103 protein-coding genes, 1 pseudogene and 1 riboswitch (1 of these 105 running past the window's edge) are annotated in these 115,343 nt (G+C 51.2%); of the genes and pseudogenes, 19 read left to right on the top strand and 85 right to left on the bottom strand.

Annotated features, from left to right (window positions below; all coding sequences use genetic code 11):
• Window positions 1-348: 348 nt before the first annotated feature.
• The 11 genes from GGC63_RS19820 to cobJ all read right to left on the bottom strand — a co-directional run bounded on the left by GGC63_RS19820 (window position 349) and on the right by cobJ (window position 11,777).
• Entirely contained in the window at window positions 349-906 is a 558-nt protein-coding gene (locus tag GGC63_RS19820) for a nitroreductase (protein WP_192703780.1), read from the bottom strand.
• Window positions 907-930: 24 nt separating this feature from the next.
• Window positions 931-2,337: a cobyrinate a,c-diamide synthase gene (locus tag GGC63_RS19825; RefSeq protein WP_192703781.1), complete on the bottom strand. Its 1,407-nt coding sequence runs from the start codon at window positions 2,335-2,337 to the stop codon at window positions 931-933.
• Complete coding sequence (locus GGC63_RS19830; protein ID WP_192703782.1) at window positions 2,327-3,481, bottom strand: cobalt-precorrin 5A hydrolase; 1,155 nt, start codon at window positions 3,479-3,481, stop codon at window positions 2,327-2,329. Before GGC63_RS19830 ends, GGC63_RS19825 begins: the two co-directional genes overlap by 11 nt.
• Entirely contained in the window at window positions 3,478-4,254 is a 777-nt protein-coding gene (cobM, locus tag GGC63_RS19835; protein WP_192703783.1) for a precorrin-4 C(11)-methyltransferase, read from the bottom strand. The genes GGC63_RS19830 and cobM overlap by 4 nt, the downstream gene beginning before the upstream one ends.
• Window positions 4,254-4,964, bottom strand: a complete 711-nt coding sequence (gene cobI / locus GGC63_RS19840) for a precorrin-2 C(20)-methyltransferase (protein WP_192703784.1) — start codon at window positions 4,962-4,964, stop codon at window positions 4,254-4,256. The genes cobM and cobI overlap by 1 nt, the downstream gene beginning before the upstream one ends.
• Complete coding sequence (gene cbiE / locus GGC63_RS19845; RefSeq protein ID WP_192703986.1) at window positions 4,957-6,237, bottom strand: precorrin-6y C5,15-methyltransferase (decarboxylating) subunit CbiE; 1,281 nt, start codon at window positions 6,235-6,237, stop codon at window positions 4,957-4,959. The genes cobI and cbiE overlap by 8 nt, the downstream gene beginning before the upstream one ends.
• Window positions 6,238-6,313: 76 nt before the next feature.
• On the bottom strand, window positions 6,314-7,423 hold the full coding sequence (locus tag GGC63_RS19850) for a cobalt-precorrin-5B (C(1))-methyltransferase (protein WP_192703987.1): 1,110 nt from the start codon (window positions 7,421-7,423) through the stop codon (window positions 6,314-6,316).
• 19 nt (window positions 7,424-7,442) lie between these two features.
• Window positions 7,443-8,093 carry a precorrin-8X methylmutase gene (locus GGC63_RS19855; RefSeq protein ID WP_192703785.1) on the bottom strand — a complete coding sequence of 217 codons (651 nt, stop codon included), beginning with the start codon at window positions 8,091-8,093 and terminating at the stop codon, window positions 7,443-7,445.
• Window positions 8,094-8,098: 5 nt separating this feature from the next.
• A complete protein-coding gene (cobK, locus tag GGC63_RS19860) occupies window positions 8,099-8,872 on the bottom strand; it encodes a precorrin-6A reductase (RefSeq protein ID WP_079912175.1) in 774 nt (257 codons plus the stop codon).
• 74 nt (window positions 8,873-8,946) lie between these two features.
• The gene (locus GGC63_RS19865; RefSeq protein ID WP_192703786.1) at window positions 8,947-9,951 is read right to left on the bottom strand and encodes a sirohydrochlorin chelatase; all 1,005 of its coding nucleotides are present in this window, start codon (window positions 9,949-9,951) and stop codon (window positions 8,947-8,949) included.
• A 29-nt stretch (window positions 9,952-9,980) separates the two neighbouring features.
• The gene (gene cobJ, locus GGC63_RS19870; protein WP_192703787.1) at window positions 9,981-11,777 is read right to left on the bottom strand and encodes a precorrin-3B C(17)-methyltransferase; all 1,797 of its coding nucleotides are present in this window, start codon (window positions 11,775-11,777) and stop codon (window positions 9,981-9,983) included.
• Between the two features lie 222 nt (window positions 11,778-11,999).
• Window positions 12,000-12,226: riboswitch (cobalamin riboswitch) on the bottom strand.
• Window positions 12,227-12,459: 233 nt separating this feature from the next.
• Between cobJ and GGC63_RS19875 the strand changes: the two genes are divergently transcribed.
• Window positions 12,460-12,843, top strand: coding sequence for a helix-turn-helix domain-containing protein (locus tag GGC63_RS19875; protein WP_079912172.1), 384 nt, complete (start codon window positions 12,460-12,462; stop codon window positions 12,841-12,843).
• A 10-nt stretch (window positions 12,844-12,853) separates the two neighbouring features.
• Here the strand turns inward: GGC63_RS19875 and GGC63_RS19880 are convergent, their stop codons facing one another.
• The 3 genes from GGC63_RS19880 to GGC63_RS19890 form a co-directional block, all read right to left on the bottom strand.
• Window positions 12,854-13,048 carry a hypothetical protein gene (locus GGC63_RS19880; RefSeq protein WP_079912171.1) on the bottom strand — a complete coding sequence of 65 codons (195 nt, stop codon included), beginning with the start codon at window positions 13,046-13,048 and terminating at the stop codon, window positions 12,854-12,856.
• A gap of 165 nt (window positions 13,049-13,213) precedes the next feature.
• On the bottom strand, window positions 13,214-14,242 hold the full coding sequence (locus GGC63_RS19885) for an NAD-dependent epimerase/dehydratase family protein (protein WP_192703788.1): 1,029 nt from the start codon (window positions 14,240-14,242) through the stop codon (window positions 13,214-13,216).
• 408 nt (window positions 14,243-14,650) lie between these two features.
• On the bottom strand, window positions 14,651-14,797 hold the full coding sequence (locus GGC63_RS19890; RefSeq protein ID WP_179136106.1) for a hypothetical protein: 147 nt from the start codon (window positions 14,795-14,797) through the stop codon (window positions 14,651-14,653).
• A gap of 272 nt (window positions 14,798-15,069) precedes the next feature.
• Here GGC63_RS19890 and GGC63_RS19895 point away from each other — a divergent pair, with 272 nt between their 5' ends.
• Entirely contained in the window at window positions 15,070-15,834 is a 765-nt protein-coding gene (locus GGC63_RS19895) for a metallophosphoesterase (RefSeq protein WP_192703789.1), read from the top strand.
• Window positions 15,835-15,977: 143 nt separating this feature from the next.
• On the opposite strand, the gene GGC63_RS19900 is transcribed toward GGC63_RS19895, so the two are convergent.
• Window positions 15,978-16,427 (bottom strand): hypothetical protein, encoded by a 450-nt coding sequence (locus GGC63_RS19900; protein ID WP_192703790.1) that lies wholly within the window; start codon window positions 16,425-16,427, stop codon window positions 15,978-15,980.
• Window positions 16,428-16,705: 278 nt separating this feature from the next.
• On the opposite strand from GGC63_RS19900, the gene GGC63_RS19905 reads away from it, so the two are divergent.
• Window positions 16,706-17,080, top strand: a complete 375-nt coding sequence (locus GGC63_RS19905; protein ID WP_079912167.1) for a helix-turn-helix domain-containing protein — start codon at window positions 16,706-16,708, stop codon at window positions 17,078-17,080.
• 168 nt (window positions 17,081-17,248) lie between these two features.
• Here the strand turns inward: GGC63_RS19905 and GGC63_RS19910 are convergent, their stop codons facing one another.
• A complete protein-coding gene (locus tag GGC63_RS19910; protein ID WP_192703988.1) occupies window positions 17,249-18,409 on the bottom strand; it encodes an asparaginase in 1,161 nt (386 codons plus the stop codon).
• A 299-nt stretch (window positions 18,410-18,708) separates the two neighbouring features.
• On the opposite strand from GGC63_RS19910, the gene GGC63_RS19915 reads away from it, so the two are divergent.
• On the top strand, window positions 18,709-20,052 hold the full coding sequence (locus GGC63_RS19915; RefSeq protein WP_192703791.1) for an alginate lyase family protein: 1,344 nt from the start codon (window positions 18,709-18,711) through the stop codon (window positions 20,050-20,052).
• Between the two features lie 77 nt (window positions 20,053-20,129).
• Here the strand turns inward: GGC63_RS19915 and GGC63_RS19920 are convergent, their stop codons facing one another.
• On the bottom strand, window positions 20,130-20,441 hold the full coding sequence (locus GGC63_RS19920) for a DUF2325 domain-containing protein (RefSeq protein WP_079912165.1): 312 nt from the start codon (window positions 20,439-20,441) through the stop codon (window positions 20,130-20,132).
• A gap of 70 nt (window positions 20,442-20,511) precedes the next feature.
• Window positions 20,512-20,634 (bottom strand): hypothetical protein, encoded by a 123-nt coding sequence (locus tag GGC63_RS34920; protein ID WP_256865430.1) that lies wholly within the window; start codon window positions 20,632-20,634, stop codon window positions 20,512-20,514.
• Window positions 20,635-21,028: 394 nt separating this feature from the next.
• Here GGC63_RS34920 and nfsA point away from each other — a divergent pair, with 394 nt between their 5' ends.
• On the top strand, window positions 21,029-21,763 hold the full coding sequence (gene nfsA / locus GGC63_RS19925; protein ID WP_192703792.1) for an oxygen-insensitive NADPH nitroreductase: 735 nt from the start codon (window positions 21,029-21,031) through the stop codon (window positions 21,761-21,763).
• 67 nt (window positions 21,764-21,830) lie between these two features.
• Here the strand turns inward: nfsA and GGC63_RS19930 are convergent, their stop codons facing one another.
• The 12 genes from GGC63_RS19930 to GGC63_RS19985 form a co-directional block, all read right to left on the bottom strand.
• Window positions 21,831-23,210, bottom strand: coding sequence for an AAA family ATPase (locus GGC63_RS19930; RefSeq protein WP_192703793.1), 1,380 nt, complete (start codon window positions 23,208-23,210; stop codon window positions 21,831-21,833).
• A gap of 2 nt (window positions 23,211-23,212) precedes the next feature.
• The gene (locus GGC63_RS19935) at window positions 23,213-24,646 is read right to left on the bottom strand and encodes an RtcB family protein (RefSeq protein WP_192703794.1); all 1,434 of its coding nucleotides are present in this window, start codon (window positions 24,644-24,646) and stop codon (window positions 23,213-23,215) included.
• Window positions 24,647-25,023: 377 nt separating this feature from the next.
• Window positions 25,024-26,988 carry a hypothetical protein gene (locus GGC63_RS19940; protein WP_192703795.1) on the bottom strand — a complete coding sequence of 655 codons (1,965 nt, stop codon included), beginning with the start codon at window positions 26,986-26,988 and terminating at the stop codon, window positions 25,024-25,026.
• A 152-nt stretch (window positions 26,989-27,140) separates the two neighbouring features.
• Window positions 27,141-27,950 carry a hypothetical protein gene (locus GGC63_RS19945; RefSeq protein ID WP_192703796.1) on the bottom strand — a complete coding sequence of 270 codons (810 nt, stop codon included), beginning with the start codon at window positions 27,948-27,950 and terminating at the stop codon, window positions 27,141-27,143.
• A 229-nt stretch (window positions 27,951-28,179) separates the two neighbouring features.
• Window positions 28,180-29,124, bottom strand: coding sequence for a TRM11 family SAM-dependent methyltransferase (locus GGC63_RS19950; protein ID WP_192703797.1), 945 nt, complete (start codon window positions 29,122-29,124; stop codon window positions 28,180-28,182).
• Between the two features lie 182 nt (window positions 29,125-29,306).
• Window positions 29,307-30,317 carry a galactose/methyl galactoside ABC transporter permease MglC gene (mglC, locus tag GGC63_RS19955; protein ID WP_192703798.1) on the bottom strand — a complete coding sequence of 337 codons (1,011 nt, stop codon included), beginning with the start codon at window positions 30,315-30,317 and terminating at the stop codon, window positions 29,307-29,309.
• A 162-nt stretch (window positions 30,318-30,479) separates the two neighbouring features.
• Window positions 30,480-31,997: a sugar ABC transporter ATP-binding protein gene (locus GGC63_RS19960; protein WP_079912157.1), complete on the bottom strand. Its 1,518-nt coding sequence runs from the start codon at window positions 31,995-31,997 to the stop codon at window positions 30,480-30,482.
• Window positions 31,998-32,213: 216 nt separating this feature from the next.
• Complete coding sequence (locus tag GGC63_RS19965; protein ID WP_192703799.1) at window positions 32,214-33,275, bottom strand: galactose ABC transporter substrate-binding protein; 1,062 nt, start codon at window positions 33,273-33,275, stop codon at window positions 32,214-32,216.
• Window positions 33,276-33,485: 210 nt separating this feature from the next.
• Window positions 33,486-36,590, bottom strand: a complete 3,105-nt coding sequence (locus tag GGC63_RS19970; RefSeq protein WP_192703800.1) for an efflux RND transporter permease subunit — start codon at window positions 36,588-36,590, stop codon at window positions 33,486-33,488.
• A 218-nt stretch (window positions 36,591-36,808) separates the two neighbouring features.
• Complete coding sequence (locus GGC63_RS19975) at window positions 36,809-37,783, bottom strand: substrate-binding domain-containing protein (protein WP_192703801.1); 975 nt, start codon at window positions 37,781-37,783, stop codon at window positions 36,809-36,811.
• On the bottom strand, window positions 37,780-39,564 hold the full coding sequence (locus GGC63_RS19980; RefSeq protein ID WP_225948354.1) for a sensor histidine kinase: 1,785 nt from the start codon (window positions 39,562-39,564) through the stop codon (window positions 37,780-37,782). The genes GGC63_RS19975 and GGC63_RS19980 overlap by 4 nt, the downstream gene beginning before the upstream one ends.
• A gap of 18 nt (window positions 39,565-39,582) precedes the next feature.
• Complete coding sequence (locus tag GGC63_RS19985) at window positions 39,583-41,229, bottom strand: response regulator (RefSeq protein WP_192703802.1); 1,647 nt, start codon at window positions 41,227-41,229, stop codon at window positions 39,583-39,585.
• 176 nt (window positions 41,230-41,405) lie between these two features.
• Between GGC63_RS19985 and GGC63_RS19990 the strand changes: the two genes are divergently transcribed.
• Window positions 41,406-41,777, top strand: coding sequence for a hypothetical protein (locus tag GGC63_RS19990; RefSeq protein WP_192703803.1), 372 nt, complete (start codon window positions 41,406-41,408; stop codon window positions 41,775-41,777).
• Between the two features lie 103 nt (window positions 41,778-41,880).
• Here the strand turns inward: GGC63_RS19990 and GGC63_RS19995 are convergent, their stop codons facing one another.
• The 4 genes from GGC63_RS19995 to GGC63_RS20010 form a co-directional block, all read right to left on the bottom strand.
• The gene (locus GGC63_RS19995; protein ID WP_192703804.1) at window positions 41,881-42,273 is read right to left on the bottom strand and encodes a cbb3-type cytochrome c oxidase subunit I; all 393 of its coding nucleotides are present in this window, start codon (window positions 42,271-42,273) and stop codon (window positions 41,881-41,883) included.
• Between the two features lie 73 nt (window positions 42,274-42,346).
• Window positions 42,347-42,484, bottom strand: coding sequence for a hypothetical protein (locus tag GGC63_RS20000; RefSeq protein ID WP_179136104.1), 138 nt, complete (start codon window positions 42,482-42,484; stop codon window positions 42,347-42,349).
• An 80-nt stretch (window positions 42,485-42,564) separates the two neighbouring features.
• Complete coding sequence (locus tag GGC63_RS20005; protein WP_192703805.1) at window positions 42,565-43,038, bottom strand: MEKHLA domain-containing protein; 474 nt, start codon at window positions 43,036-43,038, stop codon at window positions 42,565-42,567.
• 56 nt (window positions 43,039-43,094) lie between these two features.
• Entirely contained in the window at window positions 43,095-43,805 is a 711-nt protein-coding gene (locus GGC63_RS20010; RefSeq protein ID WP_192703990.1) for a Crp/Fnr family transcriptional regulator, read from the bottom strand.
• A gap of 147 nt (window positions 43,806-43,952) precedes the next feature.
• On the opposite strand from GGC63_RS20010, the gene GGC63_RS20015 reads away from it, so the two are divergent.
• Entirely contained in the window at window positions 43,953-44,297 is a 345-nt protein-coding gene (locus GGC63_RS20015; protein WP_318781092.1) for a DoxX family protein, read from the top strand.
• A gap of 147 nt (window positions 44,298-44,444) precedes the next feature.
• Window positions 44,445-45,602: a hypothetical protein gene (locus GGC63_RS20020; RefSeq protein WP_079912148.1), complete on the top strand. Its 1,158-nt coding sequence runs from the start codon at window positions 44,445-44,447 to the stop codon at window positions 45,600-45,602.
• Between the two features lie 282 nt (window positions 45,603-45,884).
• Here the strand turns inward: GGC63_RS20020 and GGC63_RS20025 are convergent, their stop codons facing one another.
• From GGC63_RS20025 to GGC63_RS35165, 6 genes are all read right to left on the bottom strand, one after another.
• Complete coding sequence (locus tag GGC63_RS20025; RefSeq protein ID WP_192703806.1) at window positions 45,885-48,107, bottom strand: RCC1 domain-containing protein; 2,223 nt, start codon at window positions 48,105-48,107, stop codon at window positions 45,885-45,887.
• Between the two features lie 198 nt (window positions 48,108-48,305).
• A complete protein-coding gene (locus tag GGC63_RS20030; protein ID WP_192703807.1) occupies window positions 48,306-48,647 on the bottom strand; it encodes a DUF1904 family protein in 342 nt (113 codons plus the stop codon).
• A gap of 138 nt (window positions 48,648-48,785) precedes the next feature.
• Window positions 48,786-49,529, bottom strand: coding sequence for a glycerophosphodiester phosphodiesterase (locus GGC63_RS20035; RefSeq protein ID WP_192703808.1), 744 nt, complete (start codon window positions 49,527-49,529; stop codon window positions 48,786-48,788).
• Between the two features lie 168 nt (window positions 49,530-49,697).
• Window positions 49,698-50,663 carry a polyprenyl synthetase family protein gene (locus GGC63_RS20040; protein ID WP_192703809.1) on the bottom strand — a complete coding sequence of 322 codons (966 nt, stop codon included), beginning with the start codon at window positions 50,661-50,663 and terminating at the stop codon, window positions 49,698-49,700.
• A gap of 1 nt (window position 50,664) precedes the next feature.
• The gene (locus GGC63_RS20045) at window positions 50,665-51,315 is read right to left on the bottom strand and encodes a response regulator transcription factor (protein ID WP_192703810.1); all 651 of its coding nucleotides are present in this window, start codon (window positions 51,313-51,315) and stop codon (window positions 50,665-50,667) included.
• A complete protein-coding gene (locus GGC63_RS35165; RefSeq protein WP_192703811.1) occupies window positions 51,312-53,630 on the bottom strand; it encodes a sensor histidine kinase in 2,319 nt (772 codons plus the stop codon). Before GGC63_RS35165 ends, GGC63_RS20045 begins: the two co-directional genes overlap by 4 nt.
• Window positions 53,631-53,714: 84 nt before the next feature.
• Between GGC63_RS35165 and GGC63_RS20055 the strand changes: the two genes are divergently transcribed.
• From GGC63_RS20055 to sda, 3 genes are all read left to right on the top strand, one after another.
• Entirely contained in the window at window positions 53,715-53,927 is a 213-nt protein-coding gene (locus GGC63_RS20055) for a hypothetical protein (RefSeq protein WP_179136102.1), read from the top strand.
• A 206-nt stretch (window positions 53,928-54,133) separates the two neighbouring features.
• Entirely contained in the window at window positions 54,134-54,427 is a 294-nt protein-coding gene (locus tag GGC63_RS20060) for a hypothetical protein (RefSeq protein WP_079912142.1), read from the top strand.
• Window positions 54,397-54,585: a sporulation histidine kinase inhibitor Sda gene (gene sda, locus GGC63_RS20065; protein WP_079912141.1), complete on the top strand. Its 189-nt coding sequence runs from the start codon at window positions 54,397-54,399 to the stop codon at window positions 54,583-54,585. Before GGC63_RS20060 ends, sda begins: the two co-directional genes overlap by 31 nt.
• A 46-nt stretch (window positions 54,586-54,631) precedes the next feature.
• On the opposite strand, the gene GGC63_RS20070 is transcribed toward sda, so the two are convergent.
• The 7 genes from GGC63_RS20070 to GGC63_RS20100 form a co-directional block, all read right to left on the bottom strand.
• Window positions 54,632-55,183, bottom strand: a complete 552-nt coding sequence (locus GGC63_RS20070) for a pyridoxamine 5'-phosphate oxidase family protein (RefSeq protein WP_225948374.1) — start codon at window positions 55,181-55,183, stop codon at window positions 54,632-54,634.
• A gap of 180 nt (window positions 55,184-55,363) precedes the next feature.
• Window positions 55,364-55,837, bottom strand: coding sequence for a Cys-tRNA(Pro) deacylase (gene ybaK, locus GGC63_RS20075; RefSeq protein WP_192703813.1), 474 nt, complete (start codon window positions 55,835-55,837; stop codon window positions 55,364-55,366).
• A 323-nt stretch (window positions 55,838-56,160) separates the two neighbouring features.
• A complete protein-coding gene (locus tag GGC63_RS20080) occupies window positions 56,161-57,393 on the bottom strand; it encodes an aminopeptidase (RefSeq protein WP_192703814.1) in 1,233 nt (410 codons plus the stop codon).
• A gap of 113 nt (window positions 57,394-57,506) precedes the next feature.
• Complete coding sequence (locus tag GGC63_RS20085) at window positions 57,507-58,298, bottom strand: TatD family hydrolase (RefSeq protein WP_192703815.1); 792 nt, start codon at window positions 58,296-58,298, stop codon at window positions 57,507-57,509.
• A 2-nt stretch (window positions 58,299-58,300) separates the two neighbouring features.
• The gene (locus tag GGC63_RS20090) at window positions 58,301-58,870 is read right to left on the bottom strand and encodes an RNA 2'-phosphotransferase (RefSeq protein WP_192703816.1); all 570 of its coding nucleotides are present in this window, start codon (window positions 58,868-58,870) and stop codon (window positions 58,301-58,303) included.
• A gap of 216 nt (window positions 58,871-59,086) precedes the next feature.
• Window positions 59,087-61,363, bottom strand: a complete 2,277-nt coding sequence (locus tag GGC63_RS20095) for a polysaccharide lyase 6 family protein (protein WP_192703817.1) — start codon at window positions 61,361-61,363, stop codon at window positions 59,087-59,089.
• A 221-nt stretch (window positions 61,364-61,584) separates the two neighbouring features.
• Window positions 61,585-62,397, bottom strand: a complete 813-nt coding sequence (locus tag GGC63_RS20100) for a nucleotidyltransferase domain-containing protein (RefSeq protein WP_192703818.1) — start codon at window positions 62,395-62,397, stop codon at window positions 61,585-61,587.
• 217 nt (window positions 62,398-62,614) lie between these two features.
• Between GGC63_RS20100 and GGC63_RS20105 the strand changes: the two genes are divergently transcribed.
• Together GGC63_RS20105 and GGC63_RS20110 are read left to right on the top strand one after the other, a co-directional pair.
• Window positions 62,615-63,928, top strand: a complete 1,314-nt coding sequence (locus GGC63_RS20105; RefSeq protein ID WP_192703819.1) for a helix-turn-helix transcriptional regulator — start codon at window positions 62,615-62,617, stop codon at window positions 63,926-63,928.
• Window positions 63,915-64,742, top strand: a complete 828-nt coding sequence (locus GGC63_RS20110; protein WP_192703820.1) for a WYL domain-containing protein — start codon at window positions 63,915-63,917, stop codon at window positions 64,740-64,742. The genes GGC63_RS20105 and GGC63_RS20110 overlap by 14 nt, the downstream gene beginning before the upstream one ends.
• Before the next feature lie 114 nt (window positions 64,743-64,856).
• On the opposite strand, the gene GGC63_RS35170 is transcribed toward GGC63_RS20110, so the two are convergent.
• The gene (locus GGC63_RS35170) at window positions 64,857-65,741 is read right to left on the bottom strand and encodes an HD domain-containing protein (protein WP_318781095.1); all 885 of its coding nucleotides are present in this window, start codon (window positions 65,739-65,741) and stop codon (window positions 64,857-64,859) included.
• 191 nt (window positions 65,742-65,932) lie between these two features.
• A complete protein-coding gene (locus GGC63_RS20120) occupies window positions 65,933-66,667 on the bottom strand; it encodes an NAD-dependent protein deacylase (RefSeq protein WP_192703822.1) in 735 nt (244 codons plus the stop codon).
• 203 nt (window positions 66,668-66,870) lie between these two features.
• Here GGC63_RS20120 and GGC63_RS20125 point away from each other — a divergent pair, with 203 nt between their 5' ends.
• The 3 genes from GGC63_RS20125 (at window position 66,871) to GGC63_RS20135 (ending at window position 68,853) form a co-directional block, all read left to right on the top strand.
• Complete coding sequence (locus GGC63_RS20125) at window positions 66,871-67,584, top strand: futalosine hydrolase (protein ID WP_192703823.1); 714 nt, start codon at window positions 66,871-66,873, stop codon at window positions 67,582-67,584.
• Window positions 67,584-68,426 (top strand): 1,4-dihydroxy-6-naphthoate synthase, encoded by an 843-nt coding sequence (locus GGC63_RS20130; protein WP_079912128.1) that lies wholly within the window; start codon window positions 67,584-67,586, stop codon window positions 68,424-68,426. Before GGC63_RS20125 ends, GGC63_RS20130 begins: the two co-directional genes overlap by 1 nt.
• Window positions 68,427-68,646: 220 nt before the next feature.
• Window positions 68,647-68,853, top strand: a complete 207-nt coding sequence (locus GGC63_RS20135) for an anti-repressor SinI family protein (protein WP_079912127.1) — start codon at window positions 68,647-68,649, stop codon at window positions 68,851-68,853.
• Window positions 68,854-69,332: 479 nt separating this feature from the next.
• Here the strand turns inward: GGC63_RS20135 and GGC63_RS20140 are convergent, their stop codons facing one another.
• From GGC63_RS20140 to GGC63_RS20300, 33 genes and pseudogenes are all read right to left on the bottom strand, one after another.
• Complete coding sequence (locus GGC63_RS20140; protein WP_192703825.1) at window positions 69,333-69,683, bottom strand: helix-turn-helix domain-containing protein; 351 nt, start codon at window positions 69,681-69,683, stop codon at window positions 69,333-69,335.
• Window positions 69,684-70,284: 601 nt separating this feature from the next.
• Window positions 70,285-71,475 (bottom strand): aminotransferase class I/II-fold pyridoxal phosphate-dependent enzyme, encoded by a 1,191-nt coding sequence (locus tag GGC63_RS20145; protein WP_192703826.1) that lies wholly within the window; start codon window positions 71,473-71,475, stop codon window positions 70,285-70,287.
• A complete protein-coding gene (locus GGC63_RS20150) occupies window positions 71,468-72,145 on the bottom strand; it encodes an acetyltransferase (RefSeq protein WP_192703827.1) in 678 nt (225 codons plus the stop codon). The genes GGC63_RS20145 and GGC63_RS20150 overlap by 8 nt, the downstream gene beginning before the upstream one ends.
• Before the next feature lie 17 nt (window positions 72,146-72,162).
• On the bottom strand, window positions 72,163-72,759 hold the full coding sequence (locus GGC63_RS20155; protein ID WP_192703828.1) for a sugar transferase: 597 nt from the start codon (window positions 72,757-72,759) through the stop codon (window positions 72,163-72,165).
• A 146-nt stretch (window positions 72,760-72,905) separates the two neighbouring features.
• The gene (locus tag GGC63_RS20160) at window positions 72,906-73,052 is read right to left on the bottom strand and encodes a hypothetical protein (protein ID WP_179136099.1); all 147 of its coding nucleotides are present in this window, start codon (window positions 73,050-73,052) and stop codon (window positions 72,906-72,908) included.
• Window positions 73,053-73,152: 100 nt separating this feature from the next.
• A pseudogene (gene galE / locus GGC63_RS20165) lies at window positions 73,153-74,169 on the bottom strand (UDP-glucose 4-epimerase GalE); the annotation flags it as partial.
• Window positions 74,170-74,182: 13 nt separating this feature from the next.
• A complete protein-coding gene (locus GGC63_RS20170) occupies window positions 74,183-75,250 on the bottom strand; it encodes an EpsG family protein (RefSeq protein ID WP_192703830.1) in 1,068 nt (355 codons plus the stop codon).
• Window positions 75,251-75,272: 22 nt separating this feature from the next.
• Window positions 75,273-76,157 carry a glycosyltransferase family 2 protein gene (locus tag GGC63_RS20175; protein WP_079912277.1) on the bottom strand — a complete coding sequence of 295 codons (885 nt, stop codon included), beginning with the start codon at window positions 76,155-76,157 and terminating at the stop codon, window positions 75,273-75,275.
• A gap of 5 nt (window positions 76,158-76,162) precedes the next feature.
• A complete protein-coding gene (locus GGC63_RS20180; protein WP_318781096.1) occupies window positions 76,163-77,275 on the bottom strand; it encodes a glycosyltransferase family 1 protein in 1,113 nt (370 codons plus the stop codon).
• Window positions 77,260-78,414, bottom strand: coding sequence for a glycosyltransferase family 4 protein (locus tag GGC63_RS20185; RefSeq protein ID WP_192703831.1), 1,155 nt, complete (start codon window positions 78,412-78,414; stop codon window positions 77,260-77,262). Before GGC63_RS20185 ends, GGC63_RS20180 begins: the two co-directional genes overlap by 16 nt.
• A gap of 9 nt (window positions 78,415-78,423) precedes the next feature.
• Complete coding sequence (galU, locus tag GGC63_RS20190) at window positions 78,424-79,299, bottom strand: UTP--glucose-1-phosphate uridylyltransferase GalU (protein ID WP_192703832.1); 876 nt, start codon at window positions 79,297-79,299, stop codon at window positions 78,424-78,426.
• Window positions 79,300-79,317: 18 nt separating this feature from the next.
• Window positions 79,318-81,150, bottom strand: coding sequence for a polysaccharide biosynthesis protein (locus tag GGC63_RS20195; protein ID WP_192703833.1), 1,833 nt, complete (start codon window positions 81,148-81,150; stop codon window positions 79,318-79,320).
• Window positions 81,151-81,610: 460 nt separating this feature from the next.
• Complete coding sequence (locus GGC63_RS20200; protein ID WP_192703834.1) at window positions 81,611-83,170, bottom strand: lipopolysaccharide biosynthesis protein; 1,560 nt, start codon at window positions 83,168-83,170, stop codon at window positions 81,611-81,613.
• A 27-nt stretch (window positions 83,171-83,197) separates the two neighbouring features.
• Window positions 83,198-83,719: an acyltransferase gene (locus GGC63_RS20205; RefSeq protein WP_225948355.1), complete on the bottom strand. Its 522-nt coding sequence runs from the start codon at window positions 83,717-83,719 to the stop codon at window positions 83,198-83,200.
• 49 nt (window positions 83,720-83,768) lie between these two features.
• Entirely contained in the window at window positions 83,769-84,329 is a 561-nt protein-coding gene (locus GGC63_RS20210) for an acyltransferase (RefSeq protein ID WP_079912114.1), read from the bottom strand.
• Between the two features lie 4 nt (window positions 84,330-84,333).
• Window positions 84,334-85,521, bottom strand: coding sequence for a glycoside hydrolase family 88 protein (locus GGC63_RS20215; RefSeq protein WP_192703835.1), 1,188 nt, complete (start codon window positions 85,519-85,521; stop codon window positions 84,334-84,336).
• A gap of 18 nt (window positions 85,522-85,539) precedes the next feature.
• The gene (locus tag GGC63_RS20220; RefSeq protein ID WP_192703836.1) at window positions 85,540-86,721 is read right to left on the bottom strand and encodes a glycosyltransferase; all 1,182 of its coding nucleotides are present in this window, start codon (window positions 86,719-86,721) and stop codon (window positions 85,540-85,542) included.
• A gap of 17 nt (window positions 86,722-86,738) precedes the next feature.
• Window positions 86,739-87,929, bottom strand: coding sequence for a glycosyltransferase (locus GGC63_RS20225; RefSeq protein ID WP_192703837.1), 1,191 nt, complete (start codon window positions 87,927-87,929; stop codon window positions 86,739-86,741).
• Between the two features lie 16 nt (window positions 87,930-87,945).
• On the bottom strand, window positions 87,946-89,106 hold the full coding sequence (locus tag GGC63_RS20230; RefSeq protein ID WP_192703838.1) for a polysaccharide pyruvyl transferase family protein: 1,161 nt from the start codon (window positions 89,104-89,106) through the stop codon (window positions 87,946-87,948).
• A 37-nt stretch (window positions 89,107-89,143) separates the two neighbouring features.
• Complete coding sequence (locus GGC63_RS20235; protein WP_192703839.1) at window positions 89,144-90,178, bottom strand: glycosyltransferase; 1,035 nt, start codon at window positions 90,176-90,178, stop codon at window positions 89,144-89,146.
• A 47-nt stretch (window positions 90,179-90,225) separates the two neighbouring features.
• Window positions 90,226-91,419, bottom strand: a complete 1,194-nt coding sequence (locus GGC63_RS20240; RefSeq protein ID WP_192703840.1) for a glycosyltransferase — start codon at window positions 91,417-91,419, stop codon at window positions 90,226-90,228.
• A gap of 9 nt (window positions 91,420-91,428) precedes the next feature.
• On the bottom strand, window positions 91,429-92,178 hold the full coding sequence (locus tag GGC63_RS20245) for a glycosyltransferase family 32 protein (RefSeq protein WP_412973878.1): 750 nt from the start codon (window positions 92,176-92,178) through the stop codon (window positions 91,429-91,431).
• A gap of 154 nt (window positions 92,179-92,332) precedes the next feature.
• A complete protein-coding gene (locus tag GGC63_RS20250; RefSeq protein ID WP_192703841.1) occupies window positions 92,333-94,147 on the bottom strand; it encodes an ABC transporter ATP-binding protein in 1,815 nt (604 codons plus the stop codon).
• An 11-nt stretch (window positions 94,148-94,158) separates the two neighbouring features.
• Complete coding sequence (locus tag GGC63_RS20255) at window positions 94,159-95,349, bottom strand: nucleotidyltransferase family protein (protein ID WP_192703842.1); 1,191 nt, start codon at window positions 95,347-95,349, stop codon at window positions 94,159-94,161.
• 12 nt (window positions 95,350-95,361) lie between these two features.
• Window positions 95,362-95,826: a lasso peptide biosynthesis B2 protein gene (locus GGC63_RS20260; RefSeq protein WP_412973879.1), complete on the bottom strand. Its 465-nt coding sequence runs from the start codon at window positions 95,824-95,826 to the stop codon at window positions 95,362-95,364.
• Window positions 95,817-96,113, bottom strand: a complete 297-nt coding sequence (locus GGC63_RS20265; RefSeq protein WP_192703843.1) for a lasso peptide biosynthesis PqqD family chaperone — start codon at window positions 96,111-96,113, stop codon at window positions 95,817-95,819. The genes GGC63_RS20260 and GGC63_RS20265 overlap by 10 nt, the downstream gene beginning before the upstream one ends.
• A 5-nt stretch (window positions 96,114-96,118) precedes the next feature.
• A complete protein-coding gene (locus GGC63_RS20270; protein ID WP_192703844.1) occupies window positions 96,119-97,051 on the bottom strand; it encodes an aldolase in 933 nt (310 codons plus the stop codon).
• Window positions 97,052-97,164: 113 nt separating this feature from the next.
• Window positions 97,165-97,320 (bottom strand): paeninodin family lasso peptide, encoded by a 156-nt coding sequence (locus GGC63_RS20275; RefSeq protein WP_144027929.1) that lies wholly within the window; start codon window positions 97,318-97,320, stop codon window positions 97,165-97,167.
• A gap of 15 nt (window positions 97,321-97,335) precedes the next feature.
• On the bottom strand, window positions 97,336-99,276 hold the full coding sequence (locus GGC63_RS20280; RefSeq protein ID WP_192703845.1) for a lasso peptide isopeptide bond-forming cyclase: 1,941 nt from the start codon (window positions 99,274-99,276) through the stop codon (window positions 97,336-97,338).
• A gap of 195 nt (window positions 99,277-99,471) precedes the next feature.
• Window positions 99,472-101,181 carry a hypothetical protein gene (locus GGC63_RS20285; RefSeq protein WP_192703846.1) on the bottom strand — a complete coding sequence of 570 codons (1,710 nt, stop codon included), beginning with the start codon at window positions 101,179-101,181 and terminating at the stop codon, window positions 99,472-99,474.
• A gap of 26 nt (window positions 101,182-101,207) precedes the next feature.
• Entirely contained in the window at window positions 101,208-102,488 is a 1,281-nt protein-coding gene (locus GGC63_RS20290) for an efflux RND transporter periplasmic adaptor subunit (protein WP_192703847.1), read from the bottom strand.
• A gap of 66 nt (window positions 102,489-102,554) precedes the next feature.
• Complete coding sequence (locus tag GGC63_RS20295) at window positions 102,555-103,229, bottom strand: CpsD/CapB family tyrosine-protein kinase (RefSeq protein ID WP_192703848.1); 675 nt, start codon at window positions 103,227-103,229, stop codon at window positions 102,555-102,557.
• Complete coding sequence (locus tag GGC63_RS20300; protein ID WP_179136097.1) at window positions 103,210-103,971, bottom strand: YveK family protein; 762 nt, start codon at window positions 103,969-103,971, stop codon at window positions 103,210-103,212. Before GGC63_RS20300 ends, GGC63_RS20295 begins: the two co-directional genes overlap by 20 nt.
• A 319-nt stretch (window positions 103,972-104,290) precedes the next feature.
• On the opposite strand from GGC63_RS20300, the gene GGC63_RS20305 reads away from it, so the two are divergent.
• Window positions 104,291-105,145, top strand: coding sequence for a fibronectin type III domain-containing protein (locus GGC63_RS20305; RefSeq protein WP_192703849.1), 855 nt, complete (start codon window positions 104,291-104,293; stop codon window positions 105,143-105,145).
• A gap of 55 nt (window positions 105,146-105,200) precedes the next feature.
• Window positions 105,201-107,954, top strand: coding sequence for a right-handed parallel beta-helix repeat-containing protein (locus GGC63_RS20310; protein WP_192703850.1), 2,754 nt, complete (start codon window positions 105,201-105,203; stop codon window positions 107,952-107,954).
• Window positions 107,955-108,023: 69 nt separating this feature from the next.
• Here GGC63_RS20310 and GGC63_RS20315 read toward each other — a convergent pair whose 3' ends face one another.
• Window positions 108,024-108,386 carry a VOC family protein gene (locus GGC63_RS20315; protein WP_192703851.1) on the bottom strand — a complete coding sequence of 121 codons (363 nt, stop codon included), beginning with the start codon at window positions 108,384-108,386 and terminating at the stop codon, window positions 108,024-108,026.
• 226 nt (window positions 108,387-108,612) lie between these two features.
• On the opposite strand from GGC63_RS20315, the gene GGC63_RS20320 reads away from it, so the two are divergent.
• Complete coding sequence (locus GGC63_RS20320; RefSeq protein ID WP_192703852.1) at window positions 108,613-108,915, top strand: hypothetical protein; 303 nt, start codon at window positions 108,613-108,615, stop codon at window positions 108,913-108,915.
• 159 nt (window positions 108,916-109,074) lie between these two features.
• Here GGC63_RS20320 and GGC63_RS20325 read toward each other — a convergent pair whose 3' ends face one another.
• Both GGC63_RS20325 and GGC63_RS20330 read right to left on the bottom strand, forming a co-directional pair.
• Complete coding sequence (locus GGC63_RS20325) at window positions 109,075-114,738, bottom strand: bacterial Ig-like domain-containing protein (protein WP_192703853.1); 5,664 nt, start codon at window positions 114,736-114,738, stop codon at window positions 109,075-109,077.
• Window positions 114,739-115,075: 337 nt separating this feature from the next.
• On the bottom strand, window positions 115,076-115,343 hold the 3' end of the coding sequence (locus GGC63_RS20330) for a DUF2357 domain-containing protein (protein WP_192703854.1). The gene runs 1,238 nt beyond the window's last position; only the last 268 of its 1,506 coding nucleotides appear in the window; its start codon lies off the right edge, out of view — the gene reads right to left on this strand; the stop codon is at window positions 115,076-115,078.

Here is a 115,343-nt window from a genome sequence, read left to right on the forward strand (position 1 = left end):
ATAGTATGAGCACCTCCGATAAGGATGAGTAGGGTTTCTCAGGCCCCCGTACTTCATCTTACGGAAGTGCTCTGTGTTTTTCAAAAGCGAAATTACCGCATTACAGGAATTCTTTGTTCTCGGAAAATACCCGCTGTAAAGCGATATAATCAAAATTTTTCCGGGAACAACAGCGGCCGGAGGGGGATACCCCACCGGGGTACCGTTGCTATTTTTCAAGTTTTGTGGGTTTTTCAACAGTCTCGCCCCACTTTGTGGGGTTATTTTAAAAAATAAAACCCTTTATCCAAAAACGGAATAAAGGGTTATACATGCTGCTTTCTTATGGAAAATGTAAGAATCGCTGTTTTACAGCCAAGTGGTTTTATCGCTGTGCGGGGTTCTGGAAGTCGCCGGAGGCGTGTCGGCCGGATAGCCGATGAATATCGTTCCGATCACCTTCTTGTTTTCCGGCGAGCCGATAAACCGGTGCATCCGGTCGTCATGAACCAGGCCGATTCCGCGCGTGCGCCATACGAAGCCGAGCCCCATCTCCGTGGCTGCCAGCCACATCGAGTGAATGGCACAGGCAGCGGCATACTCGTTATCCTTGGAGGAGGCGGGATCGTCGGGAATGACATCCGCCGTAACGGCAATGACAAGCGGCGTAGCCGTCAAAACCTTTAATGATTCCTTCACCAGATTCGGCTTGGTCGGAAACCGCTCCTCCAAGTATTGAAGCGCTTCTGCTTCGTAACGCTGCTTCGCCTCTCCGCGAATCACGTAGAAATGCCAAGGCTCACGAAGCCTGTCATTCGGCGCCAAAGTAGCCGCAGCAAGCAAGGCATGAATTTTCTCATCCTCTACTTCTACAGGCTGTACATTGCGCACCGCTCTTCTCTGCTGCAGCAATTCCATAATAGACATGCAGGTTCTCCTTCCTATCCCTATTTATTTCAGCTGAAAGCCGGCACATCGCTCTACCCAGCGTTCTGCCAATTCAGGCGCCGATGCGAAATGGATATGGGTATATCCCGCAACCAGCGTTCCGCTCTCATTGATGTAGCCTTCCTGCTTCATGCCCCGCAGCCCTTTCGTTTCATAGGCGCTGGAGATGTCAGCCCCTTCATTCGGCTGAAAGGTCGAATAATGAAACTCGTGGCCTTTGGCACGGTCGGACGGCCCGAGCAGGAAGTTGCCTTCTCTCCCGGTAATGTCCCGGTAGCCTAATGCCGCAAGCTTCTTCTGCATCTTGACGCTGCCGGGGATAAGGCCGAGCATCGAATGCTTCCGGCCGTGCGTATGCTCGATGGACTCCGTTAAATACATGAAGCCGCCGCATTCGGCCAGCGTCGGAAGTCCTTGCTCTATCGCCTGGCGGATCGATTGCTTCACCGCCTCATTAGCCGACAGCACCTCGGCGAATTCTTCAGGGAAGCCTCCACCGAGATACAGGCCCTGGACGCCTTCGGGCAGCGTTTCCCCTGCCAATGGCGAGAAGAAGACGCACTCCGCTCCGTAAGCCTCCAGCAGCTCGAAATTTTCCTGATAATAAAAATTAAAGGCTGCATCCTTCGCTACCGCGATACGGATTGGGGGGCCGGACCGGACGGTCCGGCGGCGAAAAGCGGAAGCAGACTCGGCTTCCGCAGACAATGAAACCGCGGGAGACTGGGCCAGCTCCCATATGCGCTCTACATCAACCGTGGCCGAAACCAGCTCGGCAAGCTTATCGAAGAACGGCTGCAGCTCGCCCCGTTCAATGGAAGGCACCAAGCCGAGATGCCGCTCCGGCATTTCGATATGATCTTCCCGCTTCATGTAGCCGACGACGGGAATCCCGCATTCCTGCTCGATCGCTTCGCGCACGAGCTTGTAGTGGCCCTCGCTGCCGACCTTGTTCGCAATGACGCCGACTATGTTAACGCGGGGCTCCAGCAGCTGGAAGCCTCGCACAATGGCGGCAGCGCTGCGGGCCATGCTCTGGCAGTTCACCACGAGCAGCACGTGGGCCTCCAGCAGAAGGCTGATTTCAGCCGTACTGCCCTCGTTCGTCTTCGGGTTCTTGCCGTCGTAGAAGCCCATGACGCCCTCGATGACTGAGATGTCCGCCTCACGGCTCGCTCGCGCATATATTTCTTTGACTGTATCATGCGTCAGCATATAGCTGTCCAGATTGCGGGATGTGCGTCCCGTGACCGCCGTATGATACGTCGGATCAATATAGTCGGGGCCGCATTTGAAGCCCTGCACCTTGCGTCCGAGACGCTGCAAAGCGGCCATCAGGCCGATCGTCAGCGTTGTTTTCCCGACGCCGCTGCCGGTTCCGGCAATGACAATCTTACGGCTACCTTCCATCGGCTGCCTCGCTCCCTTCCTGCGGGAACGGAATGACGGCTACTGAAATCGTGACGTTGCCCGATTTCTTCTTCACCAGCGCCAGCTCCTTGGCGCCGGAGTACAGCTTCGCCGCCGGCTCGCTCACGCCGTAGGCGCCGGTGAACTGGAACACGGTGTCCGACGGGGCCTCCAGGGCCACCGTGTTCAGCTGCTCGGGCGCGTAGGTGACGAACGCCCAGCCGTGCTTCTGCACGACGGCGAGGAGCCCCTCCTCGTCCTTCTTCAGATCGATCGTGCAGACGGCCTTCACGCTCTTCATCGAGAACTGCAGCTCGGCCAGCGTCTCCGAAATTACCGATTCGATCTCTTCGGCGGATGTGCCGCGGTTGCAGCCGATGCCGAGCGCGATGACCTTCGGCCTGTACAGCACGCCGTTCTCGAGAATTGCCTCCTCGTCCATGCTTAATACGCGGTGCGTCACCACGAGTGCCGCCTGCGGCTTCACCGCCAACGCATCGGCAACGCTGCCATACGTGCGAATATTCGCCGGCAGCGGCGTATCATACAGCCACCAGCCGGGCTCGCCGGATTCTTGAACGACGGCAACCTGCTCCTCGTTCACGACGGAGGCGCTGACAGGCGTCAGCTTATCCGCCGACTCCCATTCCCAGCCGAAGCGGCGGCCGAACAAGTCCACCGCTATCGTCCCCTGCACGTCCGAGGCCGTCGTAATGATCGGCCTCGCTCCCATGGCCGCAGCTACCTCACGGGTCAGCTCGTTCGCGCCGCCCAAGTGACCCGACAGCACGCTGATCACATTCTCCCCTTTGTCGTCGATGACGACGATGCCGGGGTCTGTCTTTTTATCTACCAGCAGCGGTGCGATCATCCGGATTACAGCACCTAACGAAATAATAATAATGAGTCCTTTATACGCCGGGAATAAAGCCGGAAACAGCAGTCTGACACTGCCTTCGAACAGCTGAATGCCCCGCGCTGCTTCATCGCCCCGCTCGAATTTGGACATGTAGTACAAATCCGAATGGCGGAACGTTTCGTGCAGCTTGCGCGCCATCTCGACGCCATGCTTCGTGATGGCTACTATCGCATAATCGCCGTGCTGCTCAATCGAAGGAATCTCGCCCTCGCGCAATGCGATCATGATTTCACCCCTCTGCGGAACCGGTGCGTAAATTCTTTATCGTACAGCTTGGAGCGGTACTCGTCCTTGTTATGAATCTCCGGATCAAGCGCCCAGCCTGCAAGAATCATCGCGTGAGAACGAATTCCGTTGCTGCGCATATCCTGCTCGAGATTGGCAAGCGTCGTCCGGACAATAAGCTGATCCGGCCATGTCGCTCTTTGCACGACGGCTATCGGCGTGTCCTCACTCCAGCCCGCGCTTCGGAACTCTTCGACCACTTTTTTCGTCAAAGTGGCGCTTAAGAATAACGCAATCGTACTGTGGTGCGCTGCAAGATCCTTCAGCTTCTCCAGCTCCGGCACCGGAGTTCTGCCTTCGGCACGGGTCAGAATGAGCGTCTGGGTCAGCTCCGGAATCGTCAGCTCCGCACCAAGGGCGGCGGCAGACGCGAAGACTGAGCTTACGCCAGGGATGACCTCGTAGCCGATGCCTTCTTTTTTCAACAGAGCCACCTGCTCCATAATCGCGCCGAAGACCGCAGGATCCCCTGTATGAACCCGAGCCACCATCTTGCCCTGCTTGACGCGGTCGGCCATGATAGCGACCATTTCATCGAGATCCATGCCGGCGCTCTTCAGAATCTCCGCTTCCGGCTTTGCCTTGGCGATGAGCTCTTCGTTAACCAGGGAATCGGTGTAGAGCACGACGTCGGCCTCCTGCAGAATACGAAGTCCTTTGACTGTAATCAGATCGGGATCGCCCGGGCCTGCTCCGATAATATAAATTTTCATTATTTTCTCACCACCATTAGCGTTAAGTATTCCAAGCCTTTGCCTTGCAGCTCTCGAATGTTGCGCCAGATCATTTCCTCCGAGGAGGTAACCTTGGTCAGTACGGCCGCCTTGTCCGTCAATCCGAGATCGCCCAGCACATGGATCATCAGATCGATCACTTTGGCTACCTTGATGAATACGACGCAGTCGTGATTTTCAATAGCAGTACGCATCTTCTCATAATCGTCCGTTGCAGGAACGATGGCAATCTGCTCATCGCCGTCCGCAAGCGGAATACCCAGGCGTGACGCCGAAGCGTTGATTGAAGAAATCCCGGGAATGGAACGAACCTCCACCTCGGGATGGCGCTCCTTCATCAGCCGCATCAAGTGAATGAACGTGCTGTAAATCATCGGGTCGCCCTCGGTTACGAACGCCACGTCCTTCCCCTGCTCCAGATGCTCCCACACCGTGCTGACCGTCTTGCTCCACTGCATTTCCAGCGCTTCGCGATCCCTGGTCATCGGGAAGGTCAGCCCTATCATCGTCTTCTCTTCCGTATTAACATACAGCTCCGTAATCGTCAGAGCGTAGCTCTTAGCCCCCATCTTCTTGCGGGGATAAGCGATGACCGGCGATTCCTTCAATATGCGGAACGCTTTGACCGTGATCAGCTCCGGGTCCCCGGGTCCAACCCCCAATCCGTATAACACGCCTAACTTACTCACTTGCTGTCCCCTCCGTTTCCTCTGCTCCACCGGACTCCTTATGTTTAGCCGTTATGATATATATCGGGTTAAGACCTTCGAACCGGGTCAAATTCAAAATCGGCTTGCTCCGCGAAATCTGTGCAAGAGTAATGCTCGTTGCGAAGCCTTCATTCGCGAACGCCTTGTTCGCTTCATATAAGTTCTCGATTGTAGCGGCATTCAATACTATGCGTCCGCCCGGACGCAGACGGCTGCAGCACACGTGCAGCAGCTCCTCCATCTCGCCTCCGCTGCCTCCGATAAACACGGCATCCGGATCCGGGAACTGCTCCAGGCCTTGCGGCGCACGTCCTTGAATCGCTGTAATGTCCGTCCGGAAGCGGTGCATATTATCCAAACAGTTTTGCAAATCCGCTTCATTCTTCTCAATCGCGTATACTTCGCCATATCGAGCTATTCGAGCCGCTTCAATGGCGACAGACCCGGTGCACGTGCCGATATCCCAAACGATGCTGTCCGGTTGAAGAGCCAGCTGCGCCAAGCTCATGACGCGAATTTCCTTCTTGGTTATCAGCCCTTTATCCGGCTTACGCTGGATGAACATTTCATCGTCAATGCCCATCGGCCAACGTTTCCCGGCCAATGCGTCCCTCGAAGCAATCAGAATCATCACGTTCAGTGGAGAAAACTCGCGTTCTTCAAGCTCCTGCAGCTCGTACCAGCCCGTCCGTTCGTCCGAGCCACCCAAATTCTCCGCTATAAACGCCCGATATTCCGTCATGCCAAATGACAACAAATACTTCGCGATGGCATTAGGGCTATTCGTCTCGTCGGTCAGCAGCGCGATCTTCGCTTTCCCATCGATCCGCTGCGCCAGTCCTTTCATGCTTCGCCCATGGACACTGGTCACGTAAGCATCCTGCCAGCTCTGTCCCATCCGGGCGAAAGCCAGCTGCAGCGAGCTGACGTTCGGGTAGATTTCCACGTTCAGCTTGGAGGAGAGGTAGCCGCCGATCCCGTAAAACAGGGGGTCTCCCGATGCAAGCACGACGATCCTGCGCCCCTCCTCAGCCTTCGTTTGCAAGCGGGTTACAAGCTCGGACAAGCCGCCCTTGATCGCTATGGTCTCTCCGCTGTAGTCCGGGAAAAATTGCAGCTGCCGCTCACCCCCGACCAGCACTTCGCTCTCTGAGATCCATTGTATATATTGAGGCAGCAGGCTTCCTTGACCGTCATCCCCGATGCCGATCACCTTGAGCGCTGCCGTTTGATTCGTTGTTTGCTGTTGTATCAACCTGCATTCCCCCGATACCGATTGCTGTATGTAAAAAGCTTCGGCTGACTGCCGCAGCCGTGACCTTGCGACGCTACTCCTCCGACTTGGAGGCTTGGCCCAACAGGCTCCCCTTCATCGAAATGATGACGGTTTCTATCTCCATGCCGCCCTGTACTTCCTTGAGCCCGGCCGCACAGCAATAGGCGCATAGCCTCTCGAAAAAGGCGGAATGGCCCCATTCCAGCATCAAGTCGCCGACCAGCGCAGCCGTATTTGCGTCCAGAATGGTAGCAGCCTGCATCTGAGTCGCCCCTGCCTCCTCCGCTACTTGCGCCAGGAAGCCAAAATCGACCGGCGCACTCTTGGAGTGCACCATCATGACACCCTGGGCCACTTTGGAGAATTTGCCCATCATGCCGACGAGCGTTACTTTCTCGATTCCCTGCTTCTTGCACTGCGTCAGCGCAAAGCCGATAAAATCGCCCATCTCAACAAAGGCTTCCTCCGGTAAGTCCGGGTACATATCGATGCCGTACTTCTCCGTGCGTCCGCCAGTTGAAAGGACAATATGCTTACATCCGCATTTGACGGCGACCCGGATCGCCTGCGCTACGCTTGCTTTGTATGCAGCTGTGGAAAAAGGCACCACAATGCCCCGGGTGCCGAGAATCGAGATGCCGCCAACGATGCCAAGACGTCCGTTCAACGTCTTCTTGGCAATTTCTTCACCGTCAGGCACCGAGATAACCACTCTAACCCCGTGATGGATATCATATTCGTTCAGGACAGCTTCTACCGATTCGCGAATCATCTTACGCGGGACCGGGTTGATCGCCGCCTCCCCTACAGGGACAGGAAGGCCGGGCTTCGTAACCCGACCTACGCCGATGCCTCCATCCAGCTCGATTCCTTCCTCATCCCGCCACTGAACCTCGGCGATAATCCTTGCTCCATGCGTAGCGTCCGGGTCGTCGCCTCCGTCCTTGATGGTCTCGGCCTCCGCCCGCTCCGCCGTGAACTCGCAGCGAACGATGCTGAACGTCACATCCTGCCCGATAGGCAGCCGTATGGTCGATTCCGTTTGAAGCTGCTGTTCAATCAAGGCCGTCACCGCTGCCTTGGCTGTTGCCGCAGCGCAGGAGCCCGTCGTATATCCATGTCTAAGCGGCTTGGAATCCTTCGTATCTCCGCCTTTATCCATAGCCATCGCTCCAGTCTCCTTATCCGAGACGCTCCGCCATCAAGGAAATGGCGTTCACGGCTGCTACCGCTACCGGACTTCCGCCCTTCCGCCCGATATTCGTAATAAACGGAATATCCAGCTTCGCGAGCTCTTCCTTCGATTCCGCCGCCGACACGAAGCCTACCGGCACGCCGATGACCAGACCCGGCTTCGCCTCGCCTTCCTTCACAAGGCGGATCAGCTCCAGAAGCGCCGTCGGTGCGTTGCCGATGGCAAAGATGCCTCTGTCGGCCTCACGAATTGCCTTGCGGATCGAAATGATCGCCCGGGTCGTATTAAGACGCTTCGCCTCTTCCATGACGTCCGGATCGGATATATATACCTTTACGTCGCCGCCGAATTTGGCGATACGAGGTTTGCTGATACCAACCTGCACCATTTGTACGTCAGCCACAATCGTTTTGCCTGCACGTATAGCTTGAATTCCCGCCTGCACGGCATCTCTGTGAAACAGCATGCTGCGACCCAGCTCGAAATCCGCCGAAGCATGGATCACCCGCTGCACAACGGAATATTGTTCAGCCGTGAAAGGGTGGTCCCCCAGCTCTTCGGTAATCATCTGGAAGCTTCGCTCTTCAATTTCTTGCGGTTGTACCGTTAACGGTTTAAACTCCGTTTTAAAATCCATTTCGCTTACGCCTCCTGCAGCAATTCATTTAGTTTATGAATGACCCCGTCAAACTCGCTAAAATAAGTACCATAGTCAACCGAAGGTCGGCCGATTACAATCGTCTCGATTCCAAGCTCGAGCGCAGATTCCAGCTTCTCGTCCACCGCTCCGACCTTGCCGCTCTCCTTCGTGATCATCAAGGTAACGTTGTAGTGCGTATATAAAGCCTTGTTCAGCTCCTTGGAAAAGGGCCCCTGCATAGCAACAATATTCTTTTGCTCCAGCCCAAGCTCCTCGCATTTCTCCATGTTGTCTCTGCGAGGCAGCATCCGTGCCACCAAGGTGGTATTCGGAAGGCCAAGCAGCCGCTTCGCGAAAATATGCAGCGTCTTGCTGCCGGTCGTCAGCATAATGACGCCCTGGCGCTGTGCCGCCAGCTCCGCCGCCTGCTCGTAATCATCCGCGAACGTGATCAGCGGATTCTGATCGATGGCGATCCGTCCCCGCTCATAGCGGATATAGGGGACGCCGGCTTCCTGAGAAGCGGCAATCGCATTCTTCGACGCCTCCTCCGCGAACGGATGCGTGGCGTCGACAATCGTGCGGAACCCGCGTTCCCGTACCAAGGCTGCCAGCGCTTCTGCGGTTAGTCTTCCCGTCAGTACGGGGAGGCCGGCCTCCTCCATCGACTTGGCGGCGCTGTCCGTAACGACCGTAGTCAAGAGCGGGTACCCTGCCTCCCGAATCTGCAATGCAAGCTCACGCGCATCGCTTGTTCCTGCCATAACCAATATCATGATTTGTGCCTCCATCTGTTAAGATCATGCATTCCGTTTGAGCTGCCCGGAGAGCCCGGAGTAAGTTCTGCTCCTTAAGATTTGCTTTTCTCCAACGCAGGCGCTTTCGTATCGTCATGATCATGATGGTGGTGGTCGTGATCATGATCATGGTCATGATGATGGTCGTGCTTATGATCATGGTGGTCATGGTCGTGCCCGTGATGATGATCATGCCCATGGTGATGATGTCCATGGTCGTGATCGTGATCATGATGATGGTGATGATCGATATGCTCCATCGCCGCCAAGCGGTATTGGCACATATCGCAGTTCATTCTGGCCTCGCCCTCTACGGCCTCTAGCGCCCGCTCCCGCAAAATCAGCTGCAAATTCGGATGGAACCCGAAATAATCCGCCAATATAAATTCCTGCTCGGGGTATTTCTCCGAGAATTGAAGCAGCATTTGCTCCATCCGCTTCATCAATACGCCCGTGAACAAGAAATACGGCAGGATAACGACCTTGCGTGCGCCGAGCTTGATACAGCGCTCAATCCCTTCATCCACTAAAGGCGCCGTCACTCCGATAAACGCCGTCTCCACCCATTTGACCTTCAGCTTTTCCCAGAACAGCCGGGATATTTTGAACAAATCGCTGTTGGCGTCCGCATCGCTGCTGCCCCGTCCTACGACAAGCACCGCCGTCTGCTCCCGGTCGGCTTCCGTTGCAGCGCCTGCACCGGCCGCTTCCAACCGCGACGCAAGAATATCCAGCACCTGCTCATGAACCCCGATAGGCCGTCCATAGTTGAACCGAACGGACGGGTAACGCAGCCTCGCTTCGTCAATAGCAGCCGGAATATGTATTTTGGCATGCCCCGCCGAGAATAAAGTGATCGGCACTACCGCAATCTGCGTAGCTCCCTGTTGAACACACTGCTCGATACCCTGTGCGATGGTGGGCCGTTCAAATTCCAAAAAGCACGTCTCCACGATCGGCTGGTCCATCTTCGATGCAATAGAGCGGACGAACTCCCGTACCTCCTCATTGCCTTCCGCATCCTTACTGCCGTGGCCTACAAACAAAACCGCATTCATCCTGTTCCCTCCCTGTCTTTATTTCCGTATTAATCGCCGCATACCGCGTTTTCAATTTGGAAAACCGGCACCTCTTGGTGACGATAGCCTTCTACTTCCTTTACTCTTTTAAAATATTTATGGAATCGCTCATTCGGATGACCATCCGAAATATACCGCTGTACAATCCGTTCGATCATGTCTACCAGTTGATCCGGCTCAATCCCCTCGGCGACCGGCTGTCCCGGATGCGCATTGCGCCCGACTGTCTTGCCGCCCAGGAACAAATCGAATTTCTCCTTCCGGTATACGATGCCGATATCCTCGTGCACCGCCCCATAACAAGCCATTCCGCACCCGTTCAAGCCGATGCGCAGCTCCTTCGGCACGCTCAAGCCGCCGATCCGCTTCTGCAGCTCCTCGGCGTACGGAATCGCATCCGCCTTCTCCGCATTGCAAAAGTCGCAAGCTTTAAGCTGCGCTACATCGCCGATCGGCGCCAGCAGGAAGCCTTCCTGCCGCAGCTTCGTCGTAATGTCATCGGGATTCGATGTCGGAACCCGGATAATCATTTGGTGATGGGGCGTGTACTCCATCGTCCCCGTCTCGCCAACGACCTCAGCCAGCGCAAGCATCTGTCTGGCGGTAAAACGCTTCTCGGCGACGCCCGGACTTACCGCAAGCTCGAAGATCGCTTGCTGGCGGAACAATCCCGCCGAGGCAGGCGTGCTGCCCGGCTCCGTGACCACGCCTCGGCTGAGATCGGACAGGCGCAGCGCCTCCATCGCCAGCATTAGCGGCGAGTCGGTACCGGGGCCGCTGCTCCGCTCCTCGCGCTCAGCCACGCTGACCGCGCTGGCAGCCAGCACCGCTCCGCCCGTGCTTCCGCCGCCGGCGGAGCTTGCAGGAGCCGTCTCCCTTACGGTGCGGGCCACGGCTTCCAGGCCGCTTTCCACTTGGCCTTCGCCTTCCCAAGCCCAATCCTCGTCATCCGCATCGACCGCCACTGCCTCGTCCCACTGCCGCAGCGCCCAAGGCTCCGCCGCTTCCTGCAGCCGCTGGTGCGGCTTAAGCGGCTGTACATCGGCGCCGAGCGTATACTTGCGCTGATAACCGCGCGGGGTGATCATCAGACCGTCGTAGACCGTCGTCGACGCATTGCCGATAATGACCGTCGTCAGCATCCCGATCTCATGATCGAGCATATCGCGCAAAGTTGTCAGCACCACATGCTGACGGTCCCGGTAGGCACTCTTCACGATGCCGACCGGCGTCTCCGGCGAGCGGTATTTCAGCAATATGCGCTGCGTCTCCACAATTTGCCGGGTTCGTCTGCCGCTGCGGGGGTTGTACAGCGCAATGACGAAGTCCGCCTGGGCCGCCGCCTCGACGCGCCGGGCAATCAGCTCCCACGGCGTCAGATGATCGCTTAAGCTTATCGTGCAGGCATCGTGCATGACCGGGGCCCCAAGCAGCGAGGCGGAAGAGTTAATCGCCGATATGCCGGGGATTATCTCGACTTCCACGCCGCCGTCCCGCCTCCAGCCTTTTTCCATCAGCACCTCGTACACCAGTCCGGCCATCCCGTATACACCGGCATCGCCGCTCGAGATAACCGCTACCTTTTTCCCGGCCTCCGCTTGCCGAACGGCCTCCTGAGCCCGGCTCACTTCCTCCGTCATCCCCGTCCGTACAATCTCCTGATCGGTGAGAAGTCCACGGATAAGATCCACGTACGTGTTATAGCCGATGATAACTTCACTTTCTTCAATGGCCTCCCGCGCCCGTTTCGTAATATGCTCGAAGCTTCCCGGTCCGAAGCCGATGATAAGCAGTTTTCCCGCCATTCGCCGCACATCCTTTCCTTCCTATATAAATACATCATGATGGTTGCCTCTCGAACATGTCTTCCTTACTTTTATGCAGCACAAAAAAGAGCATTCCTACAGAAAGTGTTAGAAATGCTCTTGCAGCCCGCGTTCTCAAGAATTCCAATGACACTGTATCCGATATGCCATTACCATTCCATAAGTAAGCCGATCTCTAACACCTCCCTATCCTCGTAGGTCAACAGTGTTTTGAAATTAGGCAGGTCTCCTGACTTCGAGCTTCGTCATCCGATTCCCTTCCCAGACGCGCTCTATGGCGCTCCAGTGGCAACAACATCGGCATAACAAGCCTTTCTTATGGAAAGGCACTCTTCACAGTGGCGGGACCGTGCCGGCTTTGCACCGGGCTTCCCTTTTAAGCCAAATGAGGCATGATTTCATTCGGCACCTAATTCATCCGTATTTGATTGTCCAGAGTCATCATATCACCCGAAGCGAAGCTTTGTCTATAACTGCGCGCCCTCCCTCCGCTAACGACAAGCCGTTCGATGCCCCGGGAGGTATGGGCCGAAGTTCTTATTTTTTACAGCATACCCATTGAAACAAAACGATAGCTTACGAACAATATAGCCGACTATACAGAAGAGCTGGAATGAGGAAGGTCAGCCGATTTACAACAGCAAAGGTGGAAGGATGCTCTATGAAATACGGGCAGCGAATAGCCAAACTGCGGAGCAAAGGGTACATGACCCAGGAAGAGCTTGCCTATAAAGTAGGAATTACCCGTTCCGCCCTTTCTCATTATGAAAATAATAGAAGAGAGCCGGATTACGAAACCATTCAAAAAATTGCCGATATATTCGGCGTATCGATAGACTATTTGATGGGCCGCACGGATCATCCCGGAAGCTTTGCGGACGGCACGGAGGAATTTATCAGCTATCTTGAGCTTTCGGACGAAGCTATTCTGGACAAATTCATTCTGACTATTGACGGAAGAGAACTCACACTGGAGGAGTCCAAAAGCTTCATCGCTTTCATTCGGTCCGAGCGTTCTCTCCCTGCCGACAAAAATAAGCCATGATGAGGTACGGCTACTTGCTGTACTCCATCATGCCTAGTTCCTTGTACATATATGAAAATAACGGTTTATCGAGGCCTTTGTATTGAGGCTTGATCGGTTCTTTCACGGCTTCTTGAAGAGCCAGCCATTGATCGTACTTGTCTCTGGGGATACCGAGTTGATTCAGGACGGTGTCGATATCCACCGTTTTCTTGTTCTCTTCCATTTGCAACCCACACTCCATCTCGTCTCATAGACTTTCAATGTCTAGTATTATATCGGAGATGTTCAAAAAAAGGTGTCGCATACTGGGAGGGTTTTCGTTAAAAACACCGATCATTTTGTCGAATAAGCTATTCTAAATAAATCTTTATCAACGCGGTTTAACGGCTTATAAAGAGGAAGTTTTCAGCCTGCGGGCCGATTTCTTCACGGCCATACGGCGAATCAGCATACTGGCTGCCACAGGCTCGGGGGCCGTTTCCTGAACTCCATTGATTTTATCCATAAGCCTTTGGTACATAAAATCCCCCATAAGCTGGGTCAAGCCCTCCCGCAGCTGGATCCTGGGACTCCATCCCCAGCCCTTGGCCGCTTTGTCCCAGGAAACGCAGACATGCAGATGGTCCTCCGGACGCGCCGTTACGAATACGGGCTTTACTTTTTGATTCGTCATCTCATTCATCAGCTCGAACAATTCCAGAATGGACGTAGCCGTTCCCGTGCCTATGTTGTAGGTATCGCTGTTGGACAAGGACAGGGCTTGAACGTTGGCGGAAGCCACATCGGATACATAGACGAAATCCCGGGTCTGAAGGCCTTTCCCTTGAATGATGGCTTTCTCGCCGTTGACGAAGGTTTCCAGAAAGGCCGAGATTACGCCCCCGCTTCCATACCTTTTTTGCCGGCAGCCATACACGTTCGCATACCTTAAAATCGTGTAGTTAAGTCCATACAACGCGCCGTACAGCTTAATGTATTCCTCGGGAGCCAGCTTGGACATTCCTGTGCAGGAGACCGGAGCGCATGGAGCGGCTTCGTCAATCGGCTTAGGCTCGTAAGAACCGTAGACCTCAGCAGAGGATCCGTAGACCAGCTTCTTGATCGAAAATTCCTTGCACAGATCCAGCAAATAGATCAATCCGCGCAAATTGGGACTCAGCCCCCGAACGACCATCGCTTCGTTCAAATCGGTTTTCTCCGCCAGATGGATACAGTAATCCGGCTGCTCCAGCTCAAAAATATTTCTTAATTCCGTGCTGGCAACATCCATTCGATACAGCTTGCATGCCGGATGCAGATTCGCTTCCTTCCCTGTGCTCATATTGTCGACTACTACTACATCCAGCCCTGCCTGAATGGCACAGTCCACCGTATGGGACCCTATAAAGCCGGCTCCGCCTGTAATTAGTACTTTCATCCTTATCCCTCCACCGATTCGATATTGTGTTTAAGCGTTCGTTCGGGTGCTTTCCCAAAGTCCTATATCTTTAAGCGCATGATGCGCTTGACCCGTCGAATATTGATACATTTTGTATCAATATAAACAAAAAAAGGCCTCCAGTCAAGAGGTCCCAGAAAAGTTAAGCGAAATTAGGTGCCGCCGGCAATTTTAGTAGGAAAGACGGATTGTGCCATAATCCTCCGCTCCCGAGCAAAGAACAGGAGCTCACATCCCGGTTCTCCAAGGGACATCATGACTAGGTCCGATCAGAACACAAGCTCTTCTTGGGCGGCTTTTTATTCACTTGGAAGCTGATCTGTGCGGGAGGATAACGGGAGTTTTATGTAAACCAAAGAGGTAATTTTAGTCATCTACAGGGGCTTACTAGCAGGAAGAACCAGGAGTCGGGGGCAGCGTATCGGGTCCATGAGGACCGAACAATGCAAGCTTGCTCGCATCAATGTTCAACTGCGCCAAGATTCTCAACACATCTACATTCTTCTTCTCCTGCTGCTTGTTGCTGCTGCTCATTCTATTGCACTCCTTCTCTTATTCCGTATATTTACATGAATTTCTCTATCACAGTATGTGGTCTCTTTATTCACTGTATGATACGTAATGTATCTTGTCAAAGGAGATTGTGTCGAATTCCATAAAAAAATGTTTACTTTATTAAATTTTTGGATGACTTTTGTTCACCATCAGTGAAAGTGCACTAGCATGTACGACTTTTATTGGACATACACTTTTAATAAGATTTAGTGTACCATGAATCATATCGGCTCCAGAGGGGGAAAATCATTGTGCTGTATGCCGCTGCCTTCATCATCCTGCTCGCACTTGTGTATGCCTTATTCGTTTTGCCGACCCAGTGGCTAAAGGTAGAGCAAATCCGTAACCCTATCGGCCTTAATCTGTCCATACTTCAAATCAGCGACCTCCATGTGGAGCGGCTGCGCATTTCCCCATCGGTCTTATCGAAGCACATCACTCGGCTTAAGCCCGACTACATAGTCATTACAGGCGATTTCACCGAATTGGAATCTCACCTGCTTAAACTGGACAGCTATCTGCAGATGCTAGAGAAGCATCCTATTCCCACCTTCGCCGTCCTCGGTAATCACGATTACCAGCAGCGCAAGGTCATCCGTCTTATCCGTCTCCTCCGCTACCGGGGCATCCACTTGCTGCGCAATGAGTCGGTCCGTTTGCCCGGATTTCAGCTGATCGGCATCGATGATTATCACACCGGAAAAAGCAACATCCTCCAAGCGTTCCGCATGACCGATACTCAGGTACCGCGGGTCATCATCACACACGATCCCAATGTGGTTCTGAGCATCCGCGAAAGCTACGATTACTTAATGGCGGGACATCTTCACGGCAAACAATTCGCCATCCCCTGCTTCTATAAGCTGCGGCCAATGGGCGAGCTGCCTGCGCAGGGCATTTACAAGGGACTGCACAGGAATTCTTACGGGACTTACTATATTTCCAAAGGCATTGGCCAGACCGGCATCAACCTTCGCTTCCTGGTGCGAAGCGAGGTCACGATGCACTATTTATAGCTGTTCCTTGATGTCTATGATACATTGATACTAATTGTATCAAAACAGTCACACAAGAAGCATGTTTCTCACCCTATAGTACCAAAAAGATGTACAGACCTTAGGATAAACGGACAGGAGAATCGTTGCCGGACAAGCAGGACCTAGGTTTGAAAGTAATAGTTCGGGGTACAATGGTCGTAGGAGTAAAAGGAAGAGTAGCTCGCCAGGACTCTATTCGTGATAGAATGAGATTCCCCCAGGATGAGGTTAACGGACGAAATAAACAACGACCGCTCGGTCTCATCCAATTCATGCTTCACTTCATAATGATAATCCGGACCTATGTACTTCCGTTTTATTCCGCTTCCGCTAAAATGAATGACTCCATCGGATGAAACCAGCTGGAATGACAAAGTCATTTGCCTTGTGACAGGCAGCAGCAGCGAAGAGGTAAAGTGAATCTCGCGTGCGTCCAGGTTCGTTACCTGTACAAGCCCATAGTTCGTTTGGACCGGTTTGTTATCCAATTTGCTGATCCACATCCGGCATTCCATGGAACCTAGCACGTTCCTTAATCTATTTTGCTTGCTTCCAATTTGTTTTTCGTTCACATGGCATCTTCCCAACCTTCGTTTTTTTGGGTAAAATAAACGTATTGCGATACAATTTGTACTTTAAAGCGCACAAAGGGGCTGAACCACGGCCTTTTAGTGCAGCCTGGTCATATTAAGTCTGGTAAATGGAATATATTATCATTAACATACGATACATTTTGTATCAATGTCAATAGGACTGAAAGCTGTATAGCGGTCCGGTGACAACGCGCGTGAGACTGCATCAAAAATACCGAATCCATCAACTATGGTCGTATTAACTGGAGGTATATGATATGAAATACGGGGAGCGGATCGCATCACTTCGAGAAAAACATTCCCTGACGCAAGAGGGGCTTTCCAACAAGCTTGGCATTACGAGGGCTTCTCTATCGCATTATGAGAACAACCGGAGAGAGCCGGATTACGACACGATCGTAAGCATCGCCAATTTGTTTAATGTATCGATTGATTATTTAATAGGCAGAACGGACGACCCTCACCGGGTGCTGGATGAGGATGTTCGTGAATTTGTCGATGCTCTGGAGCTATCCAACGAGAAAATTATGGAGAAGTTCGCCCTGACCATAGACGGAAAGAAGCTGACACCCGAGGAGGCACGCCGGTTCATTGCGTTTGTAAGGGCTGAAAGATCCATTAACAACGGCTAGTTTTCCTCTATCTGCTGGTGCGGCGGCAGGCCGCAGATCAAATCCCCCCCCGTAAAGTGATGCCTTGGCTTCGAAGCGGAATCAGGCGCTTTGCGGGAGGCCCCCGAAATTTCTGTAAAGTCAAAAAAATCACCCTGTCTTATGCGGCAGAGTGATTTTTTTGTTACGTTATTTGTTTGTCAGGTCGACTTGTGGAGCGCCGTACTTGTCGAACCAGCCTTTGATCGTATCAAAATCCTTGGAGAAGGCCAGACTCACGAGCAGCATAATGCGTGCGTGCTGCGGGTTCAGGTTATCTCCGGCAATCACTCCCTTGCCTCCGGAATAAATGCTTCCGGAACCGGTACGTGTAGTCGTAACGAAGATGACGCCCTTCTCGTCAATCGCCTTTTGCCTCGCCTCGCTCATCGCCTTGGATATGCCGCCCGCTCCTGTTCCAGCTGTGACGATTCCTTCGGCTCCTCCTTCGACAAAGCCTTTGATCGCCTCTCCTCCTGCTCCCTGATACGATACGGCGATTTCTACCTTCGGCAAATCCTCCTTCTTGATTCTCTTTAGATCAAATGGCGTCGCCCATTCCTCCGTCGGTTTAAAGCTCCTTGCCGGTGCGCGGTAAATACGGATGTTGTTCTCGTCAATAAATCCGAACATGCCGAGCTGAGGTGACTCGAACGTATCGGTCCGGTAATCGTTGGTTTTCGTTACCTCCCTGGCTGCATGAATCGTGTCATTCAGCATAATCACCGTGCCGAAATATTTGGTTTTCCCGCTGCCTGCCAGCTTAATCGCATTGTACAGGTTAGCCTGCGCATCGCTTCCAATGACCGTCCACGGTCTCATGGAGCCGGTAACGATGACCGGTTTGGGGCTTTGTACCGTCAAGTCGAGGAAATAGGCGATTTCCTCCATCGTATCCGTCCCCGTCGTCACTACAACTCCATCCTGCTCCTTCAGCGCTTCGTCGACCTGCAAGGACAAGTCGAACAGGTCCTGCATGGAGTACGCGGAAGATCCGGAATTACCGAACTGAGAGGTCGTGACCTCCGCTATTTTCTCTTTATTCGGGAGCGCGTCGACCATATCCTGGATCAGCAAGCTCCCTGCTTTATAATTCTGAAAGCTCGTTTCATCCTGCGATTTGCCCGATATAGTCCCTCCCGTTCCGATGACCCTTACCTTCGGAAGCTTGACGGCTTGGGTTTGGGCATCACTCTCGGCAGCGAGCACCTTCGGGGACAACGGGACTACCGCAACGGCAGAGAGTAGAGACGACAACAACAATCCAGAAGATAAACAGACCTTGACCATCATAGAACCGGATTTGAGCATCATAAGCAAATTCCTCCCACAGCTGTTTTATGTAATAAAACATTACATATATGTAACGTTTATGAGAGTTATCTTAATTTAATGTTAGATAATATTACAAACACTGAACATATCCAATAAATCGCATACATTTTATGTTTACGGGCTTTGCAGCGCATTTTCACTGCTATGCTCATGTTTGCATTTTCATTAATGGAAGCTGAACATACCGCAAATAAAAGTGTATCTACGCCATGTCGTTTCCAAAGCCTTCCCTTATAATGGAATTGTAGGTCATGCAAGGAAGGGAGCGTGCCCCATTGGGACGCAAAATCAAGCTCGCAATCATATCCGGTTTCACTCTGGCCGCGGCAGTTCTACCAGGATGCACGATGCCTCCAGAGACTCCCCTTCGAGCAAAGCAGGCAAGCGAAGCTCCAAGCGGCAGCCCTGCCGCTTCCCTGCCCACAGCGAACCAAGGGGAAAATATGACTATAGCGAAGGAGGCCGCTGTGCCGGACACTCTTATTCTGAATGCTTCCGTGCTGCAAGATATTCGAAGCAAGGTGAAATCAAACCAAGCGGCGGACTTTCAGGCCGCACTCAACCAATTGCGCAAGGAAGCGGATCTCGCCCTGAAGACCGGGCCGTTCTCCGTTGTCCATAAGCAGAGCACGCCGCCGAGCGGGGACAAGCACGATTATATGAGTATGGCTCCTTACTGGTGGCCTGACCCCGGCAAGCCGGATGGCAGACCCTATATCCAGAAGGACGGCCAAACGAATCCCGAGCGGGCAACCAACCGATATGATGCAACCCGCCTTGGGAATATGGCTTCCGCCGTGGAAACGTTGGCGCTTGCTTATTATTTGACCGGCCATGAGCCTTACGGCGAAAAGGCAGCTATGCTGCTGCGAGTCTGGTTCCTGGACGAGGAGACGCGCATGAACCCGAATATGAACTTCGGGCAAAGCGTGCCTGGACGAACGGATGGACGCAAGGAGGGCGTGCTCGATTCACGGCATTTTCTGACGACCTCCGATGCCGCCGCCCTGCTGGCGGGCTCGCCGAATTGGCCTGACAAGGATATGGCCGCTTACAAAAGCTGGGTCAAGGAATATACAGGATGGCTTAAGGTGAACAAGCTGGCACTCGAGGAAAAAGCGGCCAAAAACAATCACGGGACGTGGTATGACGCGATTTATACGGGGCTTACGCTCTTTATCGGGGAAAAGGATGCTGCAGCTGCGTATTTACGTGAAACGGTGCCCAAACGAGTCGCCGCGCAAATACAGCCGGACGGCAGTATGCCTCTGGAAATGAGCAGAACCCGTTCCTTTCACTACCCTGTATTTAATCTGGAAGCCTTCTCTATGCTTGCCTTGTACGGGAGTAAAGTCGGGTTCGATGCATGGAATTACCAAACTGCGGATGGAAAAAGCATTCATCAGGCTTATCAATTCCTGGTACCTTATTTTAACGGAAAACCATGGGAGCGTGAACAAATCAAAGCGGAGAATGAATCCGAATTCGCTTCCTATTTGCGCGAAGCGGCGGTTGTATACAAGGATCCATCGTATGCGGACGCAGCGGATAAGACACTCGGAGCCTCCAGGAGCAGTTCACGGACGAACCTCATTGCCCCGAAGCCGGTGTTTAAGTAAGCCGGCGCATAACAGCGTGTCCAGACAGCGTCCTGCCCAAGCCCCTGCGCGGGCTTTTTTTTGTAATTCCTTGCAGGCTACTGCTTGGCTTTCATCATCTCGCAGACATGCTCGCAGGAGCACAGCGCCTTCTGAACGGAGCACCAGGACCTTTTGGCATAATAGATCGGAAGCTCCTGATCCTTCGCTTGCTGCTTAATGACCTTGGTCAGGTTATGGTTGATATAGTCGGTGAGCACCAGCACGGCATCGACTTTTTCGGGAATCCCTTTGCGAACCATCTGGCACTTGCGGCCGGACATATGCATTACATCATCAAAACCGATATTGGCAAGCTGCTCCGGCATATTGCCCAAATGATCGGCACCTACTACTAATATGGACGCCATTGGCTTGCCTCCTTTCCTTTGTATAGTACGTATATTGAGGAACTTATGTGATTCATGAATGGTATGAGCTCTAACGCTTCTCCGAACGGAAGCCGGTATACGAATACTCCCCGCGCATGCCCCAACAGTACATCCCGATAAGTATCAAAGACACAAGCAGCGCCGGCAGCAGCAGGCAAATAAATATCAGCACGAATGCATCTCCTCCTTACTCTTTTCTACAAGGAAAGATTACGTTGTGGCCGAACGAGGGCCGTTTAGAATATGTATGGCTTCTTAGGCTATTTTTTAACCAATGCCGGTGAGGCATTATGGCAGATGGTAGGATTGTATCAGTTGATAACTGTTCTCACTGCCTATATCACAATGATAATGGTTCTCATTATCATTGTCAACATCTACAGGGGGAAATTTCTCGACGATACAAAATCAGGGATTCCTGTAAGTCTGCTTTCCGGGCCTCTAGCCCCAATTATGAAATTCAATCTCTCCTGTGGTAAAATAAGAAGCAGCAACCGATCCATCGGAGCCCCCTTGCAGCGAGCAAGGGGACTTTTTATATCATTCACAGAAAGGGTTGTTCCGGCATGAATCCAACTATCGACCTTCTTCGCAACCATCGCTCCATCCGCAAATATAAAGAAGCAGCCCTGCCCGAGGCGCATACGGAAGCTATCATCTCCTCCGCCCAGATGGCCTCCACTTCCAGCAACGTGCAGGCTTACAGCATTATCGGGGTCACGGATTCCGCCCTGAAGAAGGAGCTTGCGCAGCTCGCCGGCAATCAGGCGTACGTCGAGCAGTGCGGACTTTTCCTCGTCTTTTGTGCCGACTTGCACAAGCTCAAGGGAGCGACTGAGCAGCACGGCCAAACGTTTCATCACAACACTGAGAGTTTTATCGTCGCAACCGTCGATGCCGCTCTGGCTGCACAGAACGCTGCCGTTGCCGCGGAATCGCTCGGCTACGGAATCTGCTACATCGGAGGCATCCGCAACAAGCCGCAGGAGGTGTGCGAGGCCCTTTCCCTGCCGGAGCTGGTCTATCCCGTGTTCGGCATGTGCGTAGGCGTTCCGGATCAGGAGCCTTCCTACCGTCCGCGTCTTCCGATGCAGGCCGTATATCACCAAAATGCTTATAACGCCGAACAAGTGGCGCAAGGCATTCAGCAGTACGACGATACCATGTACAAATACTACCAAGAGCGTACGAACGGCCAAACGCTGACGACCTGGTCCAAAGGGATTGCAGACAAATATGCGAAGCCAGGACGGGCGCATATTATGCCGTTCCTTAAAGCAAGGGGCTACCGCTTCGAATAAGAGCCTTATTGCAGCAAAAAGCAAGAGTCCGGAGGATTACTCCGCCTCTTGCTTTTTTAGTGCGGCATTAGCCGGCAACGAAGCCCATTCTCGACTCCGACTGCGTCGTATGCCAATGCTGGGTCTTCTCCTTGTTGAGCTCGGCCCTCATCCCCCGGATCAGCTCCTCGATCTTCACTTCCGGCTCATAATGCTTCTCCAGCGCGGCCGAAACGTACAGCTCGTTCAGCTGGGCGAAGGTAAAGCCGTCCGTCAGCCGCACGGCCTTTTCCGCCTCGTCTTCGCCAATCAGTGCCGATAGCTGCTTTTGCGCCAAATAACGCCTTCTCAGCGGCTCATCCGGCAGCTTGATTTCGTAAGCCCGGTCAAAGCGTCCCGCCCGGTTCATCAGGGCCGGATCGATGCGCTCGGGGTAATTGGTCGTTCCGATAAGAAAGATGCCTTCCTTGGAGGTAGCCCCATCCAATGTATTCAGGAAAAAGGACCTCGCATGCTCCGGCATGGAATCGATATCCTCAATGACGAGCACCATCGGCGCCATCTTCACGGCGGATTCGAACGCTTCCTGAATCGTATAGCTGCATGTATGCTCCGTAATCTGCCAGTAGGTTACGGGAGCATTGACGCTCCCCGCTATGGATTTGACCAGAGTCGTCTTGCCGTTGCCGGGCCTGCCGTACAATAAAATTCCCCGTTTATAAGGAATCCGGTACGTTTGGAAAAACTGCCGGTCCTGCGCAAAAAACTGATCGATCGACCTGTAAATATCCTGCTTCAGCGATTCGCTCATGATCACCTCGTCCCGGCTCACGCTCCTGGTAATAGGCTCCCGATGCTGGTCCAGGCCGTTGCGGCTGTCTGTAAATACCGTCACATGCTTGCGGTCATTCTCCCTCTGCCTTTCGCGCATATAGCCAAGAAACCGGCCTAAGCAGTCATCGTTTACGGCGAATACATACTCCTCGCTAAAGCTCCCGTTTGGGCGGAATACGGGGATGCGGACCAAAGCAACCCCATAGGACGGATAGACGAATAGATTGTTGCGCGAGGCCGGGAATATCCGGTAACCCGCGTTATCCCCAAGCTCTCCCTGGTAAGAGAACGCTTTGGATTCGACCCGGTCGTAAATGACAGCCGCATGCTCGACCTGCCCGCTTCCTTGACGAACGTCCTCGTCGAGCATATCCCATATCTCATTGCCGTAATCATCCTGAACATACATCTGAAAAGCAGCCCCATACCGGGACTCCAGCTCCTGCTGGATGCGCTCGATTACGACCGCCGTATCAAAATATTGCGGGATTTCCTGCGGCTCGCTCGCCCTGATAGGGATGATGTAACGTCCATGACTTTCGTTGACATGGGTACGGCGTCCAGCCTCCCGCAGCCGTTCCGAATAAAGGGCGGCCCCTTCAGGCCTGCTGCTTTTATTGCCTGGATTTATCATGGCTACACCCCTTTCACGGCGGCGAGCGGCTTGCATTTGGCGACAACTGAGGCCAATTCCGCCCCCACAACGCTGTCGATGATTTGGTCGACGTCCTTATAAGCTTGAGGCGACTCATCAATAATCGATTCCAGCATCCGCTGATTCACGACGATTTCATCATCGTGACCGACACGCAGCGAGGATTCGAACTGATCCAGTGTCACCAGCCGCTTCGTCGCGCTGCGGGAACGGATGCGGCCAGCGCCGTGGCAGATGGAGTAATAATTGCGCTTGCCTTCCGGCCTGCCGACCATAATATAAGAGGCCGTCCCCATGGACCCCGGGATGAGCGCAGGATGTCCCGTCTCCCGGTACGGAGCCGGATTGTCGGGATGCTCGGGCGGAAGCGCCCGGGTTGCGCCTTTGCGATGGACGAAAAGCGAACGGCCATCGTGCTTCTCCTCCCAGGCATAGTTATGCATTAAATCATACAGCGTACTCATTTCAAATTTCGGGCCGAACACTTCCTTGCCCGCCTCTCGTATTCCGTACGCAATCAAATGCCGGTTGACTACCGCATAATTCAAGGCGGAGTACATCAGGTGGACATAGGCCTGTGCACTTTCGCTCTCCAGCGGAGCAAACATCAGCTTCGGATCGGAAGTCCCGAGTCCGCTGCGGCGCATCGCTTTCAGCATTTCGCTGCTGCAGTATTGGTTGACGGCTCCGCCCCAAGCCCTGGACCCTGAATGGATCATGATGACCACCTGGCCGTCGGATAATCCCCACTGCTCCGCCACCTCGCGATGCTCCTCAGCGATCTCAATCGCCTGCACCTCGGCAAAATGGTTTCCGTTGCCCAGCGTTCCCAGCTGCCGGTGCGAGCGGTGCCATACCATCTCCGGCAGCCGCTCCAGATACGACTCGTCGAAGCCGAACTTGCCGCACTCGATCCGCTCAAGCGAGGTCGCCTTGCGCGGCGTGTAAGCGTCCGGCACGTATTTCTTCGGCAGGCCGAACAATCCCTTGCGGATGACGTGCTCAAGCCGAATATCGGAGAAATGCCCGCGCGACTGCTCTTCGACCGGCAGATGCCGTTCGATCGCTTTGACCAGCTTGCGGCGCAGCTTCACATCGCGAAGCTCGTCACGATGCAGGTTGGTCAAATGCAGGCGCATCCCGCAGCCGATATCGCTGCCGACAATCGACGGGGATATATACCCGTTCCTCGTATCCCAGATCGCCGTGGTTCCGATGCAGGTGCCAACGCCAACATGTACATCCGGCGTATAGCTCATATACATCGTGTTCGGAATTTGCAAATTGTTATTCGCCATATCGAATACCTTGTAATCCAGCTCGGCGAACAGCTGCTCCCCGGCATACACATGCAAATGGCCCGCAGGGAGCTGTACCTGCCTGTAAAATGAATCTGTTTGTTGATTGGTTCCCATGATTTATTTATCCTTTCTCTCTTTGCGTTCTTGAAAATGAAAATGATACAATCCTTTTTTTGATACAACAAAAAAACCGCAGGCTCCACCAATGCCCACGGTTCATTATTCATTCGCGCATATGCGGTTGTACCTTTGCCGAAGCCATCCGGTCACACTTCATGTGCCGGATTAGGCCGGAAATATCCGCTTGCAGCAGGCCCGTAGAGGCCAATGGAATCCATTGAATTATTCGGTTGTATGTGCAATCTCAGTCTGTTCAGTCGGATCATGATCATTGGCCTCCTTTCACATTCAAGATACGGTTATGATAAACGCCACAGGTAAACTTTGTCAACCTTTGAATAAAAAATATTTATTAGTTATATTAAAACTTTCTATTGATTTCTCGAATCGGTCCTTCGATGCATTAAATACGGATAGAGCAGAATAAGCCCCGCTATATACAAGGCAGCGGCGAAATAAGCAGGCAGCAGATGGATAAAATCGGTATATCCGATAGCCCAATGAACGCTGAAGCCAGCCAAAAATCCGGGAAACCCTCCTATCAAGAACGTCCACCACAGCCAACGGCGTCCTTGGCTCACTCCCCACAGCGCGGCAGCCAACAGCGCAATCGCGTCGGAGAACAAAGCTCCCCCGAAGCCTGCCCGGTCATGGGCGATCAAGGGGATCAAACGGTCGTTAATTTCATTCAGCATCGCCGGGGTCGCGCATAAATATTGCAAATCCTCGGGGACGAACACCCGGGTGATCCCTATCCAAGCTATTACTCCCCCTCCGATGGCCAACGAGAAGCCGAGCATGACCATCATGAGCTGTCCCCATTGCGCTCTCTTCCATAAGCGGTCGTTGTAAAGATTGGGCGGTTCAACGGAAGGGTTATCCGCTCTGCCTCTCATGGACAGAATGAACATGGGCAGCAGCACCGCCCCGGCCAGAGCATGCAGAGGATCGAAATAACCGTAACCCAAATAAAGGAAAAAGCTGCTGAACCCGACGATACAGGACGTCATGAGTGCCGTCTTGACCCAATGGAGCCCTTGACGCAGGCCGTAATAAGCAAACTGAAAATACAAGATGCCGATGGAGATCATCGTGCCTGCCAAGGTCACCCTGTCATGAGACATAAAGCGAAGCAGCAGCGGATTCATTTGCCGGATCGTCAGCGTGTCCATGCCCAAGAACTGGACGTCATAGGGCAGCATGACCGTGCTGGCCGCTATGAGCCAGGCCAAGATTCCCCCAACGATCATTCCGGCACCTAACAGGCACATCCAGCCCCAGTTATACCAGAAGGACGGTTCGGTGCTTTCCGTTAGATCCCCATGCTCCTTATCACAGAACCGTTCATAGATGACGGCCTCATTAATGCGTTTGGGGAGCCCTGGCCCGGCATATACAAGACCGCTATGAAGCTGTACATACTGGGCGCCGGCCTGCATCAAATCCAGAGCGTCCTGCGGCTCATGAACGCCGCCGCTCGCCACGATGGGGATCTCGTCGCCGCAAAGCTTCCGTATCAGAAGGATTTTATGGAGACCCGGCTCTTTTCCCGCCCGGCCTAAGACGGCGCCCTCTTCCGTCATTTGCCTTTCACCGATCACAAGGCCGGCCCAATGCTCCATTCGTACTCGCTTCAGCAGCTCAGCCAGCCGCTCCTGCGGATAATCGAGCGGAATATACAGCAGCATCGGTCTGGACCCGCTGCCGCCTCGCCCGCCACCTCCCGCTTCGGCTTGAGCCATCGCTTCAAGATGATGTACCGTTTCTTCTATCGTCCACCGCTCATCCAGAGAATCCACATAAAATGCGGCCGCATAGGGCCGCAGAGCGTCCATGAGCTGCCTCTGCTCCTGGAGCGCTTCCTTCCATTCCCGTCCCCTCCTGCTGCTCGTTCTGATCATAAGCGGCAGCGAATGCCCCTGCTTATGCTTCAGCCGCCGAACGGTTTCCTCCAGCCCGGCATTGACGGGATCAGGCGGGTAAATAATCGCTTCCTTCTCGATATCCCGCTCAATGGGCCGATCGCTCTCTACAGGCTCCAGTGTTACCGGACCTATCTCAATAAAGCCGATACCGAATTGAGCGATCGCTCTATGGGCGACACCACGAGGGTCCAAGCTGCCGGACAATCCGACAGGATACGTTATACGCACGCCTGCCAGCTTGCTTTCGAGCATAGGTGCTGGCTCCATATGACCCAGGGTGCGAATGACGAGACTGCCGCCGGGAAGACGGCTCAATGCTCCCATGGCATTCAGGGTAAAATCACGCGCGATCCGGGAAGGCAGACGGAACAGTGCGGGGCGGAATAATGTTTGATAGGACCAATCCGGCATCTAAAACACTCCAAACGATCATCATGACCTGTTATTATTCAGTACATATTCCACCATTTGCCGGAAGATTCCTCTTCAGACGTTCCGACTTTTCCCCGACCCTTGGTTTTTCTTATTGAGCTCATGCCGATATCTATCAGCTCACCCCGTTCCTATCCGCTGATAAAATGACCAGCCCTGCCCTCTTCGACCTCGTCCCTTCCCCTGCGCTTCAGCCAGCCGTTGGCAAAGATCAGCAGCACAGCATAGGCGAACAACAGCCCGGCAGCCCCCCAGGCCATATAGCCCAAGGTCCCGTTCCCCTGGTTGGCCGCGCCGATTGCGACTAACGCCCACACCGTAGCCAGCATATAAAATGGATCCTTGCGGAGAAATCCGATCAACAAACTGAGCAGTGAAACGATGAGAATCATCAGCACCGTCCAGAAGGTCTCCGGCCATCCGAAGCCGTCCCAGCCGTTTGCATAGAATACAACGGCCGTGTTCGCTATAGCGGCTGCAGTAACCCATCCGAAATAGAGACTGAAGGGAACTTGAACCCACCAGCGGACAGCCTGATCCTCCGACCAGCCGTGAGGGCGGGTATTAGCATAAATGACGGCCAGGGATAGGAGAAGCCCCAGCATAGCAAACAAGGAGGAAGTGATGTAAAGACTTTGCCACAGCAGAAGCCAGACAATGTTGAAAACACAGGTTACGCCGAACCACGGTCCGATGGAACGAAGCTCATGATGCCCCCGCTTTGACGGTAAAAATTGCACGATTACGAAGCCAAGCAGCAGCGCATAAATAAGCCCCCAAATAGCAAAAGCATACGGGGCTGGCGTGATTTGGACGGGAAACATAGCGGATATTTCCCCCGTCGTCATTCCTTTGACCGGCTCTGTTTCAGCAAACCGGTTCACTGCCAGCACCGCGAACAAAGCCGCCACATTGTACCAGCGAAGCAAGGTCTCGAACATCGAACATTTCCTCCTTATATGTTTCGGATTTTAACATTAGAAAGCGCTGTCAAATCTTGCTCTATAGGACTAGCTGCCTATTACCATGTGTATGAGGCTTTGTTGGAGAACATGCCAAAGGCCAAAAAACAACAAAGCCCCTGGCGACGAAGAAAAAATCTTCATGCCAGGGGCTTGCTCATTATGGCTTTCGCTTTATTAAGCGGGGCTTTCATTAGCTTAGCTGGACTCAGATAGCAACAAGGACATGCCGAACAAAGGCTCCTTTTTTCACCTCACAGCGGTCGATAATACGGAAGCCCGCTCGCTCCACAGGCTCGTCAATAACCTCCGTAGCAATAATCACCGCTCTGTCGGCCAGCCTGCGCGCGCTCTGTAGCATCTCCAACTGCTCCTCTGCCGGGAGAACCGAGCATAGGTTGTAAGGCAAATCGAGGACAAGCGCATCGTAGTGTCCCGGTACCGTTCGAATATTATCAATCGCCACCACATCCGGAAAACCGAAATGCGCCAAATTCAATCGGGCTCCTTTTACAGCAAGCGGGTTCAAATCCCGGCCGATCATATCTATCCCCATGGATAAAGCTTCAATTAGCACCGTACCAATTCCGCAGCAGGGGTCGATAGCCCGTATTCCTTCCGGATAAGGAATGGCAATATTAGCAATCGCGCGCGCTACACGCGTGCTTAAAGCGGTTGAATAGTTCTGCGGCTTTTGGTTGTGCCGGAGCCATAGTGCCTCATTCTTGGCGCTGGGGCCGAACACCCATCGGTCTCCGGTATAACCTATGCCGAAGATCCGTTCAGGCTTACGCATCTCGGCCCGGCCGTGAATATGAGAGCCGATCCGCCTTTCTACAGCCCGCCGGGCGTCATAATCCAGCGCATCTGCCGCTTCGACGAAGACCACCTTGAACGTCTCCCCGTTCAGTTGAATGGCTTCGACTCCTCGCGCAATTTCATCCAGGCTGCCGCCTTGGATACATATCTCCACGCGTTGCTTGATAAACGGGCTCCGGCTTGCATCAATGCCGCGGTCGCTTACTATAAATCTGTCGTGCTCCGGGTTGCTCCCGAATAATGCCCGAAGCTCCAGCAAGCACAGAGGCACCTCGTCCTCATGACAAACGTACGTATATAAGAACGATTTCAACTTCTGTTCCGTATTCTCCATAGCACTTAAGTCCCGCCCTTATTGATGAAAGTACCTAGATTGTCTCATGATCAACCGCCTCTGTCCAATGTAAAAAGAGGTGCCAACCAAAAGAAATAGCCGCATAGCCCAAGCTGGCTATACGGCAGAGGATTGAAAACGCTGTAGTATTGGGGAAATGAGGTAAATTGGAGTTGCCTTGCTTATTTTTTCGCCAAATATTTGCGGATATCGAAAGCGACGGCCGCAACAATGATCAACCCTTTAATAATCAGCTGCCAATACGGGCTGACGCCGATAAAAGTAAGGCCATAGTTGATAACCCCGAAGATCAATACGCCGACCAATACCCCGGGCACCGTACCGATCCCGCCCGCTGTCGATACTCCGCCGACCACGCAAGCCGCGATGGCATCGAGCTCATACATGTTACCGTAGTTATTCGTCGCGCCGCCGGTTCTTGCCGCTTCCAATACTCCGCCCAGACCGTAGAGAGCGCCGGCAAAAGCATAAATGTAGAGCAGGTTCCTCTTCACATTGATCCCTGATACTGTGGCAGCCTGAATGTTGCCGCCGATAGCGTACATATTTTTGCCGAGCCGCGTCTTGTTAAACACGACCCAGACGATTAAGGCCACGATAATGGCGATAATGACGATATAAGGAATGGAATAAGAGCCGCCTGAACCGAAAAAACCCGTCCCGATATTCGTAAAATCTTTGCGCAGACCGGCAATCGGCTGCGATTCGTTGGGCTTCAAATCAAAGTAGATCGAGTTAGCCCCGTACACGATGACCATCGTTCCCAGAGTGGCGATAAACGGTGGAACGCTAAGCCTGGAGACGATCCATCCGTTAAGCAGGCCGACTATAAGGCCGGCGAGAATCCCTATAACGATAGGAGCCCATAACGGCAAGTCCGGCATATCCGGAAAAAACCGGCGCGGATAATCCGACATTTGCAGCATGGAGGCGGACAGCACAGCCGTTAAGCCTACGACACGGCCAGCCGAAAGGTCGGTGCCTCCGGTAATCAGAATAAACGCCATGCCGAGAGCAATAATGGCTCTGGTTGAATTTTGCAGCAAAATATCGCGCAATATATCTATGGACAGGAACCTGGGGTCGGATATCGCAATCCCGATAACGAGAACGATCAGGACCATGTAGATCGCGTTCTGCGTTACAAAGTTGCTTATTTTGTTTGTGTTCATTGTTGATCCTCCTAAGAGTTTCGCGTTAGCGAAACTTTCTTCGTAAGCGTTGCTTAGTTTTCGTAAGAAAACTTACTTCGTAAGCGTTGCCGAGTTTTGCGCAAGCAAAACTTACTTCGTAAGCGTTGCTGAGTTTTCGTAAGAAAACTTATTTCGCAATCCTTACACCATATATTTAGTAGCCAGCCGCATAATCTCTTCTTCCGTAGCATCCTTGCCCTCGACAATTCCGGAGAGCCGGCCCTCGCACATGACCATAATGCGGTCGGACATACCGAGCAGCTCCGGCATTTCGGAAGAGATCATAATAATGCTTTTGCCCTGTTTGGCCAGGTCGGCGATTATCGAATAAATCTCGAATTTCGCCCCGACGTCGATGCCGCGGGTCGGTTCGTCGAGCAGCAAAATATCAGGCTCAGTCAACAGCCAGCGTGCCAGTAGAACCTTCTGCTGATTGCCTCCGGACAAGTTTTTGATCAAGGTTTTGATCGAAGGCGTTTTCACGCGCAGCTGCTCTACGCTTTTGCCGACCTCGTCCTTGATCCTCCGCTCGTTCAGCAGATGGAAGGGATTCAGGTACCGGTCCAAATTGGCTATCGCGGTATTTTCCTGAATAGAGAGCACCGGGAAAATGCCAGTAACCCGCCGTTCTTCCGTTAACAGCGCGATCTTATGCTTCTTGGCATCGAGCGGCGACTTGAATTTGACCGGCTTGCCGCGCAGCGTGATAGTTCCAGAGGACACGGCCCTTAGTCCGAACAAAGCCTCGATAAGCTCGGTTCGCTGCGCGCCGACCAGGCCGCCCAGGCCCAGCACCTCCCCCTTGCGAAGCTCGAAGGACACGTTGCTGAACGACTTGGCAACCGGAGAGGTGAGTCCCTCTACCTTGAGCAGCACATCGCCTGGAACATTCGTCCGTTCAGGGAATCGCTGGCTCAGATCCCGGCCAACCATCCTCGTAATGATCAGATCCGTTGTCAGCTCGCCCGCAGGCCAAGTGCCGATAAGCTTGCCGTCCCGCATAATCGTCACCTCATCCGAGATACGGAGAATCTCTTCCATTTTGTGCGAAATATAAATGATCGCGACACCGCGGCTTTTCAGCTGATCAATGATTTTAAACAGCGCCTCGACTTCATTCCCCGTCAAGGAGGATGTCGGCTCATCCATGATGATGACCTTCGACTGATACGAAACCGCTTTAGCAATTTCAAGCGATTGGAGCTTCGATACGGACATGGAGCCCGCAAGTGCAGCCGGATTGATATCCATTTCCAAATCCTTGAACAGCTGCTGCGTATCCTTGTACATCTTTTTATGATCCACCAATTGGAAAGGCCCCAGACCTTTTACGGGAAAACGCCCGAGCCATATATTCTCCATCACATTGCGCTGCGGAATAGGGTGAAGCTCCTGATGAATCATGGACACGCCATGGTCCAACGCATCCTTGGAGCTGTTCAATTCCACCTTATTGCCGTTCAAATAAATCTCGCCCCCATCGGGCTTATAGATGCCGAATAAGCATTTCATCAGCGTCGATTTTCCGGCGCCGTTTTCTCCCATTAATGCATGAACCGTGCCCGGACGTACTTTGAGCGTTACATTGTCCAGCGCCTTGACGCCGGGAAATTCCTTGGAAATACCGTTCATTTCAAGCAAAAATTCATGTTCCGTCATGGTAATGCCCCCTTCGAAAAAAGAGAAGGCAAGGGTACAACGAAAGCAGCCATTGCCCCTTGCCCAATACTACGTACCGGCTTCCTGCCGAGCCTTTCGTGTGCAAAACGCGGCATTCCGATAAGGTTTCCCCTCCGGCTGCTGTTACCGGTAATTCCTTGCCACCGCCTATCGGCACGAATCTGTCATCGCTCGATTTGCAAGCCTCTAAATCATTTATTTGGCGTCATTCATGTTTTCTTTCGTAATTTTTTTGTATGGAACCCATACGTATTTACCATCCGTAATTTCATAGCCTGTGTTCTCTTTATTAGGCGTTTGGCCCTGTGCGAGGACGTTGGCCAGATTGAAGGTCGCTTTGCCCTGGTTCTTGGCATCGTTCAGCACCGTTCCGAGAAGGGTACCTTCTTCAAGCGCTTTCAATGCAGGAGCCGTTGCATCCACGCCTACTACCGGCATGTATTTGTTGTCTTTGAAATAGCCTTTGGCCTTCAAGGCCTCGATGGCTCCCAGCGCCATGTCATCGTTGTTAGCGAACACGGCTTCGATCTTATCGCCATGGGAAGCCAGGAATGCGGCCATTTTCTCCTGCCCTTTCACGCGGTCCCACATCGCCGTATCCTCCGAGAGCTTCTCCACCTTGATTCCTGCGTCTTCAACAGCTTTGATAGAGAATTTGGTACGAAGCTCGGCGTCCTGATGGCCCGGCTCGCCTTTGAGCATGACGTATTGAAGCACGCCGTCTTTATTCTTGTCCGCCTCCGGATGGGCTTTGAAATAATCGACGACCAGCTGGCCTTCCATCGTACCGGATTGCTCCGCCTTGGCTCCGACGTAATACACCTTATCCCATTTCTTCATGTCGTCCGCCAAAGGCTCGCGGTTGAAGAATACGACCGGCGTATTGGCCGCCTTCGCTTTATCGATAATAACGCCCGCTCCCGTGCGGTCGACCGGATTGATGGCCAACGCGTTAACCTTCTTTGTAATAAATAAGTCCACTTTATCGTTTTGCGTAGGCTGGGAGTTTTGACTGTCCACAATATCGGTCTGAGCTTTACCTTCCGCGTTCGCGGAAATCGCATTGCGCACGCCGGTCATGAACGTATCATCGAATTTGTAAATCGCAACGCCGATGACCGGTTTCTTGGCGGCGCCGCCTGTCTCTGTCTTTGCGCCTCCGCCCGGTGCCGCCGTATTCCCCCCGCCTCCGCTCGCACAGCCGGCTGCTGTCGTCACTAATGCCGCTGCAAGCAGCGCTGACATAACCTTTTTCATATCCATGACCTCCGTTTGGTTAAAGATTTCATCTCACTTGCTTTCTCATTATCGTTTATGTTGAGTCAAATGCACATGCAAAATTCTCATCTGTTCTATTAAAATTCTCATGTGTTTTTTCGGTAGTTCGTTGTTCTGAACATGGAATAAGCCAAGTCAACCCGCTGCCGCGGTTAGCTGACTTGGCTTACTGCTTCTGATTTCTGCTGGTTAGAATGATTCTGGTGAAGGAGGTGTACTAGCTTTTCCCGATTTGAATACTTTGCCCATTCTTAGCTTGGTATTCTCAATCATTTCGTATACGACCGGCACAACGAGCAGGGTGAGCAGCGTTGAAGTGGTCAAGCCGCCGATCACGACTACAGCGAGGCCCTTGGAAATAATCGTTCCCTTGGACAGTCCCAGAGCCAGGGGCATTAATGCAATGATCGTGGCTCCTGCGGTCATAATAATCGGGCGAAGCCGAGTCTGCCCCGCTTCAAGCAGCGCATCGCGGACCGTATAGCCGGACTCACGGAGCTGCTGCACCCGGTCGATGAGAACAATCGCATTGGTAACTACAACCCCGATCAGCATCAGAAAGCCGATTAAGGAAGTAAGATTCAAGGATTCACCCGTGACCAGCAGGCCCAGCAAGCCTCCGATAGCCGCCAGCGGAAGCGAAAAGAGGATCGCGAACGGAGCGCTCGCATTGCCAAAAGCAAGAACCATGACCAGATAAACAATGAAGACAGACGCTCCCATCGCAACGAACATATTACTGAACTCTTTATCAATATCTTGAGCCGCTCCTGTCACTTCGGTATGAACCCCGTCCGGCAGCTTAAGAGTTTGCAGCTCCTGGGAAGCTCTGGCGCTGACACCGCCCTTGTCCTTGGAATCGATCTTGGCGGTCACTCTCACAAATTGCTCCTGCATATCGCGCGGAATGGAGGCAGGGCCATCGATTTGACGGATCTTTGCTACCTCGTTCAGCTTAATCGTTTGACCAGCCGGTGATTGGATCAAGAGGCTCCCGATTTTATCCACCGAATTTTTAAAGCTCGGGTCAACCATGATTTTGGTCGAGAATAGCGTATTATCGAACTTCAAGTCGCCGATTTTCTGCTCCGCTACCCATGGCTGCAGGGACTCAATAATTTGGGAGGAGGACAGGCCGTATAGACGGGCTTTATTCTGATCTACAGCAATCTCTACTTCCTTCTTCGTCTCGCTCAGGCTGTCTTCCACATCCCGGAATTCAGGAATTTCGTTCATCTTGGCCTTCACAAGCTCAGCGGCCTTAATGAGTGAATCCACATCATCCCCTCTAAGCACATAGGAGAAATCAATCCCGCTGCCGCCGCCGCCCCCTCCAATACTGACAACGCTGCCTCTCACCTCAGAACCCTTGGGAAGCATCTCCGTAATGTTCCTTTTCATATCGTCAACCAGCTTCTTGGCGTCCGTTCCCTTGGTTGCCGCTGCACTGAATTTACTTCTATAGGCCACGCGCTCGCTTCCGCCTCCTAATCCGACATACGATTGCACGTAGTCAAAGGCCGGATCGCCCGCAGCATTCTTGGTATCGCGCATCATAGCTTCGATTTCCTTCACTATTAAATCGTTAGAGTCCATGGAGGTATCCCGGGGCATCTCGATAGATATCGAGATCTGCTTATCCGAGTTGCTGCTCGGCATGAATTCAAAGGCCAGGAAGGGAACCGTTCCTGCTATCGCCACAGCAAACACAAGAAAGGCGAGCAGCATGCTCTTCTTGCGGTTGTTAAGCGACCATTTCAACACCTTCAAATAGCTTGCGGACACTTTGCCGGTTTGATGCTCATCATGATGCTTTATCCGTTTGGAACGCAGCACCATCAATTTCGCCAGCATAGGAATGACTGTAACAGCCACTAACAGGGAGGATAGCAGTGCTGCGGAAAGCGTAATAGCGAACGGACGGAACAAGTCTCCAAGCTCCCCGCCGACAAAGGCAATCGGAGCAAATACCCCCACCGTTGTAAGAGTGGATGACGTGATAGCGGAAGCCACCTGTGCCGTAGCTGTCTTGATGACCGATTCTCCCCGCTCCTGGCTTTTTACCAGCTCGCTGTAAATATTCTCTATGACAACGATGCTGTCATCCACCACGCGCCCGACGGCAATCGCCATTCCGCCTAGCGTCATAATATTGAGCGTAATGTTCAGAGGGGCCATAATAAGCAGAGTGATCAGGATCGATAACGGGATGGAAACCAGAACGATCAACGTCATACGAACGTTTTTGAGGAAAATAAGAATCATAATGGAGGCCAGAATTGCACCGAGCGCCCCTTCTTTAACCATTCCATGGATCGATTCCTTCACAATATCCGCATTTTTTTCGATCGATTTGAAGGCAACGCTAGGATAATCCTTCTCCCACTTAGCTATCAAAGCATCGGCATGATCGGAAAATTCCACGGAGTTGATCCCTCTGGTCTTGTAAAGGATCACTCCAATAGCCGGTTGATTGTTCAGCCGTGAGATGAACTTGGACTCCGTTATCGCCTCGACCTTGGCTATTTGCTTGAGGAGCAGCGTTCCTCCCGCCGGGGTGTTGATCTTTATATTTTCCAGGCTGTAAATGGTATTAATATCGCTTTTTACACGAACCATCTGGTTATCGCCGCCCATATCAATTTCCCCTATAGGGCTCGTACGTAGGGCCGATTGGATGCTTTGAGCCACTTCGGCAGGCATAAGCCCATAGCTCAGGATCGCGTTGCCGTCCAGCTTAAGCTTTAATACAGCCTCCTGATTACCGATAGAATCGATATGGTCGACCCCTTTGATCGTATTAAAGCCGGGCAGAAAAACATCCTTGTACAGTTTATCCAGCTCCTGCTGGTTCATATTGCCCACTCCATATACCGCCAAAGAATATTCCGGAATGGAGGCCATACCGTAGGTCATCACCTTCGGCTTCTCCGCTCCCTGGGGAAGCTTCACGTTCGCTATCAGCGCTTCGACATCCACCTTGGCTTTATCGGTATCCTGCCCGTGCTCCAATTGAATTTCTACGGATGAGAAGTTATCGCTGGAATTGGATTGCAAGCTCTTGATCCCTTTCAGGCCTGCGACCGCCTTCTCCAGCGGCTTCGTTATTTGTTCCACAATATCCTTGGGAGGCGCTTGATACTGAGTCTGAATAACTACGTAGGGAATCGATACCTCCGGAAAAAGCTCTGCCTTCAATTGGGTAGCGGCATAGGTCCCCACGCCAAACAGCAGCACGATAATGATGATGACTGCCGATATATTTTTCATAGAAAACCGGGTTAATGCGTTCATCTCTCTACTCCTTCATCCTTGGTTACAGACTTAGACGATAACTTCCCGGAAACACCTTCAAAATCGTGGTATTTTTTGTAAAAAAGAATCATCTTCAGAGCTATGAAACACCTCCGAGCAAAGCGGGGCCCATTAATCTATTCTATAACGCCTCTATAAAGCCAAAAAAAAGGAGCCTCCTCACGGCTCCCCCAGGCAAATCGTATTTACCATTCATATCATTTTACAAAAGGAAACAAGAGCTTCTGGTTATCCGACCAAAACATATTTTCCTGGTCGATCACCTTCGTGCCGGTATCCTTGAATTCGGGTATTTTTTTGCCGTCCAACGCATCCACGGCGTATTTTACACCAAGATAGCCCATGCTGAACGGGTTTTGAATGATCGTCGCCTGAATGACCCCCTCCTGCAAATACTCGATATCCTCCGGGGTACTGTCGAAGGTCACTATCTTTACTTTCCCTGCCAGGCCGGTTCTGTCCGTCTCCGCGGCTACGCGGATCGATGCGGCGGCATCCAGCGCAACAATACCGTCAATGGAGCCGGGTTCGCTTAACAGGCGGGCAGTCAGCTCATCGCACCGCTTTACGTCCATGGAGCAGTCCAGCTTTGTATTCGTCTGGATTCCCGGATACCGGGCGATGGCCGCAAGCAGCCCCTGCTCTCTCTGCACGGCATTTCTTCCGCCCTGTCCAAAGCTGATGACCGCAATCCGTCCGCTCTCCCCCGTCAGCTGAATCAGCTTCTTGCCCGCCTGCTGTCCGGCATCATAGTTCTTTATTCCGATAAAGCTGCGCACCTTGGTGGAATTGACCTCGGAATCTATCGCGATCACAGGGATTCTTGCACCCGCGACCCGGTCTACGGTCTCTCCCAGTGCATCATAGTCGTTGGCCGCCAGCACCAGCGCATCCATGCCTTCCTTGACAGCCTGATCGATCAGCGCAATCTGGCCGTTCACATCGCCTTCGAATTCCGGACCCGTTACCTTCAAATTAACGCTGAATTCCTTGGCGGCAGCCTCCGCCCCCATTTTGACTGTGTTCCAATAATCGCCGGACTTCTTCTTCATTACCAGCGTGACATTCCTTGCCGTCCCGGTCGTTCCCGTATCCCTTGTATCTGTACAGGAGCTCATCAAAGGCAGCAGGCACAACAGGAGCGCCAGCCACGCGTAACGGAATCGGATCATAGCTCCTTGTCGCCCCCTTCCTGCCGCAGCAGCGGCAGCCAGACCTGGACGGTCGTCCCTTCCTCCAGCACGCTTTCCACATGAAGCCCGTACTCATCCCCGAACGTCAGCTTGATCCGCTGCTGTACATTACGAACTCCCACACCGGAGCCCTCCTCCGACCGGACCTGGCCTTGCAGCAGCGGCTCCAGCTTCTCCGGCGGGATCCCCAGCCCATTGTCACGAACCTCGAACAGCAGCTTTCCTTCCCTAATCGAAGCCGATATGTGTATATGTCCCTCATCGACCATATACTCGATTCCGTGATAGATGGCGTTCTCGACCAGCGGCTGAAGCAGCAGCTTCAGGGTTTGGCAGGCCAGCGCCTGCTCCTCAGCCGTAATTTCAAAATCAAATTTATTTTTGTAGCGGATTTTTTGGATAATCAGGTAATTGCGGATATGCTCCAGCTCTTCCTGAACGGTAATAATGGTTTTCCCCCGGCTAAGACTGATCCGGAAAAACTTCGATAACGAAGTAATCATCGTTATGACGTCCTCGCTCTTGCCGCTGCCCGCCATCCGTACGACGGAATTCAGCGTATTGTATAAAAAGTGGGGATTGATCTGCGACTGCAGCACCTCAAGCTCGCTCTTACGCTTCGATTCCTGCTCCCGAATGTTCTGATCCATCAGCTGGCGAATTTGCGTCACCATCAGATTGAACCTCCGTGACAGCCTCCCGACCTCATCGTTGCCTGTGATGGGAATATGGATGTTGAAGTCCCCCTGCTCCACCCTGCGCATCGATTTGTCCAGCCGCTTGATCGGCTGCGAAATTTTGGCCGACATGAAGGCCGAGATCAGCACGACGAACAAAATGACAAAGAGCAGCAGCCAGAAGATAAAGGTGCCGATCTCCTTTTTGGTAGCGACAATCTCATCCATATAGGAAACGCCGATGATTTTCCAGCCGATATTGTTCACGGTCTTGATCGTAATGAGCCGCTTCTCCCCGTTCGACTCGTCCAGATAGCTGCCGTAGGTATACTTGAGAGCCTGCTCCACGTTCTCATACTTCAAGCCTATGAAGATAAGCTGCTGCTGCGGATGGTAAATGATATTGCCTGCGGACTCGTCGATTATGTAGACATAGCCCTTCTTGCCCAGGTTCACTCTGCGGAACAGCTCATCCATCGTTTTAAAATTGACGTCGATCAGCAGCACGGCATTGACCGGCGCATTATTGCGCGTAATTGTGATCCCTTTGCTCATGGACACCACCCATTTGTACTGCCCTTTGTACAGATTTTGGATGTGGGGCAGCGAGAAGGAAAGGTGATTCGGGCTTTCCAATGCGGACAGGAACCAGCTCTGCTCGGTCAGCTTCGTATTCTTCCTCATCTCCGCCGCCGGCAGCCCGGTTATCAGCTCCCCCGACTCCGTAAATAAGGCCATCGATACGATATCCTCACGGGTTTCAAAAATGGTCGTCATCTGCTCCAGCAGCGGGCCGTTCGGAATCGCCGGGCTAGTCCGTATTTTTTGATCGACGAGCTCGAACACTTCCGTCATCCCTTTCAGGTAAACATCCAGGTTGTAATTGATCTGCTCGACGATTTGCTGGTTGCTGAGAAACGTATTTTGCTCCGCGGTGCGCGCAAATTTGTTGTATACAAGGACGCTTACAATAATCATGACCGTGATGGTGATTAACGTAAAAGAGGCGGTGATAATAAACTGGATGCTTCGCGTCCTCCACATATCCGCCAATGCGCGGTACCGCTTCCGAATCGGCTTCATAGCGGGAACACCCCCGATCTATATCTCTCTGGAGCTGCTTTTGTATTCTTTCGGAGAAACACCGACATGCTTTCGAAAGGAGAAGCTGAAGTAGTTAGGCTCGGCGTAGCCTACCCTCTCGGCGATTTCAAACGTTTTCAAATCGGTTGTGCGCAGCAGCTCCTTGGCCGCTTCCATCCGAATATGCATCAGATAATTGACGAAGGTCATTTTCGTTTCTTTTTTGAAAATCCCGCTAAAATAGCCTGCGCTGATATGCAGATGACTGCACACCTTATGAATCGAAATATCGCTGTCCTGATAATGCGCCAGTGTATATTCCTTGGCCTTATCGACCAGAGACTTGTAGGAGGACTGCCTTTCGCTGACGATGCTCGTCATGATTCGTGTGCATAATCCCAGAATCCACTGCTTCGCCTCCTGCGGGTTCGTCATTTTATGAATATCGGCAAAAGGGTTAAAGGCGCTCCCGAGGATCGAATCCAGATCGGCGTTCGAATCCTTCGCCGCCTTCAATATGGCCGTCAGCAGTTCAAGCAAATAGATCTGGTAATCCTGAAACGAGACCGGCGTATCAGCAATGCCATAAAACAGCTCGTCCACAAGCTCCTTCATCTCCTGCTGGGTGCCTACCTTGATGCAGCGGATCAGCGAATGCTCCTTCAGCTCATCGAACCGCAGCTTCTCTACCTGCCTAGTCTCGACATCATCAATGCATATGATCCGGTTATTGCCGAGAACTACCCGGTAATCCAGAGCTAGAACCGCATCGCTGTAGGAATAGCTGACATCCGTAATATCGGACACAACGGTGCCTACTCCGATAGTGACGGTCAGCTTCAAATATTTTTCGATGCTTTGGCGTATTTCTTCCAGGGCGGGGAGAGTCCGCTTCATGACGGCTTCTTTATCCGTCTCCTCCTTGGACGTGCTCAGCAGCACCAGATTGCCGTTGTGGAGGAATACGATGCCTGCCTGATGCTTCGACACTATTTCCTCGGAAATATTTAATATGGCAAACAATTTGAGCTCGTTATCCTTGGAATACTTCAATGATTGGGAGGCCGCTCTTGCTTCGTCTCCCTGCATCTCCGGATTATCCATGCTGAGGACGGATACCAGGAATACGTCCCCCTGCAGAGCGACATGGTAGTTTAACGCCTTCTCTTCGATTTCCCCCTTGGGCAGCTTGCGGTGAATGAGCGAGCCAAGGAACACTTCCCTGAGGACCGGCAGACTTTGCCGGTAATGCTCCTGCAGAGTCTGTACATTTTTCTTGCGGGCGGTTTCTTCGTCGATGAGCTGCCTTATTTTGACCAGCGCCTGGATAAGCTCCTGGGCCGAAAACGGCTTAAGCACGTATTCGTCAATATGCATTTTGACCGCTTTTTGCGCATATTCGAATTCATCGTAACCGGTCAGAATAATAATTTTCGTCGTCGGATATTTGCTGCGGATCCATTCGGAGAGCTGCATGCCGTCCATGAAGGGCATACGGATATCCGTGACGACGACATCCGGCGTCCATCTCTCAATCTGCTCCATGGCTTCTTTGCCGTTTTCCGCCGTATCCGCCACTTCAAAGCCGTACCGGGCCCAGTCAATTTCCCGAACAATACTTTCCCTGACTTCCTGTTCATCCTCCGCCAATATCAGCTTGTACATATATGCTTTCTCTCGCCTCCGGGTGGCTTATTGCAATCCTTTGCAATTTCGTTAGAAGTTGGTGATAATAATGTAACAGAGTTTGATTTCGTTTGAAAGTCTCTGCAGGCCGCATCGGCAGCCTATAGGCCGCGGCTTACAGCATTCTTCATTTCAAAAGGAGGTCCGCCGAAACTGTGGCTCCAGCAATGAAACAAGGACGGCTCATTGCCGCTATTGTCTTCCTCGGTTTGTTCGCGGTATCGTTAGGAGCTTATCTCTATCTGCAGCGCGGTACACCCGCCAGTCCCCAGGCTTTGATGGTTCAGCAGGTTCATATGGATGATGGAAAGCTTCAGCTTACCGGAACTACCAGCCACAGCGCGGCAGGGTTCAGCGGCTATTCCTATAAGAGATCCGGCAGTGATATGTATGTGAAGCTTCGCTATAGTATACTGAGCTCTTCCGGTGACTTTTCCATTACGATCCCTGCCGGTCAGGAGGCTGTCCGCAATGTCTACTTGCAAGGGAGCTCTCCCGACGATTTGCGCTTACTATGGAGTCAATGAGAAGGAGCCCGGGAGCTTATACACTCTACTAGGGTAAAAAAAACGGGGTGCGGAAGAAGCAAATTCTTCTCTCGCATCCCGTTTCGTGTTCTTATGATCAGGATCAGCGGCCCGAACCGGTTGTATCCTTGGCTGCGGTGACATTTTTCAATACGTTAATCATGAAAATAACGACTCCGATAGAGGTCAGGGTTCCTCCGACTGCGATGACGGGCTCCGTATTGGCCGCTCCGCTAACCAGCACGAAAAGGCCGATCATCATGATGGGGAGGCCGATATTATGAAGCCAAAAATGAATTTTGCCAAGCGCCGATTCCGCGCTTTTCGGAAATACGTGGTACACAAAGCCGGACAAAGCTAGCGACACCCAGCCAAGCAAATTAATGTGGGCATGCACGGATCCAAAATCAAACCTGTGCGATATAGACATGTACATCCCCAAGATAATCCCCACAACAAAATAAATCGAAGCGATCTTAATGAGCTTTACTCCCACGCTTCATTCCCCTCTCCATCATCGGATACTTTATCCTTATAAGGAGAGGAGACGTTTTATGACCGCCGCACTTTCATTTTTTCTTAAGCGCGTCCGCTTTTTTCATAACTGCGTCTATTTCCTTCTGAGCCTTCTCCAGATCCTTGAACATCTTCTGCATTTTCTTGTTCTCCATCATAAACTTCAGGCCCTGCTTGAATGTGTTATTCATGGCTGCACACCCTCTCCTTGTATTCGTCCCTTTATCTTATGGACAAACAACAAGAAAGGCTTCCGCATGCGCCGAGCGGATCAGCAATTTTCAAATTGCTTGAAGGCCGCTGCCTGCCCGGCATAGCGTCCCGACGCGTCCCTCAGGTTCCATACAACCGCTTCTTTAATATAAAATCTGCGTCCCGTGCTGGAAATCCGGATCCCGGTGTAGTTGTCTATGTACCCCTTCTCGGCCACCGCTTGGAGAAACCGGTCGCGCTCCGACCGTTCCATGGCCTCCGCCGTATAACGGGATGGCGTCCGGGTGAACGTCTCCCAGTCCATCTCCCACAGCGTTAAAGCGGCTCGGTTGCCAAAATTCAGCACGGGATCGGCTTCCGTCCCATGGGATAAAATGACGGTTGGCGAATCAAACAGCTGCTCCGCCAAGCTCAGACTGTCGTTCGTTTCGATTAAATCTTTGCCCAGCAGCTGACGATAGCTGTTCAGAATAAGAGACGCATGCTCCTCTCCCGCTCCAATACCCCGTGTAGGTCTTTGAATGTGATTCATAGGGTCCTCCTGATTTATTAATAATGGCTGAGCTTCTTACTAAGAATCGGCTGTTTTTAGACGCAGCACGTAAGCGCCGACTTCAAGCGCTCCGGCTGGATCTGCAATGGCTTGCGAGGGCCTGCCTTCCTTACAATTCCTTCCATGGACAGCTCGTTTAGCAGCTGCGTCACCGTCTCACGTATGCTGCCCATCATGCTTGCTAATTCCTGATGCGTCAACGATACGTCCAGCTGCATCCAGCCATGCTGCCTATCCGGGTCCTCCGGTTCGATTCCAAACTTATGCAGCAGCTTATCGAGCAAATAAAGCAGCCTTTTGCGAACGCTGCCGTAAGCCATCTGCTCCAACAGCTCCTCCACTTCTTTCAGGCGCTCGGATACGATTTCAATAAATCGAAGAGCGAGCTGGGGCCTCTCTCTTACGACTTGATTGAATTGCTCTTTATCCATAGTACAGATGACGGAATCGTCCAAGGTCTGCGCGAACAGATGGGGCGAGCCAGTCGTAAAGGCCCCGGCTTCTCCGAATAGATGTCCGGTTCCCAGGATATCCATCGTAAGCTCTTTGCCGCTGTCCGATAGCCTATAGAGCCTGACGGTCCCCGATTTAATGAGGAACAGCCTCTTCTGCTCCATGAGCGGAGATAGGATGACGGTTCCCTTCTTTATCTTATTTAATGGTGCCGCAGGCTCCAGAAGCTCCAGCTCTTCCCTATCCAAGCCGCTCAGCCAGTGAATTCTCGATAAATATTTCACCTTGTCCAGTCCTGTTCCCTCCCTTTTCGGCTTTACTGTAGTCTGGACTACTGATTATTAGCATTGTACAAATTATGATTTTATGCAAGAGCTTTAGGACCAAATTAGCCCCGTATTGTGGGCCATGTAGTGTGATAAAAAAGGAGAGTGAGCCCTGTGCACCAGATTGCCGTCATGATTCAATTCGTTTTGGCAAGTATGTTTGTACTATCCTCCGTCATAAAATTCGTCCGAACCGCCTCCATGGTCAGACATTGGCGCGAATACCGTTATCCCATGTGGCTGATGAGCGTCATCGGCATGGCGGAGCTGCTGGGAGCAGTGAGCATGCTCGCTGCTCTATGGATTCCGGGCATCGCCAAGTATGCTGCCATCCTGTTCATCATCTTGATGCTTGGCGCAGTTCATGCTCATCTGATACGGGCAAAGCATAAACCGATCATGGCACTGAACGCACTGCTGATGCTGGCGCTATCGGTTGTCCTGCTAGGAATCGGGTAGATTGCGGTGCCGTTTTATGCTTTTGTTCCATTCGCCGATAATCCTTCTCTCACCAATCGCCACCACCTGTCCGAAAAATAATTTTAAACAATCCGCCAGATAAGGTATACTTCTACTATAGCCAATTTTGTCATGGGGGTAGAAGAAATGAGTCAACAAGAAAATATCGGCGGATTGGGCCGTCATTACTTGCAAGCGGAATCATACGGCGTCGCCGCGTTTTGTTTTTACCGTGCCATTCTGGAGGACCGGGCGAACGGTAATGCTTGGAATGGCCTGATCCTGGCTCTGAGCCTCATGCGAAAGGAACACGACGCGCAAACGATGCTGGCGCGCTACGCGCTGCATCATGAAATTCTGGAATTCGACCGCGATTTGATTACATTCGCGATGATGTTATGGCAGCAAAATCCGGGAGCCATGGGTGAATGGATCCTGCTGATCTCCCAAATGAAGGGTGTCAGCCCGTCAGATCAAGAGCTGTTCACCCAAATGGGCGAGGACTTGAAGAAGGCGCATGAAGAGCTGGTAAGCAAGCATGGTCTGGAAACGCTTCAAGAGCAAGGCATGCTGAACCTTGGAGAATATGCCGCACGCCGGATCGAGCTCGACTGGATTCTTGAGGAGTCGATCGATAAGATCTATGAGCATATCCAAACCTGGCTTGATGACCCGGAAGCGGTTCTGACAGGGGTGAGGCTGCTCTGTATGCTGCCGGATCCGCGAAGCGAGAAGCTGCTCCGCAGGGTATGCCGCAACGAGGAAATCGACGGCAAGGTAAGAACCCACGCCCTGCTTGCCCTTCGCTGGCTCGGAGTGCGCGGCAATGCCAAATTAAACAAATTTGACGAATCGTTCGTCATCAATCTGGACAACCCGGAGCCGGAATTAACGGTCTCCGTGCCTGCGGCGTTCAAGCCTGCACTCAATCGGATGAAGCTGTGGATGGCCAAGGAGCAGGGCGTCATTACCGAATTCGAGTACGAAAGCCATGCATCGAATGATGAGGCGGAGCTGCCGGAGTTGCTGGCGGCCAAGCTGGAGAAGGCCGACATCCCGAGCGTCCTTCAGGAAGTCGCGCATGCGCTGATTCGTGCGGCCTATGACAAATACTACCCTCTCGTTCCGGGAGTTAAAGGCGCACGCCAATGGAGCGCCGCGCTGTTGATGCTCATCAAGGAATATGTGGAGGCAAACGGGGAAACTTGGCCATACGGCGAGCCGGAGCAGGATGAAACCGCTATTCGCCACCGCAACTGGCTTATCAGCGGAAGCCCGAACTACGTCGATACGATGAAAATCTAGGATATGCAAAAGAGGACAGCCTTGCCGGCTGTCCTCAGGTTTTTGAGAAATCCTACCGTAATGAAAAATGCGAAGGTGATAGGTGGGGTATCCCCTGGAGGAGCGATAGCGTCCGCCTTTGTTCTCGGAAAATAACCGTCGTAAGCGAATATAATCAAATTTTTCCGAGAACAACAGCGGCCGGAGGGGGATGCCCCACCGGGGTATCATAGCCGTTTTTCAGATTTTCGGGTTTCTCGACAACCTAAGAAGGGCAGCCAAATCGGCTGTCCTCTTTTGCAATCACGGCAAAACCACAACCCCCGGCGACATCTCGGCTCCGGCATCCGGCCAGTCTCCCAGCCAGTACAAGCTCCCATCCTTGGCTGCAAAGAAATGGTAAAAATAGGATCTCCCTTCGATGAAGTGGTGGTACAAGGAAGTTGACGCACGAAGCTGAACGCCCGGCGGCAGATGAGTGTCTATCGGCACATGGCTCCCCTGCTCATAGATTCGTCCGTCCTGGCCCAGCTCGGCACCACCGGTTAAGCCGGAAGCTTGCCGGCCTGTCAGGCGGAGCGAGACCTCTGCCGTCTGCCCCTGCTCGTCGAAGCGGTGATTCAGCTTGATCTCCACCTCAATCACTTGATTCGCTGCATCCAGCAGCTTGCCTCTGAATCCGATACCCTCCGAATAATCGTAATGAATCGGCGACCATTCCTTAACCGGCGACGGCGTATCCACTAGCTCCAGCATCATGGTCCCGTTCTCGGTCCGCTGAAAGGAATACAGCTCCCCTTGATCCGTCAAAACAAACGGGACGGGTTCGCCGAACACACGAACCGCTTTTCCTTTCGGCTTCGGATGCAAGCTGAGCTCCCTCCCTGGGCTCAGCTCACGCGTATTGCCCTCCAGATGAACCAGATGGCCGTCCGTCATCGCTAACAGAATCCCATTGGCCGCGGCGGCTGCATCCATAATAGATCCGTTCACCTGCAGCAGCCGGCAAGGCTTGGTTTCCTCCGGGTCAGCGACGAGCAGCCTCCCGTCTTCGGTCAAAGCCGCAAAATGCCCCAGTGCCGCAAAGGCCTTATGGACCTTTTGACCAAGTACGACCGGCTGGGCTGTTCTATTATAGGATAAAGCCCATAGATCCCCGCCGATGACGGCCATCAGCCTGTTTTCAAAGGCGAACAGGGCTTCTGCTCCGGGCCAGGAGCCGAGCGGCTGCGGATCAGCGGCATAGATAGGCAGCCTGCCAAGCTGGCCGTACATATTGGAGCCCATCGTCAGCACGTAGCCGTCGCCCGTCAATGCCAGCAAATGATCTGTACCTGCCGCGATTGCCCGGATATTGGTCAATCCTGCGATCGGCCGCGGTTGATCAGGCCCCACCCGTTTCGTATCTGTCGGAAACAGATTCGAGCTTTCCCCCCAAGCCCAGACCGTACCGTCTTCTTTCATTGCTAACACCGTTTTTTGTGAGGCGGTCATTCGCACTGTTTCTTGCGTTCCGGGTACGGCCTCCAGCTTTCCTTCGGCACTCACGAGGAACCAATTCCCTTGGTCCGATAATACGAAGCCGGGGTAGTCACTTGACATCGCTGCTTCGAGCCGCACAGCTCTCGCTCCATCCGGCAGCTCTAGCTGCCGGGAGGCTGGATCATTCTGGTAGCTCCCGAAGGGGCTCTGAAGCAGCAGCAGCTTCCCGTCCGCATCCAGCGCCAATGTCATAAACGGACTTGCCTTAATAGAACGGATGGCATCCAGTCCGCTTACCTGTTTAATGGCCGGAATACTTTCCGGCCCGAACAGAGAATAGAGCTGAAGGCTTCCGTCCCGGCCAACAATGTAAACCGAAGAATCCTCCGCCTGCGCTATAGATGCGGCTTTCGGCAAATGTTCAATTTGCTTCGCCCCGTTCTCGGCATTTAAGTCATAGACATCGCCGCTCTGCAATAAAGCAAAGCGCCCTTCCAATTGCATCACGGAATCAGAACCAGGCAGGCCGTTTACCTTCTGCGGAAAAGCACTTGGCCTGCTTTGGCGGCTCCAGTCCGTCACGCCCCAGCGGTATACCGTTCCGTCCTCCTTCAACGCATACGAGACCCCGTATTCGCTGCCGTAACCGGCCCCATCGAAGACATGGCCGACCGATATTTGCTTGATACTCTCCAGCCTTTGGCGGGCGGGCTGCTCTGCAGGAGTGAAGCCGGACGCCGCGAAAGCCTGCGGGAACCATGTGAGTTCCGGCGGACAGGAGGCAAACATAGAGGACAAGCGGGCATTGCCGCCAGGAGGCTGTGCATCGAGAGGGTTATCCGATGGCATAGCAAGGCCAAAATCTCCCGAAGCGGATTGACTTGAAACGGGAAGCGATGCCGGATCTTGAGCTGTCGAAACCTCTGGCAAGTCCGGCTCCGATCGGCTTATTCCCGTGAAAATAAATACAAGGATCCCGATGATTACGATAAAAGCCAAGGCATATGGATAACGAGCTATCCGAGCTAAAGCCCTGCGAAGCATAAAACCACCTTCTCCATATGGTAATTACTGGATAACTACTCATACGCAAGGAGCATCCCGAATGTTGCGCTGCGGACTAGCCTGCTGGAAGGTTTTTTCTGTCCATATCATACAGCAAGGTGCCGAACGCATGAAGCGACGGCACCTTGTAAAGAACGAACGATTCTATGAAATGTTATATTCCTATCTGTCAAAGCATTATTCCGCCTTATCGAAGCAGCGTTCTCCGTTCAGGTAGTAGCTATCCTCCCGATAGGTCGTAAACGCTATTTCCACCTCAGGAATCCCGAGCGCTCTGACATGATCGGCAACCGCCTTGGCAAAGCGGTCTCTTACCTGAAGTCCCCGTTCGAACCAGGCGACCTCGATAAACGGATAGGTGTCTACAAGACTTCCATTATAGACGGATGTGGTATGAAGACAGTCGATCGTAAAGTTATCCGTTCCGCATTCGCAGACGGCAGCTAGCTCCTCCACCAAAGATGTACTGATTTTACACATTTGCTCGGCTGTAATACCTCTAACGATAAGCTGCGGCATATCCATACTCCCTTGTTTTAGTTGTAGTGTACCGCGTTCCAAGCCCTGATGCAAACGCATCGGCCGGGCAGTCTGCATACAACTGCAAGGTTCATGGACTTTCCGTCTCGTTATGTCTTATTTCGCGTTACCGGTTAGCTAAGCATGAGCCCTCGAGGAGCGAAGCTCCTTCAAACGATCAGGGAAGTCGGTAATGATGCCGGAAACGCCCAAATCCATCAGCGCTCGAAGATCCTTCTCATCGTTGGCCGTATAAGGATAAACCTGAATGCCTGCCCGATCCGCCTTCTCAACATCCTCTTTGTCCACGATCCGGTAGTCCGGATGAAGGGAATACACATCGACTCCCAGCGTTTTGGCATAGGCTGCAGCGTCAGCCAATCTCAGCTGATACAGCAGGCCGATTTTAACCTTAGGCTCCAAACGTTTGATTGCGCACAAGCATTTATGATCGAAGGAAGATACGACCACACGGTCGAACAAGCTGCGCTCCCGTAGAAACTCGACAAGCTTGCGGTCCATCCTTCCGTCGTAGCTGTTTTTGACTTCCACGTTAATCATAATCGAATCGGGAACAAGATCGAATACTTCACCTAACGTAGGAACCTTCTCCCCCCGGTATGCCTCGGAGTGCCAGGAGCCAGCATCCAATGCCTGAATCTCTGCCAATGTCTTGTCAATGATCTTCCCTGTCCCGTTCGTCGTACGGTTGAGCGTTTCATCGTGACATACGATGATTTCTCCATCAGCGGACAAGTGGACATCGAGCTCGATGGCTTCACAGCCCTGCTCCACTCCCAGCCGGAATGCACCAAGCGTATTTTCGGGTGCGTGCCCTTTGGCCCCGCGATGAGCAATAATAATCGGTTTCTCGTTAAGCATAAGTTTGATTCCTTTCCCGTCTTTGTAGACGTCAGAATTGGGGGTTAACGCAAAAAAACACATAAACTGCTTAATCCTATCCATTAAGCAATCCATGTGTATGTCTCCGTGTCTCCTACACAATTATCATCTTGTCGTCACTATACTACTTCTAAATGATTGCAATTGTCAACCGTTATTTCTTAAGGAAGCCGTAGCGTACCGGTCTAACGTCACCCGCCGGAAACGCTCCTTCCAATAAGGCGGACCCGGCATCGCTTCAAACAGCTGCTCCGCCTTATCATAGTACAAGGCTTGTATGATTTTTGCATACTCCAGACAGCCCGAATCGGCGATTGCTTGAAGACAAGCCTGCTTGTGCTGCCGGATAAAGTCCTCCGCCCCCAGCCTTCCGTCATAGTATTGAGCCAGCTCGGGGAAGCCGTCTTGTTCTTGCGAGAGCATGTACAAGATGGGCAGCGTTCTTTTTTTCTGCAATATATCGTTGCCGGGTCCGAGCTGCTCCAAATTTCTCACATCGTTTTCGATTTGAGCTACGACTCCCAGGCAGGCGGCAAGCTCGTCGATCTGTCCGGTAAGCCCGGCGGATGAGGACTCGGCCAAGGAGTAGCCCAGATAACAAGCCAGCTGGATCAGCGACCCGGACTTAAGCTGTACCATCTTGAAATAGTCCGCCTCATCGGCGATATGGGCATGCGGATTCAAGTCCTTCTGCTGTCCGTTGACCGCCGAGAGAACCCATTGGCTGATCTCAGGAAGAAACGGCGTCATCGTACGGCCTGTTTGCCATTGAAGCTGCCCGGCTTCGCCCATAAACATCATGAGAAAAGCAAGCACCGCATTCAAGGTGTAAGCCTCCGGGCAGGTCATCCATATCCGATGCCCTTTATCCCGATCCTGCAGATCATCCACGATATCCAGCGTCAGCATCACAAGCTCTGTCAAGGCGGCTGCCTTGATGATATGAGGCGATCGACCTCCCAGCATTCCATGGGTGCTCTCCGTCAACTCGGACCAGATGCTGTCCCCCTCGGCTCTTGCTGCTATAAACGATTTCATCCATCCGTTCAAATCCTCGGCATGAATGGCGCGATCAACCATGGCTTCCATCTCGTCTTGTATTTCCCGATTCAAGCTACTCCCCCCTGTTCGAATCCGTATAATATTTGCTCTGCACGAACTGCTCCAATGCTTGAACCTTGGACTTGACTCCCAGCTTGCCGTAAATTTTTTTCAAATAATTGTCTACCGATCGTTTGCTCACATAGATTTCACCCGCAATCTGCTCGTGCGTCGCTCCTTTGACCAGCATGGACATGATTTGCACTTCGTCCTCCGTCAGTACGACCTCCTGCGCAGGCAGTCCCGTCATCAGCCTCATATTGTGGTACAGCGATAACGGCAAAACCGTGTAATGATCCATAACGCATCTCACCATATGCTGAACGACGCACTCGCTGGATTCCTTGGAAATAATGCCGCTAACCCCGATTTCAAGCAAATGATTATACATATCCGCCACATCAATTCCGGTAAAAATGATGATATGCGTCTCCGGATAACGGCCCTTGATCTCCTTCGCGACAATGCTGCCGAACTTATCGGGTAAATGGTAATCGAGCAGCACGATGTCGGGGCGATGCGTATCTACAAAGTCCAGGCATGCGGCCCCGCTGCCTGCCGTTCCAATAACTTCAATCCCGTCGATTCGCTCGAGAATTCCTTTGGTTGCATTTGCCATTACCGGATGATCATCAACAACAAGTGCTCTCATTGAGCCGTTCATGCGGTCAGCACCTCCTTTAATGGTACGGAAATCCATATTTGCAGCCCTTTCCCCCTGCCTGTCCTGAAGTCCATCTGCCCATCCAAATACAGCACGCGGCTCTTCATTTGCTCCATGCCCGTGCCGGATGCTCCAATCTCCAGCTCCGCCTCATTTACCTTATATACAGTAAAGCCGACGCCGTCATCTTCATACGTCAACAGAATGCGGTCGTTCTCCTGTGTTATCGCTATGCTGACCCGGGATGCCTGCGAATGCTTCTTCGCATTGTTCAGCAGCTCCTGAATGATGCGGAAAAAATGGCGCTTCGAATCCATATCCCACGCTTCAATCTGCTCGGCGCCCTTGGCGATAAATTCCAGCCGGAACGGACAGAGAGAGCTTTCATTGTCAATCACCTTTTGTATCGTTCGAATCAGTCCGATTTCATACAGCAGATGCGGATGCAGCTCGAAGCAGCTTTGGCGGAGATTCGTATTAATGATTTCCACATAGTCGATGATGTTCCTCATCCGCTCCATGTCTTCCTTGGAAAAATTAAGCTTGTCCACTATCGAGCTGAACCGTTTCTTGAGGAAGAACAAATCCTGCAGCGTCGTGTCGTGCAGATCGGTTGCAATGCGCTTGCGCTCGGCCTCCTGAAGCTCGAACATCAGCTTCCGGAACCAGATGAAATCCTGTGAGGCATCCTCGTTAGGGATTTGTGCGGCCAACCGCTGAAGCCTCATATGCAGCTTGCTGATCAAATGCATATTTTCCAGGCTCACGGCCAGATACGAGATGATCAGATTCAGCCACTGGATCTCTTCCATGCCGAGAAACGTATTGGTCCTTTTCCTGGCGATAATCAAATAGCTGGTATATTCCTCATGGCGGTTGATTTCAAAGCGCCGAAGGAACGGGTGCTCCATTTCCGATGAGGTCAGCCATTCCACCTCAGAAAGCTCGATATCCCCCTCCAGAACCGTCTCCATCCGGTCCTTATATTTGAACACGATGGCGGCTCCAAACACCTGCAGCGTATTCACGATATCTACCAGAATGATATCTTTCAGCTCGCGGAAGCTGGAGATCGATTGCAGATTGACAGCGATTTTTTTGAGCGCGTTTTGCAGGTGGTATTTCCTGGGGAACATCACCGCCTCCAGCTTTGTAGCGAAATATTCAAGTGAATACATGACGAAGGAGAGCAGCATTAAGATAAAAATAAAGCTGAGCAGCAGGTGCTGCACCGTTACCGCCTGCCGAAAAATGACGGCTGTCAGCAATACAATGGCACAGGCCGGGACTATGGAAATGACCGTCGTAAAGACGAAGCGGCGCAGGACCAGATCAATATCGTATAGTTGCTTGGACATTATCAAGTACGAGAAGGCTATAGGGAAGAACAGTACGAACCATGAGGTATAGAGCGAGCTGATCCCGTCTTCTCCCATTAGCTGAGGGACGAACGACAAGAAGGCAAACGGAAAGAAGGAGATGGCAAGCGCCCACCAAACCGTTCGGATAATCGTAGATAAGTAGGAGACCTCGTTGCGAAATTTGACAGACACATAGGCAAGAAAAAAGAAGTTAAGCAGCAAGCCGAACAAAAAGAACGTGATAACGAACTGAATGCTGTATTGATAGAACAGGAATGATCTCGGTGTGCTGAAGGTCAATACAGGCAGCAGCAAGATTGCGAAAGTACCGTACAAATATCGCAGAAATCGGAAAGGAAATTGGATTTCTCCCTTCTCCTTTAGAAATACGAACAAAAAATGCAAAAAAACGACGGGAAGCAGCATCATAAGCGAGCTCATGGCTACTTTACCCAGCGTATCTCCTCTTTGCGATGCACCGAGACTGGCAAAGATGAAGCCGATATTTAGAAACACAATCGACAGGAATCGTGCCGACCGGGAATGCCTCGTCTTCCAGTAGAGCATACCAGCCAAGGAGAGACAAAGAAGCTCGACCAGAATCGGCAATATAATCGGGGGATTGGCAGCATTCCCCTTGCTGAGCTCAACGGTCAAGGGCTCCCCTTTCCGTTCCAGCTCCAGCGTCCTCGCCTGCTCCACCGATCTCCATTTTTTGACCGTAGGATGCTCGTATGCGGGTCTTCCATCGATTCGATTGACGACATCTCCAACCTGTATATTCATTTCCAGACTGGCGCTTTCCGTTTCCAGCTTAGCGACGACCCATTCTCCATGCATGCCCTTCTTTAAGGTAATCCCCAAATACGGGTACTGAAAGGTGATATAGACAAACCATAAATGAATGAGAAGAAACAAAACAACGACCAATCGAAAAAAAAATTTATAAATCACCAAAATTCCCCTTGATTTGTAATTTTTTGTGATATAATAAACCTGTAATAATTGTAAATAATTGTCGGAAGCGAGGTGATCAGCATGCAAGCAGTAACTTACTCTCCTGGATTGCATCAAGTTGTACGCTCGTTGAAACAGATGGACACCCAAGACGTCTTGAACCTGTTTAAGGATGCCAATTGGTTCGAAGCGAAGTCTCTGTCCGCTGCAGAAGGACAAGCCGTCATGAAATTATTTACTCAATCAGCCAGCGACTACATAAGAAAAATCGGTGCTTACGGCCCTTGGATTTAATTCGCGCTATTTTTCATTATTTTACCAAATCGTAAAGAGATTGTATATTATGGACCCTTCCAGGTATGCAGTCTCTTTTCCTATTAGAACCGTTTTTTTGACGAAAATGCAAAAAAGAATGTATACTCGTGCAAACATTTTGCGCTGATCTGATGACCTTATTATACTATAATTGAAAGTATAAAAATGGTAATTGTGGGGATTTCATGAATAATTTTTTCGAAGTTCATCGACCTGTTTCCAGTGCCGCTTTCCATGACGAGGAGTGCCTGACTCTTGCCATCCAGACGGTGCTGTTTAATAACAAGGAGCAAATCCAGTCGATTCTGGATTCCTTGTCCAACGAGCAGCTCCTTCAGGAAATGTCGAGAGAAATTATGCGGAGAGCCTACAAATTCAAGCATATTGCCGATTCCGTACACAGCGAAATCCATTTGCAGGCCTATGATGTAAAAGGAGAAGCATCGCAATGTATCCAACGCTTAGAGACAAGGAGTTAATTTTTTGCTATTTGGAAGCCGTCCGGCTTCAGCTTGACGAAGAATTTCTTGTACTGCTCCGCGCCGAGATCAAAAACAGGGACTTGCCGATTACGCTTGATGCGCTGTCGGAAGAGCCCTGTACATCCCGGGCGCAGCAGTCCATCGTCCGCAGTTAAGGGCGGTACGCCCCGTCCTATCCCCTTTTTTTGCGTCTTTTCACGCTTATTTATGAAAGCTATGCCCCAAAGGAGTTATGATTCCGTCCATGCTGGCGGCATTTTTTTGTTGGCGATAAGCGATAAGTCCCTGTTCCCCCTTTTGCTCCGCCCACTTTTTCAGCGTTTCGCGCTCCCCTGTATAATCGAAGAACGGCACGCTGAAGCCGCAGGAGGTTTTGACTGCGTGAAGCTCCGCATGGATGATTTGCCGTGCGCCCGGCAGCGGGTCGAAGCGCTCCATCAATGGATCCCACTCCGGCGTGTCAGGCAAAATTACCCTTCCGCGGCCATACAGACGCAGGATCATAGGCGCCCCTTCAAAGGCAACGAACATCAAGGTTATTCTGCCGTTATCGAGCAGGTGAGCGCTGGTTTCATTCCCGCTGCCCGTCAAATCCAGATAGGCAACCTCCGTAGGAGACAATATCCGCAGCACATCATGCCCTTTGGGGGAAATATTAACATGGCCGTCAGCGTTTAACGGAGCGGAGCCGACAAAGAAAATATGCTGCTTTTTAATAAACGCCTCATGCTCGGGGAGAAGAGAAGCATACATGGTTCCCACAGGTCATCGCCTCATTTCAATAAAATGGAAATCAACCTTTACTCTATAGTATGAAGGGGTTAGCTTAGTTTGTAAAATAGATAAATCAGATTTTCTTTATAGGTACAAGCTATAAATAGCAAAAAAGACCGCCCAAGACTTAAACGGGGCAGTCTGTATTGGAAGCAGGATCTAGTGCGTAAGCTCCGATAAAATGCCCTCGCAAGCTTCGACCAAATCGGTTCCCTTTATGAACATTTGCAGCCCGCGGCGCCCTGCGCTGATGCTTACCGGATCTTTCGACACGACAGACCGATCGATATACAAAGGATATTTCTTCTTGACCCCCAAAGGGGAAACCCCGCCGCGAATGTAACCGGTCAGCGTCATGATATCTTTGACAGGCACCATCTCGACCTTTTTGTTCCCGCTTGCGGAGGCCAGCGCCTTCAAATCGAGCTCCTTGTCTCCCGGAATGCAAGCCATTACCACGCCTGTCTTATCACCGCGCAGCACCAGGGTCTTGTACAGCTGCTCGCAGGGGAGGCCCACCTTCTTCGCAACTGTCGACGCGGCGAGATCGTCCTCGTCCCATTCGTATTCATGCAGCGTGTAGGCGAGCCCGAGCTTATCCAGGATACGGCTCGCGTTCGTTTTGGCAGCCATCGTGCGTTTCACCTCTTACTTATTTAGTACAAAAACCCTTGCTGAACAAGGGTCTGGTTGTTGAGAAGCCTATAGAGCTTGAACTATGCCGATATACTCCGGTGGGTTATGCCCCTCCAGCCAGGCTTCCGAAGCAGGCTTTGCTACACAAAGCCCATAGCTGTTGAAACCCGTGAAATGTGATTAGATTTAGCGGTATTTTCACGGGTTTCAAAGGCGGACGTAAACTCCTCCGAGGCATACCCCACCTCCGTATGTAGCAAAGTTCACGCAAAACTCGGTTTCTCAACAACTCCCTAGATAAACAAGGGTTTTTGTGCAGCTTACAACGCCCAGTTGCCTTTTCTGAATACAGGCTCTACCGTACCGTCGGCAAGCTCCCCGTCAATCTCCAGCTCCGCACAGCCGATCATAAAATCGACATGCGTCAGGCTGACGTTAGCCCCGCGTTGCAGCAATTCTTCTTTGGACAGCTTCGTGCCGTTTTCCAGGGTGAACGGATAGGCGCTTCCTAGCGCAAAATGACAGGAGGCGTTCTCATCGACACCTGTATTGTAAAAGATTCGGTTCAAATTGGAGATCGGAGAGTCAAAAGGAACGAGCGCAACCTCGCCCAAGTAGTTGGCCCCTTCATCGGTACCAAGCAAATCCTTGAGATATTCCAAACCAACCTCCGCGGTATAGTCAACGACTCTGCCGTTCTCAAAACGGAATGAAAACCGGTCGACCAATCTGCCGTTCAAATTCAGCGGCTTCGTGCTGCTCACCGTACCGTTAACTCCATCCCGCTTCGGCAGCGTGTACACTTCCTCCGTCGGCATGTTCGCTACGAAGGCAACCCCTTGATCGTTGAGGCTCTCGCCGCCGAACCACAGGTGGCCTTCGGGCAGCTCTACCGATAGATCGGTTCCCGGGGCTTTATAGTGAAGCCGCTTGTACTTCTTGTTATTCAAGCGCTCTCTCATGCGTTTGAGCTTCTCGATATGCTCGCGCCAAGCCGCTACAGGATCCTCCTGATCTACCCGGTTGATCTTGAACAGGGTCTCCCACATAGCGTTCACCTGCTCGTCTTCCGGAAGGTCGGAGAATACCTTGGCCGCCCATGCTTGGGTCGGTGCCTTGACCAGGCACCAGCTGAACGCTTTGTTCCGAACGTAGCTCTGGAATTTTTGCCGTGCAACGGAAGCCGCTTTCGTAGCGGTCGATACTTTGTGCGAATCGATGCCCTTGTACAAATCCGGATTCGGTACTTTAATATTCAACAGCGCCCCGCCGCTTTCGGCCAGCTGCTCCATCATTTTCGCCGCCCATTCCGGGTAGAAGCCGAACGATTCCTCCGGCGCATATTCGAAGCGAGTGCGTGTCACCGCTTCATCGTCCCAATTGACTTGAACGTACTTGGCTCCGGCCTCGTATGCTTTTTTGACGATATAACGGGTTAACGGTGCGACCTCAAGCGGAGATTCAATCATCAACACTTGTCCCGGTTGAATATTGACCCCGATTTTGACTAGAAGATCCGCGTATTTTTCTAAATTTGTGTCCAATGAGTTCATGTGGCAATGCCCCTTTGATCATTTTTATCCATTGGTTAATTATCCGGCTTTTCAGAGAAAACATCAAGTTTAATCTTACCATGTCTTCCTATTGGATCAAAGCCCGCCTCCCCCTAGAGACCAAAAAACAGCCTGGCCGTCTGCGTCGTCGCCTGAGCCACTTCCTCCGGGCTTCGCCCGATGCAATCCGATACCGCCTTCACCACATGCGGAAGAAATGCCGGCTCGTTGCGCCCGTTTGCCGGCTTAGGCTCCATATCCCTTGGGGTAAGGAAAGGGGCGTCCGTCTCAAGCATCAAGCGATCAAGAGGAATGGATTTGACCAGCTCGCGCAGATGCTTGCCCCGCCGTTCATCGCAGATCCAACCGGTAATACCGATGTGGAACCCCATATTCAAGTAGGTCCGAAGCTCGTAGGAGCTGCCGGTAAAACAGTGCACCACCGCCTTGCCCAGCCGGCCGCGGAATTGCTTAAGTATCGCTGCAAAATCGTGATGAGCCTCCCGCTCATGCAGAAACAGCGGCATCTGCAGCTCACAAGCCAGAGCAGCCTGCTCCTCGAACCAGCGCTTCTGTACATCGCGCGGGGAGAAATCCCGGTTGTAGTCCAGACCGCACTCCCCAATGGCCACAACATGCGGCAGCGCCGCAAGCTTCTTCAAATCACGAAGGGTCGATTCGCTGCAGCTTTTGGCATCATGAGGGTGGACGCCCGCCGTAGTGTACAGTTGTCCCGGAAACCGTACGGCATAGCTTGCAGCCTGCTGGCTGCTGCGGAGGCTCGTGCCGGTAATAATCAACGGCGACACCCCGGCCTGTGCGGCCCGCTCAACCACCTGCTCCCGATCCTCTTGGAAGGAACGGTGCAGCAGATTGACACCTATATCAATCATGTTCTCATTCATGTCTATCCCTCCCTATCCTTGCCGTCGAGAACCGTACAGCATGAAGCCGGCACAGCTTCCGCAAGCCATACTTCATTGCCGGCATAATAAAATGCGACACCCTCAGACTCCGCCTTGCCCGTATCTATCGTCAGCATGACAAGCTCCCCTCGGCGGCTACCGGCCATAGCCGCAAAATGGGTTCCCTCCGACAAATGAACATACTTCCGGTTCATCGGACGGAGTCCTTCACGCAGAATGGAAGGCAAGGCTTCCGTATTCGTTCCGTGATATAGTACAGCAGGTGGTGTGCCGGGAGTATATTGAACCTTATCGTGACTGTGGCCGTATCTGGCTCTGATCCGGTCGCCGCGGATTTCGAACCGCTGTTTATCCGAATTGGCTACTACCGTTCTTATGTCCTCTGCCGTTACCCGTCTCCAGCGGGGCTCTGCTTGAATGACCGCAACCAGTTGATCGAACGGACACGAGCCGTCCTCCGGATCCAGCGTCAGGCCATGGCTCTCCGGCGTATGCCGAAGCAGCCTCGTCATAAATTTGCTCAGGCTGATTTCCGACTTTTGCTGATGCATTTACTTCACTTCCTTACATAACTTAACCTTGAATTTGTCTTGACAAATCTGATGATTCTTATTATACCGATTCCAATCGAAAAGAAATGGTAAAATTTAAGTATAACGATCTAACTCGCGCCCGCTCCGCTTCATCCTATGCCCTTGGAAAACTTATAACGCTATGAGGGCAAAAAAGCTGCGCAAGGAGATATCCCTCACGCAGCTCATAAACCCTTACTTAGACCATTCTGCTCTCAATGCTTCCACATAGCTCGTCAGATCCTGTTTAGCGGGCACGGAAATATGCCCTGCCAGTGCTTTACTGTCCATATGCTTCAGCATCTCTTCCAGAAACTTGACAGCCTGCTTCGCCGATCCCTTATCCTTGTGATGCTGCGCCTGCTTCAAAGCGTTCCGCAGCTGCCCCGCCAGGGGATTCTCCAGCTCCGCTGAAGCCTCATACCGCTCCAGCTTCGCCGTTAATGTCGACAAGGTCGGTGCAAGCCTGAACGTTACGGCATCCTCCCGGCGATTTCCTGCCAAGTCCTCGACACGGACCTTAACGCTTTGCTCACCCCATAACCCGGCGAAATCGATAACCCCCTGCGATTCATAGGTTACACCGGTTACCGTGAAGGACTGCTTCGCCAAGCCGGATAAGGCGTCCTGAACCTGCAGCTTCAGCGTCAATACCGGCTGGTCGTCGGGAAACGACGCCGTACTCGGTACAGGCGTACCGTTGACTGAGAGCTGATAGACCGGTGCTGACTTATCTATAGGGATAGCCAAAGATTTGACCGGCTCTTCATTGCCGGCGGCATCGACGGAACGGTAATACAGCGTATGCTTCCCTTCCTCCTTCAGGACTATGGGAGTCGTATAGGGCGCCCAGTCTGCCTGAGAGTCGATGCGGTACATAGTCGACACAGCACCATAATCGGCATCCGGGACATTTAACGCCACCGTAACGTCGGTCGTATACCAGCCGTTCGTTCCTCTTCCCTCTGCGTGAGCGATTGTCATAGCATAGGGACCTACGTCGGCCGGAGTGAGTGCTTTGCGTACAACCGGCGCGGCGGAATACTCATCGGCTCCCACGTCATAAGCTTCCCGGGGCTGCCCGTCAAAGTCGTCCGTGACGAACGGATAGCCGCCTGCGGCTGCCCCTATCGCCGGGCTGGAGGAAGAGAGCTTCCACAGCCCGTCCGCTTCCGTGAGCGCCGGATCGATATTCAGAATCTCGTTCGGCGTGTGAGGTTCATTGCTTAGGACGGCTCCGAAGCCGATATTGCCTTCAAACACCGTGTTGGATTTCAATCTTTCGTTGTACAGCGTGCCCTTCGAATTTCTTACGATATTATTGGCAACCCGGCTGTCCACGGGAGGCTTGTCCTTATCGTATTTTCTTCCGATCGTAATGCCGTTGGCGCTGTCCACGATGGTATTGTTAACTACGAGTGCACGGTACACCCGCCAATGCTTGGACAAATCTCCGCTCGTATAGCTGCTTCCATCCGGCCCGGCGTCGAAATCGCCGGAATCGATATCGATAGGAAAATGGGTCAAATTCTGCATGTAGTTGTTATAAATTTTATGGTCATTGCCATAAATCCGAAACCCTCCTACTCCGGCCTTAACCCCATCCCCACGAAAATAGTTGCCGTAGAAGCTGTTATTCATTCCATGACGCGAGGTCACCTGCCCCTTGCTGTTCAGAAATGTGTTGTATCGAACCGTGTTGCCGGAGCTTTTCACCGAAACAATTTCATCGTCGCTGTCGACATTATCGAATACATTGTACTGTATCGTAGCGAAGCCCTCCGTCATGGATAAGCCGGACAGGCCTGCACGAATCGTCTCGCCCCCGTTCACAGGCTGAGCCAGCGAATCGTGGAAATAGTTGTATTCGATGACATCATACTTGGACATGACGCTGCCTTGAAAGGCGATCATCTGACCCAGATCGGACCGGGGTCCGAATTCATTATGATCGATGCGGTTATGATGGCTGCTCGCCCCTTCCAGCGAAACCCACTTGTATCCGTTCTTGTTATACGGCTGAGTCAAGGCGAAAGTATTCCGCGTCAGACGAATATGATCGGAATTCGTCAGTCTGACGGCGGCGGGAATCGTTGTGGCGTCTTGAATAAACTTTAATCCTTGAATCGTTACATAAGAAGACTTGTCTACATTAAAGTAACTGCTGCCCGCTATGACAGCTTGTCCTTGGTGGGCCGCCCGGATCACGATAGGCTTCGATTCGCTTCCGCTTTTCCCCGCAATGGGAAAAGCCGTATCCGCGTACGTTCCGTCCGCAAGAACGATCACCGTTCCTTCTACAGCACCGGCGATAGCGGCGTTAAGCTCCGACGGGGTGGCAACGTATACGGCTTGGACCTCGCCGGCCGAACTCGCAGTCTCAGCATGAGCCGACAGGGCCGGTACCATTCCAACGGGAAAAGCCAGCATACACGCGCAAACGAATGGCAATACAAACTTCTTTTTAGGCACAATATCCATCCCTTCTTTGATCAAATGGGCAAGCGGGTTATCGCTAAAAGCCGCACTCCTCTTCACTATATTTGTATGCGCTTTCAATCGCAATGTCGTAAATTCACATTTATATGTAGAATATTCACCTTCCGTGAGCAGAAAGGGAAGAGTCACCCGTCACTTTGGCGCTATGGCCCCATTAGCGGATGATCCTCTTCCCATCCTTTCGTAATATCCCTTCAGCCGCTATGCTCCTGCCCGGCGACTCCCCAAACTTCCTTCAAAGCGGCCCGGAACAGGTCATCCAGCTGCTGATCCCTTTCTGCCGCCGCATCGCTCATCTCTCTAGCCGATTGCTCAAAATGCCCGATCTGCTGCTCCAAAAACGAGTTGATCGGACCGATTCTCGGCTCCAGATCCAGCTCCTCTCCGGATGTCTTGCGCTCGACCAATGTCTCAATCGCTCTATCCAGCTCGCTGCCCCCCGGTATCAGCTCTCTCACCAAGGAACCGAATTCCATCGGAGGCATCGTCCCTGCCCGCTCAATCCATTGACAAGCTAGAATCGGGCGAAGCACGTAAAAATATTTTTTGAGCTTCACCTGCTCTCCCTGCAAATAGTCACGGTAATTCCGCTTCGCCATATGGAGGTAATGGTACAGGCAGGACTTAGGTGAAAATGTGAGCGGCGAAAGGCCGCGGATTTGCTCGGCTATCGTATAGCTCTCGTAATAAATGATTGGGGATTGAAGCCATTCAAGCAAGGGTGGATTCGATTTGCGGAACAGGTTCAATGCCTTCTTGATATCCCAACCGTTGATGTCGAGCATGCTGCTGATGGGCCGCTCGATTACATCTCTTTTATCAAATATAGATAAATACCAGTCGACAGGCCGGATATAGAGAAACCGGACGTCATAATCGCTATCCCTGGACGGAAAGCCCCACGCGCGGCTGCCGGATTCACAAGCGAACAGAATGCGTACCTGCTCCTTCTGTTCGATGAGCTTAAGCTCATCCTGGATTTGCTGTCTTATAGAGGACTCGATCATCCTGTAGTCCCTCCCATCCGATATAAAAAGTATGGAAGACCAGGACGCCTCGTTCGAACGCCTCTTTTAAGGTCCCGGTCTTTTTCTTGTTCCTAGTATCGCTCATTCGGCGGTCAATGAACACGGCGGAAGTATGGCGATCGGATTTTTTCCATTTTCACCCTCCTCTTCCCCTGTTACAATGATAGAATAGCCTGACATCAACGGAGGATCCCTCATGGCCAAAGAAAGCTTCGATAAAGAAATCCAGTTTCTGCGCATGCTTGTGCTGACGAGTGGCGCCTACAACCGGCAGCAATTCGCCGAACGTCTCGGCATTTCCGTTCATACCTATGATAAAACGATACGGCGCCTTAAGGCCATTGTCCAAACCATGTATCAACAGCTTCCGCAGGAGCAAAGCAAGGAGTTTGCCCAGGCACTGCGCTTCAATTATTACGAATCGGCAGATCCTATGCTGCTGTTCCTGTATAGAGCCAAGTCGCTGAAGGACTCGGAGACGTACCGGCTTTCCCTGCTCCTTACGGCGATGCAGCAGGAGCCGATGACGGCCATGGCGCTGCTGGACCTGTGCACCGAACAAATGCCGGCGGACCTGCCGCTGCCCGACGAAAAGACGCTCCGCTCCGATCTCAAGTATCTGGAGGAAGTCGGGGTCATACGCAGAGAGGCGGGGGGACGCCCCTACCGCTACCGTCTCCAGGATGATTTGCTGAAGGAGCTCACTTACGACGAGCTTGTCGATTTATACGACTTTGCGGATGTGATGTCCAACACCCAGGTGCCCTCAGTTCAAGGATATTTGCTGAGGGACGTGCTGAAGAAAGCGCTGCTGCAGGCGGATAACGCTGTTCCTTTTGTCATGCCCTTTTTATATAAATATCATTACCCTTCACGCATTCTGGATGAGGCGCATTTTCATACCCTGCTTCAAGCGATACGGGAGCGGCGGCTTGTCAGCTTCATTTATTTTTCTCCCAAATCGCATAAAAGCTACGCCTCCAAGAATACGAATCCTTTGTTCGAGCGGGAGACGGCAGGCAAACAAGAGCTGGTTCTGCCGATCAAGATCGTCTACGACCACCAATACGGACGATGGTATCTGCTGGGCAGTACCGTCAAACACACCTTGAAAAAATACCGGATGGAGGGAATCACTCAGATCGAGGAGGGAGAATCGGTGTCGGAGGAGCTGTTCGCTCTTAAGCAAAAAGGCCTGGAGGAGCAAATCCGTTACAGCTGGCTCATCGATACCGGACGCCGAGTGACGGTCAAAGCCCGGTTCTATCACCCGGAGAACTCGAAGAGCAATTTTGTGAAGGAACGGGTGCTTCTGCAGGGCCAGTGGGGACGGATAACGGAAGAAGACGATACGTCGTTCCTCTATGAGATCGAGGTGAACGGGACAACCGAAATCAAGCCTTGGCTGCGCAGCTTCGGGTCCAGCTGCGAAGTGCTGGAGCCGCTCTATTTCCGTAACGAAATGATTGAGGAATGGAAGGAGATCCTAAGCTACTATGAATCTGTTTGAGAAAATGTTCAATTACCAAATCATCTCCCGCCTCGAGGATTCCGGCACCTTCACCGTTACGGCCCAGGAGAGGGCATGGCTGAAAAACATGCTGGAGCACCCCGGCGCATCCGACGCCTTCATGCCGTCAACCAGGGAAAAGCTCGGGCGTATGCTGGAGCAAGAGCCTGAGCTGGACTTTGCCGGCGCTTTGATAGAGAAGGCCAAAAATGTGGAAAAGCAGGTCTACCATCCGATGCTCCGGCTTCTTCGAAGGGTTATCATGAACAGGAACGCTCTTTCTATCACGTTTCAGGTTAAAGACGGGCGTTCCTTTCATGAGCAGCTCGGCTTTCCCTTTAAGCTGGAATATTCGATGGTCAAACGGGAATGGTATCTTCTCTGGCATCATCTGAACAAGCGGGCCTTCATGTCCACGAAGCTTCAGCACATCCTGTCGGCTGTCGAAGTGCCCTTCCCGGACGAGGATGCGGAGAGGCTGACCGAGCGGATATCCGCCCTTCTCGAATCGCGCAGGGAAACGGCCCTGATCGAGGTGGTGCAGGCGTATAACAAGGAGCTTTCGCGAATTCTTTACGCCTTTTCCTGCTTTGACAAGGAAGTCGCTTACGACGCAGAATCCGATACTTATCGTATCACCCTTACATTTCCTAGTGATGAGAGTGAGACGATCCTTTCCAAAATCCGTTTTCTCGGGAAAAGAGTACGCGTTGTTGAGAGCGGCAAGCTGCAGCGGCGCATGCTGGAAACAGCGACGAAGGCATTGGACCGGTACCGGCCTTTGGAAGAGCCGCGGTCCGACGATCTTCAATAACTGCGAGACTGCAATCCGGATGGTGCCGCGGAGAAGAAGCGCGTTAGGAAACCATTCGGGGAGGAATGGATAGGAATGATAACAAATGATGGTGGAGGAGGCGGCTTATGCTTACTAAAAGCTGCCTTTTTTCCAGTTTCTCCGAAAATGCTCGTACACCTCGTAGTTGTACCAGCCAAGCTTTTGCTTAAGCGCCGCACAGAAGGCGATGATCAGCTCCGAGCCCTCGGATTGCTCGAACTGTACGCCCCTCTCAACAAGATATTCAGCCATGGCTTGAAACGGCTCATCCTCATACCGAATGCGATCCCGAAGCGCTAGAATCTCGTCCAGCAGGGATTGGATATGAAGCTCCCCGGCTTGCTCGGAATGCTCTCCGGGAGGATTATAGATGCTGGTGAATAAGGCATCGATACGTTCGTTATCGATCTCCGCCCTTACCGTGCCTTCGCTCCGCCCGCTTCCGAACAATGCCTCAATCTCTTGCTCCAGCAGCGTAAGCAGAGGGAAGCCGGACTCATAGCCGAGGCTTTCGATCAGTTGACGATAGTACCAGGTTTGCTGCTCCTTGCCCCTTTTGAACCGTTTCCAGACGGATTCTCCCTCCGCCTCCATCGCTCTTATCGTGCTGCGGACATTATGCAGCTTATCCGCACAAGCGACCATACGGATCGGCCTTGGCGCTGTTTTCAAATATTGGATCGTATGCTCCTTGCGTTCCTCCCAGGAAAGCGACTTATCCGGCTCCGAGCACCCCAGCACAATATCCGCCACCTGAGCTCCGAATAGACGGTGCAGATCTTCGTAAGTGGTCTCGGTATCCTCCAAGGTGTCGTGCAGAATGCCTGCCGCTATGACCTCGGGCTTGCATCGAGCCTCCTGCAAAATCATTCCTACCGCAAAAGGATGTGAAACATAGGGAATATCGGTCCCTTTACGTACCTGCCCCCGGTGGGCTCTTGCCGCGAACTCGATTGCTCTGTCTATGATAGATGACAATGCATTCCTGCCTCCTCTGCGAATAAGATCCATCAGGGACTCCAACGGCTGAACAAGGTTTGCCCGCTTCCGCGTCATCCCGATTCCTTACATTGTACCTCTTTAAACGGTGAAAACCAAGGACAAGCCGGCCGTTAAGCTGCTATCGTGAGAATAAATCCTTAACGATACCAGCCCCCCTGATAGTTTGATCAAATTCCCTCCACAAGCTCCGTCAAGACCTTCCCAATGCTGTCATGTATCAAGTAATCGGCACGACGGTCGTAGGCCGTTTCCGAACGGTTGATCAGCGCAAGATGATTACCGCCGTAGTATCGGATGAGTCCAGCCGCCGGATTGACCGTCAATGACGTGCCGCCAACGATCAGAATATCCGCATGGGCTATGTAGTCGGCCGCCTGCTCCACCACTTCATGATCAAGCGGTTCCTCGTACAGCACGACGTCCGGCTTCACCGTGCCGCCGCATCCCTCGCACTTGGGCACGGAATCGCCACAACTAACCATATGTTGCAATGGATAAAATGTGCCGCATTTCATGCAATAATTTCGATGGACGGAGCCATGAAGCTCCAGCACCTTTTGGCTGCCTGCCGCCTGGTGAAGCCCATCAATGTTTTGCGTAATAACCGCCCGAAGCTTCCCTGCCTGCTCTAGCTGTGCCAAAGCCTTATGAGTGGCGTTGGGCTCTGCATCCTGATAAATCATCCGGGATCTGTAAAAGTCGAAGAACAGTTCCGTATGCTCCATAAAAAAGCTGCGGCTCAGCATCGTCTCCGGAGGGTAAGGGAAGCGTTCCTTCTCCTGATACAGTCCGGATGCCGAGCGAAAATCCGGAATGCTGCTCTCCGTCGACACGCCCGCTCCGCCGAAAAATACAATATTATCGCTTTCCGCTATAACGCTTTTTAATTGATGAAGGTCCATTTCATCCACTCCACTTAATGATCGTTTTGCATTCCTTGCAAGTCAAAAAAGCCATATTCCTATTCTATACGCAATCTTGCCAAATAAGATTCATAGCAGCTTCGATCCACCCGTTCAGAGGATCATTGGTCATACAGCCGGAAGAGTACTATAATGAGATATAGAGGCTTTCATGGACAAAGAAATCAAAGGAGATTCACCTTATGAGTACAGATTACAGCAAGGAAGCGGCGGAATCGGCCGGTACAGGTGCAGGATCGCTTACCGGCAGCCGCCGGATCCTTATCATGACCGCGGTCGATGCGGAAAGGGACGCCGTGGTAAGGGGGCTTCGCGGGAATCCCCGCTTTGACGTCAGGTCCGCAGGTGTCGGGCCTGTAGAAGCCGCCGTGACAACGGCGACCTTATTGGCAGCAGCGAGTGAAGCCTACGATCTCGTAGTCTGTGCGGGAATCGCAGGCGGCTTTAAAGGACAAGCCGAAATCGGCTCTTTGGTCGTGGCAAGCGAGATTGTCGCAGCCGACCTTGGCGCACAGACGCCGGACGGCTTTCTCAGCCTGGACGAGCTGGGCTTCGGAAGCTCCCGCATTGCGGTGGCGGCGGAGCTCGTCGAGCCGGTTACCGGCGCATTGCGCAACGCGGGTCTGCAGGCCGTCTCCGCTCCTGTGCTTACCCTATCGACCGTAACAGGCACTGCGGAATCGGCTGAAGAGCTGGCTTCGCGCATACCCGGCGCCGCCGCAGAGGGCATGGAGGGCTTCGGCATAGCAGCGGCCGCGCGCAAATTCGGAGTTCCCGTCCTCGAAATCCGTTCTATTTCCAACGCTGTAGGCCCGCGGGATAAAGCCGCTTGGAGAATCGGAGACGCGCTCCAATCATTGGAAGCAGCAAGTACAGTCTTAATGGAGGTATTATGATGAAAATCGCATTTTCACCGTGTCCTAACGACACCTTTGTATTCCACGCCTGGGTTCACGGGCTGGTCCCCGGTGCGCCTAAGCTGGAGGTTACCTACGCCGACATCGATATTACGAATGGTCTGGCCGCAAGCGGCAGCGGACCGGAAGTACTCAAGGTGTCATACGCTGCCCTGCCCTGGGTCATGTCGGAATACGCTTTGCTCCCATGCGGGGGAGCCCTTGGAAGAGGCTGCGGCCCCTTGGTGCTGACCCGAAATAACGTATCGGCTGCCCAGGACCCGGCCGTATTGTCGGGCAAAAAAGTTGCCGTACCGAGCGAGCGGTCAACCGCTTATCTGCTGTTCCGGCTATGGGCCGCACAAAACGTACCCGGCGGCGTCGGGGAAATCATCGTGATGCCGTTCCACGAAATTATGCCGGCCGTACGTGACGGCCATATTGATGCCGGCCTTGTGATTCATGAGGCAAGATTCACCTACCCATCCTACGGGTTAAGCCTTCTGACTGATTTGGGCAGCTGGTGGGAATCGGACACCAAGCTTCCGATTCCGCTTGGGGCGATCATCGCCCGCCGTTCGCTGGACCTGGCGTCAATCGCTGCATGGACAAGAGCATCCGTCGAATACGCATGGGCGCATCCGGACGTTTCCAAGGAGTATATCTTAAGCCACGCACAGGAGATGGACCCGGACGTAGCTCAAGCCCACATCAACCTGTATGTCAATGAATTCACAGCCAATTTGGGTGAGGACGGTTATGGAGCGGTCTATGCCTTGTTAAGCCGCGCTGCTCAAGAAGGACTGGTTCCCGAGTTCGATCTCGCCTCCCTCCGTTTGTAACTTCGCAGGAGCCCTGATCGTATTGTAAGGTTAACCGCCGACAGGCGTTGAAGCTGTTGGGAATTTCTTGGCGGCTTGAACGCCTCCAGGCGGTTTTTTCCTTCCTCATTGATACGATGTGTATATTTTTTTATATTTAAGGATTGATTTCACTGGTAAAACGTGTAATAATACATCCATAGATACAATTTGTATCAAACGAGCGATGGAGGGGTTACCTGTGAATGGGAGTATTGTAAACCTGATGAATATGGAAGAACTGGATCGAGAGTGGACCGACCTTATCAGGACGGCTCGCAAGCAGGGACTCAGTGCCGAGGCCATTCGGACTTTCTTGAGAAACCCGGGTCACTTCGAGCTATCCTTGCATCCGTCAATGAAAAGCTACGCTCCGGTCGAAGCGCACGAGTACCTCGAAGCCAAATAAGCATACAGCAAAAAAACGAATGTTCACTTCCGATGATCTCGGAATCCTATACATACGGTTGTGGTCATTAAGCCCCGCTTCGGGGCTTTTGCCGTTTTTCATCCCCTTGTCACGGCTGGCCTTGACCAACAGAGCTGCTGGAGCCGGCAATGCCTTCATAGATCAGGGGATACTCCTGAGGCACAGGCGCCCTGTGCGGTAGCAAGGATAGGTGCTGCTCGACGAGCGAAGCCGCAAGCACAGTGCCCGGTTATGTGCAGCCGATGCAAGGCCTGCTGATAGTCCGGCATAGCGCAAAACCCGGCATGCCAAAGACTATGCCCGGTGCAGGCGTATTCACTGCATAGGCATTGTACTCTGTCAGGCCGGTCATACGCTGGATAGGCACCCTGGCGTACCCGCCGGTAAACATTTATATGGTGGTGAACTAAAAGATGGCGGTCAATAAGGCAGCTAACCCGATCCACCTGAACCAACCCCTACTGGTTAAACTTGGTTTTCTCGTTGTGCCATTTCATAAATTCAATCACAATTTTGTACTCGTGTATTTGCTCTTTTTCGATACCCGAATTTTTCAAGTCACTAATGAAATCAAGCCACTCTTTGTCAGGATGCTGTTTAATCTCCGCGTCCGTCGCTATTTTGAGCAGGGTCTTGAGATCGACCTTTAGTACGGAAGCTATTTTCTCCATGACATGTATAGAAGGATTTTGCTTCAGATTACGTTCAATATTGCTTAAATACGATTTGGAAATACCGGTCCGCTCCGAAAGCTCGGATAAAGTAAAACCCCTTTGTTTTCGTATGGAGGATATATTATTACCGATCATGGTCTCTATCACTCCATAACGCTGCACATAAGCTTTCCTGCTGTTCCCGCATCACACCCTCAATGCTCATCATCCAACATTAACCCCCCATGTTATGACCTTCCGCTCCTTACTCCACATAGTCCTTTTAAACCTGGTAAAATTCTTGCAAGAGCGATGACAGGAGTCCTTGGTTTCACTTTTCGGACTTTCCTCTACCTTCCCCGCTGCAGAATCTTTCCTCCACAAACTATCCGTTTTCGGATTAAAGCGCTTACTATTCTTATCCTGATCCGTCTTCATACGTGCTGCCAACCGGCTTGTACCGTCGTTGACGATTCACCTCCCCCAATAACTTCCCTTCAATGAACCTGCAGCCCTCCAACCATTCCCGCCAGAAGCTGAATACATCGGCATGAACCTACATAAATTTTTATAAAAGGGGGTCGTGCGTTATGTATTCGCTGCTAACGGGAACATGGAAAAAGGCACAATATGTTTACCATCAAGTGATGCATGCTTACCATTGCACTCTCTATAAGGATTGTCTCGACATGCAATTGAAAGCGCATTATTACCGGATGGCGAGGCATCATGAACTCAAACTTAAGTCGTCCGGCTGTTAGCTGCTTGCCGCTTTCTCCAGTACAGCGGTCCTGGCAGCCGACGCTATAGCCTTCTTGATACATTCGATCACTCTTTGCTGCTCTTCCGCGGTCATTCTGGAACCGGACGGAAGACATAAGCCTGAAGCGAACAGCTGCTCGGAGACACTCTCTTGCTCTCCGTGCCTATAGTACTTACATCCCTCAAACAACGGCTGCATATGGAGCGGCTTCCATACGGGCCGGGCTTCGATGTTCTCTTCCGTCAGCGCCGTCAGCAGCTGGTTGACTGTTACCCCAGCTTCGTCCGGGTCCAGCGTTAATACGGTCAGCCAGCGGTTCGAACGGGTTTGGTCCATCTCCGGCATGAACCGGATACCGGGCAAATGGGACAGCTCCAAATAATATCGCTCGAAGATCGCTCTTCTTGCCTCGACCCGGTCGCTCAAAACCTCCAGCTGCGCTCTTCCGATGCCGGCCAGCACATTGCTCATGCGGTAGTTGTAGCCCATCTGGCTATGCTGGTAATGCGCTGCCTGATCTCTTGCTTGCGTAGCCAGGAAACGGGCGTGCTGCAGCGCCTCGATATCGTTGGAAACCAGCATTCCTCCGCCGGAGGTAGTAATAATCTTATTGCCGTTAAAAGAATAGACACCGTACTTACCGAAGGTTCCGCTGGCTCTGCCCTTGTATGTCGAACCGAGCGATTCCGCCGCATCCTCAATGACCGGGATGCTGTAGCGATTGCAGAGCGCGACGATTTCATCCATCTTGGCGCTTTGCCCGTACAAGTTGACGACAATGACGGCTTTGGGCAGGCTGCCTTCCTTCGCCGCATCCTCAAGAGCCCGTTCGAGCGCTTGAGGAGACATGTTCCACGTTTCCGGCTCGGAATCAATAAATACCGGAACGGCCCCCAGATACACAATCGGATTGGCGCTGGCTACGAAGGTGAGACTGGAGCAGAATACCGTGTCTCCTTCCTTGATGCCGATCAATCGCAAGGCCAAATGGATGGCCGCTGTTCCCGAAATGACGGCTGCGGCATCTCTGACGCCGACATAGGCGGCAAGCTCCTTCTCGAACGCATCGACATGCGGTCCTAATGGAGCGATCCAATTTGTATCGAAAGCATCCTGGATATATTTAATTTCGTTCTCGCTCATATGGGGAGCGGACAAATAAATTCTTGGTTTATCCTTACTCATTGTGGAGGATCACGTCCTTTCTCGGGAATATGTCGCTTATTTCATTGCAGCGTATTACTCTTGCAGGACTTCCCACCGCCGTACTGAACGCGGGAATGTCACTGATCACCGTCGAACCAGCACCTACAATGGACCATTCGCCTATCCATTTGCCCGGAATTATAGATGCCCCCGCTCCAATCAGCGTCCCTTCCCGTACGGTCACTGCCCCCGTCAACGTGGCACGCGGTGCGATATGCGCATAATCCGATACCCGGCTGTCATGCTCTACTATAGCCCCAGTATTGATAATCGAATGATTACCGACGACGGCGTCCGCGTTGATTGTGCATTGAGCCATAACAACCGTACCGCAGCCTATCTTCGCGCTGGGACTAACCACCGCGGAAGGGTGAATCAGCGAAGCGAAGCGATCCTCCGAAAAATCAAGCGAAGCGGCAATCGTTTTTCTGACCTGATTGCTCCCTATAGCGATAATAAATTTCAAATGGTCGTTTTGGCTCAGCAATTCAGGTGCCGAAGCTACAGGCCCTCTGAACATACCGTCTTCAAAGCATGCAAGCTGCTCGTATTTATCGTCCAGAATCGCCCTCACCTTACCATTATGACTTCGAATGATGTCCATAATGACTTTACTATGTCCACCCTCGCCGATGACGGCAAGCTCCATGCTTCAACACGCCCGTTTCATGAAAATTTGGAACCTGTGAACCGTTCCATCGTGACATGGCTTCCATGGCTGATGCCTTCGGGCTTCAGCACTTTTTTTACAGTCAGCAGCAATATTTTGAGATCCAGAAGGAAGCTTTGATGCTCCACATACCACAGGTCCAACTGAAACTTCTCTTCCCAGGAAATCGCATTGCGTCCATTAACCTGGGCCCATCCGGTTATTCCCGGTCTGACTTCATGTCTGCGGGCCTGTTCTTCCGTATACAATGGCAAATAGTCCATCAGCAGCGGGCGGGGGCCGACCAGGCTTATATCCCCTTTGACCACATTGACCAGCTGCAGCATCTCATCCAGACTGTACTTCCTTAAGAATTGACCGAATGGCGTCAATCTCACCGCATCGGACAACAAATTTCCTTCAGCATCCGCCGCATCCGTCATCGTCCGGAACTTATACAAGTAAAACGGCTTGCCGTGCAGCCCCGGACGCTGCTGCGCGAAGACAACGGGCGAACCCAATTTCCATCTCACCAGAACCGCTACGACTCCAATGACCGGGCTAAATACCAGCAGCAGCGAGATTGAAACCAGCAAGTCAAACGATCGTTTCATCGATTATCATGCTCCTACCCTTTCAACTGAAATATATGGCTGGATTCGTTCCAGCCTCTATACGATATAATTCCGCTTAACAGCGATGACCATCTACGGCAACCAGCCATTGGCAGTCCTTCAATGATGTGATGCAATGCAGCAAATCATTTTCCCCTTACGGCGGATAAAATTTGCTCTTTGATTTCCTCGATGAATTCCTTCACACCCAAATGTTCCGCTTCATTGCCCCTGTGATAAGCCCTAAGCATAATTTCCTTCATTTGCTGCTGAGTCAGTTCGGAAAGCTTCATATTACAAAACCTCTTTTACCAGATGTGCGGAAGCATCATTCCATGCGCCATGATGAAGCAGCTGCGGATCGCCGTTGGCACCGATCCCGGTCAGAACACCCTCATGTCCGGCGTAGCCGTTAGGATTGTTGACCTGCCAGCGCCATGCGTCCCGGCACATGTCCTCCAGGCCCAGCTTGGCGACCCAGCCCAGCTCGCGCTCGGCCTTGCGCGGATCGGCATAGCAAAGTCCGATATCTCCGGGACGCCGTGCCGTAATCCGATAAGGAATACTCCTGCCGGTCACCTTCTCGAAGGCGGCCACCATCTCCAGCACACTGTAACCACGGCCGGTTCCAAGATTATAGGCGTCTACACCGGTGGTCGCGTTTACTCTATCCAGCGCCTTCAAATGCCCTTGCGCCAGATCCACCGCGTGAATGTAATCTCTGACCCCTGTTCCGTCCGGCGTCGGGTAGTCGTTCCCGTAGACCTGCAGCTCTTTGAGCCTGCCTACCGCCACCTGGGTAATGTACGGCATCAGATTGTTCGGGACCCCGTTCGGGTCCTCCCCGATCCGGCCGCTTTTATGGGCTCCTACCGGATTGAAATAGCGAAGCAGCGCTATGCTCCACTTGGAATCCGAATGGTACAAGTCCCGTAAAATTTCCTCAATCATCAGCTTCGTTCGCCCGTACGGATTCGTGGCGCTAAGCGGCAGCTCCTCGGAGATCGGCACCCGCTCCTGCAATCCGTAGACGGTAGCGGAGGAGCTGAACACCAACCGCTTCACCCCGTAGCTTTCCATCACCTTGCACAGCGCCAGGGTCCCGGTTATGTTATTGTCGTAGTAACGAAGGGGCAGCCGAACCGACTCCCCGACGGCCTTAAGTCCGGCGAAGTGGATGACCGCTTCGATCTCATTTTGCGCAAATACCCGGTCCAGCCTTTCCTGATCCATCAAATCGATTTGATAAAATTTGAAATCCTTGCCGGTAATAGACCTCACCCGTTGGAGTGATTCCATATGGCTGTTCGCCAGGTTATCCACCACGATAATTTCATATCCGGCATTCAATAATTCCACACAAGTATGGCTACCGATGTAGCCGGAACCGCCTGTAATAAGTACAGCCAACTGCTCCGCCCTCCTAAAAACTGATATAATCGCTTCGATACAAAAGATTCAGGACTACAACATTTTCGTAGTAGAAATAAATGAAGTAACAGAGGATGATTGCGTAATAAATGATCCGTTGACTCTCTTTAGTAAACACCTTGACAATCCAGGACATCAGGATGACATTGTACAAGCCGAAATAGATGATAAAGCGGGCAAAGATCCAGTTCTGTGTAGCAATAATCATGAATACGAGGCCCAGCAGCGACATATTGACGACATAATCGCTTTCCGGAAATATTTGTCTCAGCTTCTCCCTGCCCATATAAGCAAGAAGAATAGGGACCCCTTGAACCGCAACCCTGAGAAAGTTGGCGCCCCCTTCATTGAAATCCTTATAATTGCCGTATTGGGTCTCCTCAATGGCCGAGAAGATGGCATCGGACAATTGGTTGTAGCCGAGCACCAACAGGATGGCCACAGCCAGCATGGTAAAGGTCGTCGTCGTCCAAGCCTTTCTTCTAACGATGAAATAAATCGGTATCAGGATTAGCGCGCTTTGATGAATGGTGGAAGCGAATAAAATGACCAGCATATACTTCAGCCAGCTTCCGTTAAACAAATATTTGGTAGCGGCAAAGATGATCGCGCCGGCCAAAAATTGACGTATCCCATTCATCGATACGACGTACAAGCCCGAAGTGATATAAATATAGATGCTCAGCTCGAACAACCGGGAATACTTATACATCACCATGACAATAAGCGCGTTGGTTATTAAAGCCGTAATAAAAACAAGGGCCTGGGGATTCGACGTATACATTTTTAAAATCATCTGGAAAATCCCGAAGCCGATGTCCTTTTTGGAAATGACGTAATCCCATGTGTAGGGGTCGACGACATACGAATGCATGTAATAGAAGGTATCGCCAATGTTATTACGAAGACCCGAGATCATCACAAAAATGACAATGACGACAAAGGCCATCAGCTTATTAGGCTTTATGTACACCGGCCCTATAGGAGACGGCTTGGCTATTGCTCTCGAAAACAGGGAGACGGCGTAGACGGAAAATAAATTGATCCAAAGTATGGCCATGAGCTGCCTTCCCTTCGTACGGTTAGGAGGTTCTTGTTTTTCTCAATACGTAGCAATAAAGCAGGAAGCCGAACGGAATCGCCGCTAATGTCAGCAGCTTGCAGGGGGTCTCGCTAATAAACCTCCGGTTTCTGGAAAGAAAGCTGCTCGATACATAATGTATCGACTGTTTGAACTTAAAGAGCCTGCCGGCGAAAGGCAGCTTCATCAGCTCTTTGCGGTAAAAAGCGAAGCCCTGCGGGTTCCTGCGGTACTGTCTCAGCATGTTCCTCGAGGACCCGTCCGGCAAATATTCGATGCAGCAGAGCACCTCATTCATAAGCAGCATCTCATACTGCTGATCCAGCATGTAATATTTGTAGGCAAGCCCTACGTAGTTCTCATTCTTGAACAAAGGGTACGGGTATTGCCTTGTTAATTCGGTCCGGTAGACCAGCTTCTTATCGCCTGTCACCCCATGCTTGTTGTACAGCTCGAACAGGGAGGAGAGCCTCAGCTGCTCCGGTAACCGGGACCCGACAATCCGGCCGTCGGTATAAGCATCAAGCCCGATGATTCCGCTGACTTTATCGCTGCCGTAACGGTCCCAGAAGGTAATGATCTTCTCTACCGCATCGTCCGGCATATAATCATCCGAATCGATACACACGTTAAGCTCGGTATCAATCAGTTCATAGGCGGTGTTATGCGCCCCGTGCATGCCCTGATTTTCCTGCCAGTGATACCGGATTTCGATTTCATTCTCATCTATCCAGCCCTGGACCAAATCCCGAGTCCCATCGCTGGATCCGTCGTCTATGATAAGCCATACAAAATCCTTCGACGTTTGCCGCTTCAAGCTCTCGTAGCAAACGGGAAGACAGTACGCACGGTTATAGGTGGGCGTAAACACCGTCAGTGCCTTCAATCCCATCACCTCGCTATCGAGAAGTAATATTGTTCCGCCCATCGGGCCGTCGTCCGGATATCATATCCGTGCTCCGTTAACGAATGCTGCGGGATCCGGCGGGATACAGGCTTCGCCATGCGGTCCTCGAGGGCTTGAACCCATACCTTCAACGGCTGGTTAAGGGACACATAGTCCACCAAGGACAACCCCATATCCACTTCCCGGGTAATCACGTCGGAGATGACGCAAGGCAGTCCAGCTCCCTGTGCCTCGACAAGCGTAACCGGCAGCCCTTCGTGCAAGGAGGGAAATACAAAGATATCGAAGCCCTGCAGCAATCTGGCGATATCGCTTCTTACTCCAAGAAACTTTACTCTCCGCTCCAGCCCCAGCTCTTTTACTTTCTCCTCGATCCCGGTCCTTAACGGACCGTCGCCTGCCAGCACAAGAACCGAATTCGGACGCTCCTGATGGAATCGGGCGAAGATTTCAACCAGAAACGAATGATTCTTCGGTGCGGAGAAGCGGCCTACATGTCCGATAACAAAATCGTCCGCCTGGAGCCGAAGCTCCTCCCTTACTTCCGACCGAACCTCCGTAGAAAAGGCAAAGCGTTCGGACTCTATGCCGTTCTTCAGAATTGCTACCTGCCGGTCCTTATTCGGAAATAACCATGCGGCAGCCTTGCCCGAGCAGGCAAGCAGATGGGTCGCACAAGGGCGAATCAGCTGACCCGAAGCCCATTTATAGGCTCTGGCGGCAATCCCGCCCTCACTCCTTGTGCTATGGCTATGGGCGATGCGTGCCGGTATACCGGCCCTCTTCGCCGACCGAAGAACGAAGCCGCTCATCTTGTCCATGTGGGAATGGACGATTCGGTACTCGGGATGGGAGGCAAAGAATTGATCCAACGCCTTGATGTACCCGGAGTGGCCTACCTCAGTCAAGTAAGGGATCCGATGCACCCTGCCGCCCAAGGCTTCTATTTCCGGGTCAAAAACCCCTTCTCTGCAGGTTAGAAAATCAAACTGGACCTTCGTTCGGTCTATATTCCGGTACATATTCATGAGCAGCGTTTCGGCCCCGCCGCGATTCATATTGACGACTACGTGCAAAATTCTTAGGGGATCGCCCACAATATCTCCCCCTTTTCATTCATAAATGAAGTGTAAATCCTGCGTTTCTCATCGAGCACCCTGTGGATGGAGTAGCTCGCCACGATCGTTTCGCGGCCGGCCGTACCGAGCCTATGCTGCAGCGGTTTGCTCAAGGCCAAAGCCGTCATTCGTTCCGCCATGGCCCTGTAATCGTGCGGATCTACAATCCACCCGTTTACATCGTTATGTACCAGCTCTCTGTGGCCCCTATTATCCGTCGCTATGACGGGGAGTCCGCAGGCCATCGCCTCCATAATATTAACCGGCAGGCCTTCACGGGCACTTGATGCGACGGCAATATCACAGAGGGGGAGAAGCTTATCGATATCCGTCCGATATCCGAGAAAATGCACCTTGTCAGCAATCCCGAGACGAGACGCCAGCTCCCGGCACGTTTCCTTCAAAGCGCCTTCGCCTGCCAGCAGCAGCCGTGTTCCGGGGGCTTGCTCCTGAATCAAGGCCAGCGCCTGAATAAGATACTGCTGATTCTTGTTCTTATTGAACTCTGCTGCGTAAAACATCAGCGTGTCTTCCGGATCATACCCCATAGCCTTTCGGGCATCGTGCTTGGCAGGTTCGGCCAAAGGCTGAAAGCGCTCGGTATTGACCCCCACTCCATGGACGTGATCAATCCGGTTGGCCTTGAAACGATGACTCGTCGCTAAGCGGTAGTCCTCCTCATTAATGGTGATCAAGCAGTCCGTGTAATGGGATAACCATTTCTCAATCGGGTAATACAGCAGCCAATGAAGCAGCGGCCCTCCCTTGCAAAAGTGAAAGCCGTGAGCCGTATACAGCACCTTCGTTCCCTGCCTGCGCACCCTCCGGGCCGCCAGCCGGGCAAGAACGCCTCCCATCGGGGTGTGGCAGTGGATGATATCGTATTGGTGCTCCTCAATTATCGTTCTCAATTGGTGAAAGACCTTTCGGTTGCCCGCCTTAAAGGGGGAGCGTTCGAAAGGGATATCGAACTTTTTATCTACATATGGCAGCTCCAGCTGCCCGTTGGCAGCGACATGGACCTCCCAGCCCTGTTCCTTGAACCAGCTCATATAAGGCAAATGAAAAGCCTTAAAGTGATAGTCCACCGTGGCGCAAAATAACACTTTTCGGGTCATGTCGGTCACCTATTTAATCAGCTCTTTCTCCAGCACGCGGGACAAATAGTTCAGCAGATCATAGCGCAAATCATCCCGCTGGAGAGCAAATTCAATGGTCGTTTGGATAAAGCCCATTTTTTCCCCTACATCATGCCTTGTTCCGTGGAACTCGTAGGCATAAACCGCCTCCTGCCGGTTCAGCTCCGCAATGCCGTCTGTAAGCTGAATCTCCGATCCGGCTCCCGGTTCCTGGCTGCTTAGAATCTCGAAGATGCGCGGGCTTAATATATACCGCCCCATAATGGCCAGGTTCGACGGTGCGAATTCCTTCTTCGGCTTCTCGACCAGATGCTTCACTTTATAAAAGCGTTCATCCATCTGATTGCCGTCAACAATGCCGTAACGGGATACCTCGTCATCGGATACATGCTTGACCCCTATGATCGAGGCCCGGTAATGATCGTAGAGCTCCATCATTTGCTTCAGGCAAGGCTTATCCGCACGGACAATATCGTCCCCGAGCAGAACCGCGAACGGTTCGTCGCCAACAAACTTGCGGGCGCACCATATCGCATGCCCCAAGCCTTTCGGCTCCTTCTGCCGAATGTAGTGGATGTCGACGTTCGCCGACTTCTGCACTTCGTTCAGCAGGTCGAACTTTTGCTTCTCCAGCAGGTTCTGCTCCAGCTCGAAGGAGCTGTCGAAATGATCCTCAATCGCCCGTTTGCCTTTGCCGGTTACGATAATGATGTCCTCTATGCCGGACTCTATAGCTTCTTCCACAATGTATTGAATCGTCGGTTTATCCACTATGGGCAGCATTTCCTTGGGCATCGCCTTGGTTGCCGGGAGAAACCGGGTGCCGAGGCCGGCCGCCGGAATAATCGCTTTTCTTACCTTCATCCGTTTATCCGCTCCTTCTTAGCCTATCGAAATTAATTTCTTGGTAGGTGCCGGCATCACTCTGCCGTTAGCCAGATTCAGCAGCTGCTCCCGGAGCGCAGTTCCCTCCAGCGTCGTATAGCTTGCAATGACCTTCCGTATTTCTTCTATGTACAAATCCGATGTTTTGCCGATATAAATTTTGGGGTAGACCTGCCGCTCCTCGACCTCGTTAGCCTGCAGCAGCTCCTCGAATAGCTTCTCGCCGGGTCTTATTCCTGTAAAGACGATTTCGATGTCGTCGGTGGAATGACCTGAGAGCTTGATCAAATTTCTCGCCAGGTCGACGATCTTAACCGGCTCTCCCATATCGAGAACGAAGATTTCGCCTCCCTTGGCCAACGCCCCCGCTTGAATAACAAGACGTGAAGCCTCCGGTATGGTCATAAAGTATCGGATCATATCAGGGTGGGTTACCGATACCGGCCCGCCCTTTTCAATCTGCTGCTTAAACCGCGGAATGACGCTGCCACGGCTGCCCAGCACATTGCCGAACCGAACGGCGACGAACTTGGTCTCGCTGCTCATATCCATGTGCTGGATGATCATTTCCGCCAGCCGCTTCGTAGCTCCCATGACGCTGGTAGGATTCACGGCCTTATCCGTTGAAATCATGACAAACGTACCGACACCGAATTTGCTGGCCGCTTTGGCCACGTTCAAGGTCCCGATGACGTTGTTTTTGACCGCTTCCTCCGGATTCCGTTCCATTAACGGCACATGTTTATGGGCGGCGGCATGATAGACCACCTGGGGTCGGTATTTGTTCATAATGCTCATCATTTTGACGGCATCCTGAATATCCGCTATTTCCGTCACGAACTTAATGTCCGTGTTGCCGCACAGATCGCGAAGCTCCATCTCGATCGAGTAAATACTGTTCTCTCCATGGCCCAGAAGAATCAATTGGCTTGGATGAAAGCGGGTGATTTGACGGCAAATTTCCGATCCGATCGAACCTCCCGCTCCGGTGACCAGCACTCTCTTTTGGGTAATGTATCCCGAGATGCTGTCGATATCGAGCTCAATCGGTTCTCTGCCGAGCAGATCCTCGACCTGAACATCGCGGAACTGGCTCACCGATAACTTACCGGTTACGATATCTTCAAGCATCGGCAGGATTTGCGTCTTGGCCGACGTCTTCGCACATTCCCTGAAGATGTTGTTAAGCCCCTTTTTGCCAAGGGAAGGGATGGCGATGACAATGTTGTCGATATGAAGCTCTTCCACCGCTTTTTCGATTTGGTCGATGCCTCCGACAACGGGAATGCCCAGAATGTCCAAATGCTGAAGGTTCGGATTGTCGTCGATGAAGGCTACCGGCAAAAGCTCCACGTCGTGATTTTTAATCAGCTGTCTGACAACCATCATGCCTGCCGACCCGGCTCCGATGATGAGCGTACGCTTCTTGTTCACATCGTTTTTAATATAAATGCCCCGGATCAGCCGCCAGCAAAAACGCGAGCCTCCGATTAATAAGATGTGAACCATCCACGTGACCGCAAGCAGCCGGACATAAATATCCTGCACGATCATCTCCTGGATGAAGGCTGTGGTAATAATCGATAATGTCACCGCCTTGACGATACATACCAATTCCCCGACGCTCGCATACTCCCAGGCTTTTTTATACATTTTATAAATCATGGAAAACACATGATGACTGAGCAGAAGTGTGATAGAACTGACGACCAGCGGAAGCGTAACGACATGAAGATCGGCTTCCAGCAAAAAACGACTGAAGAATATAGCCGTCAATACGATGGCCGAATCAACCATAATTAATAACGACAGCCTTTGATGGTATGACAACAACTTCACCCTCCCAATAAAGTACTTAAGTATAAGGTCCTTGAAGAAAGACCTTATATTTAAACCCTCTAATGTCGGACTGGAACGTGCGCCGCGTTCGATATCATCGAGGGATTCCGTCCCGCAAAGAGATTGTTCTTTATAAAGAACATAACTTCAAAAAAAAAGAATTTCTCATGAAATATGACACTGCTAAGTCTTCATGCTGCATATTTTGTCGAAATGATTATAGTTCTTATGAAGCAGGTAAAAAGGAGGAGAATTTTATGAATTACAATCATTTCGTTCTTGAACAAGAATAATTTTGTTTGTAAATTCTTTATAAAGAACAATCGAGGCAAAAAAAAGGAGCGAACTTTTTCCACTAAGTTAGTGCTCAGTACCTTCATTCTAGTTCTTTATAAAGAATTTGTCAATACAATTTGCGCCATTTTCCCCAATCTGTCACAGGCATCTTTCGCTAGCTTTCGGAAGGCAGACTCGGGCTTGGAGTACGCTTGACCTTCCCCAGAACCTTGCCTAGCAGCTGCCGGACAATACCCAGTACGTATTTCATTTCCTCCGTTTTGTAAAAGAGCGCAGCGTACACCATATTGGGCACGATCATGCAAATGATCATCTTGATGATCAGCATCCCTGCCGTATCCGCAGCGAACCAATGGCATAACCAGCTCGTAAGCAGGCAGGTCCCCAGCGCTATGGCAGCATAATAAGCGTAAGTAGCGTAGTAGTGGGTTAAAGGCCTTTGAAACACCTTCTTATAAACAAAATACGGCGTCGTCCAGAATGGTACGAGCAGTGCGCTGATTAACGCTCCGATGAATACTCCGGACAATCCGATGGCTTGAACCAGCCATATAGAGATGCCCAAATTGATCGCTGCCTGGCATAGGGGAGCATAGCGGTCCTCGTGGAAAATTCCGGCTGTTGTTTTTACCGTGCTGATCGAGTTTCTCATGCCTCTTTCGTAAAAGGTCACCATGAGTACAATTAGGACCATTTTCTCCATAATAAACTGCTTGCCAATCCACAAGGTTATGAACGGCTCAATAATGACGTACATGAAGATGGCGCAAAATGAATACAGCCAGAAATTCATCAGCATGGTGACTTTATATACGCTGTAGATCTTTTCCTTGCTTTCCTTGGCCACCAGATTGCCGACACTATGATAGATATTGTTGAATACCTGGTTAATGAACGTGCGGCATATTTCTATCAGCATATTATAGTTAGAGTACAGCCCTACAGCGGCAATGCTGACAAAGGTCGAGATCATAATATTGCTTGTTCCGAAAATGAAATAGGTCCCTACGTTTTGGAGTATGATGGCCTTCACATTCTTGATAATACCGCTCTTCGTGGCGGCATCCAGCTTGGCTGTCACCTTTTCCTTCAGGAAAGGATACATCCGGTTAACGATCACGAACAGGAGCAGTGAATTGATGAGTATGATCAGGCAATCAATAATAAGGTAATAAACGTAATTTTGCGTCCAATACAGAATTCCGATTTTGAGTAAGGTGGATGCGATGGACAGACCCGAGAATATGGCCGTTGTAATGTAACTTTTTTGGTACACGTTTAATAAATTGGTTTTGTAGGAGAAGAAGTACGGTATGACAGTGTTGGCCAGGAACAAAAGGTAAATGATCTGTATATTTTGAAGGCTGTGGTCTTTAATGAAATAAGGCAGAAACGGCATGATGGCGAGACCAAGCAGCAGAACAACGAAGGCTATTATGGTATATGCCCTTTTGTATAATTTCATGAGCACATTAATTTTCTCATAATCGTTTTCCGCGACAGGCTTGTAAAGACTGTAAATGATGCTCGACCCTATCCCTGCCTCAGCCAGGGAAAGCATGGCCAGCACATTCGTAAACAAGCCGTTCAGCCCTAAATATTCAACGCCGAGAGTTTGGATAAATACGGTTCTTGAGAAGAAGCTCAAGAACGTAATGATGAGCTGATTTCCTATGCCGACCGATATATTAATGATAGAATTATTCACTCTCATAAGGATCTCCGCATTCCTGACTCTAATTTATTCATCATAGCCGAAGTCATGGTCAAGCTCTCTTTTGATTTGCTCAATCTGTTCCTGGGTCTTATACGGCCAATACGTGTCATATACCGGCTTAACCTTCAGCAGCTCCCTGTGCTTTTCCAAATAATCGGAGGTTTTGCCGATAACCCTTGCCGGATTGCCCGCTACAATGCTGTTGTCCGGTATGGATTTGGTTACGATAGAGCCCGCCGCCACGATAACATCATTGCCAATGGTAACGTTGCACAGAATGACACTGTTATACCCGATAAAGACCCTGTCTCCGATCTTGACCTTGCCTATCTTGGATTTCCCGAAATAATATTTGGTGCTGGCATCATGGGCCAGAATGGTGCTGTTGGTTATCGTTACATCGTCGCCGATCTCAACAAGCCAGCAATGGCCGTAATCGATAACGCTGTTAAAAAAATTAAAATTTTTCCCGTAGGTTAAACCTCTCTCCTTCAGCCGCTGCAGCTCTGTCTTGGGATTCAGCTTATTTTGTATCCTCGCTTTCAACGAAGATAGGATCCTTGCAATCATTGGGCCACCCGCTTACTCTAATAATTTATACGACAAACCCGATCTCCTGAATAAGCTCCTCGTACATCTTGAGCCTATCCTCCGGGGATATGTTCCCGCCTAGCGTGAAGCGTTCCCCATAGGTTTTCCTGCTCTTCATCAGCGCGTTTGTCTTCTCGATATATTCCTCCACGGTCAATAGGACCTTCGCCGGATTGCCCGCGACGACAACCCCCTCGGGCACCGACTTGGTCACGATGCTGCCGGCGGCTACGATGGAATTTTTGCCGACGGTCACACCGGGCATAATCAAGGCTCTGGCGCCTATGAACACATTGTCCTCAATGGTGACGCTGCCCACCTTCGTATATTGGCTGAGCTGCTTGGTGCTGGCGTCGTGGGCGAGCAAATAGGCTTGCGGCGCTATCGTGACATTGTTGCCGATCTTGATCAGCCAGCAGTGGGAATAATCGAAGACGACCCCGGGCTGAATGGAACAGTTATCGCCTATTCTTAAGCCCATCTTGATATAGTCCTCGAGCCACAGCTCCTCCAATATATATTTCCTCGCCCTGGCTCTAATGAAATGAATGCATTTTTTGATCATTGGCTCACCCGACCCTGGAATAAGAATGGGAATTCATCATTCGGATACAAAAGCCCTGCGTGAACGGAAGCACGTTAAACAGCATCGAGTACACTCCGATATCCTTGGTGTCCCCTTGGGAGAAATCGACCGCTCCGTTCCTGCGGGTAGCCTGCATTAAATAACGAACGGCCTTATCGGCGCTATCCTTGCACAACTCGGAAATCTCTTCAATTTGCGAAGCCTGCAGCATAAACCAGCCCAACGTGGCTGTGGTGGATGAATCGGGCCTGCATTCCCTGCGGGTAACCGTCCAGCTCCAGTTGCCGGAAGACTGCTGAAACGAGCTGGCCGCTCTCGCAAACCGTTTCACGCTATCCTCCAGCACGGATTTATAGGGGTGCCCCTCCGGAAGCTCCGTCCATGCATCGATAAGCCCGATGGCAAACCATCCCAAGCCTCTTCCCCAGCCATACAGCCCGAGCGGAACTTTATTCTCCACTTGATACGCATGACTTGGAATATAATGGGGATCCAGCATGCCGTTCTCTTCATAGGCCTGAATCTGCCTGACTGCCAAATCTACGCATTCCTGCTTTCCGTACCGGACCCCGTATGCAACGAGGAAGGGACAAATGAATCCGATCGTATCCACATACCGGTAATTTTGCATAAACTTCCGGTAAGCTACTGTTCCATCCTGCCCTATGTGATCCTGAATCATTTCCCAAACGGCATCGAACGCGGCTTTGTAACGGTCTGTATCCATACCGTCAAGCTTCATGACCGCATAAGCTAATATGGCGGCATCCACCTGCTTGGGCTGCTCCACCCATTGCCCCCGGCTGTCAAACTTGGAATTCAGAAACTTCGTCATTTCCTGTCTGACCTGAAGGTCGTCGTTACGCTTCAAATACTCGGCCAAGCCCATAACCAGCGCGGCTTCCTGCCAATGCTGGATCGCGCTCTTCGTGTAATTTCCTCTCAGCATATCAATCGCAACGAATCTCGTATTATCCGTCACCTTGATTTTTGGGGTATGGTTCAGCCAGCGGGTTCCTATCGTTGTTATAGACTTGTTCCATAGCTGCTTATCCTGGTAACGCCCGATATGAATCCGGCTAAGCCAATCCCGGCATATAGGAATCACGTCTATCAAAATGACGATCGCTATGAGACCTAACAACAGTACGCCTATCGTTTGAAACAGCATGAAATCGGTCCTTTCCTGTTACGCGAATAATTCATATAATTTACGAATTTCTGCTTCGGTACCGAGCTTCTCCTTCGACAGGTTCAGCGACAATCGGCTTCTTAGAACCTCATCGTCGATTAGGGTCCGGATGGCGGCAGCGATGGAGGAAGGGGTCATCTCGGCGATCAACCCGTTTTCCTTGTGGCGAATCTGATCCTTGGCCGTGCTGAAGTTGGTAACCACGATAGGCTTATTCAATATTTTCGCTTCATCCACCGCAATGGACTTCCCTTCGAACCGGGACGGCTGCACATAAATATCCGCTTCTTTGATGAACGGATACGGGTTCTCCTGCAATCCCATCAGGACAAACACCTCCTGCAGGCCATTAGCCGCAATCATCTGCTCCAATCTGCCCCGCTCCTCACCCTCGCCGATGAGATACCATTTGACCGGATAGCCGCCCTGCACCAGCTCTTTGCACGCCTCAACGGCCATCTCAAAGCCCTTCTGATGATTCAGCCTCCCTACGGAAACCAGCTTGATATGCTGTTCGCTCCAGCCGGACGGCTTCAAGGAGAGCTTATGGATTGCGGATGGAGATACGATATTATGCACCACATGGATCTTGCGCTCATACAGCGGAAATCGCTGCTTCAACACCCTGCCGCACTCATCGGAGACCGTAACCAGATGATCCAGCTTCTCAAAGTACGCCGCATCCAGATCGGGATCCATCCCCAGCTTGTCGTAATCGTTATGGATGAATCCGATTTTTTTATGGGCCCTGACTTTATCTATGCAAAAATAAATCGGGTTTTTCTCCAGATACCCTACGGCAATATCATAGGTCTGATCTATACTCGTCAACGACTTCGATATATATTTCCACACTCTCTGCTCACATCGAACCCTGTTCTTTTCACTTTTGAAAATCATGCCGGCGAGCCCTCTCCACAGGGCGATATGCCATTGCCCCTTCTGCATGCAATCCATGATCGCAGCTCTAACCGACATATCGAAATATTGAAATTGCGGCGGCTCCTCCAGCAGCCGGACGGCTTGCGGGATTTGGCTCATGAACAATCCGTCGTGCTGAAACAGAAATAAATCGACTTCATAGGCTGAATAATCTATCGTTTCCAATAACGAGATCAATGCCTTTTCGGCCCCGCCGCACCGCATATTGTTCATGACAAACAAAACCTTTTTCTTCAAAGCAACGACCACCCGCGTTATAAAATTTCGTACAGCTTCCGAATTTCGCCTTCCGTACCCAGCTTCTCGGAGGCCAGATTTCCGGCCAGCCTCTGCTGCAAAGCCTTATCCTCCAGTAATCGCTCGATCCCTGCGCCGATCGCCTCCGCCGACATATCTACGATAAAGCCGTTGACTCCATGCCGGATTTGATCCTTCGCGGTTTCAAAGCTTGTTACCACGATAGGCTTATGAAGAATTTTGGCCTCGTCGATCGCTATCGATTTGCCCTCATAGCGTGAAGGCTGAACATAGAGGTCCGCCTTATTCATATAGGGATACGGATTTTCCTTAACGCCCAGCAGCTGGAAATGGGAGCCTAACTGGTGCTTCTCAATCAAAGCCTTCAAGCTTTCCCTGTCCTGCCCGTCCCCCAGCACGTACCACCGGATCAGGTGCCCTTTGTCTACCAACAGCCTGCAAGCCTCGATGGCCATATCGATTCCTTTTTCATGGCTCAGCCTCGCCAGCGTCACGATATTCGTATAGCCGGGGTCGAATACGGTGCCTTCCTCGATCTCCTTTTGGGCTAACTGATGGATCGTTTTGGGCGATACAATGTTATAGATTACCTTGATTTTTTGATCCAGATGGCGGAAATAATCGTGCAGCGATCGGGCGCATTCCTCGGACACCGTAACCAGATGGTCCAATTGGTCGAAGTAGGGATGATCATAATGATGGCTCATGCCCGAATTCGCATAGTTCGTATGGATCCAGCCGATTTTTTTGACGGCCTTAACCTTGTCGACTACAAAGTAGATGGAGGACTTCTCCAGGTAGCCTATGGCTGCATCGTATACCTTATCCAGGGTGTCGAGCGCTTTTCTGTGATACTTCCAGGTATACTGCTCGGAATAGGCGTTGTTTTTGATCGCGCGATTCATCACAGTGAACATCAATCTGGAATAGGCCAAGGTCACCTGACCTTTAGCCAGAAATTCCCGGACTGATTTCTTCAAGCCCTTGGTATAGATGTTGTAGGTATACGGGAAGCTCACAATATTGACTTCTCTCGGCAATAAGTTCATGAATACTCCGGTTTGACTGAACAGAAACAGGTCTACATTATAGGACTTGTAGTCAATTTGGGATAACAGATTCACCAGACTTTTCTCACCGCCGCCGGCTGTCAGGCTTGGCATCACAAAAAGCAAGTTTTTTTTCATCCTGCCGCCCTCTTTTTTATTGAACTAGCTTATCCAGATACTCGACGGCCTTATAGGACATGTCCTTAATGCGGGGGATCGAAGCCTGAAGCTGCCGCTTAATCGGCTCCTCCTCCTTGACCATCTCATCGAACTTGGCCTTCAGCATAAAGCTGTTCGAAATTTGATCAATGCTCAGCACCAGCTTCTCCTCTCCGAAGATATCCTTCGAGATGCCTTTGGACTTGACGCTGTACCCGAGCACCATCGTTGGAACATAATTGGAGTAAGCCGCAATAGTGGCATGAGTTCTTGCCCCGATAAAAAATCTCATTCTGGCTATGTAGCCCTTATATTGGATTGCCGTCAGATTACTTGGCAGCAGGAGCACCCGTCCGGTGCTCTTGAATTCTTCCTCATACTGCTGAAGAACCTCGTAATCATTGTTTCCGCCTTCCATAACATGGGGAGTCAACGCAATCGTCATGTCGGTCGTATCCAGAATATGCCGGATAAGCTCTCTGACGGCCGTCCGGGACTCCTTATTTTTCTTCCATACCAGCGGACTGAAGTTCAGCCCTACCGTGTTGCCCTCCTGCCATCCGGCCGGCAGCTCCAGCTCTTCCTTCTCCATAGTAAATGCGGCATCGGCGCACAGCTTGACATTGGTCAGCCCTCGGGATACAAGCATGTCGTAAGTCAAGGTTTCGCGGGCCAGAATCAGATCGAACAGCCGAAGATCCTGCAGCTTTCTATCGGACATATCCTCTTCGCCTATGGAGCAGCCCCATAGTACAAGCTTCTTGCCGTTAGCCTTGACCCTCCGGTTAATTTCGTACCACCCCGGCTGCTCGCCGTAACAGTAGTTATCCCCGCCGATGGATAAGCAGACATCCATATAAGGAATATGCTTCACAATATTCCGGTGAATTTTACCCAGTGCATAGGTTTCATCCTTAAAGAGCTTCATCCTGGCTGCCGAGAGGAACCAGTCGTAGGAATACCTTTTGATTCCGCGGGCGGACCCGTCGTAAATGCCGTCCAGCTTCGAAATGATCTTATCGGTCTCCGGCTTCCCGGATGCTAGATATACTTTGGCTCCCTGGATTTTTTCCTTAATGATCTGGGTGGACGAGCGTACTATCGCCTCACATCCTCTGTTTAGACTCCCGTCATGCGCAAACATCATAATTTTCATTGTCCTGGCTCCTCCTATAGTTCCTGGCGGTGTCCCGCTAAGCTTTGTTCCTTAACCGGCTGTATGTGGCGGCGGCAAATAATCCGAGCGTGAACCTTTTGTTGATCATATCGGCAATAAATTTCTCATAGGTTCCCAACGACGGGTACATCTCGCTATAAAAATAGGGCAAGGCTTCCCTCACGTACGGGTCATTGATCATGTTCCTTACGTACTTGAACCGTTCCCCAAGGCTAATCTCTGTGGAGGCTTTAAAGTACACGTAAATATAGGACATGACGCTGTTGATAAGCTTGACGGATCTCAGCTGCTGAATCCTCATCTTATCCATCGTTGTCAAATACATATCCGGAATGTCGAGGGTGTACACCTCCAGCGCCCGCTTGAAATAGTCTTTCTCCAAGATGTTCCGCGTAGCGCTGCCTATGACCTCGCGATAATGGTAGCCGGTGTAATCGATATAACGAATGCGATCCGCATGCCTGAAAAATTGCATATTAAACAGTCCGTCTTCCCCAAGCGCCACCTTATCGGGAAATTTCACCTGATAGTCCCGGATCTGCTTATGCTTATACAATTTGCTGCAGACCGTGTTCAATTGATCCGATTTGAGAAAATAAGTTAAAACCTCTTGCTCGATATAATCCTTTTTCAAAACGGTACCGTGCGGAAACGGATAGGTTGTAATTACTTTATGGCCTTCAATCTCGCTTTCAAAATTGGAGATCACCACGTCATAATCGCCCTGCACGGCCGTGCTGTAGAGCACCTCGTACATATCCTTATCCACGTAATCGTCCGCGTCGACAAAGCCTACGAAGGCACCGGCCGCTGCCTGAAGCCCTGCATTCCTCGCTGCGCTTACTCCCTGATTCGTCTGTTGGATCAGCTTGATTCTGGAGTCCTTCTTCCGGTATTCCTCAATGACCTGCCCGCTTTGGTCCTTGGAGCCGTCATTGACGAAGATGAATTCACATTCCTGAAGCGTCTGATTCAGCAAGGATTCGATGCAAGAAGCCACATACTTCTCCGCGTTATACACCGGCACAATCACGCTTACCTTGATACTCATGTCCCCAATCACTCCGCCACTGAGAATCTCTCTACATCCTGCATTTCCTATACAATCAGCCTGTACAGCTTATTCAGCTCATCTGCATTGCCATAATCCCTGCTCCTGGTGTTGGCCGCTAGCCGCTCTCTCAGCTCCTGCTTCTTATACAGCCTCTCAATCCCCTCGGCAATGCCTTCCACATTCAAATCGCATATCATGCCGTCGATTCCGTCCTGAACCTGGCTCTTGGCCGTAGGATAGTTGGTGATCAAGATCGGCTTGCCCAGTATTTGGGCCTCCGTTACCGTGACGGCTTTCCCTTCATACCGGGACGGCTGCACATAGAGGTCGGCCGCCTGCATATACGGATAAGGATTCGTCTTCTTGCCTAACAAAACAAACCGGTTCTCGAGCCCGCATTCGGCAATCAGCTGATGGATCATAGCCTCATCGCCGCCGTAACCGACAACATACCAGGCGATATCCTCATAGCCTCTATCCTTAAGAAGCTTCAGGGCTCTAACGGCATTATCGATTCCTTTGGCATGAGACAACCGGGCTACGGAAATAATCGTAAATCGGCTGTCGTTCTTGATCGGATCCGCCGTGTCCTGATTAGCCATCGTTCTTATGAATTCCGGAGACGTAATGTTCTCGATAACAACGACCTTGGATTCTAACGAGGGATATTTCCCAAGAAATGACGTCCTGCAGGCATCCGATACGGCGATAATGCGGTCAAACCGGTTCCACATCCTTAGATCCAGCGATATGTCTGTATCGACATTGGAATAGTCGGTATGAATCCAGGCTATTTTGGCTCGGGCTTCGATTTTGTCCGCAACGAAATAATGAGGCCATAAGTAGCTTATAGCCACATCATAGGTTTTCTCCACCTTTGGTAAAAAAGGCAGCGCATACTTCCACATCAGCTGCATCTGGAAATAACCAGGTTCCGAGATTTTGCGCATTTTTCCCAGCAGCTCCGCATTGACCTTCGATGCGATTCTCGACAATCCGATCCGGTAATACCGTTCCTTTAACGTTTCGGCGATCGACTTGCGGAACGTCGTGTACTCCGGAACCTCTTCCAGCAGCCGTGCCTTTGGGGACAACAAGCTCATAAAATCCCCCTTGTGCCGGTAGAGCATCAGATCCACGGCATACCGTTCGTAATCGAAATGCTCCAGCATACTGGCCAGGCTTCGCTCCACTCCCCCGACCTCCATGTCGTAGGAAGCAATTAATAGGCTTTTCATCTATACCTCCTAAGTTCTCGAAACCAGCTTTCTCAGTCTTGCGATATTGTCCCCGCCAATCCATTGAGCTGCTATCGTTTTCACTTTGCTCTTCAGCCTTGCTTTGGGAGAGAGCCAGCTTTTATGGAAATGGTGCATGGCGTAGGTATGCTCCGTCATGAACTTCCGGCAATTGATATAATCGTAGGGAGAAAAATACGTCTGCGGATAGAAGACACCTATGCCCTCCAATTCCTGATACTGGCCGTCTTGCTGCAGCCCAAGCTCCACCAGCATTCGGGTCACGATGGCCACATTGGTCAGATCGTCGAAGGTTCCGTCCTCTCTGACGAAGCTCTTGCTCTCGTAAGATTCCAGAAACCGCTGAATCAGCTTATTGCCTTTGGCTGCGCCGATCGTGCTTGTCGCTATGTAATTCTCCTGCTCGAAGCCCCAGAAAGAGGCATGATGCAGCAGGTCATCAAAGGATTTGAAGACCTCGACGTCCGTATCCATATAGATACCGCCATAGTGATACAAAGCATGGACCCGGACATAGTCGCTGACAAAAGCGAATTTTCCCGCTTCATAGGCTTGTCGAATATAGGTGTTGCTCTTAATGTCGAAGCTGTCTTCATTCCATTCAAAGATTTCGTATCCCTGCAGATGCAGCTCCCAGCTTTGAATACAGCGTTTTACGATATCGGGCTTCTCTTTGCCCCCAAACCAGCAGTAATGAATGACTCTGGGAATTTGGCGGACTTGGTGGTTCACATTCACTTCGTGTGCCCCCTTATGTCAGATGAATAATTCTCTATAAAGAACGTCAAAACAAAAAAATGAAGGTGTCACCACCGATTTAAATCCCGTACAGTACTGATACTGCTTCTTCTTTCATGGTAATTCTTTATAACGAACATGTCAATACAAAATTTTACTTTTGAGAGATCATTGTCGAATCCTGGAGCTGGTTTCCAAGCAAATGAGCGAATACTCTCCCTCTTTCCTTGGCCAGCTGTTGAAAGCCTCCCCGTTGTACGATGGCGCCTTCATCCAATACAAGGACCTGATCCGCATTGCGAATGGTTGACAGCCGGTGGGCAATCACGATAATCGTCATCGTCCCCTTCAGACTCTCCAGGGCCTCCTGGATCTTGCCCTCATTCTCCGAATCCAGGGCGCTTGTCGCCTCATCCAATACGAGGATAGACGGCCGTCTCAGAATCGCTCTGGCCAATACGAGACGCTGGCGTTCTCCGCCCGATAACCGGACTCCCCTGTCACCGATAAGCGTATCCAAACCATGAGGCAGCCGGTTCACGAATTCCCCTGCGGCAAATTGAAGTGCCTCCCGCATCTCTTCCTCCGTCGAATCCGGATTCATCAGCAGCAGATTCTCTCTGATCGTTCCGTTAAAGAGGAAAGGGTCCTGCGGGACATAGCTGATCGACTTTCTCAGGCTCAGCAGATTATCCTTCGTTAGCGGTACGCCGTCGACCAGCACTTCGCCCTGTTCCGGAATCAACAGCCCCATCACGATATCGATCAGGGTGCTCTTCCCGGCGCCGGATCGGCCTATGATCGCCGTCATCTGGTTTGAGGCAATACGCAGATTAATATTGCGGAGCGCGTAGCCCGTTCCATTCTGATTGTACCTGAAGTGAATATCACGGCATTCGATGCCTTCCTGAACGCGAAGCGGCTTCACCTGGGTATAATCCTGCGTGTCTATGCTGACTTCCCTGCTTTCTCTGCATTCCTTTTGCAGCTCCGTTAAAGAAGTAAACGCAGGAATGGCCGCAGCAATCTGCTCCAGGTTCGATTGGATGCCGGTGAACCTCGGCCATAATCTGGAGAAGATCATGATGATCAGCAGCAGCTGCTCCCCTTGGGTCTGAAACAAAATAGCAGCCCCATAAATAAAAGCGGCGATAATCAGGGTAGAAGCCACCTTGTAAAACAGCTGCGATTTGGAGCCGAGCTTGGCGTGCTCGTATCTCTCCCGGGTGACAGCCTCACTCCAGTTCTGAAGCCAGCGGTAACGCGCAGGCTCGAGCATGTTGCTCTTGATGTCCTTGATGCCGTTAAAATGATCGGTCATTCCTCCTATGTAATTCCGGGCCACGTCAGAAGTCTGGGTTCCCAGCATTCGCGATCTCCGGATAAAGGAACGGGAGAACAGCGCCATCATGCCGCCGCAGGCCAAAACAAACAGCGTCATTTTTACGGACAGCCACAGCGCAATGCCGATCTGAATCACGGTAAAGATGATGGATGCCATCAGCTGCAAAAAGACGTAAGTTCCATTCGTCACCCGGCCCAGCTCATTCGTCATCGCGTTGATCAGATCCGACTTTCTTTTTCTCATAAAAAAGCTCCAGTTAGCTTGCAGCAAAGCCTGGTACGTCTCCATCCTCAGATGGTTGACAAAGCCGGTATGGATTCGGGTATCCCGAAGACTGAGATTCCGCTGTATGACGGCCTGACCGATAACCAGCAAAAGGTAGGCTCCCAGGATAACTCCTAGAGCAACCGGTTGAGATAGCTCCTTTAGAGCATCCAGATATCCCAATCCAGGAATGGCGCTGACCTGCAGATTCAGGATGCCGCTTACACTGAGCAAAGGAATCAACAGAAAAATGCCCAGACCGTCCAATAGGCTGATACAGGTCATTCCCAGCAAATTCAAATACAAAATGCTGCCGGCATAGGAATGTAGTTTACGGGTGTAATACAGAACATGCTCCATTCCGTTCCTCCTCATGAAAAGGCTAGCCTTTTGGTTTTTCTCCATACCCATAAGAAGGGACGCAGAGGGAAATAAAGAAAATGCAGTGACTTAGGCAGCGTCAAGGTGTTGGCGTCCTCAGGATACGGATAAAAGAAGGTCAGGATAAAGAGCACCTTGCGCGTACTGGACATCAAGGAGAACAAATGCCTCCTGTGGTATTCCGATACCTCGAGGGGCAGCGGCTCCGAATGTAAATTGACCATCTGCCGGATATAGAACAATGCATCCTGCGCCAACGCTTCGGCGCGCTTCGCCTGCGTCAATGCTCTCAATTCATCCGATAAAGGGGTGTTCAGCAGCTGTGACGTCAACAGCAAGGCTTGCGCACCGATATGCAGATGCCCGTATTGCTGCAGCAGCCGCCGAAGCTTCGGCACATCCAGGTTCTGTGCTGCCATGCGGTCGATATCCATCAGCCAGCGCAGCCGGGACCATCCGTGCCTCGCCCCGTGGGACACCAGAAATAAAAATAAATCCTCTCTCCCCAAATAATAGACAGGATGCCGGGTAACAGCGCTTATCCTTCTTCTCTTCCACAAAGCATCAAAGCCGGGCTCTTTGCCGGGACCCGGGCCCAGCCTCCAATGTACCTCCACCTTAATTCCTTTGTGGCGGTGAAAGAAGGTGACATGGTGATGTCTCCACTTCCAGTCATTCAGCACGGTTTGAATATATTCGTCCTTCACATAGCCGTGTCCGGCCAGCAGCTTCTCCGCCAGCTCCAGCTTGTCAATGGGGACGAGGATGTCCAGGTCGCCCGAGGTCCTTAATGAAATATCTCCATACAGATCCACCGCAAGCACCGGCCCCTTCAGGACGAGGGCTCGTATTTGAGCATCGGAGAACAGCTTGCATACCGCATCCATTTCCGCGCTTAAATGAAGCATTTGAAACGTGTTCTGCTTATAATCGTTTTTTAAAGCCTGAAGCACCGAAGGAGGAACCGTTTCCTGTGTATCCTTGAGCTTCCTATATAATGCGGGGAATACCCGATGATGGACCGCAAGCTCCAGGAAAGCATTCCAATCGATAGGATCAAGCTCCCCGCTGCTGCCAGAGCACACGCTGCCGCATTTTCCTTCTTCCGACTTTAGCAGAGAAAGCAAAAGCACCAGTTCCTTGGGAAATTGCGAAAGGTCCAAAGACAACCCAGCTTCCATTTCTACTCACCTTCAATTTCCTTTATGACTAATCCGTTTGGCGAACATGCCGATGACCTGGAACCGGGCCATCTCCTCCGCCCCTGTAATATAGAACGGGCCGCTGCGCAGCCAGGCGTGCGCAATCATTTTGCGCTGCTCGTCTCTTGCCGTCCCCAGGTAGAGCGTGCTTTCGATCCCGCGTCTTTCGAGCATTTTTAGCGCTGCAATGGCTCTGACCAGACATTTGCTTTCCCAGAACGTATGCCTGCTCATCACGCGAATGATACTGTTCACCTTGATCAACTCATCAACATCGCTGTCTGTTTCAAGATGTGTCGTTTCCTCCATGGAGGCTCCCAGCGAAGGCGCCACCCTTGCGAAGGGCATCGCCACAAGCACCCGGGCCCAGCCCAAATAGAACAAGGCTTCGGTTGCCAGCAGCATCGTGGCCAGGTCCAGCCGGAGAAATTTTCTGACGTTACCTGCTAAGCCCACTGAATTAGCCCTTCCTCCAGCAAATGCTCCAAAAAGGCTACGACCTGCTGCTCGCACTCGCTTTGATCAACCTCATACTGCGACATCAGCTCGGCGACAATTTGTTCTCCGGATGCGGCGGCTACCGTGCCCAAATAGCTCCAGATTTCACCCCCGACTTCCCCCAAGTTGTAATACTTGCTGTTCGTTATGCTGAGCATCACCTTCTCGCCGCCCATATCGCTAACAATGTTGCCTTTAACTTGGGTAAAGTAATCCTGTAAGCCTACTTTATGATTTTGGACCATCTCGCTTAATCCTCCCTGGACAAAGTATCTAATATCAGGTTTGCTAATTGCGGAGCCGTGAACCGGGTTTCCGGCCTTCTCAACTGGTACATGGAAAGGTGATTGGCTATCGCGGACGTCGTTTGGAAATGCCACTCCATCAGTCCCAAGCGGGGGATGAGAAAAGGACGAAACGTATGGCAGAATAAGGTCTGCAGCTTATCCAGCTTCCCTATGGGGGCCAAGTGCAGCTCATTCTCCGTTTTGACCAGCTCAATCACTCCAGCAAGCGGCAGGGGTGACGTGACATAATGAGAAGCGACAGGAACGCAAAATTTGGTTTCCCGCCCATAGATGGATCTGTATTCTCCTGCTGCCATCCCCAGGTGATTCAAGCTATCCTGCCACAGCTTCTGCTGGGGGTAGGACGGGGTCACTACGGGCTGCTTATCCTCCCCGGACAACGTGACGGCTATCAAATCATCACTGACCAGCGAATACCCTTGGCTTAGGAAGGTAGAGGCTAACGTCGACTTGCCTGCTCCCGATTCTCCGACAATGGCATATACCTTTCCGTTAATCGCAACGGCACTGCCATGGAGCGGAAGTATGCCTCTTTGCATCAACAAAGCACCCATACAGGTTCCAAGAATATACAGGCGAATTAAATCCTCGTCAGCTCCGATAACCGGAGAAACCGTGATAAGACGTCCATCCCGTATGGAATAATAAGCAGTATCCGGCACATAAAAGAATACTTCTCCCTCTTCAACCACATGCATGAAAGGAGACTCATGCAGCTTGTCGGCAAGCTTCCCTTTACCGCCCTTGCGAATCTCAATATCAGCTTCCGAGCCATCGATCCTTCGAGTCTCACACGGTAATTCCGGTAGCGGAATTTCGCTTGCAATGCGGAATCCGAAAGCTTCATAGATGACCTCGTGTTTCGTCTGTAACATACCTTCCACTCCATTTGCTGCCGTTTTTGCATTAAAAGCCTTTATACGTTGATCTGTATAAAGGCTTTTAACATATGTAATGCCGAAAATGTTAAAACATACTTGAATGCCTATTAGCTGTTGAAACGTTTCCAGGTGCTAGGATTGTTCGGATCAACAGGTTTTCCTGGTACATAAGCTTCGTCAGTGAAATCACCATAGACCGTGGAGGCCATAGTTTGGTTCACGTCAAGCACTTCAAGCACAGGCTTTTGCCATGTTTTTTTCATCTTTCTCACCTCCTCTCAAGTCCATTGTTTAAGAAACCGGTACACAATCAGCCCGCGCATCAAAAACTTCAGCTCGGCATTCGTGGCGTCTTCAGGACGCAAACCGGCTTTCACCTTGTCTATGCCCTTCCTGATCAAAGAGCCGTTCAGAAGCTCCGATATCGCGCTATCCCTGCTCATTTCGTCCAGCTCCCTGATGAGTGAGGAATGATGCGGAAGGATGCGATGGACCCAATCCGCTCCTTGGACTCCCCGCAGGGTCTGGTTCAGCCTTACGTTATCCGGCAGCAAGTTCTTCGTCGCTCTTCGGATCAGCGCTCTGTCCAGGCCGTTCTGCACGTACTGGCCTTCCGGGAGAGAGAGGCAGAATTGAATGACCCGAAGATCATTGGTAGGGTCCCTCTTCCATACCGAGTATCGCAGTGACAGCTTGGTAGCCAGCGTATTGCTTGCATTCCAGTGGAACAGCTCCTCAAAGTGGCTTTTCCTTTGTTCGAATATATTAGGGGAGGCAAACCATCCGGATTGGTCCATGCCATGCTGCTTCAGCTTGTTGAACACGTCGGTTTTGCGGGCAAAGTCCGGATTGATCAGCATGGGGTAGTTGTAAGACTCGGCCGTTGGAAATAAACGGTCCATGATAGGAAAAGCAGTCCGGGCCACGGCAGGCAGCCTGCGCAGGCGGGCCCCTCCAACATTTTTGCTGTAAAGGTGCAGCTCTTGAGCCAGCCGGATCCATTGCAGTCGTTTCAGCAAGACCCCGTAATAATCCATCGCCGATCCCCAGGAAATGCTCAAATTGCCTCTGCCGCCGTTTAGCAGCACTCCCACATTCTGTTCCTGCGCCTTCTCGAACATCCCCTTCAACCAGAAGGAATTCTCAAAAAATTTGTACGGCATTTCCATCGAGCCCAGGAAGCTGTCGATTTCCGTATAAGGATCGCTTCCGTCAAAATCGTGGTACGCAGCGTTAATCCCTCCGACATGCTGCACGATGGATTGGATGAAGGGCCGTTCATCCGTCAAAATATAATCCGGCGTGAAATCCTCGAAACTCCCCGGAGGAATGTAGCTGAAGGTATGCAGCGGTTTGCCGCTCTTACGCAGCTCCTGAACGGCGAAGCCGGCAATGGACCCCGAATCCAGGCCCCCGCTTAACTGAGCCCCAACCTGCCGGTTCGTGCGCAGTCTGGATGCGACGGCCTCCCGGAAAACCTCTTGAAAGGCCTCTACATAGTCGTCATCGGACTTCAGCTTTAAGCGCTCTTTCACGGATAAAGTACAGTATCGCTTCAGCGTCACTTGATTCCCTTCGATGGAGATGCTGTGGGCAGGCGGCACTTGGGCGATATCCTTGTAAACCGTAGATGAAGCATCTACCACATCGGCCATCCCTATGATGGCCAGGTATTCGGCTAACCACTGCTCATTGAGTGTCTTCCTGGTGTATGGCAAGGATAAGAGGGGTTGGATAAGCGTACAGAAAGCAAAGCGCAGATGATCCTGGTAGTAATACAATGTCCGCCCGCCGGAGAAGTCTCTCGCCCCGAACAGCCGCTGCTTTCCCGCATCCCAGATCATGAAGGCAAAATCACCCGCCAAATACTGCGGCGCCTCTTCTGCCCATTTGGCATAAGCAAGCAGGATCAATTCGCTGTCCGTTATCTCGGCTCTCCTGCCGTGATCAATCTGCAATGCGTTGAATAGCGCGAGACGGTTGTCGATGATGGCATCAGCAGTTATGACCAGCTGCCGCTCCGAATCATAATAGGGCAGCCGCTCCCGAAGGGATTCCGGCGTAATATGCTGCGCATGGCATCCGAGAAATATGTGCCCGCTTGACCAGGTATGGACAGCGTCCGAAGGAAAGTGCTGAAGTCCGGACATCAATGTCCGCCCATCTTCCGCAGGTACCGGTGCTTGCTCGAACTGATAAATTCCTGTTATGGCACTCATGCTTTCCTCTTTCCTCCGTAACGCTTTGTGATAATAAACTTTCTCGTTCTCAATAACGAATCACATTTGCTAAAGAAAGTGACTCCACAAGAAAATGCGGAATGTATGCTGCTTTTGTTATCTATAACGATCAGTTTTTGTTCTTTATTAAGAACAATCTCAGAATAGCATCTTGCGATTATTGTGTCAACAGTTTTATTGCAGCGTTGCAATTAATCGTTCCGCTTGGCCATACGGCGTATCGACGGTCTCATAAATACGAAGGGAATTGGAAAATTCGTAAAGAACCGAATCCATGTTCATCGTTTGCGTTCCTGTCCCCACATGATTTTCCCCGTTAAATGAAAGCGTCTTGGAGCCAATCACCTTCCCTTTGTCATCGACAAGCTCAACCTTCATTTTCGGGAAGCTTTGATCGACCACAACCTGCTCCTGAAGATTGACCTCCATATCGATGCTCAGCTTATAGGAATACGGGAAGCTTTCCCGGGCAGCGCCATAGAACACCTCGGCCTTCCAGCTGTTAATCTTTATTTGGAACGGATAGAACGAGAGAGAGGCATCCTCCGACTTTTCCGGCTTCACCATGGTCTTGAAGGTTGCAATCGGAATGCTGTACGGGGCCACGGTTTCACTGTCCAAAATCTCCATGACAAGCTGATCGCCCTTCTCAGTGCTTGGCAGCACAAAAGAATAGTACATGACATAGCTGACATTCGGAGTCAGAGTCTCCACCACGGCATTCTGGCGGGTACCCGTATACTTCGTTCCATCGACTCCCATCAGCTGAGCCTGGAACTTAGGGACAGGCATAGGCCGGTCACTGCGATTGGTCAGCTTGAATTTGGCCACCGCCGCTTTAAAGCCCCCTCCGACGCTTTCATTCATTTGGAGGGATACCATGGAAACCGAAATTTCAGGCTGAATGACGCGATTCAGCGGATCAAACTCAATCGGACTGTTCCATACATAAATCTTGGGCTGATCCCCCGCGTTGGCTTCAGCTTCATTCGGCAAAGAGAGATCGAACTGGCCTATGGCGTATTCGATTTTGGTTTTGTCATCGGTGGCAAAGCTTTCCGGCGTCAACACTGTCAATCCGGACAGCTCATCCTTCTTCCCGGCGGGAATAGCGTAGTGGATATACTGCTGCTCCCCGGGACCGAGCATGATCGGATCTTTCTCCAGCCTTACACCGGCGAACACCTTCTTATCGGATTTTCCGTTAATGCGAAAGTCCGGTATCGCTTTTTTCTTATCGCTATGGTTCGTCGCCAGCAGCCCGAGGATCGTTCTAGGCCCTTGAGGTGTATTTTGCTCGCTCAGGTTAACCGGCTTATACTCCAGCGAGGTAGATAGAACCGGGATCGTAAAGCTTTCCCCCCAAGGCCGCTTGGCGAGCGAGTCTGAGAAGACGGCAGTGTCCCCTCTCCATTCTATAGAAGAGATAGGGATAGACACGATCGTTTGCTCCGATCTTGGGGACACGAACTCATCTACGTCAACCCAAGAAATCTCGGCCAGCGAGAATGCATCCTCACGGTCAATAACGATCATATAGCTGAGTTCTACCGTTTCCTTCGGCTGAATGGCAATCACATTATCGGCACTGGGACGCAGCGTATAGAGCACTCCGTCCTCCGTTTTGACTCTGACATCATAATCAGGCACACGGGTTAATCGGTTCCCGTCATTCGTCAGGCGGACAACCGCCCCGATTCGGGTCCCTTCCGCCACCTGCTCATTAAGAATACTTTTCACAGCTGCCTTGACTGATGAATTAAGCGAATATTCCTTCGTTATCGGCAGCCCCTCTTCCGCTATGGCCAAATACGATGCGGAGGGAAGGAGCAAGGAGAATAGGGTAATGACCATTAGTAACGTCTGTTTCCATTTTGTTCTCAATACGGTTCACTCCAATTGTATTTTTGCTATTCTGCGACGGTATACTGCACCCGTTCCTTATCCTTTAGTTGGCCCGGGTTAGTTACTACGATCAGCTCCCCTTCCTTCACGCCGGAGAGAATCTCCTGAGTCGTGTCGTTGAGCCGGCCCAGCTGAACCGGGCGCTTCTCGACAATATCACCGGATAGGACATAAACGTAAGAATCTTGCCCCTCCTTAATTACGCTATACGTGGGAACACCCAGGACGATTTGATCCTTCTCATCCGTCAGCTGAAGCCATACCTTCATCCCCGGCTTTAGAGCCATGTCTTTATTAGGGACATCCAGATTGATCTCATAGGCCTTGGTCTCCGGACTTGCTACCTTGGACAGGAAGCTGATCTTGGCCTTGGATTTCGGCGCTTCTCCCTGCAAGTAGTAGGCCATCTCCGTCTTGCCGTCGGCATATTTCCACTCTGCTTCCGACAGCTGCGCTTTAAGCTTGATTGGGTCCAGCTTCTGAACCAGCCCCAGCTTGGTTCCGGCCGAAATACTCATGCCCACCTCAAAAGGAAGCTCGGTTAATATGCCGCTGACCGGGGATTTCACTTCCAGATAAGTCAGCGACTGCTCGACCTGCAGCTGCGCCATTTGCGCGTTTTTCAGCTGTGTCTCCAGCTCCGAGGTTGCATCGACAGGCTCCAACCGGGCAAGCTTTTCCTTAAGCATCTCCAGATCGGTCCGGCTGTTTCTCAGCTGAACCTCCATCTGATAAACCTGCGTTTTGTTCGCCAGCCCGACCTCGTAGTCATTTTTTGTCTTATTATAATTGCGGGTCAAATCATTCAGCGCCTGCTCTTGCTTCTTGATGGAGTCGTTAAGCTCCCGCTTCTGATTCTCCATCTCTTTTCTTGCTCTCTCCTTCGCCTTGGCGATCGCGTCCTGGATCGTCTGAACGGCGAAGGCCGCCTTCTCTTTCTCGAACTTGGCTTCGGTGGAGTTCAAGCGGACGATGACATCGCCCTCCTGAACGACGTCGCCGCGGGCTTTTAAAATAGCCTCAATATCTCCTGCCGCTTTGGCGGTAATGTCGAATTGGACAGAGGACTGCACATCGGCGGCATGAACCATCGGCTCGCCGATTTTTTGCTTGGTGACCTTGGATACCTTAACGCTCTTCAGCCCCTGCGCCTGAACGGCAGCGGCATTTCCATCCGAGCTTATCGGTATCGTCTCCGAGCAGCCCGCAATAATGACAAAGCTCAACGCCAAAATGCAGATCGTTCTTACGTTTCGGCGATGCGGTCCTAACCGTTTTCTTCTCATCGGCGTTCTTACCCTCTCTTCTCGGAACAATGATCTATCTATCGGCACTTCTTTGTTTGAATTCCATTAATATAGAAGCAGCTCAGAGTTCTTGGGATGAATTTTATTGAAAACAACCCCCAACAGCCGCGCCTTGGCAAGCTCAAGCTCCTCCTTCACCTTCTTGGCCGCTTGTTTTTTTAGCTTGCCGTGTTCAGCCACCAGAAGCACGCCGTCACACTGGGCAGCCACAATTTTGGCATCGGTTAACGACAATACGGAGGAGCTGTCGATGAAAATCATATCGAACCGGCACTTCATCTCTTCAAGAAGCTGCTTCATGGCTTGGGAGGCCAGCAGCTCCGCAGGATAATTGGGAATGGACCCGGAAGGAATGACAGAGAGATTGCGGATGGAGGTTTCCATAATGTAATCATCTATGGCATGGATCTCCGGATTCATCAGATAGCCGCTCAAGCCTTTGCTGTTGTCTCCGCCAAATAGGCGGTGAAGCGAAGGATTGCGCAAATCCCCATCTATGAGCAGCACTTTTTTTTCAATCTTGGCATAAGCGATGGCTGCATTGACGGCTGTCGTCGTCTTCCCTTCTCCTCTTCCTGCCGAGGTCATTGATACTGTTTGTATCCCTCGATCCATAACGAATGCTTCCATATTAAATCTTAGGGCGCGATAGGATTCCGAAGCCAGGGAGGCAGGGTTGTTCTCCATAATCAGTTCCGGTTTAGCGGATGGTATTGACATGCTGCATCTCTCCTACTTTCCTTCTTGTCTTTCTTCCCGAGCTGGTCTGTACGTCCGCTCCCTTCATTACGGGGACGAACGCCAAGGTGGATGCTGCAAGCAGCTGGCGTACATCTTCTTCTGTTTTGACCGTATCGTCCATTGCATCCAGCAACAGCGCAATACCGATAGCCACAACGAGTGAAGCGGCAAAGCTCAGTACGATATATTGATTCGACTTTTTATTCACGGGAACCGGGTAGTCCTGCATCTTGGCTCTATTCAAAATCGTAATGTTATCGACCTTCATAATCTTGGGGATTTCCGATTGAAACACCTCGGAGACTGCGTTGACTATTTTGACGGCTTTCTCATAGGAGGCATTGGTTGTAACGATGGTCATGACCTGCGTGTCGTGCAAGCCGGCCACATTGGTCATGGCAATGAGCTGTTCGGCAGTGAGGTTCAGATCGGGATAACGTTGAACGACCTTATCCATGATGGCGGGGGTTTTGATGATTTCCTTATATGTATTGATCAGTCCGATATTCACGCCGATCGCCCCAAAGTCTATCTGCTCTCTTCCCATTTGATCCTTTTCGCTGGTCTTGTTAACTATCAGCTTGGTGGAAGCCGTATACATCGGCTGATAATTCAGGTTGCTATAGACGGCCGTGAGTGCGGTACACAGAAGTACAAATAGGGCAATCATCCAGATCCGCCTCTTTATGATCAGAAAATACTCTCTTAAATTGATTTCCATAATTCTCCCCCAGCGAAAAATAGTTGCTTGCCATGGCACCCTAAGTTCCAATGATACTCTTTGTATCATTGCCTATAGTCAATACTTTATGACACTTTTTGTATCGTGTCAACTGCGTATTTTCAGCCATTCGCTCCGTTTTGTATCAAATTTCACAGAATCTAAATAAAAATTTCTTTACATCTTTCGTCAGGCAGACAGGAACCCAGCTTGCACCACTTTTGTTCTCTTTAGAATACGCTCTGAGGCTCTATTCACAATTCACCATTCGAACTATGAAAACATAGTATAAATAAAAGATTATAAAGGGGTGAGTATAGTGGCAGATTCAGACAGCAATCTTAAGGATACGATTGTTTATTATGATGACTGGTCCAGTCTGGAACCCGTCCGTGTCATTAATACAGTGCCTCCGGATAATGTATCGAACTTGACAGCCTCTGACGTACAAGCCATGCAAACGACACTATCGTGGACTGCAAGTTCCTCGGATCATATAACCGAATATAGAGTATACAACGGATCGGACTACGTGGGGAGTACAACATCAACCACCTATAGTGTGACCGGATTGGAGCAGCAAACCTCTTACACTTTTACAGTGAAAGCGGTAAACCGTGAAGGGCTGATAAGCAGCGGCAGCAGCATAACCGTAACGACCCCCGTTCTGACCTTCGCTCTGGCCATGAATGGGACAACGGATTATGTCCAGACCCCAACCCTTTCATTTGACACGGTCATTATGGATATTTTGGCAGAACCAAAAAGCATGGGGTTTAGCTCCTATCTCGACGCGACCCGAGGAATTCCGCAATCCGCCTTTGGAAGGAACAGCGCAGGGATCGATTACCTGCAAGCGGCCTGGAAATCGGTCTATGTCAATGGCGAGGATAAAACCGCTTCTGCCAACAAAGCCGCCATCGTTCCTTCCCAACAACGAATTACCGTGAAGCTCGTGCTTAAATCCCCCGGCAAGTCGATTTTGGTCATTTTCGCCAACCAGCTTGGGAGCATTCCTATGAAAGGAATCCTATACAGCGTTAAGATCATGTCCGGCAATATCGTAACCGCTTTATATGATTTTACGGAGCCTTTCACAGGAACCGCAGTTCCTGACAAGAGCGGGAACAATCAGACGGCCCGATTGCAAGGGGGTACTTGGATCAACGGATAATGTCAGCTGTTGCTGCTGATGATAAGGAATCCAAATCCAACGAGGGGGTGCAGTTATGGATGGGAAGTTGAAGAAGTTGAAAAATGCCCAGAATGAATATATGTATCCAATAACCGTTTCAGAAGCCGTCTATGTCGATCCCGATACCAGCTTGAAAACATTGCTTGCGGAGATGGGCTCCAAAATCGGTTCACCTAATTCCTACGTCATAGAATTGGACCGATGGAATATTCACAATGACGGTACCGGTGCGGCCGCTACGACACAAGGAATCAACGACGCTTTAATCTGGGCGAAGTCCAGCGGGTATAATCACGTGCTGCTGCCCGAGGGCACGTATAACCTAGTGATTGATACCAATGGGGTTGCCATAAATATGCTTAGCGGTATCCATTTCGAAATGAAAAGCGGCTGTGTATTGCAGCTGGAGGGGAATTCCTCCCCCAACTACCGCATCATTCAGATGCAGCAAATAAGCCATGCCAAGGTAACGGGCGGACAAATTGTCGGAGATAAAGCCACGCACCAATATGAGCTCTCTATCGGCTTTGTCAGGGGAGGGGTCAACGCCGACGGCTCATTGAACGACAACCCTAACTTTATCCGCAGCGAGGTTATCGACCGGTATGCCCATGCCGGGCTGCTCGCCAATTTCAGGCTGTGGTCCATAGCCGGCATCTCCGCCGGCAATTACAGCTTTTATCAATACAAGGACACCGTATCCAAGGACACACTGGTGAATTTCCGCACCAACGGGGAATTCGCTCCGGCCGCCCCTACAGGCAGAGGCTGGTTCGATACAATCGATAAAGCGAACAAAATGATCTTTGTCATCGACATTTCCTCGTCTCCGCTAACCGATGCCCAGATTGCGCAAATTCGCGCAAAGGTCGACAGCTCCTACTATACTCATGAGGGCGGATACGGGGTAGCCGTAGTGAGCTCGAATCATATTGAAGTCGGCGGCATCGAGATATCCCATTGTACCGGAGACGGCGTATTTACCGGGATTGGCGTCCGCTACGAGGATCCTTCCCGATATACCCAGGAAGAGATAGGACAGCACATCTATATACACGATTGCCACATTCATCATTGCAGAAGGCAGGGCATATCGTTATGCGGTCCCAATGACGTGTTTGTCGTCAATAATACAATTCATCACATCGGTTATGCAGACGATGGAGTCACCACCGACTTTCGCAACGGGACTGCACCCATGTTCGGCATTGACGTGGAATCGATGGTCGGGGAAAGCAACATTCCCTTCAAAAGCATTTATTTAAACCAGGACGGGCTCGAGACCAATTATCGCATCTATATTTACAATAACTATATTCATCATAATGCCAAAGGACACTTCGTTAACGTCGACGGAACCCATATTACGCTGCAAAACAATACGTTCGAGGGCTACAACATCGGGGGAATCAGCTCCTATCCTACCCAGTGGCACATCAAATACCTTAATAATACGTTCATACAATGCACCTTGGTCGTAAAAGGAAATAACGTGGTCAACGGTGCCGTGTTCCAGAAAGCGAATTTGAATTTGCTGGATGTTCAAGGCGCGATGATCGACAATTGCCAAATCAAAGACGGATTGTTCTATGGCTCAAGCATTTACGGTTATTTGGGAAGCCCATCCGCTATTGATACTGCGACGGGAACGTTTACCTACAAAGCTCCTCATGGGATGGGCAACGGGGCCCAGGTCTGCTTCGAGCAATGGTTCGGCAGGGTGCCGGCGGGGATTAGCGTGGATAAAGTATACTATACGGTCAATGTGACAGCGACAAGCTTTCAAGTATCCGAGATAAGGGGCGGAAGTCCGGTCGTACTAACGGACGGCGGCGTGACGGGCTTTAACCTTTCACGCTACAATTACGGCAGATGCTACATTTCCAATATAACGGTCGAAACCGATTGGAGCGATACGACAGGTAACATCGGGTTCATGCCGCTCATCGCCGGGGCTGTCCTTACCAATATTAAAGTGAAAAACGGTTCGGTATCGATTAAAGCACCGGACAACTATGTAGGCAGACCTAATATCGTGACAGGTCTTACCTTGCTGGAAAGCGGCGGTATACTGCAAGCGAGCGACATAAGCAATATGAAAGTGCTGAAGGTAAGATCGAAAGCCATGGGTGGCGACGTGACCTTAGGCTCCTTAACTCCTTATTCCAGAGTCAATATCGACAGCGCGCTGTTTCAAGGAGTTCAAGTCAATCTGGAGGAAGCCTATCTTACCAACGGCACGTTCATTAACAATATTCTTTATAAGCAGGACCGCACTAACAAATCCGTTATCATGAGCAGTTACATGGAAAATACGTCTCTCTCCTTACACTGGATAACGAATGAAAATTCGATCACCATAACCAAGTGCTTGTTCAATAATGTGTCTATCGATGCGAGTGCCTCCGTAAAATTTATTGACAATTACAATATCAATACCGGCTTGCCTGATAACCGCATGAGCGCGCCCCCTTCCGGAGGCAGGTACGTCCTCGGGCAAATCATCTATAACTCCGCGCCTAAGCCCGGCGGATATGTAGGCTGGATTTGCACAACAGAAGGCTATGTGGCCAATCAAGCATGGGCGGCATCGAAAGCCTTTGCACAGGGGGCCCGAATTCAGGCCGGCGGTCACGTATACGAGGCTGTGACGGCAGGCACTTCCGGAACCGTTCCTCCGGTATTCCCGACAGCAACTGGCGGTACTGTCACCGATAATACGCTGATATGGAAGGAAATCGGCCCGCTGGCCGTATTTAACACTTTTGCTCCGATAAGCGCCAATTAACCCTTAGGCTGCCGTTAGTACGGCGCCTTTTTTTATTATTTAGTGCAAACAATTAGTTGGTCTAAATATTCAAATCGAGCAAGCCATTAGTATATTGCCATCAAGGTCCTTAAAATTAATAACATCTTGATCCTTACTAACTATTTCAGCTCCAAGTTCAGTTAGGAATTGTATCGTTGCTTCATTATCAGGTGTAGTTAAACTAAAAATAGGCTCAGATGATGGGTTTACATCATCTCTTTTTTTCAAAAAAATATTTGAACAATGGCTGTCACTTAAATCGAAAATATGAATATCTTCTCTAGTTTTTTCGGGCATGGGTAAACCCAGCACTTTACAGTACCATTCAACTGATTTCTTTACATCTGTTACATAAACGAATACAGCAGGAACAATTGGCTTAATAGGTGTTGCTTGAAGATATTCTCCCATAAAAAGTGCCCCCGTAGTGTTGGAATATATTACCTACCCAATAGTAACTCATTACATTGCGGATGTATACATTAACAATCGCTCATTCCTGCCAGTTAGTTCTAGGAAATCAACAACAAGGCCTACATCTTAAAAACGGATAGTTCTCAAATCAATCCATTTGATGTATGATTCTTAATAACGAACATTTCTTTACATTTTATTTACAAGAGGAGGGTTGGCAATTATGCGGCATATCCAGAGGCTCCTTTGTATCACACTGCTCACCATCGCCTTCGTACTGCCTACAACCGCTTTCGCTTCAACCGGATCGGAAAATCTGAGAGGCATAACGAATCAGAAGCTTTCCAGCCATTCAAGCTGGGAGCAATTCTTCTCGTCCCTGTTCTCCCACAAAAAAGATAAAGACGATGATTGGAAGCATGCAATGGATAAGGACAAAGACTTCAAGAACTGGTATGACAAGCACAAGGACGATTGTCCTGAAGGCGAATCCGACGATATTTGGAGAAAATGGTTTTGTTATTAGCAGCTGCCCTCCTTCTTGTATGGATGAAATAACCCCACAAAGCAGGGCTTAGTCTTCGAGGCAGGCCCATTCAATTATTGTGCGGGGAGCAAAGAAGGGTTATCCAGTACAAGTCGTCAGACTTGGCAGGATAACCCTTTCCTGTTTGATAATCAAAATTTATTTGTTCATAAATTCCACATATTGAAGAAGACGTTTGAGCATAACGGCCGCTTCCGCGCGCGTTGCTTTATTGCCAGGAGCAAAGGCTTTGTCGGTTACACCGTTGACAATACCCGCATGTACCGCCCCGGCTACGGCCTCCTTAGCCCAGCTTGAAATATCCTTGCTATCGGCGAATGCTGAGAGGTTGCCGATATTCGAATCGCTTGTTTTGCCCATGAGCTTGATCGCGCGTACGATCATGGCCGCCATCTGCTCACGGGTAATGGTAGCGTTCGGCTGGAAGGTGCCGTCTTCAAACCCTTCGACAAGTCCTGCTTTCGATGCCGCTCCCACATACCCTGCATACCATTCCGATTGGACATCGGAGAATTGGGCCGTCGACTCGGTTGGAAGAGCCGCAGCGCGTACGAGCAGCGCCGCGAATTCAGCGCGTGTAATCGAAGCGTCAGGTGCAAAAGACGTATCCGAGATCCCGTTTACGACCCCTTTGGAAGCGAGCAGCTCCGTATCGCTCTTCGCCCAGTGTCCCTGTAAATCTGCAAAGGTTTTGGATGCCTTCACAATAGCATACATGCTGTTGCCGGAGCGTTTTACAGCCGCTTCCGTCGTTCCGTTAACCGTAGTGAATACAGCTGGAACGAAGCTTAATTCGTTGCTGTCCGGATTGTATAATACCGCTGTCAATTCGGAGAATGGAGCCGTTTGGGCAAGAGTCATTGTTCTTGTCACATAAGTGCCTCCGAAGTCGGTGACCGTAACGGACTTGCCGTTCCCCTCCGCTTTAAGGACGAAATCGATAGGACCGGCCAGGACCGTCATTCCCGATTCCTTCGCTTTGGCTGACATTTGGGCAGCCGTCGTACCCGATACTTTCTCGATCGTCAGGCTGATGGTAACCTGGTCGGACGCAGTGCCAAGCGACTTAGCCAATTCCGCGATGCGGAGCACTTTGACCGGCAGATCATAAGCTGCTAGACCTGTTTTGATCGACAGCACCGCATTAGGAGCCGCTTGTGCCCCGGCTGCCAGTACGCTTGCAGGCAATTCCACTTTGACGATGGACTCCGAGCTGGTTACTTCCATCGTAATTCTCTGATCGGCCTTGCCCTTCAACGCCTCAAATGCTTTGGCCAATGCATCTGCTGCTACAGCCCATTTGGCTGTTTTCTTGCCATTCTCGGTCACCACAGCAGCTTCGCCTGTCAATCTGGTGCCGTCCTGTGTCGTGCCGGTGCTGCTGCCGCTGCCGCCCGTTGACGAAGAACCGCTTGAGCCGCTGCTGCCTTTTCCCGGGCTGCTGCTGCCATACGTTCTCGCACTCGCTTGAGCGGAATAGGAGCTTTCCCCTGCGGCATTTGATGCTGTGACGACGTAGAAGTATTCCGTGAAAGGAAGCAGTCCGTCGAAGGAATAAGTTGCGCCGGTTACATTGGAAGCCACTTTCGTATAAGGCCCGTTGTTGATCGTGCTTTGGTAGATCGTATAGCTCGATGCTCCCGCTGCCTGCGTCCATTTCAGTGCCACCGCACGATATCCGCCCTCAGCCGTCAAGCCGACGGGTGCTGCCGGTACTTGAGGTTGTACCACGGCTGCTGTCGGAGTAGCGCTAGCTGTATTCGAATAACCGCTCTCTCCGTTCGTATTGCCGGCCGTTACTTTATAGTAATACGTTGTGCCGTTGACCAGGCCCGTGTTAGTATACACGGCGTCGGTCACATTTGCTGCAATTTTTGCATAAGTTCCGTTTTCTGAGGCGCTGCGATAGACATTGTAGTAGGTTGCGCCTGTAACAGTTGCCCACGACAGTGTTACTTGGGTGTCACCTGCTGCTGCCGCCAAGTCGGCTGGTGCTGCCGGAGCGGTTCCTGGCGTCGGAGAGATAAATGTAAGGAAATCTCCCCAAATAATGCTTCCATTCGCATTTCTTTGATAAGGCAAGATCGGCTGCAAGCTTACGAAATTCGCATCTGTCAGCTTGACCCCAGACTTGTTCATGGAAACGGAGCCGTCGAACATGTAGTTCGTATCCGAGATCAAATTCTGCGGATAGTTATCTTTTGCCCCGCTATTCACATAGTCCTTTTGATAAGAGATAAACCCGTCAATTTTGAAATCAGTAGGAATGCCTGCGTACGAAGTGAAGTTCAAGTTCGCTCTTGCATTGTTAAACCCGATGTTATTTTCTGCTCTTACGCCCGGGTTGCTGTTGCTTGTAAAACCATAAGCTCCATTTCCAAAAGCGATGCTGTTTCGGATGATATGAGGTACGTAAATTCCTTCGCCTCCGAGCTTAAAGCCGTTTTTATCCCCTTTACCCACATCGCCATTCGTCAATGTGCCGTTGTTGTAGGCAATGCTATCCTCGATGATAACAGCGCCGATGGCTCCGGAGCCGGCTTTCGTATACAGGTCCCATCCGTCATCAATATTGTTATGGGATATGCAGCCTCTGAAAATATTGCCTTCGCCCACCGTTAATTTGGCGGCAAAACCGTCGGCATTGTTCTCGGACGGGTCACGGTTATCGAACGACTCGCTGTTCAAAATCAGGTTGTAGGACGGCCATTGCGCTTTGTCCTCGGAGTCATCCGTACGGCTGATTTGAAGCCCTGTGTCCCCGTTCTCATAGAATCGGCTGGCCTCCACTATGTTATGGTTTCCGCCTACCGTGAATCCTTTCGTATTATCTGCGGACCGGGCAAAGTCGATGCCTTTTACATGCCAGTAATTCCCGCTCAGCACAACGCCTTCAGACTTCTTGTTAAAGTCGATTACCGGCTTTGCTCCAGGCGCCGCAACAAGGTACTTCATCGCTTGCTCTGTGCCGTCATTGTACTTTTTAATTTCAAGCTTCGAGCTGCGCACATAATTGCCGTCGAGCAGGATGATTTTTTGCCCCGCTCTTACATAGGCCACGGCTGTGTCCAAATCCAAAGGATTGTTTTCCAACCCAGAGCCGCTCGGTGATCCGGCCGGAGAAACGTAAATATCTCCGTTAGGCACATAAGATTTTTGAATTACGGTGAAGTTGCTGATGATTTTATCGTAAGATGTTAACACCTGCGTATCATCCGGCAAGAAGGTCAAGCTGAAGTTCGTGCTGCTGTTGGCAGCAAGCGAAGCGCGAATAACTGCATTTTTGCCTGCTTCCACCGGCTGGTCTTGAGCAATCATCGTTTGCCCTTGCTTGACCGTTACCGTGCCGTTTACATTGGATTTCACCAGCAGGTCGTAATTGGTTTCGGCGGTTTTATCCAGCGAAAGCACTTGGAAGCTCGGGGTAATTGGCTTCTTGGGAGCCTCAACCTTAGGAGCATCCGTTGCCGCTTCCGATACCGTCAATAGAATATTGCGTACTTCAATCGTCGCCAGACGGGCTGTAAAGAAGCCTACATACATTTTGGAATCCTGAACATTCAGAATATCCGGTTCAAAAATAATCGATTCCTGTCCATTATTGATTTTCCCAGTAAAACCGCTATTCGTTTTAGCCAGTGTCAATCGGTAAGGCGTATTGGATACAGAAGGCTTCACGTTGTTTAACATGATATTCTGAATCCCTTTGCTGCCTAACCCTTCCTTGGTTTGAACACCCGTTCTTACAAACAGCTGAGTTCCATTAGGCTTGGTCGTTCCTCCGCTGTAGCCTCCGATAGCCGCTATGTTCGAAGCAAATACTCCGGAATCATTGGCCGTACCGATAGCATCCCTCGCCATGATCCCGAACGATTCTTGACCATCATACGGTTCCTTGGCATATTCCAGAACGGTAATATCGGCAGACAGAACAAAGTTATCCTTGGTCGCATCCAGCTCGGTGTAGTAGAACGAGATGCCGTCGTGGTCTCCGGTGACCTTGCCGCTTCCTTGAGGAGCCTCAAGCTTTACGCTGTTATCCGGATTTACGGTTACTCTGTTGGAGGCCGACGTCGATTGACCGAAACGGATCGATTTCCACTGGTAATCGGCCGGTTCCCTTACCGTAACCGGAAAGACGATCGGAGCAAGAGCTGCGTCCGCAGGCGTAATGATCACATCGTATGTGCCGACTTGCGTAGTATCTACGGCGGAGCTGTCTACCGTGTAGTCGCTTCCGGCCAGAACATCCTTATCCGAGTTATCATACAGCTTGGATACTTCCAATCCGGTAGTATCGAATGACTCATTTAGAACATACGTCGTTTTTGGATATTTGGTAATTCCAATGCCAATCACCTGTTTTTGTTTGACCGTAACCGTGATATTCGCAGATTTTCCCTTATGGGTTATCGTCACCTGCTTAGTGCCCGGTGTGCTCGTATCCAAAGCGCTTACAGAATATTCGCTGCCTAGCAGACGAATGGACGAGTTATCGCTATATTTGGCATAGACCACCAGCCCGTCCAAATCCAGAGCATCGCCTAAATAATAGACTGTTTTTTGAGGCGGCTGCTTCATCTCAAGGCCGATGAGATCCGCATCCTTGACGATGACGTCAAACGCGGCAGAGGTCGTCGGCGTTTGCTTCGATGCCACGGTAACCGTTTTGGTACCCGCCGTATCGAACACATAGGTTGCACCGGAGACGGTCGCACCAGGTATCGAAATAGCATATTGATCGCTGCCGATATCCGCTATTTTCCCTGTGTTAAACGTTGCCGTAACCACAAGTCCCGCCGGGTCAAAAACATCTCCTTTGTAGTAGGTCGTTTTGGCAGGAAAATACTTGATATCCAAAGCATCCACAACTAAAGGGGCGATATTGAGGTTCATCGTATACTTTTGCCCGTTAAAATGAACCGTAACCGGATTTACTCCCGCTTTGCTGCTGTCGAAGCCGGAAACGATGTAATCGTTAGCCGTGAGAGCTTCCTCGCTGCTTCCGTACAGCGCTTTCACTTTTAAGCCGGTTAAGTCGAGGCTGTCGCCAACGTAGTAATTCTTTTTCACGGAAGAGTCGTCAACCTTGATTCCGGTTGGGACTCGGGGATCCATTTTTAATTGAATGTTGCTAAAAGTAGCAGTAGCGTTTCTTGATGTATAAAAACCAGCATAAGCTATGCTGCCAGTGAACTTGTCTATAATCTGGGTTTGATCTCCACATGTTAGAACGTAGACATTTCCGGATTTTCTAATACTTAGATTATAGGTCTTGCCAGCTGCTGGAGCACTAGCCTTATTAAACTCAAAGCCCGTTTTTACTTGAGAGGTGCCTTGTTTATAAAATCCTTTCATGACTTGGTCGTATGCACCAAGAGCAACGTATTCCCCAGTAAAAGTACTATTGTTAGTATTCGTCTCCATGATATTACTTCTAAGCATAATACCGAATGACACTTGGTTGTCGGCCTTCCACTCGTCGACTTTCACTTGGGCAGACAGCTCATAATTGTCCCCAGCAGAGACATCTTGAAAGTAATAAGCAAGGCCTTCAGATTTAGATTCAATTTTACCGCTGGAAGCCTTTATCGTTACTGCTGTTCCATCTTGGCTTTCAGCAATTTGAAAGTTGTCCGCCGTAGGGGTTCCACCCAGATTCCCAAAGATCCTCCCCTGCCACTGGCTTTCACTTCCAATACTAATCATATCCCCCGCTGCCCCCAAAGCAGGCACAGGCATCAGAGAAAACAATAACAGCAGTGACATCACCAACGCGAACCATCGTTGTTGTTTTCGCAAAACCGCATTTCCCCCTCATGTTGTATTTGTATGCTTATGCAACGCAGCATCAGCAGTATAAGTAGTGTATGGCAGCCGGTAGGAACACTCAATATGCTTGTTTTAACTTCCTGTGATTTTGAAAATAGTGGAAATCCCTTTGTCCATAAGGATAAAAAAACAACCTCCGGGATAAGAAAGTTGTTTTGGGCTGATGACATGTAAAATATTGTCGAAGTACATAAGAGGTACTTTTCGCGGTACTGGACAATACCACAGCATTTCTCCATTTCAAGAAAAACAAGATGCTGCCGCTGGCTGGTTTCATTTAATTATACAGCTCCAAAAAGCCAACCCTTTATACAAGAGTTGGCTTCCATGCATCGTGTAGGATCCGTTCCAAGCAGGCATGGATTTCTCCATTGGACCCGCCCGGATTCATGGAGTAGGCGCCCATCATATGCTTCATCCGATACTCGTCCTCAAAGAACCGAACGTTGTCCGTCCCCGACGCCGGAGTGATAATGTACACCTCTTCAACGGCCGGAGCGCCGCCGCATTGTCTCACGATTCCGTCCCGGTATTTGTGCATCTCTCCGAGCGCCATAGGCAGATTATGATCCAGC

It is taken from the genome of Paenibacillus sp. OAS669, from assembly GCF_014873645.1.
GTDB lineage: Bacteria > Bacillota > Bacilli > Paenibacillales > NBRC-103111 > Paenibacillus_S > Paenibacillus_S vulneris.

Excerpts from the sequence above, each read along its gene's own strand:
- GGC63_RS19820 (WP_192703780.1), bottom strand. The coding sequence starts at position 906 with ATGTCTATTATGGAATTGCTGCAGCAGAGAAGAGCGGTGCGCAATGTA.
- GGC63_RS19825 (WP_192703781.1), bottom strand. The coding sequence starts at position 2,337 with ATGGAAGGTAGCCGTAAGATTGTCATTGCCGGAACCGGCAGCGGCGTC.
- GGC63_RS19830 (WP_192703782.1), bottom strand. The coding sequence starts at position 3,481 with ATGATCGCATTGCGCGAGGGCGAGATTCCTTCGATTGAGCAGCACGGC.
- cobM (WP_192703783.1), bottom strand. The coding sequence starts at position 4,254 with ATGAAAATTTATATTATCGGAGCAGGCCCGGGCGATCCCGATCTGATT.
- GGC63_RS19850 (WP_192703987.1), bottom strand. The coding sequence starts at position 7,423 with ATGGATAAAGGCGGAGATACGAAGGATTCCAAGCCGCTTAGACATGGA.
- GGC63_RS19855 (WP_192703785.1), bottom strand. The coding sequence starts at position 8,093 with ATGGATTTTAAAACGGAGTTTAAACCGTTAACGGTACAACCGCAAGAA.
- cobK (WP_079912175.1), bottom strand. The coding sequence starts at position 8,872 with ATGATATTGGTTATGGCAGGAACAAGCGATGCGCGTGAGCTTGCATTG.
- GGC63_RS19865 (WP_192703786.1), bottom strand. The coding sequence starts at position 9,951 with ATGAATGCGGTTTTGTTTGTAGGCCACGGCAGTAAGGATGCGGAAGGC.
- cobJ (WP_192703787.1), bottom strand. The coding sequence starts at position 11,777 with ATGGCGGGAAAACTGCTTATCATCGGCTTCGGACCGGGAAGCTTCGAG.
- GGC63_RS19875 (WP_079912172.1), top strand. The coding sequence starts at position 12,460 with ATGAAATACGGGCAGCGAATAGCCAAACTGCGGAGCAAAGGGTACATG.
- GGC63_RS19880 (WP_079912171.1), bottom strand. The coding sequence starts at position 13,048 with ATGGAAGAGAACAAGAAAACGGTGGATATCGACACCGTCCTGAATCAA.
- GGC63_RS19885 (WP_192703788.1), bottom strand. The coding sequence starts at position 14,242 with ATGAAAGTACTAATTACAGGCGGAGCCGGCTTTATAGGGTCCCATACG.
- GGC63_RS19890 (WP_179136106.1), bottom strand. The coding sequence starts at position 14,797 with ATGAGCAGCAGCAACAAGCAGCAGGAGAAGAAGAATGTAGATGTGTTG.
- GGC63_RS19905 (WP_079912167.1), top strand. The coding sequence starts at position 16,706 with ATGAAATACGGGGAGCGGATCGCATCACTTCGAGAAAAACATTCCCTG.
- GGC63_RS19910 (WP_192703988.1), bottom strand. The coding sequence starts at position 18,409 with ATGCTCAAATCCGGTTCTATGATGGTCAAGGTCTGTTTATCTTCTGGA.
- GGC63_RS19920 (WP_079912165.1), bottom strand. The coding sequence starts at position 20,441 with ATGGCGTCCATATTAGTAGTAGGTGCCGATCATTTGGGCAATATGCCG.
- nfsA (WP_192703792.1), top strand. The coding sequence starts at position 21,029 with ATGAATCCAACTATCGACCTTCTTCGCAACCATCGCTCCATCCGCAAA.
- GGC63_RS19930 (WP_192703793.1), bottom strand. The coding sequence starts at position 23,210 with ATGATAAATCCAGGCAATAAAAGCAGCAGGCCTGAAGGGGCCGCCCTT.
- GGC63_RS19935 (WP_192703794.1), bottom strand. The coding sequence starts at position 24,646 with ATGGGAACCAATCAACAAACAGATTCATTTTACAGGCAGGTACAGCTC.
- GGC63_RS19940 (WP_192703795.1), bottom strand. The coding sequence starts at position 26,988 with ATGCCGGATTGGTCCTATCAAACATTATTCCGCCCCGCACTGTTCCGT.
- GGC63_RS19945 (WP_192703796.1), bottom strand. The coding sequence starts at position 27,950 with ATGTTCGAGACCTTGCTTCGCTGGTACAATGTGGCGGCTTTGTTCGCG.
- GGC63_RS19950 (WP_192703797.1), bottom strand. The coding sequence starts at position 29,124 with ATGGAGAATACGGAACAGAAGTTGAAATCGTTCTTATATACGTACGTT.
- mglC (WP_192703798.1), bottom strand. The coding sequence starts at position 30,317 with ATGAACACAAACAAAATAAGCAACTTTGTAACGCAGAACGCGATCTAC.
- GGC63_RS19960 (WP_079912157.1), bottom strand. The coding sequence starts at position 31,997 with ATGACGGAACATGAATTTTTGCTTGAAATGAACGGTATTTCCAAGGAA.
- GGC63_RS19965 (WP_192703799.1), bottom strand. The coding sequence starts at position 33,275 with ATGAAAAAGGTTATGTCAGCGCTGCTTGCAGCGGCATTAGTGACGACA.
- GGC63_RS19970 (WP_192703800.1), bottom strand. The coding sequence starts at position 36,590 with ATGAACGCATTAACCCGGTTTTCTATGAAAAATATATCGGCAGTCATC.
- GGC63_RS19975 (WP_192703801.1), bottom strand. The coding sequence starts at position 37,783 with ATGATCCGATTCCGTTACGCGTGGCTGGCGCTCCTGTTGTGCCTGCTG.
- GGC63_RS19980 (WP_225948354.1), bottom strand. The coding sequence starts at position 39,564 with ATGAAGCCGATTCGGAAGCGGTACCGCGCATTGGCGGATATGTGGAGG.
- GGC63_RS19985 (WP_192703802.1), bottom strand. The coding sequence starts at position 41,229 with ATGTACAAGCTGATATTGGCGGAGGATGAACAGGAAGTCAGGGAAAGT.
- GGC63_RS20000 (WP_179136104.1), bottom strand. The coding sequence starts at position 42,484 with ATGAATAACACATTCAAGCAGGGCCTGAAGTTTATGATGGAGAACAAG.
- GGC63_RS20005 (WP_192703805.1), bottom strand. The coding sequence starts at position 43,038 with ATGAATCACATTCAAAGACCTACACGGGGTATTGGAGCGGGAGAGGAG.
- GGC63_RS20020 (WP_079912148.1), top strand. The coding sequence starts at position 44,445 with ATGAGTCAACAAGAAAATATCGGCGGATTGGGCCGTCATTACTTGCAA.
- GGC63_RS20025 (WP_192703806.1), bottom strand. The coding sequence starts at position 48,107 with ATGCTTCGCAGGGCTTTAGCTCGGATAGCTCGTTATCCATATGCCTTG.
- GGC63_RS20030 (WP_192703807.1), bottom strand. The coding sequence starts at position 48,647 with ATGCCGCAGCTTATCGTTAGAGGTATTACAGCCGAGCAAATGTGTAAA.
- GGC63_RS20035 (WP_192703808.1), bottom strand. The coding sequence starts at position 49,529 with ATGCTTAACGAGAAACCGATTATTATTGCTCATCGCGGGGCCAAAGGG.
- GGC63_RS20045 (WP_192703810.1), bottom strand. The coding sequence starts at position 51,315 with ATGAACGGCTCAATGAGAGCACTTGTTGTTGATGATCATCCGGTAATG.
- GGC63_RS20055 (WP_179136102.1), top strand. The coding sequence starts at position 53,715 with ATGCAAGCAGTAACTTACTCTCCTGGATTGCATCAAGTTGTACGCTCG.
- GGC63_RS20060 (WP_079912142.1), top strand. The coding sequence starts at position 54,134 with ATGAATAATTTTTTCGAAGTTCATCGACCTGTTTCCAGTGCCGCTTTC.
- sda (WP_079912141.1), top strand. The coding sequence starts at position 54,397 with ATGTATCCAACGCTTAGAGACAAGGAGTTAATTTTTTGCTATTTGGAA.
- GGC63_RS20070 (WP_225948374.1), bottom strand. The coding sequence starts at position 55,183 with ATGTATGCTTCTCTTCTCCCCGAGCATGAGGCGTTTATTAAAAAGCAG.
- ybaK (WP_192703813.1), bottom strand. The coding sequence starts at position 55,837 with ATGGCTGCCAAAACGAACGCGAGCCGTATCCTGGATAAGCTCGGGCTC.
- GGC63_RS20080 (WP_192703814.1), bottom strand. The coding sequence starts at position 57,393 with ATGAACTCATTGGACACAAATTTAGAAAAATACGCGGATCTTCTAGTC.
- GGC63_RS20085 (WP_192703815.1), bottom strand. The coding sequence starts at position 58,298 with ATGAATGAGAACATGATTGATATAGGTGTCAATCTGCTGCACCGTTCC.
- GGC63_RS20090 (WP_192703816.1), bottom strand. The coding sequence starts at position 58,870 with ATGCATCAGCAAAAGTCGGAAATCAGCCTGAGCAAATTTATGACGAGG.
- GGC63_RS20100 (WP_192703818.1), bottom strand. The coding sequence starts at position 62,397 with ATGATCGAGTCCTCTATAAGACAGCAAATCCAGGATGAGCTTAAGCTC.
- GGC63_RS20105 (WP_192703819.1), top strand. The coding sequence starts at position 62,615 with ATGGCCAAAGAAAGCTTCGATAAAGAAATCCAGTTTCTGCGCATGCTT.
- GGC63_RS20110 (WP_192703820.1), top strand. The coding sequence starts at position 63,915 with ATGAATCTGTTTGAGAAAATGTTCAATTACCAAATCATCTCCCGCCTC.
- GGC63_RS20120 (WP_192703822.1), bottom strand. The coding sequence starts at position 66,667 with ATGGACCTTCATCAATTAAAAAGCGTTATAGCGGAAAGCGATAATATT.
- GGC63_RS20125 (WP_192703823.1), top strand. The coding sequence starts at position 66,871 with ATGAGTACAGATTACAGCAAGGAAGCGGCGGAATCGGCCGGTACAGGT.
- GGC63_RS20130 (WP_079912128.1), top strand. The coding sequence starts at position 67,584 with ATGAAAATCGCATTTTCACCGTGTCCTAACGACACCTTTGTATTCCAC.
- GGC63_RS20140 (WP_192703825.1), bottom strand. The coding sequence starts at position 69,683 with ATGATCGGTAATAATATATCCTCCATACGAAAACAAAGGGGTTTTACT.
- GGC63_RS20145 (WP_192703826.1), bottom strand. The coding sequence starts at position 71,475 with ATGAGTAAGGATAAACCAAGAATTTATTTGTCCGCTCCCCATATGAGC.
- GGC63_RS20150 (WP_192703827.1), bottom strand. The coding sequence starts at position 72,145 with ATGGAGCTTGCCGTCATCGGCGAGGGTGGACATAGTAAAGTCATTATG.
- GGC63_RS20155 (WP_192703828.1), bottom strand. The coding sequence starts at position 72,759 with ATGAAACGATCGTTTGACTTGCTGGTTTCAATCTCGCTGCTGCTGGTA.
- GGC63_RS20160 (WP_179136099.1), bottom strand. The coding sequence starts at position 73,052 with ATGAAGCTTTCCGAACTGACTCAGCAGCAAATGAAGGAAATTATGCTT.
- GGC63_RS20170 (WP_192703830.1), bottom strand. The coding sequence starts at position 75,250 with ATGGCCATACTTTGGATCAATTTATTTTCCGTCTACGCCGTCTCCCTG.
- GGC63_RS20185 (WP_192703831.1), bottom strand. The coding sequence starts at position 78,414 with ATGACCCGAAAAGTGTTATTTTGCGCCACGGTGGACTATCACTTTAAG.
- galU (WP_192703832.1), bottom strand. The coding sequence starts at position 79,299 with ATGAAGGTAAGAAAAGCGATTATTCCGGCGGCCGGCCTCGGCACCCGG.
- GGC63_RS20200 (WP_192703834.1), bottom strand. The coding sequence starts at position 83,170 with ATGAGAGTGAATAATTCTATCATTAATATATCGGTCGGCATAGGAAAT.
- GGC63_RS20210 (WP_079912114.1), bottom strand. The coding sequence starts at position 84,329 with ATGATCAAAAAATGCATTCATTTCATTAGAGCCAGGGCGAGGAAATAT.
- GGC63_RS20215 (WP_192703835.1), bottom strand. The coding sequence starts at position 85,521 with ATGCTGTTTCAAACGATAGGCGTACTGTTGTTAGGTCTCATAGCGATC.
- GGC63_RS20225 (WP_192703837.1), bottom strand. The coding sequence starts at position 87,929 with ATGAAAAAAAACTTGCTTTTTGTGATGCCAAGCCTGACAGCCGGCGGC.
- GGC63_RS20230 (WP_192703838.1), bottom strand. The coding sequence starts at position 89,106 with ATGAAAATTATGATGTTTGCGCATGACGGGAGTCTAAACAGAGGATGT.
- GGC63_RS20235 (WP_192703839.1), bottom strand. The coding sequence starts at position 90,178 with ATGAGTATCAAGGTAAGCGTGATTGTGCCGGTGTATAACGCGGAGAAG.
- GGC63_RS20240 (WP_192703840.1), bottom strand. The coding sequence starts at position 91,419 with ATGAAAAGCCTATTAATTGCTTCCTACGACATGGAGGTCGGGGGAGTG.
- GGC63_RS20250 (WP_192703841.1), bottom strand. The coding sequence starts at position 94,147 with ATGGAGCATGTTCTGTATTACACCCGTAAACTACATTCCTATGCCGGC.
- GGC63_RS20255 (WP_192703842.1), bottom strand. The coding sequence starts at position 95,349 with ATGGAAGCTGGGTTGTCTTTGGACCTTTCGCAATTTCCCAAGGAACTG.
- GGC63_RS20265 (WP_192703843.1), bottom strand. The coding sequence starts at position 96,113 with ATGGTCCAAAATCATAAAGTAGGCTTACAGGATTACTTTACCCAAGTT.
- GGC63_RS20270 (WP_192703844.1), bottom strand. The coding sequence starts at position 97,051 with ATGTTACAGACGAAACACGAGGTCATCTATGAAGCTTTCGGATTCCGC.
- GGC63_RS20275 (WP_144027929.1), bottom strand. The coding sequence starts at position 97,320 with ATGAAAAAAACATGGCAAAAGCCTGTGCTTGAAGTGCTTGACGTGAAC.
- GGC63_RS20280 (WP_192703845.1), bottom strand. The coding sequence starts at position 99,276 with ATGAGTGCCATAACAGGAATTTATCAGTTCGAGCAAGCACCGGTACCT.
- GGC63_RS20290 (WP_192703847.1), bottom strand. The coding sequence starts at position 102,488 with ATGAGAAGAAAACGGTTAGGACCGCATCGCCGAAACGTAAGAACGATC.
- GGC63_RS20295 (WP_192703848.1), bottom strand. The coding sequence starts at position 103,229 with ATGTCAATACCATCCGCTAAACCGGAACTGATTATGGAGAACAACCCT.
- GGC63_RS20300 (WP_179136097.1), bottom strand. The coding sequence starts at position 103,971 with ATGGAAATCAATTTAAGAGAGTATTTTCTGATCATAAAGAGGCGGATC.
- GGC63_RS20310 (WP_192703850.1), top strand. The coding sequence starts at position 105,201 with ATGGATGGGAAGTTGAAGAAGTTGAAAAATGCCCAGAATGAATATATG.
- GGC63_RS20315 (WP_192703851.1), bottom strand. The coding sequence starts at position 108,386 with ATGGGAGAATATCTTCAAGCAACACCTATTAAGCCAATTGTTCCTGCT.
- GGC63_RS20320 (WP_192703852.1), top strand. The coding sequence starts at position 108,613 with ATGCGGCATATCCAGAGGCTCCTTTGTATCACACTGCTCACCATCGCC.